Annotated in this window: 91 protein-coding genes, 1 other RNA gene, 1 pseudogene and 2 other annotated features (1 of these 95 running past the window's edge); of the genes and pseudogenes, 75 read left to right on the top strand and 18 right to left on the bottom strand. The window is 43.9% G+C overall.

Translation table 11 applies throughout. The annotated features are described in order from the left end of the window. The 3 genes in view from B5F18_RS06520 to B5F18_RS06510 are tightly spaced (at most 16 nt apart) and all read left to right on the top strand, a layout consistent with a single transcriptional unit that may run on beyond the window. Window positions 1–637, top strand: partial view of a PHP-associated domain-containing protein gene (locus tag B5F18_RS06520; RefSeq protein ID WP_087156865.1) — the 3' portion only. It extends 191 nt beyond the left edge of the window; only the last 637 of its 828 coding nucleotides appear in the window; its start codon lies off the left edge, out of view; the stop codon is at window positions 635–637. A gap of 16 nt (window positions 638–653) precedes the next feature. Next, a complete protein-coding gene (locus B5F18_RS06515) occupies window positions 654–1,403 on the top strand; it encodes a DUF975 family protein (RefSeq protein WP_087156864.1) in 750 nt (249 codons plus the stop codon). Continuing rightward, on the top strand, window positions 1,375–2,787 hold the full coding sequence (locus B5F18_RS06510; RefSeq protein WP_330394127.1) for an aldehyde dehydrogenase: 1,413 nt from the start codon (window positions 1,375–1,377) through the stop codon (window positions 2,785–2,787). The genes B5F18_RS06515 and B5F18_RS06510 overlap by 29 nt, the downstream gene beginning before the upstream one ends. 43 nt (window positions 2,788–2,830) lie before the next feature. Here the strand turns inward: B5F18_RS06510 and feoB are convergent, their stop codons facing one another. Both feoB and B5F18_RS06500 read right to left on the bottom strand, forming a co-directional pair. Further along, window positions 2,831–4,885 carry a ferrous iron transport protein B gene (feoB, locus tag B5F18_RS06505; RefSeq protein WP_087156863.1) on the bottom strand — a complete coding sequence of 685 codons (2,055 nt, stop codon included), beginning with the start codon at window positions 4,883–4,885 and terminating at the stop codon, window positions 2,831–2,833. Further along, window positions 4,882–5,112, bottom strand: a complete 231-nt coding sequence (locus B5F18_RS06500; RefSeq protein WP_087156862.1) for a FeoA family protein — start codon at window positions 5,110–5,112, stop codon at window positions 4,882–4,884. Before B5F18_RS06500 ends, feoB begins: the two co-directional genes overlap by 4 nt. Before the next feature lie 174 nt (window positions 5,113–5,286). Here B5F18_RS06500 and B5F18_RS06495 point away from each other — a divergent pair, with 174 nt between their 5' ends. From B5F18_RS06495 to B5F18_RS06300, 40 genes and pseudogenes are all read left to right on the top strand, one after another. Continuing rightward, entirely contained in the window at window positions 5,287–6,141 is an 855-nt protein-coding gene (locus B5F18_RS06495) for a putative ABC transporter permease (protein WP_087156861.1), read from the top strand. Window positions 6,142–6,399: 258 nt separating this feature from the next. Continuing rightward, the gene (locus B5F18_RS06490; RefSeq protein ID WP_442911370.1) at window positions 6,400–6,945 is read left to right on the top strand and encodes a TVP38/TMEM64 family protein; all 546 of its coding nucleotides are present in this window, start codon (window positions 6,400–6,402) and stop codon (window positions 6,943–6,945) included. A gap of 22 nt (window positions 6,946–6,967) precedes the next feature. Beyond that, a complete protein-coding gene (locus tag B5F18_RS06485; RefSeq protein WP_087156860.1) occupies window positions 6,968–8,209 on the top strand; it encodes a glycosyltransferase in 1,242 nt (413 codons plus the stop codon). Beyond that, the gene (locus B5F18_RS06480; protein ID WP_087156859.1) at window positions 8,184–9,119 is read left to right on the top strand and encodes a glycosyltransferase; all 936 of its coding nucleotides are present in this window, start codon (window positions 8,184–8,186) and stop codon (window positions 9,117–9,119) included. Before B5F18_RS06485 ends, B5F18_RS06480 begins: the two co-directional genes overlap by 26 nt. Window positions 9,120–9,529: 410 nt before the next feature. After that, window positions 9,530–11,941, top strand: coding sequence for a thioester domain-containing protein (locus B5F18_RS06475; RefSeq protein ID WP_143468379.1), 2,412 nt, complete (start codon window positions 9,530–9,532; stop codon window positions 11,939–11,941). 23 nt (window positions 11,942–11,964) lie between these two features. Continuing rightward, window positions 11,965–13,239: a 3-isopropylmalate dehydratase large subunit gene (gene leuC, locus B5F18_RS06470; protein ID WP_087156857.1), complete on the top strand. Its 1,275-nt coding sequence runs from the start codon at window positions 11,965–11,967 to the stop codon at window positions 13,237–13,239. Next, window positions 13,239–13,736, top strand: coding sequence for a 3-isopropylmalate dehydratase small subunit (leuD, locus tag B5F18_RS06465; protein ID WP_087156856.1), 498 nt, complete (start codon window positions 13,239–13,241; stop codon window positions 13,734–13,736). The genes leuC and leuD overlap by 1 nt, the downstream gene beginning before the upstream one ends. A gap of 199 nt (window positions 13,737–13,935) precedes the next feature. Next, window positions 13,936–15,219 carry a Na+/H+ antiporter NhaC family protein gene (locus tag B5F18_RS06460; RefSeq protein WP_087156855.1) on the top strand — a complete coding sequence of 428 codons (1,284 nt, stop codon included), beginning with the start codon at window positions 13,936–13,938 and terminating at the stop codon, window positions 15,217–15,219. A 113-nt stretch (window positions 15,220–15,332) separates the two neighbouring features. Continuing rightward, on the top strand, window positions 15,333–16,820 hold the full coding sequence (thrC, locus tag B5F18_RS06455; RefSeq protein ID WP_087156854.1) for a threonine synthase: 1,488 nt from the start codon (window positions 15,333–15,335) through the stop codon (window positions 16,818–16,820). A gap of 19 nt (window positions 16,821–16,839) precedes the next feature. After that, a complete protein-coding gene (locus B5F18_RS06450; protein ID WP_087156853.1) occupies window positions 16,840–17,184 on the top strand; it encodes a hypothetical protein in 345 nt (114 codons plus the stop codon). A 24-nt stretch (window positions 17,185–17,208) separates the two neighbouring features. Beyond that, the gene (locus tag B5F18_RS06445) at window positions 17,209–17,607 is read left to right on the top strand and encodes a cytidine deaminase (RefSeq protein ID WP_087156852.1); all 399 of its coding nucleotides are present in this window, start codon (window positions 17,209–17,211) and stop codon (window positions 17,605–17,607) included. A gap of 178 nt (window positions 17,608–17,785) precedes the next feature. Then, window positions 17,786–18,238 (top strand): RNA polymerase sigma factor, encoded by a 453-nt coding sequence (locus B5F18_RS06440; protein WP_087156851.1) that lies wholly within the window; start codon window positions 17,786–17,788, stop codon window positions 18,236–18,238. Between the two features lies 1 nt (window position 18,239). Beyond that, window positions 18,240–18,962: a hypothetical protein gene (locus B5F18_RS06435; protein WP_087156850.1), complete on the top strand. Its 723-nt coding sequence runs from the start codon at window positions 18,240–18,242 to the stop codon at window positions 18,960–18,962. Then, window positions 18,950–19,822 (top strand): ABC transporter ATP-binding protein, encoded by an 873-nt coding sequence (locus B5F18_RS06430; protein WP_087156849.1) that lies wholly within the window; start codon window positions 18,950–18,952, stop codon window positions 19,820–19,822. The genes B5F18_RS06435 and B5F18_RS06430 overlap by 13 nt, the downstream gene beginning before the upstream one ends. Beyond that, complete coding sequence (locus B5F18_RS06425; protein WP_087156848.1) at window positions 19,819–20,997, top strand: ABC transporter permease subunit; 1,179 nt, start codon at window positions 19,819–19,821, stop codon at window positions 20,995–20,997. Before B5F18_RS06430 ends, B5F18_RS06425 begins: the two co-directional genes overlap by 4 nt. A gap of 103 nt (window positions 20,998–21,100) precedes the next feature. Further along, window positions 21,101–22,051, top strand: coding sequence for an AAA family ATPase (locus B5F18_RS06420; RefSeq protein ID WP_087156847.1), 951 nt, complete (start codon window positions 21,101–21,103; stop codon window positions 22,049–22,051). Beyond that, window positions 22,048–23,133, top strand: a complete 1,086-nt coding sequence (locus B5F18_RS06415; protein ID WP_087156846.1) for a DUF58 domain-containing protein — start codon at window positions 22,048–22,050, stop codon at window positions 23,131–23,133. Before B5F18_RS06420 ends, B5F18_RS06415 begins: the two co-directional genes overlap by 4 nt. A gap of 26 nt (window positions 23,134–23,159) precedes the next feature. Continuing rightward, window positions 23,160–25,367, top strand: coding sequence for a transglutaminase-like domain-containing protein (locus tag B5F18_RS06410; protein WP_162607552.1), 2,208 nt, complete (start codon window positions 23,160–23,162; stop codon window positions 25,365–25,367). Between the two features lie 47 nt (window positions 25,368–25,414). Continuing rightward, window positions 25,415–25,595: non-coding RNA, 6S RNA (gene ssrS, locus B5F18_RS06405), on the top strand. Between the two features lie 99 nt (window positions 25,596–25,694). Next, window positions 25,695–26,996: a SpoIID/LytB domain-containing protein gene (locus B5F18_RS06400; RefSeq protein ID WP_087156844.1), complete on the top strand. Its 1,302-nt coding sequence runs from the start codon at window positions 25,695–25,697 to the stop codon at window positions 26,994–26,996. Between the two features lie 51 nt (window positions 26,997–27,047). After that, window positions 27,048–27,887: a YihY/virulence factor BrkB family protein gene (locus tag B5F18_RS06395; protein WP_087156843.1), complete on the top strand. Its 840-nt coding sequence runs from the start codon at window positions 27,048–27,050 to the stop codon at window positions 27,885–27,887. A 45-nt stretch (window positions 27,888–27,932) separates the two neighbouring features. Continuing rightward, window positions 27,933–28,159 (top strand) — a binding site (T-box leader). 257 nt (window positions 28,160–28,416) lie between these two features. Beyond that, window positions 28,417–29,436, top strand: a complete 1,020-nt coding sequence (gene pheS, locus B5F18_RS06390; protein ID WP_087156842.1) for a phenylalanine--tRNA ligase subunit alpha — start codon at window positions 28,417–28,419, stop codon at window positions 29,434–29,436. A gap of 21 nt (window positions 29,437–29,457) precedes the next feature. Next, window positions 29,458–31,875: a phenylalanine--tRNA ligase subunit beta gene (gene pheT, locus B5F18_RS06385; protein ID WP_087156841.1), complete on the top strand. Its 2,418-nt coding sequence runs from the start codon at window positions 29,458–29,460 to the stop codon at window positions 31,873–31,875. A 100-nt stretch (window positions 31,876–31,975) separates the two neighbouring features. Then, window positions 31,976–33,001 (top strand): tRNA preQ1(34) S-adenosylmethionine ribosyltransferase-isomerase QueA, encoded by a 1,026-nt coding sequence (gene queA / locus B5F18_RS06380; RefSeq protein ID WP_087156881.1) that lies wholly within the window; start codon window positions 31,976–31,978, stop codon window positions 32,999–33,001. A gap of 15 nt (window positions 33,002–33,016) precedes the next feature. Next, window positions 33,017–33,393 (top strand): annotated as a pseudogene (locus tag B5F18_RS12985) (ABC transporter ATP-binding protein); the annotation flags it as partial. A 192-nt stretch (window positions 33,394–33,585) separates the two neighbouring features. Then, window positions 33,586–34,737 (top strand): double-cubane-cluster-containing anaerobic reductase, encoded by a 1,152-nt coding sequence (locus tag B5F18_RS06370; protein ID WP_087156840.1) that lies wholly within the window; start codon window positions 33,586–33,588, stop codon window positions 34,735–34,737. Between the two features lie 18 nt (window positions 34,738–34,755). Beyond that, window positions 34,756–35,514, top strand: a complete 759-nt coding sequence (locus tag B5F18_RS06365) for an acyl-CoA dehydratase activase (RefSeq protein ID WP_087156839.1) — start codon at window positions 34,756–34,758, stop codon at window positions 35,512–35,514. A gap of 178 nt (window positions 35,515–35,692) precedes the next feature. Beyond that, the gene (locus B5F18_RS06360) at window positions 35,693–42,811 is read left to right on the top strand and encodes a glycoside hydrolase family 2 TIM barrel-domain containing protein (RefSeq protein ID WP_087156838.1); all 7,119 of its coding nucleotides are present in this window, start codon (window positions 35,693–35,695) and stop codon (window positions 42,809–42,811) included. Window positions 42,812–42,995: 184 nt separating this feature from the next. Continuing rightward, window positions 42,996–47,591 carry an FIVAR domain-containing protein gene (locus B5F18_RS06355; protein ID WP_087156837.1) on the top strand — a complete coding sequence of 1,532 codons (4,596 nt, stop codon included), beginning with the start codon at window positions 42,996–42,998 and terminating at the stop codon, window positions 47,589–47,591. A gap of 184 nt (window positions 47,592–47,775) precedes the next feature. Continuing rightward, a complete protein-coding gene (locus tag B5F18_RS06350) occupies window positions 47,776–48,309 on the top strand; it encodes a cob(I)yrinic acid a,c-diamide adenosyltransferase (protein ID WP_242955815.1) in 534 nt (177 codons plus the stop codon). Then, window positions 48,309–49,106 carry a sirohydrochlorin cobaltochelatase gene (locus B5F18_RS06345; RefSeq protein WP_087156836.1) on the top strand — a complete coding sequence of 266 codons (798 nt, stop codon included), beginning with the start codon at window positions 48,309–48,311 and terminating at the stop codon, window positions 49,104–49,106. The genes B5F18_RS06350 and B5F18_RS06345 overlap by 1 nt, the downstream gene beginning before the upstream one ends. A gap of 15 nt (window positions 49,107–49,121) precedes the next feature. Further along, entirely contained in the window at window positions 49,122–50,009 is an 888-nt protein-coding gene (hemC, locus tag B5F18_RS06340; protein WP_087156835.1) for a hydroxymethylbilane synthase, read from the top strand. Window position 50,010: 1 nt separating this feature from the next. Next, a complete protein-coding gene (gene cobA, locus B5F18_RS06335; RefSeq protein ID WP_087156834.1) occupies window positions 50,011–51,519 on the top strand; it encodes a uroporphyrinogen-III C-methyltransferase in 1,509 nt (502 codons plus the stop codon). Window positions 51,520–51,571: 52 nt separating this feature from the next. After that, window positions 51,572–52,483: a serine O-acetyltransferase EpsC gene (gene epsC, locus B5F18_RS06330; RefSeq protein ID WP_087156833.1), complete on the top strand. Its 912-nt coding sequence runs from the start codon at window positions 51,572–51,574 to the stop codon at window positions 52,481–52,483. A gap of 15 nt (window positions 52,484–52,498) precedes the next feature. Then, window positions 52,499–52,978 carry an NADH-quinone oxidoreductase subunit NuoE family protein gene (locus tag B5F18_RS06325; protein ID WP_087156832.1) on the top strand — a complete coding sequence of 160 codons (480 nt, stop codon included), beginning with the start codon at window positions 52,499–52,501 and terminating at the stop codon, window positions 52,976–52,978. A gap of 148 nt (window positions 52,979–53,126) precedes the next feature. Further along, a complete protein-coding gene (gene nrdD / locus B5F18_RS06320) occupies window positions 53,127–55,253 on the top strand; it encodes an anaerobic ribonucleoside-triphosphate reductase (RefSeq protein ID WP_087156831.1) in 2,127 nt (708 codons plus the stop codon). Window positions 55,254–55,268: 15 nt separating this feature from the next. Continuing rightward, on the top strand, window positions 55,269–55,847 hold the full coding sequence (gene nrdG / locus B5F18_RS06315) for an anaerobic ribonucleoside-triphosphate reductase activating protein (protein ID WP_087156830.1): 579 nt from the start codon (window positions 55,269–55,271) through the stop codon (window positions 55,845–55,847). Window positions 55,848–55,979: 132 nt separating this feature from the next. Further along, on the top strand, window positions 55,980–56,414 hold the full coding sequence (locus B5F18_RS06310) for a hypothetical protein (protein ID WP_087156829.1): 435 nt from the start codon (window positions 55,980–55,982) through the stop codon (window positions 56,412–56,414). A 30-nt stretch (window positions 56,415–56,444) separates the two neighbouring features. Further along, window positions 56,445–56,858 carry a hypothetical protein gene (locus tag B5F18_RS06305; protein ID WP_087156828.1) on the top strand — a complete coding sequence of 138 codons (414 nt, stop codon included), beginning with the start codon at window positions 56,445–56,447 and terminating at the stop codon, window positions 56,856–56,858. A gap of 282 nt (window positions 56,859–57,140) precedes the next feature. After that, entirely contained in the window at window positions 57,141–62,657 is a 5,517-nt protein-coding gene (locus B5F18_RS06300; protein ID WP_162607551.1) for an alpha-N-acetylglucosaminidase C-terminal domain-containing protein, read from the top strand. An 80-nt stretch (window positions 62,658–62,737) separates the two neighbouring features. On the opposite strand, the gene B5F18_RS06295 is transcribed toward B5F18_RS06300, so the two are convergent. Next, complete coding sequence (locus B5F18_RS06295; RefSeq protein ID WP_087156826.1) at window positions 62,738–64,912, bottom strand: extracellular solute-binding protein; 2,175 nt, start codon at window positions 64,910–64,912, stop codon at window positions 62,738–62,740. A 197-nt stretch (window positions 64,913–65,109) separates the two neighbouring features. Here B5F18_RS06295 and B5F18_RS06290 point away from each other — a divergent pair, with 197 nt between their 5' ends. Further along, complete coding sequence (locus tag B5F18_RS06290; protein WP_087156825.1) at window positions 65,110–65,940, top strand: hypothetical protein; 831 nt, start codon at window positions 65,110–65,112, stop codon at window positions 65,938–65,940. Window positions 65,941–65,954: 14 nt separating this feature from the next. Here B5F18_RS06290 and B5F18_RS06285 read toward each other — a convergent pair whose 3' ends face one another. Both B5F18_RS06285 and B5F18_RS06280 read right to left on the bottom strand, forming a co-directional pair. Further along, window positions 65,955–67,802 carry an ABC transporter ATP-binding protein gene (locus tag B5F18_RS06285; protein WP_087156824.1) on the bottom strand — a complete coding sequence of 616 codons (1,848 nt, stop codon included), beginning with the start codon at window positions 67,800–67,802 and terminating at the stop codon, window positions 65,955–65,957. Continuing rightward, complete coding sequence (locus tag B5F18_RS06280) at window positions 67,789–69,531, bottom strand: ABC transporter ATP-binding protein (RefSeq protein WP_087156823.1); 1,743 nt, start codon at window positions 69,529–69,531, stop codon at window positions 67,789–67,791. Before B5F18_RS06280 ends, B5F18_RS06285 begins: the two co-directional genes overlap by 14 nt. A 144-nt stretch (window positions 69,532–69,675) precedes the next feature. Between B5F18_RS06280 and B5F18_RS06275 the strand changes: the two genes are divergently transcribed. From B5F18_RS06275 to ald, 9 genes are all read left to right on the top strand, one after another. Beyond that, the gene (locus B5F18_RS06275) at window positions 69,676–70,110 is read left to right on the top strand and encodes an RrF2 family transcriptional regulator (RefSeq protein ID WP_087156822.1); all 435 of its coding nucleotides are present in this window, start codon (window positions 69,676–69,678) and stop codon (window positions 70,108–70,110) included. Between the two features lie 187 nt (window positions 70,111–70,297). Next, entirely contained in the window at window positions 70,298–71,230 is a 933-nt protein-coding gene (gene cysK, locus B5F18_RS06270) for a cysteine synthase A (RefSeq protein WP_087156821.1), read from the top strand. Between the two features lie 25 nt (window positions 71,231–71,255). Next, window positions 71,256–72,569 carry an O-acetylhomoserine aminocarboxypropyltransferase/cysteine synthase family protein gene (locus tag B5F18_RS06265; protein ID WP_087156820.1) on the top strand — a complete coding sequence of 438 codons (1,314 nt, stop codon included), beginning with the start codon at window positions 71,256–71,258 and terminating at the stop codon, window positions 72,567–72,569. A gap of 171 nt (window positions 72,570–72,740) precedes the next feature. Beyond that, complete coding sequence (locus B5F18_RS06260) at window positions 72,741–73,691, top strand: ABC transporter ATP-binding protein (protein WP_087156819.1); 951 nt, start codon at window positions 72,741–72,743, stop codon at window positions 73,689–73,691. Further along, entirely contained in the window at window positions 73,675–74,541 is an 867-nt protein-coding gene (locus B5F18_RS06255; RefSeq protein WP_087156818.1) for an ABC transporter permease, read from the top strand. Before B5F18_RS06260 ends, B5F18_RS06255 begins: the two co-directional genes overlap by 17 nt. Window positions 74,542–74,555: 14 nt before the next feature. Beyond that, entirely contained in the window at window positions 74,556–75,971 is a 1,416-nt protein-coding gene (locus B5F18_RS06250) for a GldG family protein (protein WP_087156817.1), read from the top strand. Between the two features lie 130 nt (window positions 75,972–76,101). Further along, window positions 76,102–76,737, top strand: coding sequence for a GNAT family N-acetyltransferase (locus tag B5F18_RS06245; RefSeq protein ID WP_087156816.1), 636 nt, complete (start codon window positions 76,102–76,104; stop codon window positions 76,735–76,737). Window positions 76,738–76,756: 19 nt separating this feature from the next. Next, the gene (locus B5F18_RS06240) at window positions 76,757–77,806 is read left to right on the top strand and encodes a pyridoxal phosphate-dependent aminotransferase (protein WP_087156815.1); all 1,050 of its coding nucleotides are present in this window, start codon (window positions 76,757–76,759) and stop codon (window positions 77,804–77,806) included. 373 nt (window positions 77,807–78,179) lie between these two features. After that, a complete protein-coding gene (gene ald, locus B5F18_RS06235; RefSeq protein ID WP_087156814.1) occupies window positions 78,180–79,295 on the top strand; it encodes an alanine dehydrogenase in 1,116 nt (371 codons plus the stop codon). A 57-nt stretch (window positions 79,296–79,352) separates the two neighbouring features. On the opposite strand, the gene B5F18_RS06230 is transcribed toward ald, so the two are convergent. The 3 genes from B5F18_RS06230 to B5F18_RS06220 form a co-directional block, all read right to left on the bottom strand. Further along, the gene (locus tag B5F18_RS06230) at window positions 79,353–80,510 is read right to left on the bottom strand and encodes a cyclopropane-fatty-acyl-phospholipid synthase family protein (RefSeq protein ID WP_330394120.1); all 1,158 of its coding nucleotides are present in this window, start codon (window positions 80,508–80,510) and stop codon (window positions 79,353–79,355) included. Window positions 80,511–80,604: 94 nt separating this feature from the next. Further along, window positions 80,605–81,903: a 3-phosphoshikimate 1-carboxyvinyltransferase gene (gene aroA / locus B5F18_RS06225; RefSeq protein WP_087156813.1), complete on the bottom strand. Its 1,299-nt coding sequence runs from the start codon at window positions 81,901–81,903 to the stop codon at window positions 80,605–80,607. A gap of 26 nt (window positions 81,904–81,929) precedes the next feature. Continuing rightward, window positions 81,930–83,024, bottom strand: a complete 1,095-nt coding sequence (locus B5F18_RS06220; protein WP_087156812.1) for a prephenate dehydrogenase — start codon at window positions 83,022–83,024, stop codon at window positions 81,930–81,932. A 209-nt stretch (window positions 83,025–83,233) separates the two neighbouring features. Between B5F18_RS06220 and B5F18_RS06215 the strand changes: the two genes are divergently transcribed. Together B5F18_RS06215 and B5F18_RS06210 are read left to right on the top strand one after the other, a co-directional pair. Then, window positions 83,234–85,309: an elongation factor G gene (locus B5F18_RS06215; RefSeq protein WP_087156811.1), complete on the top strand. Its 2,076-nt coding sequence runs from the start codon at window positions 83,234–83,236 to the stop codon at window positions 85,307–85,309. Between the two features lie 160 nt (window positions 85,310–85,469). After that, window positions 85,470–87,077, top strand: coding sequence for a hypothetical protein (locus tag B5F18_RS06210; protein ID WP_087156810.1), 1,608 nt, complete (start codon window positions 85,470–85,472; stop codon window positions 87,075–87,077). A 96-nt stretch (window positions 87,078–87,173) separates the two neighbouring features. Here B5F18_RS06210 and B5F18_RS06205 read toward each other — a convergent pair whose 3' ends face one another. Continuing rightward, entirely contained in the window at window positions 87,174–87,596 is a 423-nt protein-coding gene (locus B5F18_RS06205) for a hypothetical protein (protein ID WP_087156809.1), read from the bottom strand. Between the two features lie 241 nt (window positions 87,597–87,837). Between B5F18_RS06205 and B5F18_RS06200 the strand changes: the two genes are divergently transcribed. The 12 genes from B5F18_RS06200 to atpC all read left to right on the top strand — a co-directional run bounded on the left by B5F18_RS06200 (window position 87,838) and on the right by atpC (window position 99,608). After that, window positions 87,838–89,175, top strand: coding sequence for a hemolysin family protein (locus tag B5F18_RS06200; protein ID WP_087156808.1), 1,338 nt, complete (start codon window positions 87,838–87,840; stop codon window positions 89,173–89,175). Between the two features lie 41 nt (window positions 89,176–89,216). Next, window positions 89,217–89,447: a binding site (T-box leader), on the top strand. A gap of 109 nt (window positions 89,448–89,556) precedes the next feature. Then, window positions 89,557–91,980: a leucine--tRNA ligase gene (gene leuS, locus B5F18_RS06195; protein ID WP_087156807.1), complete on the top strand. Its 2,424-nt coding sequence runs from the start codon at window positions 89,557–89,559 to the stop codon at window positions 91,978–91,980. A 186-nt stretch (window positions 91,981–92,166) separates the two neighbouring features. Further along, window positions 92,167–92,820: a DUF1847 domain-containing protein gene (locus B5F18_RS06190; RefSeq protein ID WP_330394119.1), complete on the top strand. Its 654-nt coding sequence runs from the start codon at window positions 92,167–92,169 to the stop codon at window positions 92,818–92,820. 87 nt (window positions 92,821–92,907) lie between these two features. Next, entirely contained in the window at window positions 92,908–93,153 is a 246-nt protein-coding gene (locus B5F18_RS06185; protein ID WP_087156805.1) for a hypothetical protein, read from the top strand. A 268-nt stretch (window positions 93,154–93,421) separates the two neighbouring features. Beyond that, entirely contained in the window at window positions 93,422–94,084 is a 663-nt protein-coding gene (locus tag B5F18_RS06180; RefSeq protein ID WP_087156804.1) for a F0F1 ATP synthase subunit A, read from the top strand. Window positions 94,085–94,118: 34 nt separating this feature from the next. Further along, window positions 94,119–94,343, top strand: coding sequence for an ATP synthase F0 subunit C (gene atpE / locus B5F18_RS06175; protein WP_087156803.1), 225 nt, complete (start codon window positions 94,119–94,121; stop codon window positions 94,341–94,343). Between the two features lie 43 nt (window positions 94,344–94,386). Beyond that, complete coding sequence (gene atpF, locus B5F18_RS06170; RefSeq protein ID WP_087156802.1) at window positions 94,387–94,884, top strand: F0F1 ATP synthase subunit B; 498 nt, start codon at window positions 94,387–94,389, stop codon at window positions 94,882–94,884. Beyond that, complete coding sequence (gene atpH, locus B5F18_RS06165) at window positions 94,868–95,371, top strand: ATP synthase F1 subunit delta (protein WP_162607550.1); 504 nt, start codon at window positions 94,868–94,870, stop codon at window positions 95,369–95,371. Before atpF ends, atpH begins: the two co-directional genes overlap by 17 nt. A gap of 5 nt (window positions 95,372–95,376) precedes the next feature. Beyond that, window positions 95,377–96,885: a F0F1 ATP synthase subunit alpha gene (atpA, locus tag B5F18_RS06160; protein WP_204217090.1), complete on the top strand. Its 1,509-nt coding sequence runs from the start codon at window positions 95,377–95,379 to the stop codon at window positions 96,883–96,885. Between the two features lie 6 nt (window positions 96,886–96,891). Continuing rightward, entirely contained in the window at window positions 96,892–97,782 is an 891-nt protein-coding gene (gene atpG, locus B5F18_RS06155) for an ATP synthase F1 subunit gamma (RefSeq protein ID WP_087156799.1), read from the top strand. Window positions 97,783–97,787: 5 nt separating this feature from the next. Then, the gene (gene atpD / locus B5F18_RS06150; protein ID WP_087156798.1) at window positions 97,788–99,179 is read left to right on the top strand and encodes a F0F1 ATP synthase subunit beta; all 1,392 of its coding nucleotides are present in this window, start codon (window positions 97,788–97,790) and stop codon (window positions 99,177–99,179) included. Between the two features lie 15 nt (window positions 99,180–99,194). After that, entirely contained in the window at window positions 99,195–99,608 is a 414-nt protein-coding gene (atpC, locus tag B5F18_RS06145; RefSeq protein WP_087156797.1) for an ATP synthase F1 subunit epsilon, read from the top strand. Between the two features lie 51 nt (window positions 99,609–99,659). Here atpC and B5F18_RS13065 read toward each other — a convergent pair whose 3' ends face one another. From B5F18_RS13065 to B5F18_RS06125, 4 genes are all read right to left on the bottom strand, one after another. After that, complete coding sequence (locus B5F18_RS13065; protein WP_442911369.1) at window positions 99,660–100,487, bottom strand: Abi family protein; 828 nt, start codon at window positions 100,485–100,487, stop codon at window positions 99,660–99,662. Window positions 100,488–100,724: 237 nt separating this feature from the next. Next, window positions 100,725–101,753, bottom strand: coding sequence for an ABC transporter substrate-binding protein (locus B5F18_RS06135; RefSeq protein WP_087156795.1), 1,029 nt, complete (start codon window positions 101,751–101,753; stop codon window positions 100,725–100,727). A 31-nt stretch (window positions 101,754–101,784) separates the two neighbouring features. Continuing rightward, window positions 101,785–102,261: a hypothetical protein gene (locus B5F18_RS06130; RefSeq protein ID WP_087156794.1), complete on the bottom strand. Its 477-nt coding sequence runs from the start codon at window positions 102,259–102,261 to the stop codon at window positions 101,785–101,787. 72 nt (window positions 102,262–102,333) lie between these two features. Next, window positions 102,334–102,522 carry a hypothetical protein gene (locus tag B5F18_RS06125; protein WP_087156878.1) on the bottom strand — a complete coding sequence of 63 codons (189 nt, stop codon included), beginning with the start codon at window positions 102,520–102,522 and terminating at the stop codon, window positions 102,334–102,336. Window positions 102,523–102,606: 84 nt separating this feature from the next. Here B5F18_RS06125 and B5F18_RS06120 point away from each other — a divergent pair, with 84 nt between their 5' ends. From B5F18_RS06120 to B5F18_RS06110, 3 genes are all read left to right on the top strand, one after another. Continuing rightward, the gene (locus B5F18_RS06120) at window positions 102,607–103,455 is read left to right on the top strand and encodes a purine-nucleoside phosphorylase (RefSeq protein ID WP_087156793.1); all 849 of its coding nucleotides are present in this window, start codon (window positions 102,607–102,609) and stop codon (window positions 103,453–103,455) included. Continuing rightward, complete coding sequence (locus tag B5F18_RS06115; protein ID WP_087156792.1) at window positions 103,452–104,174, top strand: phosphatase; 723 nt, start codon at window positions 103,452–103,454, stop codon at window positions 104,172–104,174. Before B5F18_RS06120 ends, B5F18_RS06115 begins: the two co-directional genes overlap by 4 nt. A 73-nt stretch (window positions 104,175–104,247) precedes the next feature. Beyond that, window positions 104,248–104,535: a YerC/YecD family TrpR-related protein gene (locus B5F18_RS06110; protein ID WP_087156791.1), complete on the top strand. Its 288-nt coding sequence runs from the start codon at window positions 104,248–104,250 to the stop codon at window positions 104,533–104,535. Window positions 104,536–104,620: 85 nt separating this feature from the next. On the opposite strand, the gene B5F18_RS06105 is transcribed toward B5F18_RS06110, so the two are convergent. After that, window positions 104,621–105,235 carry a DUF1836 domain-containing protein gene (locus tag B5F18_RS06105; protein ID WP_087156790.1) on the bottom strand — a complete coding sequence of 205 codons (615 nt, stop codon included), beginning with the start codon at window positions 105,233–105,235 and terminating at the stop codon, window positions 104,621–104,623. 138 nt (window positions 105,236–105,373) lie between these two features. Between B5F18_RS06105 and pcrA the strand changes: the two genes are divergently transcribed. Together pcrA and B5F18_RS06095 are read left to right on the top strand one after the other, a co-directional pair. Then, a complete protein-coding gene (gene pcrA, locus B5F18_RS06100; RefSeq protein WP_087156789.1) occupies window positions 105,374–107,602 on the top strand; it encodes a DNA helicase PcrA in 2,229 nt (742 codons plus the stop codon). Window positions 107,603–107,734: 132 nt separating this feature from the next. After that, window positions 107,735–107,977 carry a DUF4366 domain-containing protein gene (locus B5F18_RS06095; RefSeq protein ID WP_087156788.1) on the top strand — a complete coding sequence of 81 codons (243 nt, stop codon included), beginning with the start codon at window positions 107,735–107,737 and terminating at the stop codon, window positions 107,975–107,977. Window positions 107,978–108,080: 103 nt separating this feature from the next. Here the strand turns inward: B5F18_RS06095 and B5F18_RS06090 are convergent, their stop codons facing one another. Both B5F18_RS06090 and B5F18_RS06085 read right to left on the bottom strand, forming a co-directional pair. Continuing rightward, window positions 108,081–108,602, bottom strand: a complete 522-nt coding sequence (locus B5F18_RS06090) for a flavodoxin domain-containing protein (protein ID WP_162607549.1) — start codon at window positions 108,600–108,602, stop codon at window positions 108,081–108,083. A gap of 10 nt (window positions 108,603–108,612) precedes the next feature. Further along, entirely contained in the window at window positions 108,613–109,113 is a 501-nt protein-coding gene (locus tag B5F18_RS06085; RefSeq protein WP_087156786.1) for a MarR family winged helix-turn-helix transcriptional regulator, read from the bottom strand. A 179-nt stretch (window positions 109,114–109,292) separates the two neighbouring features. On the opposite strand from B5F18_RS06085, the gene rlmD reads away from it, so the two are divergent. Beyond that, window positions 109,293–110,657: a 23S rRNA (uracil(1939)-C(5))-methyltransferase RlmD gene (rlmD, locus tag B5F18_RS06080; RefSeq protein WP_087156785.1), complete on the top strand. Its 1,365-nt coding sequence runs from the start codon at window positions 109,293–109,295 to the stop codon at window positions 110,655–110,657. Between the two features lie 471 nt (window positions 110,658–111,128). Here the strand turns inward: rlmD and B5F18_RS06075 are convergent, their stop codons facing one another. Further along, complete coding sequence (locus B5F18_RS06075) at window positions 111,129–111,428, bottom strand: helix-turn-helix domain-containing protein (protein ID WP_204217088.1); 300 nt, start codon at window positions 111,426–111,428, stop codon at window positions 111,129–111,131. 152 nt (window positions 111,429–111,580) lie between these two features. Between B5F18_RS06075 and B5F18_RS06070 the strand changes: the two genes are divergently transcribed. Further along, a complete protein-coding gene (locus B5F18_RS06070) occupies window positions 111,581–111,826 on the top strand; it encodes a hypothetical protein (RefSeq protein WP_087156784.1) in 246 nt (81 codons plus the stop codon). Between the two features lie 819 nt (window positions 111,827–112,645). Continuing rightward, window positions 112,646–114,184 (top strand): ABC-F family ATP-binding cassette domain-containing protein, encoded by a 1,539-nt coding sequence (locus tag B5F18_RS06065; RefSeq protein ID WP_087156783.1) that lies wholly within the window; start codon window positions 112,646–112,648, stop codon window positions 114,182–114,184. A 295-nt stretch (window positions 114,185–114,479) separates the two neighbouring features. Here B5F18_RS06065 and B5F18_RS06060 read toward each other — a convergent pair whose 3' ends face one another. After that, the gene (locus B5F18_RS06060) at window positions 114,480–115,091 is read right to left on the bottom strand and encodes a SprT-like domain-containing protein (RefSeq protein WP_087156782.1); all 612 of its coding nucleotides are present in this window, start codon (window positions 115,089–115,091) and stop codon (window positions 114,480–114,482) included. Window positions 115,092–115,343 lie beyond the last annotated feature (252 nt).

Raw genomic sequence — 115,343 nt, 5'->3', positions numbered from 1 at the left:
CAAAGGGATTGAGTATGATACAAGAGATGCCGGACACATGCTTGTCATCCTTCCTCAGGGAGTCAAGATGAGACTGATGGAGCTTAGAGGTATGCCGTTGGCTGTGCTCATTGATTTTGTACACAAAAACGGAGGAATTTTGGGCCCGGCGCATCCAAATGGAGAAAAGTACCAGAGCTTTGTTAATACAAAACGGTTTTATAAAAGCCCGGAATTGATCAAACGTTTCGACTTTATGGAGACGTTCAATGCATGTGAGTCACAAAAGTCAAATGAGGCGACAGTAAAGATGGCGAACAAATATCAGAAACCGGGTGTTGGCGGAAGTGATGCCCACAAGCGTGAGTGTGTGGGGATGGGATATACGATCCTGCCGCAGACAGTCACGTGCGAGACAGAGCTGATCGAGCTGATTCGGAAAAAAGAGGTGTCAAAGGCAGACGGAGAGTTTTATACAAAGACGACAAGGGAGAAGATGGGAAAAGCGGGAAAAATACTCACCTATTCTTTCTGGTTTTATAACCGCGGCGGAGAACTTTTAAAAAGGCGCAGCAGAAAGAAAAAAGGTAAGGTTGAAAATCCGGTGGATCCGATCGACCCGATTGAGATGCCATATTTAAAACGAAAGAAAATTTAGGACAGGAGCAAAAGATATGTGGTATAGAGCAGATATAAAACGCCGTGCGCGCACAGCATTTCAGAGAAATTATTGGAATGCAGTGGCAGTGGCAGCTATTTTTTACTTTTTGGCAGGATTTCAAATAGAAAACAGGTGGGATGATCTGTGGCAGAGCAAGTCTGTGCAGGAGATTTTTAACGGCATAAGATTTTTCGTGGTTCATAACTTTTTAGAACTGTTGGTTGATCTGACCATTGCCATTGTGATCTTTTTTGCAGCTGCAGTGCTGAATATATTTGTGAAAAATGTGATTGAGGTTGGTTCCAATCGTTTTTTTATGGAGAACAGGAAGGAATATGCATCCCTTGGCAGACTGGGATATGGGTTTATGAATGGGCGTTATATGAATGTGGTTTGGGTGCAGTTTTTAAGGCGTCTGTTCATTGCTCTGTGGACGCTGCTTTTGATCGTTCCGGGAATCATAAAATCTTATGAGTACAGGATGATCCCTTATATTTTGGCGGAGAATCCGTATATGAACAGGGAGAGGGCTTTTTGGCTGAGCAGACAGATGATGATGGGGCAAAAGATGGAAGTATTTCTCCTCGACTTGTCTTTCCTTGGATGGGAATTTGCAAGTATTTTAACATGCGGAATCGCGGGATGGTTCTTTGTAAAACCGTACAAGGAAGCAACGGTAGCGGAGCTGTATTCTGTACTCAGAGCAGATGCACTGGAGAGAGGATATGTAACAAATGGAGAATTACCTGGATTTGAAGGATAGAAGAGTGACCAGTATGAACGAATACCAGAAAGTGATAAAAAGACAGAAACGATATTTTCAGACAGGCAGGACAAAACCTGTCTTGGAAAGGATCCGAAAACTGAATATGCTCTATCAGTGGATAGAGGAACATGAAAAAGACATTTTGAGAGCACTGAAGGAAGATTTAAACAAGCCGGAATTTGAAACCTATATGACTGAAATTGGGGTTGTAAAGGAGGAACTGCGCTATATCCTGAAAAATATAAAAAGATGGAGTGCGCCTAAAAAGGTGAAAACTCCCATGACCCAGTTTCCGTCTGTCTCCTATATTTACAGGGAACCGTACGGAGTTGTGCTGATCATGGCACCGTGGAATTATCCGTTCCAGCTTTCTGTGATTCCGCTGGCAGAGGCAGTGGCTGCGGGAAATTGTGTTGTCTTAAAACCATCCGCTTATGCGTCTGCAACCTCAAGACTTCTTGGGAAGATGGCAGAAGAGGTATTTGCGCCGTATGAAGTGAAAGTGGTTGAGGGAGGAAGAAAAGAAAATGAGTTTCTCCTGGGAGAAAAGTTTGATTATATCTTTTTTACAGGCAGTAAATCCGTTGGGTCCTACGTGATGAAGAAGGCTGCGGAGCACCTGACTCCGGTTACGCTGGAACTTGGAGGGAAGAGCCCTTGTATCGTGGATGAGACAGCGGATATTAAAAAAGCGGCAAAGAGAATCGTCTGGGGGAAGTTTTTGAATGCAGGCCAGACATGTGTAGCGCCGGATTATATCTGGGTACATCGGAATGTGAAGGAAAAGCTGATCAAGGCCATGGAGAAATATATCCGTAAAATGTATGGTGAGAAACCACACTGCAGTGAGACTTATCCATCGATCATCAATGCGAAACATTTTGAAAGACTGGAAGGCTTGATGGTGGACGGAAAAGTTATTTTTGGAGGACGAAGAAAGAAGGAAACTTTGAAGATAGAGCCTACTATCATGGATGAAGTGACATGGGACAGCCCGGTGATGAGGGAAGAGATCTTTGGGCCGATTTTGCCGATCTTGTCCTACTATGATATCAAGGAAGTCATCTATTCTGTGCGTGCAGGTCAGAAACCGCTGGCATTGTATTATTTTACAAAGGACAAAAGGCGGCGTGCGGCAGTTATAAAACACTTATCCTTTGGAGGAGGATGTATCAATGACACGATCGTCCATCTGTCGAATGTGCGGCTGCCGTTTGGCGGAGTGGGTGCAAGCGGGATGGGATCTTACCATGGAAAGGCAGGATTTGAGACATTTACCCACAAGAAGAGTGTGTTGAAGAAATCCTTCCGCATGGATATTCCAATGCGGTATGCGCCGCATAAAAAAGGAGACTTGTGGATGCTGAAAAGATTCATGTAATGACAAAAACGGGATTCGGTGGCTATTACCGAATCCCAATTTTTTATGAAATCGAAAGTCCGATATGGTAGAACAGGAAACTGACTGTCCAGGCAACCAGGAACTGGAAGAGAATAAAAAGTGCTGTCAGTTTTTTGCTGTGGATTTCCCGATACATGGTAGCAATGGTTGCTGTACAAGGAATATAAAGCAGGCAGAATACCATCATGGCGTAGGCATTGGCAGCTCCAAATCCAAGTCCTGCCAGGGAGGCAGCCATGGTCTGCATTCCTGTATCAGATGCAGCGTTTGTGATGCCAAAAAGCACGCTGCAGCTGGAGACAACCACTTCTTTTGCCGCGATTCCGGCAATTAAAGCCACGACGATCTGCCAATAGCCAAGTCCGAGTGGAGCAAACAAAGGAACGATCGCTTTTCCGATATAGGAACCGAAACTCTTTGAGATATCCGTCACATAGCCGGTTGGGCCAAAATTTAAGATCAGCCACATCACAATGGATGCAAGAAAAATGATGGTTCCGGCTTTTGTCAGATAATCTTTTACCTTCTCCCATACATAGATGGCGATCGTGTGGGCGTTTGGCGTTTTGTACTCCGGCAGTTCGATCAGCAGTGCCTGTTCTGACTTGCTTTTGTCTATTTTGGATATGACGAATGCACAGAGGATGGCAACCACGATCCCGAGAAGATACATGGAGTAGGACACGAGCATGGCGTGGGATGCAAAAAACATATGGGAGAAAAGCACATAAATCGGCAATCTTGCACTGCACGACATAAACGGTGTGATCAAAATGGTTTTTAAGCGGTCTTTTTTATGTTCCAGGGCTCTGGAAGCCATGACTGCAGGGACTGAACAGCCAAATCCCAAAAGAAGAGGGATGAAAGCGCGTCCGGAAAGTCCAAGTCTGCCCATGATATCATCCATGACAAAAGCCACGCGGGACATATATCCGCTGTCCTCCAGGAATGCAAGTGCAAGAAAGAGGATAAAGATATTTGGTAGGAAGGTTAAGATACCTCCGACTCCCGCAATGATGCCGTCCACAACAAGAGAAGTCAGCATGGCGTTTGTGTGCAATGCATTTAAAAGATTGGTGACTTCTTGTGAGAATACGTCAAGACCGATTTCAAAGTATCCTTTCAGCCAATCGCCGATGGCAAAAGTCAGGAAGAAGACAAAAGCCATGATACCTAGGAAAATCGGCAGTCCCAGATATTTGTTAGTGAGCACTTTATCCACTTTGTCTGTCCACGCCTCTTTGCTTGCCTTGTTCACAAGCACTTCCGAGATGATCTCCTCAATAAAATCATATTTCTCATTGATAATCTCTTTTTCATAACTGCGCTCTATGACAGATGAAAAATCATAAGGGCAAGCTTTCGTAACTTCCGGATCTTTTTCCAGAAGTTTGATGGCGTGCCAGCGCAGGTTTGGAAGATTTGGATCATGGGTTTTTAGGATATCCATGACAGCATCTATTTTATCTTCGATTTCATCGTCATATACCATGGCATATTCTTTGTGATGGTCGTGTTTGTGGTGCGATTGCAGCTCTTTTTCCTCATGATGGTGGATCAGTGGATCTCTCTGTGAGGCATCGCAGTGATGAGACACCGCGTGCATCAAGATAGACAGGCCGCTCTTTTTCCGCGCAGATACCGGAATGACAGGGACACCGAGCATTTCCGGGAGACGGTGAAGGTCGATCTCCATGCCGCGCTCCTCCACAATATCCATCATATTCAGTGCAAGAATGACCGGTTTCCCAAGCTCGATCAGCTGGAGGGCCAAGTAAAGGTTGCGCTCCAGTGAAGAGGCATCGATAACGTCCACAATGACATCAACCTCATTGCTCATAATGCAGTTTCTGGACACCGTCTCTTCCATGGTGTAGGAGGTGAGGCTGTAGATTCCGGGGAGGTCGATGAGTTTAAAGTCTTGTCCGTTATAGAACGTTTTTCCCTCCTTCTTTTCCACAGTGACACCAGGCCAATTTGCCACCTTTAAATTTGCCCCTGTAAAGGCATTGAAGAGAGTTGTTTTTCCGCAGTTTGGATTCCCGATAAATCCAACGCTGATCATCTTTTCACTCATACTGTATATACCTCATCAATAAAAATCTGGTTTGCGATGCGTTTTCCAAGAGCGAATCGGGTTCCTCTGAATTTTACGGTGAGAGCACCGCGCTTGTCGTTGTTCAGCACTGTGATGAAGGAACCCTCTGTCAGGCCAAGGGCTTCCAGACGGCGTTCCAGCGCAAGTTCAATGTCTATTTTAAGGACACGGTAGGTGTGCCCGTTTTTTCCCTGTTTCAAGTTCATATCAACCTGTTTCCTTTCTTTTGTATAGATTGCCGGCGTATTTAATTGGCCGATAATGATAAAAATTATCTATTAGAAAAGTATAATGAATTTGAAAATTTAAGTCAATAGACCTGTACGGATTTGGGAATGTCAGATATAATAGAAAGATCAGAACATTGAGAAGGAGACATTATGTATTACTTTTTACTGTACTTTTTTGTGTACGGATGCATTGGATGGTGTGTGGAGGTGGCTTTTGCCGCTGTGAAAGAGCATAAGTTTGTGAACAGAGGATTTCTGAACGGACCGTTTTGTCCGGTATACGGAATCGGTGTGGGAGCAGTTATCATGTTTCTGGAACCATTTCAGGACAGACTGGGTTTTCTTTACATACTTTCCGTGGTACTTGTAACTGTACTTGAGTGGTTTACCGGATTCTTGCTGGAAAAACTGTTTCACAGTAAATGGTGGGATTACTCCAATATGCCTTTAAATCTGAACGGCTATGTCTGTCTTTTGTTTTCTCTTGTCTGGGGAGTGGCATGCGTGCTGATCGTAAAGGGAATAAATCCTTTGATCTTTCGGGCTTTGTCTTTGCTGCCAAAGGCAGCCGGAATCGTGATTTTGACCATAGGTTTTCTTATACTGATCATTGATATCTGTGTGACTGTGTCAGGTATTTTGAAGTTCAACAAAGGGCTCGAGCACATGGCGAGAATTGCATCTGAGATGCGACGTATTTCGGATGATATCGGGGAGAATATCTATGAGCTCGTGGTAGATGCCCTTGAGAAAAAGCAAAAGTTTGGGGAAACTGCCCAGGAATTTCAGGAGAGAGTGCAGGTATTCAAAGAGAAGACAGACAGTATTTCCGCTGATATGAAGAAAAGAATCGTAGAGCTGAAGGAGAGTTACAAAGAAACGCTGGAAAAAACGCCTTGCGTGTATAAAAGAATTTTTAAGGCATTTCCGAAGGTGCAGTCCGTAAAATACAAGGAGACCTTTAAAGACATAAAGAAAATTTTGAAAGACAGAATAAAAAAATAGGAAAAAGAGCGTATGTTTTGTCGATATCCTGATGGGCGAAAAGAAGGGAAAAATTGGGAAACATGCGCTTTTTTGCGCTCTTTTCAAAGATTAAGAGAGGAGATATTCAAAGAATCTTAAGAATCTCATTAAAAAAACTAAACATCTCTTTGATAAGATAAGCTTAAAGAAATGGAGGCGAATGAGATGGAATTATGTATTGATAAGATAAATCAGAAAAAAACAAAGACTGTCGTAAATATACTGACGATTGTCTGCATGGCTGTGATCATTGGCTTTTGCATTTACGGTTGGAAGACAGGAATTTTTTCAGATAGAAGCCAAATGGAAACGATCATCCGGGCAACAGGAATTTGGGGGCCGGGTATTTTTATCCTGATCCAGATTGTGCAGGTTGTCATTCCGATCATTCCGGGAGGAATTTCCTGTGCAGTCGGAGTGATCTTGTTCGGGCCTTGGGGTGGACTTCTGTACAACTACATTGGTATCGTGATCGGTTCCTTTATCAATTTTTATCTTGCCAGAAGATATGGCCAATGTTTTGTAAAATTTTTTGTAAAAGAGGAAACGTATGAGAAGTATTCAGCTTGGCTTGACAGGGGAAAGAAGTTTGACAAGTTTTTTGCACTTGCAATTTTCTTTCCTGTGGCGCCGGATGATTTCCTCTGCATGCTTGCAGGACTTACGAAAATGTCATGGAAACGCTTTTCCGCCATCATCGTATTGGGAAAGCCCGCATCTATTGCTTTGTACAGTCTGGCTTTAATCTATGCAGGGTCATTTATTGAAAAGCTGATTGTTTAACTTTAACGAGGGGGAAAAAACTATGAAAGTACTAATAACAACAGATTTATATAAACCGACCATCAATGGAGTGGTAACGAGTGTACTGAATTTAAAGAAAGAGCTTGTGAAACAGGGACATGAAGTGAGGATACTGACGGTTTCCCAGAATCTGAGATCATACAGAGAAGGAGATGTCTACTATATGAAATCCCTGCCGTTCCGGATTTATCCGCAGGTGCGTTTTCCGCTGAATGAAGAGGAGTATATGCAGGAGCTGATTGCCTGGGCACCGGATGTGGTGCACAGCCAGTGCGAATTTTTTACATATCCTTATGCAAGAAAAATCGCCAAGGCAACCCATGCAGCGCTCGTCCATACATATCATACGCTCTATGAGCAGTATGCATCCTATATACCGCTTGGGAAATATTTTGGAAACATATTCCTGGAGACATGGATGAAAAGACGCTTAAAAGATGCAAAGATTGTTGTTGCTCCCACGAGAAAAGTAAAATGTACTCTGGATTTTTACGGGGTTCCAGGAGAAATCAAAGTGGTTCCAAGCGGAATACGGATTGATCGGTATCAGGTAAGAGAAGAAAAGGCAGTAATCCAGAACGTGAAAGAAGAGCTTAATATTCCGAAAAACGCAAAGGTCATACTTTCGCTTGGGCGTCTTGGTCATGAAAAAAGGGTGGATGAGTTGCTGGAAGGGTTTGCCGGACTTTTGGAGAACAGAAAAGACAGAATTCTTTTGATCGTAGGAGACGGGCCTGCAAGAGAAAATCTGGAGAAAAAAGCTGAAGAGCTTGGTATTTCCGGATTTGTGCGCTTTGCAGGTATGGTAAGACCAGAGGAAGTGCGTAAATTTTATCAGACAGGAGATGTCTTTGTGTGCGCATCCACAAGCGAGACACAGGGACTTACATATATTGAAGCAATGGCAAACGGACTGCCGCTAGTATGCAGGCAGGATCCGTGTCTGGATGGAGTCTTGGAAAACGGAAGAAATGGATTTGCCTACCGGACAATAGGAGAATTTATGGAGGGCATTGAAAAGGTTCTTGGAGAAGAGCATGAAACCATGTCAATGGAAAGTATGGAGATGGCAAAAAAATTCGGAACAGATGTCTTTGCAGAGTCCATACTCGGATGCTATAAAAAGGCGATGCTGAAAGGAGAGTTAAACAGTTATGAAGGTGCTGCTGTACGCGAAAAACAGAAAAGTGGTCTCAAAAAGTGGAGTTGGCCGCGCCATGGTTATGCAAGAAGAATCTCTTAAAAAGGAGGGTGTGGAAGTAACACTGGATCCGAAAGACGATTATGATATAGTACATTTGAATACTGTTTTTCCGAGCGATTACCGGATGGCAAAACGCGCCAGAAAAGAGGGGAAAAAAGTGGTGTATCACGCGCATTCCACAAAAGAGGATTTTGCAAACTCTTTTACCGGCTCCAACCTGGCAGCTCCTTTCTTCGGTAAATGGATACAAAAATGTTATGAGATGGGCGATATGATCCTTACTCCCACTCAGTACTCCAAACATTTGCTGAAAAGCTACGGGATTGAAAAACCGATCCAGGTCATTTCCAACGGTGTGGATACAACGCAGTTTCGGAAAAATATGTGCGATAGGGAGACTTTCCGGGAAAAGTACGGGTATGGCCCCAATGATAAGATTGTTATGTCTGTGGGCCTGTATTTTGAGAGAAAAGGAATTCTTGACTTTGTGGAGATGGCAAAAAGAATGCCCCAGTATCAGTTCATTTGGTTTGGATTCACACCGGATTATCAGATACCAAAGAAAATCAAAGAGGCAGTACATACGAAACTGCCGAACCTCCGTTTCACCGGTTATCTGCCTAAGGAGGAGTTGAAGATGGCGTACAACAGCTGTGATCTATTCTTTTTTCCGTCGTATGAAGAGACGGAAGGGATTGTAGTGCTGGAGGCGCTGGCATCGGAGATACCGGTGCTGCTGAGAAACATTCCGGTTTACGAAGGATGGCTGGAAAACGGTAAGGATGTGTATAAAGGAGAAAATAATAAAGAGTTTATGAAATTGATAGAAGAAATACTGGAGCACAAACTTCCAAACCTGACAGAGAGCGGACTGTTAAGGGCCAGAGAGCGGGATGTAAGCTGCCAGGCAAAGCTTTTGAACAAGTGTTATAAAATTGTTTGTGCATAGCGCGGTGGAAAATGTCGTAGATCCGAACCAGGGTTTGCGGCATTTTTTATTCTATAGGGAAGTCATTATGCCTCCCCTATAGAATAAAAGCCCTCCGGGCAGGATGCACACGCTGCAATAAGGTATTTTACCGCTCCGCGGTATTGGGGCGGCGCGCAAAGTGGAGGGGCCTTCATGAATGAGGGGAAGGGGGAGTAGAAGTGTGCTTGCCCATTTTGTTCCTGTTTTGTTTGATTGACATATAGTGATAACTATGATAATATATAAATGCATATCAGAATGCAAATCTAAATTCAGGGGATGATTCTATCCCGGCATTCCATTGTAACAGATTAAAAGGAAAAGGGGGTGTGGCAAAACTCGGAGAGAGGAAAAGTGAGGGGAAAATACGAATAGAGAAAGGAGAATTTATGAGAAGAACAGTAAGAAAAATGATAAGCTTTGCGCTGGTACTCGCCCTTTTAGTTTCGGTTATACCAATGAAAAATGTGCGTAACCTGGAAGCAGCAAAAAAAGGAAATTTGCCTGGGAGAGTCCGGGTTTCTGACGGAAGAGAGAACAGGAAAGCAGGGGTGGGCGGACAGGGAAGTCTGTACCTGAAAGGAGAACCTGTGACCATAAAGGATGTTCCCGTCATTGAGGAGTGGAATATTTACGGACTTGGAAAAATTGAAGAATTGGATTACATTCGTCTCCACACTCTTGAAGGGGAGGTATACAGTGTTTATTGTCTGGACTACGGGAAGAAAGCCACCACGGGGACGATCATCACCGGTGAAACTCTGGATACGCTAAAGGAACCCGGGAAATCCAGACTGGAAGCATGCCTTTCCATCGGCTATCACGGTGGAAAAGACAGTCTCAATACAGTGGAAAAGGCAGAGTATGCTGCTACACAGGCGGTTGTGTGGAATATTATGTGCGATATTTTTGGGACAGGAAAAGCCGATATTGCAGCCAACAAATTGATCAGCTGTGTGGAGGATGCAGACCATGCAAGGGAGTACTACCAGTGGCTGAAAGAAGAGATACCTAAATATTTAAGTCATCCGATTTTTTCCGCAGAGGAAGGGGAAATTCCTGCCTATGAGCTCGCCTGGTCAAAGGAAAAGGCCGGTTTTGAGGTTGTTTTGGAGGACGCAGGAGGTATCGGAAAAGAGAGTCGGTATGAATGCCCGGAGGGAATTTCTGTCCGTGTAAACGGGGAAGGGATCCTTGTATCTTCAAAGGAGCCTTTGCAAGGAAAAGAGCGCATCAAAGGGAGTTATCAAAAAGAAGAGCTCAAATCCTGCTTTATCTACTGGAATGGTGATGAAAGCCTGCAAAGATTTGGTGTATGCGAGCCAAAAGTTTCCGTGGAAAACCGGAAATTTTACTTTGATGTCTACACTCAGGAGGGAAGTCTTAGTTTAGAAAAGAGGGACAGCGAGACAAAACTTTCCTCGCCCCAGGGCGGAGCGGACGGATTTAAAGGTACGGTGTACGGTCTGTTTGACAGCGCCTATCAGGATGGGGATACAAAAGAATCCGATTCGTTTATCCGGGAAATCCGTTTGGACAAACAGGGGCAGGCATTTGTACAGAAACTGGCGGCAGGACAATATGTTGTGAAGGAAATAAAAGGCCCGGACGGGTATCTGTTGGACGAAACAGCTCATCGTGTTGCCATTCCGGATCAGTCATTTGAGGAACCAATGAAGGTGACCCTGCAATTGGATGAGCAGGTTGTAAGAGGTGACTTGGAGATCGCAAAGTATCTGGAGGACGAAAAATACGGAGGAAGGAAGACTCCTCTCCAAGGCATCATTTTCACTATCACATCCCAAACGACAGGGAAAGTATATGAGATTGTGACGGATGAATATGGATTTGCGGACACATCCTCTCTTGGAAATGCAAGAGGAGGGCTCCCATACGATACGTATATGGTCGAGGAGAAAAATCCGCCGGAAGGATGCAGTGCCATGGAGCCTTTTGAGATAAGAATACGAAAAGAAGGGCAAAAACTGTCCTACATCGTGGAAAATGATAGGGCAAGGGCTGCCATCAAAATCATCAAGGTGGATGCGGAGACCGGAAAGGTGATTCCGGCTGCAGGAATCCAGTTCCAGATCCGGGATGAAAAACAGGATCCAGTGCAGTATGAGAGGGATGGGAAAATAGTTTCTGTATTTGAAACTGACAAAACCGGATCCTGCCTGTTGCCGATGGAACTGCCCCCGGGTAACTATTATCTGGAGGAGATAAAACCGCCGGAAGGGTATAAATTGGGCGAAAAGCTGAAGTTTACGGTGACCGCGGAGCACACAAAAGGGGAGGCTTTGGTCATTGAGTACGCAAATGACCCGAAAAAAGGGCGGTTGAAATTGGAGAAAACAGATAAAGACAGTGGAAAATCTCTGCAGGGAGTAGAGTTTGAGGTGACAGCGGCTGAGAGCATCGCTACTTTGGACGGGACAATAAGAGTGCAAAAAGGAGATGTCGTGGGAATTCTTGTCACCGGAAAGAACGGGGACGCCTACCTTTCTGAGCTCTATCCAGGAAAATACAACGTCAAAGAGACAAAAACGCTTTCAGATTATGTGCTGACAGACAAAACCTACACAGTGGAAATCACGGGAGATGAGGAAGAACTGAAACTAAGTGTGGAAAATGAAAAGAAAAAAGAAAAAGGAGGGGTGTTTATTCCGGATACGGGAGATTTTGAAACCTTGAATCTTCTTATCCTATCTTTGATTCTTTCTTGCTTTACCGCAATGTTGTGTGTTAGAATAGCACACAGAAAACAACGAAGAAACCAGGTAAATGGTTTTTTTGACTAGAAAGATACAAGGAGGCGGTCATCATGGGAATGACAATGACACAGAAAATTCTTGCTGCGCACGCAGGACTGGAATCTGTATCAGCGGGGCAGCTGATAGAGGCGAAACTGGATGTGGTGATGGCAAACGATATTACAGGGCCAATGGCTGTACCGGTATTTTATCAGATGGCGGACAAAGTGTTTGACAAAGATAAAGTTGTACTGGTACCGGACCACTTCACACCGAATAAAGATATCAAATCCGCAGAAAATTCAAAATCCATTCGGGAGTTTGCAAAAAAACAGGGATTGAAACACTATTTTGAAATCGGAAGAATGGGCATTGAGCATGCAATACTTCCGGAGTCCGGAATCACGGTTGCAGGAGAGTGTATTATCGGAGCAGATTCACATACATGTACATATGGGGCTCTCGGAGCTTTCTCCACAGGGGTTGGAACTACGGACATCGCAACCGGAATGGCCACCGGTGAGCTTTGGTTTAAAGTTCCAAGCGCCATCAAATTTGTCCTGAAAGGAAAACCGTCCGCATATGTGAGCGGAAAAGACATTATCCTTCACATTATCGGGAAAATCGGTGTTGACGGAGCTTTGTATAAATCCATGGAGTTTACAGGGGACGGAATCGCAAATCTGTCCATGGATGACCGCTTTACAATGGCGAACATGGCCATTGAGGCAGGGGCAAAGAACGGGATTTTCGTTGTGGATGAACTTGCCGAAAATTATATCAAAGAGCATTCTGCAAAGAAATATCAAATTTATGAGGCAGATGAGGACGCTGTATACGATGATATTGTGGAGATCGATCTGTCCGAAGTAAGACCTACAGTTGCATTTCCTCATCTTCCTGGAAATGCGAAGACGATCGATGAGGTCGAGAAGATGGACCCGATCAAGATCGACCAGGTTGTGATCGGTTCCTGTACAAATGGAAGGATGGAAGACATGAGAAAAGCTGCGGCTGTGCTCAAAGGACACACCGTACATCCGGATGTGAGGGTGATCGTTCTTCCGGCCACACAGAAAATTTACAAAGAGTGCATTAAAGAAGGTCTGGTGGACATCTTTATCGATGCGGGATGTGCGTTCTCCACACCAAGCTGCGGACCGTGTATGGGAGGCCATATGGGCGTTCTGGCAGCAGGGGAGAAATGTGTTTCTACCACAAACCGCAACTTTGTAGGAAGGATGGGGCATGTAGATTCTCTGATCTATCTGGCATCCCCGGAAGTGGCAGCTGCAAGCGCAATTGCAGGATATATCGCAAATCCAGAGAAAGTAGGTGACAGATAATGAAAGCATTGGGAAGAGTATTCAAATATGGAGACAACGTAGACACAGATGTCATCATTCCGGCACGGTATCTGAATTCCTTTGACGCAAAGGAGCTTGCAAGCCATGCGATGGTTGATATAGACCCGGAATTTGCGAATAAGGTCCGTCCGGGTGATCTGATCGTGGCAAATAAGAACTTTGGATGTGGTTCATCCAGAGAACATGCACCGCTTTGCCTGAAGGCAGCAGGAGTCAGTTGTGTCATTGCTGAGACTTTTGCAAGAATTTTTTACCGCAACGCCATCAACATCGGACTTCCGATCATCGAATGTCCGGAAGCTGCGAAAGGAATTGAAGCAGGCGATGAGGTGGAAGTGGATTTCGACACTGGAAAAATATACAATCGCACAAAAGGAACAGAGTTTATGGGACAGCCGTTCCCGGAATTCATGCAAAAAATTATCAAAGCAGAAGGGCTTGTAAATTATACTAACAGTAAGAGAAAAGAAAAATAGAGTAAGCAGAAGACGGGACGTCAAAATTGACGTCCCTATTTTGTAGGACAAAACTGAGAGACGGTTTTATTAAATCATTTTTATGGGGACAGAGTACAACTGGTAAAGATTAAAGGTAGCGCGGGACAGAGAGGTATGGTAAAATAGCGTCAACTCTTACTTCGTGTAAGCAGAAAATGCAAAAGAGAGGAGTGCGTAAATGCAGAAAACGAATGAAAAAGGGCGTCTTAGAGCACTTCTGCCCATAGGAGTTTTCCTTGTTATTTTCCTGGGCTCTGGAATTGTTACGGGAAATTTTGACTCTATGCCGGCAATTGTAGGTTTTTTGATCGCTTTGTTTGTGGCTTTTATTCAGAATCGCAAACTTGGGTTTCAGAAAAAAATGCAGATCGTTGCAAAAGGGATTGGAGATGAAAATATTATCACGATGTGCCTGATCTTTCTCTGTGCAGGAGGATTTTCCGGTGCTGTGACAGCTGCCGGTGGTGTGGACAGTACAGTCAATTTCGGACTCTCCATTTTGCCTTCCAACATTGCAGTCGTAGGGCTTTTTGTGATAGGGTGCTTTATTTCTGTCTCCATGGGCACATCCATGGGTACAATCGCAGCGCTGGCGCCGATAGCAGTGGGAATCAGCGAGAAGACCGGATTTTCCATGGCAATCTGTATCGGGGCGGTTGTGTGCGGCGCAATGTTCGGGGACAACCTGTCCATGATATCGGACACAACGATTGCAGCAGTAAAGACACAGGGATGTGAGATGAAGGATAAGTTCAAGGCAAACTTTTTAATTGTCCTTCCGGCAGCCATTGTGACAATTGTTATCTTCTTTTTGATTACAAGAAACGGAAGTTTTGAGATCACGCAGTCTTTGGATTACAGTCTCTGGAAGATACTTCCTTATATCTTGGTGCTTGCAGGTGCCCTGATTGGAATCAATGTGTTTCTTGTGCTCATTGGAGGCACAGTCTTATCTGTGATCGTTGGGGTGGCAACAGGCAGCATGGCGATGGGAGAGATTTTCACCGTTATCGGAGACGGCGTGAAAGGAATGTATGATATCACAGTGATCTCCATTGTGGTTGCCTGTATTGTATCTTTGGTAAAAGAATACGGAGGAATCCAGTTCATTCTTTATGTTATCAAATCCAAGATCAAGGGCAGCAAAGGCGGAGAACTTGGCATTGCAGGTCTTGCACTTTTGGTGGATATGTGTACGGCAAACAACACAGTGGCTATCGTCATCGCTGGGCCGATCGCAAAAGAGGTGAGCGAAGAGTTTAAGATACCGCCGAAATGCTCGGCATCACTTCTGGATATTTTCACATCCGTAGGACAGGGACTTATTCCCTATGGAGCGCAGCTTTTATCAGCGGCCAGCCTTACGAAACTGACTCCGTTTGAGATCATGCCTTATTTGTACTATCCAATATTGATGGGAGTCAGTGCGCTTTGTTTTATCTTATTAAAAAAATCAAAATAATGTCTGTCTTTGGAGGACAAATGTTTTTCGCAGGGGAAAATCAATTTGCTAATTGGTTTCCCCTGTGTTATAATCTCTAACTATAATGGAAAATAGACAAAAGGAAGGAAAGGGTGGAAATGCTATATCAAAGTACAAGAAATAACGAGGAAAAAGTAAGCGCATCAGAGGCAGTGCTCAGAGGAATTTCCAGAGACGGAGGACTGTATGTTCCTGAGGAGATTCCAGTGCTGGATGTACCGTTTGAAACATTGAAAGGGATGTCCTATCAGGAGATAGCCTATGAAGTTATGAAACTGTTTCTGTCAGACTATACAGAGGAAGAACTGAAAGAATGTATAGACAAAGCATACGATGATAAATTTGATACAAAAGAGATTGCGCCGTTGGTAAAGGCAGGGGACAATTATTATCTGGAACTGTTTCATGGGCCGACCATCGCATTTAAAGATATGGCACTGTCTATCCTTCCTTATCTGATGACAACAGCCGCGAAAAAGCAGCATATCAAAAACGATATTGTTATTTTGACAGCCACATCCGGTGATACGGGAAAGGCAGCGCTTGCAGGTTTTGCAGATGTAAAGGGAACAAAGATTATTGTTTTCTATCCAAAAGACGGGGTAAGTGAGGTGCAGAAACTGCAGATGGTGACCCAAAAGGGGGAGAATACATCCGTAGTTGCCATTCACGGCAATTTTGACAACGCGCAGACAGGCGTGAAACAGCTTCTTGCGGACAAAGAGCTCGAAGTGAAGATGAATGAGGCAGGATACCAGTTCTCTTCCGCAAATTCTATCAATATCGGACGGCTTGTGCCGCAGATCGTCTATTATGTTTATACTTACGCTAAACTTTTGCAGAAAAAAGAGATTGCAGAAGGCGAAAAGATCAACGTGGTCGTGCCGACCGGAAACTTTGGCAATATCCTTGCTGCTTACCTGGCAAAGAAAATCGGGACACCGATTGGCAGATTGATCTGTGCATCAAATGAAAATAAGGTTCTGTACGATTTCTTCGGAACCGGTGTTTATGACAAAAACAGAGAGTTCATTCTCACAAGTTCACCGTCCATGGATATCCTGATCTCCAGCAACCTGGAGCGTTTGGTCTACCTGGCATCCAGAAGAGACGATAAAGCGACTAAGAGATGGATGGAAGAACTGAAAGAGGAAGGCAGGTATACGCTTCCGGACTCCGTGAGAGAAGAATTTGCCGATTTTACGGCAGGATACGCAACGGAAGAACAGGTTGCTGGGATGATCAAAGAACTCTATGAAGATACTGGATATGTGATTGATACTCACACAGCAGTGGCTGCTTTCGCGGCAGAGCAGTATAAGAAGGATTCAGGTGACACAAGTAAGACTGTGATCGCATCGACGGCAAGCCCGTATAAATTTATGAAAAGTGTCATGACGGCCATAAACCCTGAATATGAGAACAGCGAGGATCTTGAGTTGGCCAATGATCTTTCAAAGGTTTCAAAGACAAAAATCCCGGAGGCAGTCCGGGAGATCATGTCAGCATCCATTCGGCATACAAGAGAATGTAAAGTGGATGAGATGAAAGACTGTGTTGAAAAAATATTAGGAATCTAGTCAGAAAGAGGAGAAAGATATGGGTGGTTTTACCATTGTTCTGGATGTTATCTGTCTGGCTGTCGGAATTTATCTCATTGTTTCCTCAGCTCAGATGAAAAAGAGCGGTAAAGTGGAAAGACCTTTGCTGCTCAGCTCCGATGTGAGAGGAAAACACTGCAAAAACGAAAAGGGATTTATCCAAAGGGCTGTACCAAGAGTGCGCATTATGGCGGGATGTGCCATCGGATATGCGGTTTTGGAAATCATAAATCAGCTGACAATATACAATGGAATCCTGGAGTGGGTGATTACGATCATCCTCTTCGCAGCTTTTGTTTGGTATTCAAAAGAGTCAAAGAAAATGCTCGAAGAGTTTTTTTAGATATAAAAAGTAGAGGAGAACAGGATGCAGTCTGTGGAAAAAGAACTATTTTTAAAAGCAGTCAAAGCCAGAGAACATGCATACAGCCCTTATTCCGGTTTCCGGGTAGGGGCTGCTCTGTTATGTGAGGACGGGAGTATATATACGGGCTGCAATATTGAAAATGCAGCGTACAGTCCGACGAACTGTGCAGAGAGGACTGCGTTTTATAAAGCAGTGTCTGAAGGAAAAAGAAAGTTCAAGATGATTGCCATTGCAGGAGGCAGGGAAACGCTCGTCATGTGTACACCCTGTGGAGTATGCAGGCAGGTCATGGCAGAATTCTGTGATGCGGAAACATTTCAGATTGTCTGCGGGGAGGACGAGGAGCATTTGAAGATAAAATGCTTAAAGGAGTTTCTACCGTATGCATTTCAATTGTAAAGAAGAGATATCCCCTTCAGGGCGGAAGTGATTAACATGAGCTTACCGTTCTGGAGGTTTTTTATTTTATAGAAAAGTCTTTTGGACTTCCCCTTCTTTTTAAAAATTAAAAAAAAATTATTTTTTACCGCACAAAAAAAGATCCCATCCGTTATACATAGTGAAAGGAGGTTTCCAGATGGCCATAACACTTGAGGAACAATATGACAAAATATACCGCTACTGCTATTTTCACGTGAAAGACCAATATTTGGCAGAAGATTTGACTCAGGAAACATTCTTTCGTTATTACCGACAGGAAGGAGTCCGTATCCGTGTCCAGGAAATGGCGTACCTGTATACGATTGCGCGCAATCTTTGTATTGATCACTACAGAAAAACTAAAGAGGAAGAGAAAAAGGAGAAAGAAGGAGAAGTAAGGCCTTTGGACGATCTTGCCGAATACATGGATTTGTATGAGGCGGTCGGACGTCTTCAAAAGGAGCAGCAGGAGATACTGCTTTTGAAATATGTGGATGGTCTGCGAACGGGAGAACTTGCAAAAGTGCTGGGCATTTCCCGATTCTCCTTGTACCGGAAAGAAAAGGAGATATTGGAATTGCTGAAAAAGAAGCTGGAAGGAGGCGTATGATGTGAAAAAATATCAAAAGGAACTAGAGACATATTTTCAGCCGCCCAAGCCAAAGCGGAAAGAAGAATTTCTGGGACAATTTAGTTATGCAGATATGGGGATAGGGGAATTTGTTTTCACGCAGGCGGGATATATACAGAAGTCATCTTGGATATTTTCGCTGCTGCTATTTATCATGGCAGCCGCAGCCGGGCGATCCATTTTGCCGGGCGGAGGGTTTGTGTTTTTAAGGTCATTTGCCGTCTGCATGCCGTTTTGGGTACTCATCATCGCCAGAGAATCCGCCAGATCAAGGAGCTTTCATATGATGGAATTGGAGCTTAGCACAAGGCACAGACTGGAGGAGATCATATTGGCAAGAATCGGGATTTTAGGTTCCCTGGATGTGCTGCTTTTTATCCCCGTGTGTATTGTACTTGCAGGGATGGAGAATCTTCATGTGCTGCAGGTTGTGCTCTATTTGATGCTCCCATTTCTTGTGACCACCTTTTTGTCCCTTTTCATTGCAAGGGTGAAAGATGGAAAAAATACGATCTGGTACTGTCTGGCAGTCAGCGTGTTCATGAGTGTGGGCTATCAGGTGTTCGGCATTGTTTTTGATGTGCTGCCCGGAATTGAAAAAGAAGGGGGAGCATTCCTGTGCTGTATCATTCTGTGTGTGGGAATTGGAGTGCAGGTGAAAAAATTAAAAGAGCAGATGGGGGAAATGGCATGGAATTTATAATTGACAGAGTGACAAAACAGTTTAAAAACAAAATCGCAGTTGACAGGGTAAGTTTGAAAATGAGTTCGGGGATTTATGGACTTCTAGGTGCAAACGGAGCCGGAAAGACAACACTTCTTCGTATGATGGCCGGGGTGATCGGCATGGATACAGGGGAGATCAGCCTGGATGGCGATGCGGTGTCCAGTGAAAATTACAGGGCAAATCTTGGGTATCTTCCACAGGATTTTGGCTATTATCCCAATTTTACAGCCCAGGAGTTTTTAATGTACCTTGCAGCGCTAAAAGGAATGCAAAAAGCCCAGGCAAAAGTAAAGGCGGCACAGCTTTTGGAACTGGTCCATCTAAATGATGTGGCAAAAAAGAAGATCAAAACGTTTTCCGGGGGAATGAAACAAAGGCTTGGTATTGCCCAGGCACTTTTAAACAATCCGAAACTTTTGATCTTGGATGAGCCGACTGCGGGTCTGGATCCAAAAGAGAGAGTTGTCTTCCGGAATATGATATCAAGATTGAAAAAAGACAGGATCATTTTTTTGTCTACACATATTGTATCAGACGTGGAATACATTGCCGATGAGATTCTTGTCATGAAAGACGGAAAGATCATCCACTCCGGCTCTTTGGAAGAAATCATAAAGGTCATCAAAGGAAAAGTGTGGGAGTGCAAAGTGGAGCGCCAAGAAGCAGAGAAACTGATGGGAACATATGCATTGATCAATATCCGGGAGGAAAAAGGCGGTGTATTTTTGCGCCTTGCAGGGGAAGGGAAACCGTGCGAGGATGCAAAAGAAGTGGATGCAGTGCTGGAAGATCTGTATCTGTACTATTTCAATGAAGAGGGGAGGAAAATGATTTGAAGACCATGCAGCTGATCAAGTATGAATATATGAAACTTTGGAAACGAAAATCAGTGCCGATCTGTTTTGTGAGTGTGCTTTTCCTTTTGCTTCTGACCGGCAGTATGATGGCATGGGGCAGCATAAAATTAGATGATGTAGAAGTCAGTACCCAGTCTGAATATCTTGCTATGGAGAGAAAAGCCGGGGAGTCCATAAAAGGCAGGAAAATGGATGATGAGACGATGTGGGATGCTTTGGAGAAACAGGAGGAGCACGATAATACTGTATTGACACCAAAAAACTGGAAGGCAGAATACGAAGAGTATATGCCATACCGGCTGATGCTGGATTCTTTTTTATATTTTCCCATTGTTCCTGAAAAAAGTCAGGAAACGGTGAGAAGAGAGCGGCTGGAAGAGTTGTTTGAAGGAAAAAAGTTAAGTGAAGGGGAAAAAGCATATTTGTTCTCCCTGGATGAAAAGACAGAGCGGCCGATGGAATACGCCTACAATGAAGGATACAGCCGTTTCCATGCCCTGCAGGTATCGACAATGATGATCATCGCGATCTTTCTTGTCATTTGCCTGGCTCCAATGTTTGCGGAGGAAGTCAAGACAAAAACAGATGCGCTCATCTTGTCATCCCAATATGGAAGAGGACATCTGTTTGCGGCCAAAATGATAACCGGAATTACATTTGCAGCAGTCACCTCCTTCATCCTTTACGTGGCAGTGTTGATCGAGCAGCTCGTCATGTACGGAATGGGAGATGCACCCCTTCCAATGCAGCAGATCTGGAATCTGTCTGCATCTGTATTTCCATTCAGCATTGCGCAGTCTGTGGCAGTTTGTATTGGATGCGGCGTTCTCTCCTCGTGTATGGTTGGACTTTTGATGCTTCTTTTCTCTTTTAAGCTGAAATCTTCGTTTGCAACATCGGTGATCGGTATTATTTTAGCGTTTCTCCCATCATTTGCCTCTATTTTGCCGGAGAATGTCCACTGGCTTATGCTGATTGCCAATGTTTTTCCTGGTTGTTTTGGGACGTACGGGAATACTTTTGCAGACCAGCTTTTAAAATTTGGAGATGATTTTATACCGGCATATCTTTATGGACCGGTGTGCTATTTGCTCATTGCTGCCATATTGATATTGGTGGCGCGAAAAATGTATGTGAGAAGACAGGTTTCTTAAAAGTTTCTTAAATTAGGCGTGGAAAACGGAAAATATAATGAAAAGATATCCCTTTATATGTTAAAATGTATACACTATTTAAAACATATAAGGGGATTATTTTATGGGAAAAGTGGAATCAATTATCGCAGAAGTAAAAAAAGCAGTCATCGGAAAGGATGAGTGTATTGTGAAAGTTTTGGCAGCCATGGTGGCAGGAGGCCACATTTTGATAGAGGACATCCCGGGAGTCGGTAAGACAACGCTTGCTCTCGCATTTGCAAAGAGCATGGGGATGGAGCAGAAGAGAATGCAGTTTACCCCGGATGTACTCCCGGGAGATATCACAGGTTTTTCTTTTTATGACAGAGAGGAGAAGGCCTTTCATTATCACCCTGGAGCAGTCATGTGTAATCTTTTTTTGGCGGACGAGCTCAACAGAACGTCTCCTAAGACACAGTCTGCACTTTTGGAGGTTATGGAAGAGGGGCAGGTGTCTGTGGATGGAATTACGAGAGAAGTGCCAAGACCATTTGTTGTCATTGCTACGGAAAACCCGATCGGCTCTGCGGGTACACAGATGCTACCGGAATCCCAGCTGGACCGTTTTTTGATCAGCATCTCCATGGGATACCCGGACATTGAAGATGAGCTTGAGATCGTAAAAGGAAATGTTCAGTCGCGAGGAGTGGACAAAGTAGAGGAAGTGTCTACAAAAGAGGAGCTTTTGGAAATGCAGGAAGATGCCGGGGGTGTATTTATCCACGACAGAGTTTACGAGTATATCGGAAGTCTTGTAAAGGCCACAAGAGAGCATCCGATGCTGGAGCTTGGACTAAGCCCAAGGGGGACTATTGCTCTTGCCAAAATGGGAAAAGCCATCGCTTATCTTTGCGGGCGCAGTTACTGTACCCCAAAAGACGTGGCGAGCATTTTCCCGGATGTTTCTGTTCACAGAGTCAGAAGAAATGCGAGGGCCAGAGCAGCCGGTATGCCTTCGGAAAAGATATTGGATGAAATTTTGAAAAATACGCAGATGCCAAAGACATTTCAAATGGGAAAGGATAAAAGATGAGACGAAGAATTCTTTATATTGCCATGGTCCTTGCTCTTTTGTACCTCAATGCCATGTATAACTGGGATGAGGGGAAATGGTTTTTGGCTGTTGTCCTTGCCGCTCCTTTGGTGGAATTTCTTTTTCTTATATTCGCCGCCTGGAACACCCGGGCAGATTTTTTTATACGGCCGGGAAAGGAAGTTGTCACAAAAGGAGACGAGGTATTTTTGGAGTGGAAAATGAGCGGGCCTTTCTCGAAATATCTGGAAGGGATAAAAGTGCAGTGGAGAGAAAGCGTGAGTTTTGGGCGGAAAAAGGGAAAGAAGAAAAGTATGAAAGTGCCTGCAGGCAGAGCAAATTCCATCTCAGTCAAAGTAATATGGAGCGGTCATCTCAAAATGGAAGTTTTAAAGTATTCCTTCACAGGGCCTGTTGGGCTTATCCGCATCAGGAAAAAGACAAATGTTCAGGAGAAGATCGTGGTACTGCCAAAACAGATGCCGGTCCAGGTGGAAGGGGGATTCCAAAAAACAGAGACTCTTTTGGATTCCAGCGAATATTCCAAAGTAAAACCTGGAGATGATCCCGCGGAAATTTTTGATGTGCGTCCGTATCGGTATGGGGATAAGATTTCCAGAATCCACTGGAAGATCACCGCAAGGGAGGACGAGCTCTATGTGAAAGAATTCAGTCTTCCGATCAGTGCGTCTATGGCTCTTTTGATCGAAAAGGATGAGGAGATCAAGACCGGAGAGCGGGCAGATGCTTTTTACACTTTACTGGCATCTGTAGTTTTAGGACTTGTGGAGAGAGGAGAGCCGTTTTTTGTGGCCTGGAATCTGCAGGAAAAAGGGATGAACCGCTTTCTTGTGTCAGATGAGGAATCCTGCTATACAATGCTGTTTGCATTTTTGGATGAGGAACTCTTTTCTATTACCAACGATGCAGAGCGAATATGGAAGGAAACCTATCCTGGTGATGATTGTAGATTTCTTGTGCTGACAGAAGGATTGCATATAAAAGCAGGGGGAGAAGAGCGCATAAAATTTGACCAGAACAATTTAGAAGAAAAACTGGAAGGATGGGTGCTGGAATTGTAATGATGGGACAAGAAAGAAAATTTGGTATGTTTTATATATTCCGGGTATGTGCGGGAATGTTTATCTGCGCTGCATCCATGGCGAGCGTGCTTGGAGTGGAAATCCCGGCGAAGGGCTATTCGTATCCTGCGGCGATCGTAGTTGTACTTCTCCTTATGATCTGGATACTTCTGCAATTTATAAAAGGGAAGAAGCGAGTTCTTTTTCTGGGTTTCTATGTGGCGTTTGTGGCAGCTGCAGTGTCTGTGTTTGCCATTTCTGGTATAAGAGAAGTTTTGGAGTGCATAGGAAGGATTGCTGCAAGTTATTATGAAGGCGGTGTTTTGGAGAGTGTAAAGATAGAAGAGAGCGAGCTGTTAGGGGGACTGGCAATTCTTCTTTTGTATGGGCTGGTGATCTCCTACAGGGGAAAATGGAAGGTTGTGCGGTCCATGATCCACATTCCGGTGCTTTTATTTTTCCTTTTGCCGTTTCTTGTGGGTTTGAGTCCGGGTTTTCATATGGAGATAGGAGCGGTACTGTATCTTGGCTTTGTGATCATCGAAGAGACGAAAAAGAAACTGTGGGCAGCAGCGATTGTCTTTGGAGTGGGTTTAGTGGGAAGTTTTGTTATTTACCCGTTCGTGCAAAGAGGTCAGTCCTACATGGATAATCTGCAGACATGGATCCGGACAGAGATTTTTGGGGAGGACAGGGAGATCGTGGCCTCAGGCGGTGTCAGCGACGGAAAGATTGGAGAGGTGGACAGAATTGAGTACAGGGGATTTGTGGATTTGACCTTGATACTAAGAGATAAGCCAACGGATGATATTTTTCTGCAGGGATTTGTGGGTTCCAGATATGATAATAATGAATGGAAACAGCAAAGTGGTATGGAGTTTGGAATGCAGTTCTCACAAAGCGATGCTAGGGAATTGAAAAATATCACATTTGAAAAAGCTGCTGAAGATGCGGCAGAGAAAGTCATGGAGATCGAAGTGAACCATGCTTCTTTAAAATACCAGTATATGCCGTATTACAGTAAATATCGGAGGCAGGATGATTTGGTCCGGGACGGATATGTGGAAGGGATCAAACGCGACAGCAGAAGTTCCGATGTCCTGTTCGGAGGGAGCACCCAGGAAGTAAAAAGACAGTACAATATAGATTTTGTGCCTATGGAAGATGTCCGGGATGTAGATACAGAGGAAAAGAGCAGGCTGTTAAGAGAGTATGAAAATTATGTGGAAGATGTGTATCTGGATGTTCCGGAGTATTTAAGAGAAGATTTGTCGGATATTGCAGAAGAGGTGGGGGCCAGAAATGATATCGCAACCATCAACAATATCAGAGATTATCTTGCGGAGGAGACAAATTATACTTTGAGTCCAGGCAGAACTCCAAAGGGGTGGGATGCCATTTCCTATTTTCTTTTGGAAAACAAAGAAGGATATTGTGTACATTATGCGTCCGCCGCAGTGATGTTGATGCGCATGAATGGTATTCCGGCAAGATTTGTCTCAGGATATAAAGTATCCGCAGATGCATTTGAAGATACATTTGTATATATGGTCAATGACAATGATTATGATTTTGGTTATTACAGCGTGAGCGTTCTGGATTCCAGAGCGCATGCATGGCCGGAATATTATCTGGAAGGCTTTGGCTGGGTGCCCGTGGAGGTGACTCCGGGAATCGGGGCAGTGGAGTCCGCTGTTACATCCGGACCAGTACAGTCGCCGGCACAAAAGCCGGATTCTTCCGGTCAAAATCGCAACGAGAAGCAGTCAAATGAGGACAGCGGGGAGACAGAAAAGGAAGAGACAAAAAAAGAAGAGACCAACACGGTTAAGACGTATATTCTTTATGGGGTATTTGCAAGCATCATTCTTCTTATTCTTTTAAAGCTCCATCAAATTTCTATGAGGAACAGGTGGAAAGCGAAAAAGGAGACAGGAATCAATGAAAAAGTCCGGTTAAAATTTCTGGAAAGCTGTGAGCTTTTGCGAAAATCCAGATTGGTCAGGGAAAAAGAAAATGAAAACGCATACTGGACCATAGGGGCAAAACTGGCAGATGTGAGTGAGGTTCGGGATTTAAAAGAAATCGTCGAAAAGGCAAATTTTGGTCGGGATAATATCACAAAAGAAGAATATATTAACATAGAGAGATACTTGGAGAGACTAAAAAAAGGGGTATTCACGGAATCTTCAGTTCTAAAAAGGATAAAATTGAGATGGTGGCTCGGTTTTTGACGAATTTAGCATTGAAAGATAGTGCATTATAGTCTATAATAATTTTAGAAAACCTGGGATGTTCGATAACTTCTGTAATTTTGAACCTACAATACTTTAAACGGGATGCTCATTATCTCTGTAATATGTCAGGCCTCCGTTTGTAGTGGAAGACAGAAAAGCAGATGCGGCTGCCCACCTAGCAGCGGCTAGGAGTCAAAATACAGAAACCGGCATTTTGGGGGATTACAAAAGATAAGATGGCATAGCTTTTGGCTATGCCATTTTTAACGTCTGAAAGATGTTGGTGTAAATGGTTTGCGCAAAAGAAAACAGGGGGACGATAGAGTGAAAAAGAAAAAAGTGGGGAATAGAGCTTATGAGTGGCTGTGGCTGTTTGCATGCATCGTTTCGGCTGCTCTTTTGATACATATTTTACTCGCCGATGAAAAGACAAAGGCAGAGCCTGCCGCGAAAGTGGAGGTGGAACAAAAAGAAGAGAAAAAAGAGGTAGAAAATCCTGCTGTGAGGGTGCTTATCCGAACCCAGGGATTTCAAAACGAAGTACACTCATCTTTGTCTTTGCGCGCCCAGAAAGGTCTGGTTGTGAAGTATGGGGACAAGACGGAGGAAATCGCAGGGGGGCAGGAGTTCATTATAAAGCCGGACGATACCAGATTTTCCAAGGGCAAGGTAACGGTACAGGGCAAAGATGGGGATAAAATTACGATCCTTTCTATGGAGCGTGGATACGGGAATCCTTCCTACAGAGGACAGTTTGATCTGTATGCAACAGCTGAGGGAATCGCGGTTGTCAACCAGCTTCCCCTGGAGCAGTACCTCTATGGAGTTGTGCCTAGCGAGATGCCTGCCTCATATGAGCTGGAGGCACTGAAGTGTCAGGCAGTGTGTGCAAGGAGCTATGCCTACTGCCAGATCCAGAACATGTCTTATCCGGAATATGAGGCAAATATCGATGACAGCACCTCTTATCAGGTGTACAACAATTCCGCAGAGCAGGAAAGGGCCAACCAGGCAGTGGATGAGACATGCGGACAAAAGCTTACATACAAGGGAAAAGTGGTCAATGCCTATTATTATTCCACTTCCTGCGGCAACACAACAGATATGGATGCCTGGGGCGGAAAGAACGATTCCAATGCCTATCTTGCCGGGGTGGATGTGTCGGACGGAAAAGAGGATTATGAAAAAGATCTGCCGTGGTACCGGTGGAGCGCATCTGTTCCGGAACAGACGATGTCCAATCTTATCAGCCTGAATACAAAGAAGGATATTGGGAATCTTAAAAATATTGAGGTGACAAAAAGAGGGGCAGGAGATATTGCCCTGGAAATTGTGGCAACCGGGGACAAAGGCAGTGTGACAGTGAAGACGGAGAATAAAATCAGAAGAGCTCTGGCCGGAGATTATACGGTGCAAAAACAGGATGGCTCCACAAAATCCTGCGGTTCTCTTCTTCCGAGCGCTTTTTTCACTGTCAAAAAAGAAGGCGGAGCCTATAAAATAGAAGGCGGGGGATATGGACATGGCATTGGTATGAGCCAGAATGGGGCAAATGAAATGGCAAAAAGCGGAAAGACTTATCAGGACATTTTAGGTCTGTTTTATCAGGATGTACGGCTTGAATAATATGGAAAATAATGGTATGATGACTAAATCAATTATGGGAGAACAAGTCAAATGTGGAAAATTTATGAGAATATCCGGCATTTTATCCGTAAAATAAGCGGAGATCGTGTAGGTGCATTTGCTGCTCAGTCTGCCTTTTTTATGCTTTTGTCATTGATTCCGCTGCTGTTGCTGCTTTTAACAATGATCCAGTATACACCGATCACAAAAGCAAATGTCCTGGAGGCTGTTGTCCAGGTATTTCCAAAATCAGTAAACCAGCTTGTGGTGTCTGTAGTAGATCAGGTGTATAATCAGTCCAAGGCCATCATTCCGCTGACATCGCTGACAGCTCTTTGGTCTGCAGGAAGAGGTGTACTCTCCATGACAACAGGGCTTAACAGTGTCTATGGTATCGGGGAAACACGAAATTATGTATTTTTGCGCATCAGAGCCATGTTATACACCTTGCTCTTTTTAGTCATGATCTTGCTTTCTCTTCTTTTGCTTGTATTTGGAAACAGTCTTGCCCTGTTTTTGAGCCATCATTACCCGATCATGGAAAGTGTGATCGCGTTTGTTATAAAGATAAGGACAATCATGGCATTCTTTGTGCTGATCGTGTTTTCTATGTTGATGTATAAATTTTTGCCAAATCATAAAAGAGAAAAAAAGGTGCTGTTTCTTCGGCAGTTTCCGGGAGCGGTCGTGACTGCTCTTGGATGGCTTGTCACATCCTATATTTTTTCTGTGTACTTGGATGTGTTCAAGGGATTTTCGGATATGTACGGCAGTCTTACAACGATCGTTCTTGTAATGCTTTGGTTCTATTTCTGTATGTACGAGATGCTTCTTGGCGGTGAGGTCAATGTCGTTCTGGAAGAGAGAAGGATTTTGGAAGAAAATTCTTGACAAGAAGGCAGGGTATGATAGAATATTAAAGAATCATTGAACTGGAAAAAGACGATGAATGTGTTTAGTAGGATCCTGTATTCTAATTCCAGAGAGGGGAATCATGGGCTGAAAGTTCCCTTTAGTTCAGACAGGATATGAATTTCCCACAGGAGTCGCCCGGTTGAAAAGACGAGTAGACCGGGACGGATGAATGCACGTTACGCATAGGAAAGAGCCTGTCCAAGGACAGGAAATAGGGTGGTACCACGGAATATTGCTTCGTCCCTTTGGGGGCGGGGCTTTTTTTATTCTATAGAAAATTTCGATTTCCTATAGAACAAAACCCTCCTTGAGGGTGCACACGCCGCAAAAGGGGCGTTTACCGCTCTGCGGTGTTGCGGCGGCGCACAAAGTGGAGGGCCCCTCATGAGTGAGGGGAGGGGGAGTTGAAGTGGGCTTGTCCACTTTGTTCTTCTATAGGTAAGTCCGGCGACTTCTAAGAGGAATGTTTTTCGTAAGAAATAGATAAGTGATGGAGGTTAAAAAGATGAATGAAAAGTTGCAGAGCATCAAAGAAGAGGCCATAAGACAGATCAAAGAGTCTGATGCACCGGAAAAACTGAATGATGTGCGGGTAAAGTATCTCGGAAAAAAAGGGGAACTTACGGCAGTGCTGAAATCCATGAAGGATGTGGCAAAGGAGGACAGGCCAAAGGTCGGCCAGATGGTGAATGAAGTCCGGGCTGAAATTGAGACTGCACTGGAAGAGACAAAAAAGCAGATGGAGGAAAAGATTCTGGAGGAAAAACTGAAAGAAGAAGTGATCGATGTGACACTTCCTGCCAAGAAAAACCTGGTAGGGCACAGGCATCCGAACACGATCGCTCTGGAAGAGGTGGAACGTATCTTCATCGGCATGGGATATGAGGTTGTGGAAGGACCGGAAGTAGAGTACGACTTATACAACTTTGAAAAACTGAATATTCCGGAAGGTCATCCGGCAAAAGACGAGCAGGATACCTTCTACATTACAAAGGATATTGTGCTGCGCACACAGACGTCACCGGTTCAGGCACGTGTTATGGAGCAGGGAAAACTCCCGATTCGTATGATCGCACCTGGAAGAGTGTTCCGCTCCGATGAGGTGGATGCGACACATTCTCCGTCTTTCCATCAGATCGAAGGGCTTGTCATTGACAAAAACATTACTTTTGCGGATTTGAAAGGAACACTGGAGGAATTTGCAAAAGAGCTGTTTGGGCCTGAGACAAAGACAAAATTCCGTCCGCATCATTTTCCGTTTACAGAGCCAAGCGCAGAGGTGGATGTAAGCTGTTTCAAATGCGGGGGAAAGGGATGCCGTTTTTGTAAAGGGTCCGGCTGGATCGAAATACTTGGATGCGGTATGGTACATCCGCATGTACTGGAGATGTGCGGAATTGACCCGAATGAGTACACAGGATTTGCATTTGGAGTAGGACTCGAACGAATCGCGCTTCTGAAATACGAGATTGACGATATGAGACTGTTGTATGAGAACGACATCAGATTTTTAAAACAGTTCTAGGGAAAGGGGAAGTAAGAGACTATGAATACATCATTATCATGGATAAAAGCGTATGTGCCGGATTTGGACGTGACAGCGCAGGAATATACGGATGCGATGACGCTCTCCGGATCCAAAGTGGAGGGGTATGAAGTGCTGGACGCGGATTTAGAGAAGATCGTCATCGGCCAGATTGAAAAGATTGAGAAACATCCAGATGCAGATAAGCTGATCATTTGCCAGGTGAATGTGGGAAATGAGGTCGTTCAGATCGTCACGGGCGCTCCAAATGTAAAAGAAGGAGATAAAGTGCCGGTTGTTCTGGACGGCGGACGTGTGGCAGGAGGCCATGACGGAAAGAAAACACCAGGCGGTGTGAAGATAAAAAAAGGAAAACTTCGCGGTGTGGAAAGTTTTGGTATGATGTGCTCTATCGAAGAACTTGGCAGCACAAAGGATATGTATCCGGAGTCGCCGGAGTATGGTATCTACATTTTTGATGAGGACGCCAAAGTAGGTGGGAGTGCAATCGAGGCACTGGGACTTCATGACGTTGTGTTTGAATATGAGATCACGTCCAACCGTGTCGATTGTTTCAGCGTGATAGGATTGGCAAGAGAGGCGGCTGCCACATTCGGAAAGAAATTCTGTCCGCCGGTTGTAAAAGAGACAGGGAATGAAGAGGATGCCCATGACTATATTAAAGTGACTGTGGAAAACGAAGAGCTTTGTCCGCGTTACTGTGCAAGGGTAGTCAAAAATATCAAAATCGCTCCGTCTCCAAAATGGATGCAGAGAAGACTTGCAAGTGTTGGAATCCGTCCGATCAATAACCTGGTGGACATCACAAACTATGTCATGGAAGAATTTGGACAGCCAATGCATGCGTACGATCTGGATACGATCACCGGACATGAGATCATCGTAAAGACAGCAGGGAAAGGCGATAAGTTTGTGACGTTGGACGGCCAGGAGAGAGAAGTGGATGATACAGTCCTGATGATCTGCGACGGAGAGAAACCGGTGGGACTTGCTGGGATCATGGGAGGAGAGAACTCTATGATCACAGATAATGTAAAGACGGTGCTTTTTGAAGCTGCGTGCTTTGACGGCGTGAACATCCGTCTTTCCAGTAAAAAAGTAGGACTTCGCACAGACGCTTCCGGAAAATTCGAAAAAGGGCTTGACCCGAACAACGCAAAAGCAGCAATCGACCGTGCGTGCCAGCTGATCGAGGAGTTGGGTGCCGGAGAAGTTGTGGGCGGAACTGTGGATGTATATCCTAAGAAAAAAGAGCCGGTACGCCTTGCATTTGAGCCGGAAAAAATCAATGCTCTTCTTGGAACGGATATTTCCAAAGAGCAGATGCTTGGATATTTTGAAAAGATTGATCTTGAATATGATGCAGATGCACAGGAGATCATTGTCCCGACATTCCGTCAGGATCTTTTGAGAACAGCGGATCTTGCGGAGGAAGTGGCGAGATTTTACGGATATGACAATATCCCGACAACCCTTCCTACGGGAGAGGCCACAACCGGAAAACTGTCCTTCAAACTGAGAGTGGAAGAAGTGGCAAGAGATATCGCAGAGTTTTGTGGTTTCAGCCAGGGAATGACTTATTCTTTTGAGAGCCCGAAAGTATTTGACAAGCTTTTGATCCCGGAAGATTCCGATCTTAGAAAAGCAGTACAGATTTCCAACCCTCTTGGGGAGGATTATAGTATCATGAGGACTATATCACTCAATGGAATGCTGACGTCCCTTGCGACAAACTATAACCGCAGAAACAAAAATGTCCGTCTGTATGAGCTTGGAAACATTTATCTTCCAAAACAGCTGCCATTGACACAGCTTCCGGAAGAGAGGATGCAGTTTACGCTTGGTATGTACGGAGAAGGAGATTTCTTTGACATGAAGGGCGTTGTGGAGGAATTCTTTGACAAAATTGGAATGCACAAAAAAGAGACTTATGAGCCGAATTCGGGCAAACCGTATCTGCATCCGGGAAGACAGGCAAATGTAGTTTATGACGGCGTGGTTGTCGGATATATTGGAGAAGTGCATCCGACAGTTGCAAAGACATATGGAATCGGAACAAGAGCATATGTGGCTGTGATAGACATGCCAAAAATAGTGGAGCTTGCGACTTTTGACAGAAAATATCAGGGACTTGCAAAGTATCCGGCTGTAACAAGGGATATCAGCATGGTGATGCCAAAAGAAATTTTGGTAGGCCAGGTAGAGGAGATCATCGAGGATAAGGGTGGCGTTTACCTTGAAAGCTATGAGCTGTTTGACATTTATGAGGGAGAACAGATTAAAAAAGGATTCAAGTCCGTGGCATATTCTATTGTATTCCGCGCAAAGGACAAAACCCTTGAAGAGGCGGATGTGACGGCTTCTATGAACCGTATTTTAAAGGCTTTGGAAGAACTTGGTATTGAACTTCGCCAGTAATTGTGAGACAATAGCATACGCAAAATTGAGAGAAAAGGATCGGGGTGCCGCAAAATACGGCGCCCTGGTTCTGTATATGGAAGAAGAGAGGATAATCATGCTGAAAAGGGAAGATTTTTATTTTGATCTGCCAGAGGAACTGATCGCGCAGGATCCATTAGAAGACCGCTCCGGATCAAGACTGCTTGTGTTAAACAAAGAGACAGGAGAGATGGAACACCATATATTCAGAGAAATCGTGAACTATTTAAACCCAGGAGACTGCCTTGTCATCAATGACACGAAGGTGATTCCTGCAAGGCTGATCGGAGCCAAGGTGGGAACGGATGCGAAAATTGAGATCCTGCTGTTAAAGAGAAAAGAGAACGATGTGTGGGAAACGCTTGTAAAACCTGGAAAGAAAGCAAAGCCAGGGACGAAAATTTCTTTTGGAGACGGCCTTTTGATGGCTGAAGTACTGGATATTGTGGAGGAAGGAAACCGCCTGATCCGGTTTTCCTATGAGGGGATTTTCGAGGAGATTTTAGATAAACTTGGCCAGATGCCGCTTCCGCCTTACATCACACATCAGCTGGAGGACAAAAACCGCTATCAGACTGTATACGCAAAACATTCCGGATCCGCTGCAGCGCCGACAGCAGGTCTGCATTTTACGCCGGAGCTTTTAAAAGAGATTGAAACAAAGGGTGTGGACATCGCCCATGTGACCCTCCATGTAGGACTTGGAACTTTCCGGCCAGTGAAGGTGGAGAATATTTTGGAACATCACATGCACTCGGAATTTTATCAGATTGAGGCAAGCGAGGCAGAGAAGATCAACCGCGCAAAAGACAACGGAAAACGGATCATTGCAGTTGGGACAACGAGCTGCCGCACGATCGAGTCCGCAGCGGATGAGAACGGTCGATTGAAGGAGTGCAGTGGATGGACAGATATTTTCATCTATCCGGGATACCAGTTCAAAGTGCTGGACTGCCTGATCACCAATTTCCATCTGCCGGAGTCCACACTTATCATGCTCGTGTCAGCCCTGGCAGGGCGGGAGCATGTACTCGCAGCGTATGAAAAGGCTGTGGAGGAAAGATATCGTTTTTTCAGCTTTGGGGATGCGATGTTTATAGTATAAAAGGATCGGTTGATTATGGAGCATGTCATTGAACTTTCCCATGTGACAAAAGATTTTGGAGGAAACCGAGGCGTTTTTGATATTGATTTTTGTGTGCAAAAAGGGGAGGTCTTTGGGTATCTTGTTCCGAACGGTGCAGGGGCAAAATCAGAAAAATGTCCAAAGGAATAAAACAGAAAATCGGGCTTATCACTGCATTTATGGGAAATCTACAGGTACTTATTTTGGATGAGCCGACGAGCGGTCTGGATCCTCTGATGCAAAATCGGTTTGTGGAGCTTGTTTTGGAGGAGAAAAAGAGAGAGACAACGATTTTGATGTCCTCCCACATTTTCGACGAGGTGGAGAGAACGTGTGACAGGACCGCGATCATCCGCCAGGGAAGGATCGTGGATACCGTGTCTTGTGCTGCTTGGAATCAGTGTTCCTCTATCAGGGGCAGGGTGCATCATTTTCACAAAAAGAGATTTATAATTATAGAAAATATCAATAAATTAAACTCTTTATCATTTTTTTCAATTATCCATAAAAAAGGGCAAATGATACAATAGAAATGTTGAAAAAGTGAAACGGAGGATAGTGCAATGGAAGTGATCAAAGAGTTACCGGAAGTGTTTGAAGAATTTGCGGAACAGAGAAAAAATTCCTTTTTGGAAGTGAAAAAGTTAAAAGATAAAGGGATACCGGTCGTGGGGGCGTACTGCACCTACTTTCCGCAGGAGATAGCGATGGCCATGGGGGCTGCCACAGTGGGGCTTTGTTCCACATCGGACGAGACCATCATGGAGGCGGAAAAGGAACTGCCGAAAAATCTATGTCCGCTTATCAAATCCAGCTATGGATTTGCCAGAACAGACAAATGTCCGTTTTTTTATTTTTCCGATGTGGTGGTCGGGGAGACAACCTGTGACGGAAAGAAAAAAATGTATGAGTATATGTCTGAATTTAAGGATGTTTTTGTCATGGAACTTCCAAATTCACAGAGCCAAGAGGCATTGAAACTTTGGAAGAGTGAGATTATTAAGTTTAAAGAATATCTGGAGAAGAAATTCAATACGACCATAACCGAAGAAAAGATAAGAGAGGCAGTACACATCAACAATGAGGGAAGAAAGTCTTTGCGGAAACTATATGAGGTGATGAAACTGGATCCGGTTCCGATAAAAGGATATGACTTGTTTAAGGTTCTCTATGGCAGCACCTTTAAATTTGACCGTTCATTGATCCCAGGAGAGGTGGATGCTCTTGTGGAAAAAATTCTTTTGGAGTACAAAGAAGGAAAAATGGAGGAGAAAAAGCCGAGGATCTTGATCACCGGATGTCCGGTAGGAGGAGCAACAGAAAAAATCATCCGGGCTGTGGAGGAAAACGGTGGAATCGTGGTGACGTTTGAAAATTGTAATGGCGCCAAATCCATTGACAAGCTGGTGGATGAGGACAACCCGGATGTGTACGATGCCCTTGCAAGAAGATATCTGAATATCGGATGCTCTGTCATGACGCCAAACCCGAACAGATTGGAGCTTTTGGGAAGGCTGATCGACGAATATCAGGTGGACGGTGTGGTGGAGATGACTCTGCAGGCATGCCATACATACAATGTAGAGTCATTTGGAATCCGAAGATTTGTCAATGAGAAGAAACATATTCCGTACATCAATGTGGAGACTGACTATTCTCAGGCAGACATCGGACAGCTGAACACAAGAATCGCAGCGTTTATCGAGATGCTGTAATATAGGAGAAATGACAAGATGAATTATATAGGGATTGATATCGGCTCCACTGCATCAAAAGTTGTGGTAAGAGGTGACAAGGAGCTGTATTTTGTCCTTCCAACTGGTTGGAGCAGTAAAGAAACTGCAGGACAGATCAAAGAAAAGCTGTTGAGCGAGGAAATTGATGTGGAGGGGCAGAATGCAAAGGTAGTGGCCACCGGATACGGGAGAGTGGCCGTGGATTTTGCAGACCATGTGATCACTGAGATCACCTGCCATGCAAGAGGAGGCCGGGAACTTTTCGGTGGAGACTGTGCGATCGTGGATGTGGGAGGTCAAGACACCAAAGTGATTTTAGTGGAACAGGGGATGGTGCAGGATTTTCTCATGAATGATAAATGTTCCGCAGGAACCGGAAAATTCCTGGAGATTATGGCGAACAGGCTTGGCGTTACTTTGGCAGAGCTGTTTGAGTTGGCTCAAAACGGAGAAGTTCTTCCGATCAGTTCGTTGTGCACTGTATTTGCAGAATCCGAGATTATCAATTATATTGGAGAGGGAAAGAAAAGAGAAGATATCGCAGCAGGGGTCGTGGATTCCGTGGCTGTCAAGGTGGCACAGTTATGCCAGCGGAAACATTTGCCCGGGCAGGTGATTGTAACAGGAGGATTGAGCGACAATTTGTATTTTGCAGAAAGACTTTCTGAAAAACTGGGACAGAAAGTGCAGCCTACAGAGTTTGGAAGATATGCAGGTGCACTTGGGGCAGCGTTGCTCGCACAGGAGAAAAAGTAGAAAAATACCGCAGAATGGAATTTGACATTCTGCGGTATTTTTTTGTTGAAATGCGTACAAATATGCAAAAAAACGGATGATTGAGATTGACTAACTGGTCTATGATGTGTAAAATGTAAAATACACGAGGAATTTTGTGTGTAAAATTATATAAAATATACAGAAAGGGAGAAAGACTATGAAGAAGAGCTGGAAAAAGCGGGTAGCCGGGATGTGTGTAGCGGCTATGGGTGTGAGTATGTTTGCTCCGCCTGGAATGCAGATCCAAAATGTTCAGGCAAAAGAGGGTACCTCATCCGATGATCTGAAAGTTGCTGACAGTGTGAAAAAGAATCCGGATGAGAAAAAGTTTACCCACAAAGAATGGACAGGAGAGGATTATCAAAATCTGGCAGGTGAAACAGTGGATGCAGAAGACGTGTTTGGGATCAACAGAGAAGATGCTTCCGCAACGATCATTCCTTACCAGGATTCCAACGCAGCAGTGAACGCTGTGTGGAAGTACAATGACAGAGAAAAATCAGATTATTTTAAGCTGTTGAGCGGGGATGATTGGGATCTGACAGTTGTACAAAATCAGGATCTGGCAGAAAAGTTTGTACATCCTGAGGATGGCAGCAAAGGATTTATGGATCCGGATTTTAAGCCGGATGAAAAGGATGGATGGGCGACAGTGGATGTCCCGAGAAGCTGGACAACCTATCCGGGAAAGAATTTTGACTTTTCAATTTATACTAATACACAAATGCCATGGCAGACGAAGTATGACCCGGATGTACAGGCACCTCTGGCGCCTACCAATTACAGTCCTGTAGGATTGTACAGAAAAACATTTACGGTAAGCGATGAAATGCGTGCAGATAATAATCGGATTTATCTGCATTTTCAGGGTGTGGAGTCCGCTTACTATGTTTATGTAAACGGAAAAGAAGTTGGATATGCGGAAGATTCTTTCAGCCCGCATAATTTTGATATTACAGACTATCTGGTAGACGGCGAAAACACGCTGGCAGTAAAAGTACATAAGTTTTCAGATGCTGTATGGTTTGAAGATCAGGACATGATCTATGACGGAGGAATTTTCCGTGATGTCTATTTGACTGCCGCACCATTGGTACAGATCCAGGATTATCAGGTACGAACGGATTTGGATGAAAATTATGAAAACGCAATGCTTGATCTTTCAGTAAACGTGAGAAACCTTTCTTCCAAGGCAGCCAGCGGCTGGACTGTGGATGTCAAGGCTTTAGAAAAAGACGGGACTGTACTTCTGAATGATACCATTCCGGTAAGCGAAGTGGCATCCGTGGAAACCGGAACATTTGAAAAGCAGATCTTTGTAGAAAATCCAAATCTTTGGTCAGCAGAAGACCCGAACCTTTATGCATTGACCTTAACGCTCAAAGATGGAAAAGGAAAAGAAGTGGAAACACTTTCCACACAGCTTGGTTTTCGGGAAGTTGAATTTACTTCCACGGAAGTAAATGAGAATTATCAGGTGACCACAACAACATGGGAACCAATGAAGATCAATGGTCAGCCATTGCTGTTAAAAGGTGCAAACCGTCATGATACGGATCCGTTCCATGGAAGAATGGTTCCTCAGGAGTCCTATCTGGAAGACGTAACCTTGATGAAACAAAATAACTTGAATGCAATCCGAACATCTCATTACAGCAATGACGATTATTTGTACTGGCTGTGCAATGAATACGGACTCTATATGATGGGTGAAACCAATATGGAAAGCCATGCCATTAATCTGGTAGATGACTGGGAGAACAACAACAGACTGCAGGCATTGTTCTATGAGATGGGAATGGACCGTACAGAGACAGCATACAAACATCTGAGAAACAATCCTGCCATTATCATGTGGTCTATTGGTAATGAGATGGGATATACTTCTGATCCGAATGCAGCAGGCGGTCTGTACAGAGATATGATCTGGTATTTCAAGAACAATGACCCTACAAGACCGGTACACAGCGAAGGCCAGGGAGATCAGATGGGTGTTGACATGGGAAGTAACATGTATCCATCCGTGGACACGGTACAGGGAAGAGCCGGTGAAGGAAAGATTCCATATGTAATGTGTGAATATGACCACGCAATGGGAAATTCCGTAGGAGCTTTGAAAGAATACTGGGAAGCAGTCAGAAGCGGCGATAATATGCTGGGCGGCTTTATCTGGGACTGGGTAGATCAATCAAGAGCAACTCCACTTAGCACACTTGGCAGCACTTATACTGTTGAGGATAAAACAGGTGTCACAGGAGAGGCTTCCGGAAAAGAAGAAAGCTGGAATAATAAAGCCGGCGAAGGCAGCATGAATGGAGGTTATTCCTTCAGTGGATATACTATCATGGATGACAATGAAAAATACAATGCTGCATTATCCGGAACAGGAAAATCCTTTACATTTGAAGTGATGGTAAAACCTGCATCCAAGGCAGCTCACAGCGTACTGCTCTCCAAAGGCGACAATCAGGTTGCACTGAAGACAAACGGAGACGGAACAGGCGTTGAATTCTTTGTATACGGAAACGGATGGCACTCCACAAGCTGCGCATATCCGGACAACTGGGTAGGCCAATGGCATCAGGTTGCAGGAACTTACGAGCAAGGAAAACTGACCATCTACATTGACGGAGAAAAAATGGCTGAAAATACAGTGGCAGATACGATTTCAGCATCCAATGCACCGGTTGGTATTGGATACGATTCCGTATACGGAAGAACATTGGACGGAGAGATTTCTGTTGCGCGTATCTACAATAGAGCGCTTACACAGGAAGAGATTCAGGCTCAAAATTCTGAGACACCAGGTATTGGCGCAGACGATTCCAGTGTTGTTTTGTGGCTGGACTATGCAGATGGATACAGCAAAGCTGAGGCAAAAGGATGGGATTACTATTCTGAAGACTATGCTCAGACAAATCTGTACAAAGAAGAAGCAAAAGGATACTACTATGCATATGGCGGAGACTGGGGCGATGTTCCGAACAGCAACAGTTTCTGTGAAGATGGTCTGGTAAGCCCGGACAGAACTCCACAGCCGGAGCTTGCAGAAGTAAAATACCAGTATCAGAACTTCTGGTTCAGCGCAGACAAGAATCAGCTGGATAAGAGAGAAGTTACAGTGTACAATGAAAGCAGTTTTGACAACCTGAACAAATACGATGTTACTTATCAGCTTTTGAATAATGGTCAGGTTGTGGACGAAGGTGTTGTGGAAAATACAAATGTAGATCCGAGAGAGACAAAAACAGTTTATGTTCCATTTGAAATGCCAAAAGAGATCGAAGCAGGAAGTGAATATTATCTGAATATTTCTGTTTCTTTGAAAGAAGATACCGAGTGGGCAAAAGCAGGAGCAGAGATGTCCTATGTACAGATCAAAGTGCCGGTAACTGTAGAACAGAGTGCACCGGCTGTGAGCAGTAAAGAAGTTACTGTTACAGAAGAAGAGAATGCATATCAGGTGGCAGGAGACAATTTCTCATTTGCCATCAACAAAGCGACAGGTGTGATGGAAAACTATGTATATGAAGGAGAACAGCTGATCCAGACAGGACCGACTCCGAACTTCTGGAGAGGACGTGTGGAAAATGATACAGGATTTGATTCCAGATGGCAGAATGCAGATCAAAACATCAAAATCGATGGAATCCAAGTATCAGAGAACGAAAACGGCCAGACTGTATTCTCAGTGGATATGACACTTACCAATGCACTGAATGCAAAAGAAACCATGATCTATACGATCAATGGTGATGGACAGGTTACCGTAAACATGAAGGTGGATGCAACAAAGACAGAAATGGGATATTATCTTAGAATCGGTTCTTTGATGACATTGCCGGAAGGATTTGAAAATGTGACCTGGTACGGAAACGGACCTGTGGAGACATTCAACGACAGACTGACAAATGCAAGACAGGGCGTTTACAAAAACACAGTAAGTGACTTATTCTTCCCGTACATGAAAGTCGATGATACAGGAACAATGACACATGTAAAATGGTTTGAAGTGACAAACGATGACCTTGCAAACGGAGTTTTGATCGCAGCAACAGATAATATCGAGGCAAGTGCTCTGCACTTTACTCCGGATGAATTGGATGCACCGACCCATCCATATGGACTGACTCCAAGAAAAGATACGATCGTTAACATTAACTACGGTTCACTTGGAACAGGAAGCGCTACATGTGGACCAGGTGTCCTGGAAAAATACAAACTGCCAAACAATAAAGCGTATGAGTGGGAGTTCACATTAATGCCGATCAACAAAGATGCAGATGTCGATGAGATCACAGAGGCAGTAAAACCATACCGTGTGGTAGATTCTTTTGACCAGGCAGCATATGACAAAGAACGTGCAGATGAAATGATCTCCAAGATCGATTCCTTTGTTGTATACGACTACAGCCAGCTTGACGCGGCAAAACAGCTGAAAGCAGAATATAACAAGCTTACAGATGCCCAGAAAGATCTGGTAAATACAGGAAAAGACAGAGAAGAACTGATGGAAACATACATCAGCGATATTGAGGGATTAAAAGGAAAAACAACTCTCATCATGGATGAAAGTAAGAATGGATTCGCGATTCCTTACAATAAGTCAGCATCCTTTACAAGAACAGAGGAAGGCGTTGTCATGAAAGGAAGCCTGGAAGTTCCGTTCGATGAATTGAACAATGTAGTGGAAGGAGATCATTCTTTCACAGTAGAAGCAAATGTAACACCGCTTGGCGGCGGAGATTACAATATGATCGCAGGTAAAGGCGACCATACATGGGGACTTAGAAGCAGCAGTACAAACATTGCATTCTTCATCTTCGCAGGAGGCGGATGGAGAAGCATTGATACACAAAGACCACAGTGGCTGGAAACAAACTGGCTGAACAATGAGCATCAGATTGCAGGTGTATATGATGCAGAAAAAGATACGATTGCATTGTATGCAGACGGACGTCTTGTCGCAGAGCAGGGAACAGGAACAGCATCAGGACCGGCTCACTCTGATTATCCGTTCACGATCGGTGCATGTCCGGAGACAGGAAGAGGTTCCAATTCCGAATTTGACGACATGCATGTTTACAACCGTGCACTGTCAGCAGATGAGATTGCAGGACAGAACAGCGAAACACCGGCAATTACAAAAGAAGATCCAAGCGTAGAGCTGTGGGTTGACTTTGAGACAATGAAACATATGGATAATGAGATTCATGAAGTAACTCTGACTCCTGATCTGGCAGAAATCGGACAGGGCAGAAGCGCTGAATTTACCGTGAAAGCAGACAATGCGCAGGTAGAGATCACATCTGTATCCTGGTCTGTAGCCGGAACTGACGGACAGGAAATTGAAGGAATCAAAGTGGTACCTGACAGCAAAGATGTGACAAAAGCAAAGGTTGAAGTTTCCAAAGATGTAGAACCTGGTACAAAGGCTGTTCTTAAGGTTCTTAGTGTCAATGAAAACGAAGACCTGAACGCAGAGGCATCTATCGTAGTAACAGAAAATGATGCTATTATCAAAGATTCAGGAAAGAATGGTCTGGATACAGCTGTACCGGATACAGTAAAATTTGTTCAGGCAGAAAATGGATCCAACAATGCGATCCAGGGATATTTCACAGTAGACGATCCGGATCAGATCGTAAACGACGCTATGACAGGCGGAAATAACTTTACAGTTAGTACAAGAGTATTCGTGCCTTCATCAGTAAAAGACAGCAATGCAGGCGTCTGGGAAGGCGGATCCAAATACGATATGATCGCAAGTATCGGAGACGATTCCTTTGCATTCCGTATCCGCAACAATGCCGGAAACGGCGGCGGTGTAACGATCGATGCTTATGTATGCGATGGCAGCTGGGCACAGGCAACATCACCGGAATTGGATGACAGTTTCTATGACAAATGGCATACATTGAGTGCTGTATATGAAAAAGGTGCTGGACTTAAGATTTATGTAGATGGTGTGATGAGCGCAGAAAATGCATCTGCAGGAAATATGACCGTTCAGAAAAACGATGAGAGATTTTCTGTCGGATACGAACCTCAGAATCCGGAAACAAGACAGTCTGAGCTGACATTTGATCAGATGGTCGTATACGGAGCAGCATTGACAGAAGAAGAACTTGCCACAAACCATGATCCAGAAGATGAAAATGTGGTTCTGTGGTTAGACTTTGGAGATGTTCCGACATCAGATGAAGCGACAGAAGAAGATATCGCTAAGATGAACGAGCTGATCGCCAAAGGGGAAGAACTTCTGAAAAATGCAGATGAATATCTGGAAGAAACAGTTGAAAAACTGAGAACAGAAATTGAAAATGCAAAAGCTTTGTTAGAAGAAGCTACAACAGGAGACTTAACTCATCAAGAAGCAGTTGCAGCATGTGAGGCATTGCAGGCTGCGATCGATGGACTTGAAAAAATCCCAACAGGAGATTTGTCTATCGAGGTTTTGGAATATGCGATCACACTTGCAGAAAATGCAGACACAAACGGAGTACTTGACAGTGTTGCAAAGAGATTCGAAGATGCTCTGAAACATGCGAAAGAAGTACTGGAAGCAGCAATGAACAACGATCCATCTATCACACAGGATGATATCGACAACAGCTGGAAAGAACTGATCAACGCAATGCAGTACTTATCTTTCAAACAGGGAGATAAGACAGATCTTGAAAAAGTGATTCTGTTTGCAGAAAGTCTGAATCTGGAAGAATATCTGGAAACAGGAAAAGTAGAATTTACCGCAGCACTCACAAATGCAAAAACAGTAATGGAAAACAAAGATGCTATGCAGGATGAAGTGGACAGTGCATGGAGAGAACTTCTTCTGGCAACATCCAATCTGCAAAGAATTCCGGATAAGAGTGCATTGGAACAGTTGATCAAAGATGCCGGAAATTACCGTGCAGCAGACTACACAGCACAAAGCTATGCAGTATTGGAAAATGCACTTGCATCTGCAAAAACAGTAATGGACAATGCAAATGCGAGCCAGGAAGACGTAGATCAGGCAGTAAAGGCACTGGAAAATGCAGTGGCAAAACTGGAAACCAATAAAGTTGAGAAAAACGATGAAGGCAGCAAAAATACAGTTGTAAAACCGGAAACAACTGCAGGCGCACAAAACGAGCAGGCATTTGGACTGAACAATGGAACAAACCAGACAAAATCTGCAAAGACAGGAGATACCGCGCCGATCGCGGCAGGTGTAATGGGACTTATTTGTGCAGGCGCTGTTATGATAGGTCTTAGAAAAAAACAAAGATAGGAAACAATATCTTAAAAAGATGTCGGAGTAAATTGCTCCGGCATCTTTTTTGGTAAAAATTACTTTTTAGTGCAAAATTTATGTGAAAAAAAGAGGAAAAACAACAAAAAGTTTATATGAAAATGTTAAAAAGTATGATATATTAAGTTAAACCAATGAATTAACAAAGGAAGGAGAGTAGGACATGAAAAAGAACAGAAAAGCTATAAATGTTACTGCCGGAATTTTGGCAGCGGCATTAAGCATGGGAATGCCGATGGGGACAATGGGCGTGTTGGCCGAAAACGGGGTTGTCAAAAATGCAGAGACGGTCCTGACAAATTCGTTTACCGGACAATTTGAGAAACGTCCGGACAATGCAGATCTATCCAAGCAGGGCAGTTTGGATTGGGTGCGTTTTGATTCTGTGCAGTTTGGAAATTTTAACAGAAAGGATACGTTGGATCCGCAGATCCTTGATTTAAAATTAATTGGTGCCAGCGGAGATCTGACAGGAAATGCCGAAACAAACTTTACCTATGCAGATGGAACATCCCCGGTGGATGCGCCGGATACATGCAAAGATGCATTGATTTTTACTGGCACCGGAAATGGAATTTCTTTTAAAGTGCCGGGAGGACAGATGAAAAAGTGTCTGGACATTTATACGGGGGCCTGGGCAGCGCAACTATTAGTCACTGTAAAGGTAAACGGGGAGGAAGCCTACCGGACGACCTTTGAGGCGACGGACACAACATCCGGAAGTCCGGCAGAGTATCAGACATTGCGCCTCGACTACAGCACACCGTCCAAAGACGATGAGGTGGAAGTGACGGTGGTTGTCAATCAGGTGTACGATGCAGCATGGGGAAATATGAATATCGGAGCTATCACTCTTGGGACCAGGAGAATAAATGAAGATGCAAGCACAATAGGAGGAACTATTAAAACAGCTCCTGCGGCAGCTGATCTGACAGGAGAAGGAAAACTTGACTGGGTATATTTAAATGATGCAAATTTAAACAATGTAAACAAAAAGAATATCGTATCACATGAAATTACAAATCTTGCACTGACGGATGCTTTAAAAGGAATGACCATGAGTGAAAAGACAAAAACCGGATTTGTATATTCTGACGGCACCAATCCGGCGGAAGAATCCGATGTGCATAAAGCTGCAGTGTTTACGGGAAAAGGTGCGGGACTTTCCTTTGAGGTGCCTGGCAGTGAGGAAGAAAGATACGTCAATATCTATACCGGAGCTTGGGCAGCGGATGCCAAAATTGAAGTTTTGGTAAACGGAAAAGTACAGTATACAGCTGAATATGGAAGTGCCAATACCACGCCGGATACAACGGATTACAGAGTGGTACGTCTGAAATATCAGACGGAGCGGGAGGAAGATACCGTGCAGATCCGTGTGGTGACAGACGAGGTGTACGATGCGTCATGGGGAAATATCAACATCAGCGCAATCACACTTTCCGATGAAAAACCTGTGAATTTGGACGAGACCATCCACACAGACTCCTGGGAGATAGACCACACAGGAGGACAGGTTTGTACATTAAAGACAAAGATAGCAGGAGAGATGTATGAGATCCCGATGCGTCAGGATCAATACAGTGGTTTTACATGGAAATGGAACGGAAAGAAAATCCTTATGACTGCTGCGGACAAAAATGAAAGCGGCAGGATGACATATCAAGGTACTTATAAGGATAATGGCCAGGATTTGACCTTTACGATGAGCTATGATGTAAATGACAAAGACCAGATGGTTGTCAGTGCATCTGTAAAGAACAATCAAAATGAGGAAGTGGATGTGGATACTGCCAGCATTTCGCTTGGATTTGACACATATATGGCATCCTATCCGGAATACAATGACCAGCTTTTTCCGACCATGATGAGATGTGAAAAGACGCATGCATGGGGATATTTTTCCACACCGAGCGGAAGACTTTTGACATTTGCAACAGACAGTCCGGTTGCATCTTACACGATGAATTATGAAAGCGGTGCACACAGGATTTATTCTGCATCCCTGGATGTATTAAAATCCGGGGAACTGCCGGCAAGACACCCTCAGGATATGAATAAGCTTGAGGCAAATGAGGAGAAGACGTGGAATATTTATTTTAAACCAGTGGATACCCTGCATGGATTAAACGAAGTAAAGAGTACGATCGCAGACAATACGCAAATTCCGGTATTTGATGCTGACCGGTATACAGTGGGAGAAGGAGAGAGTACTAAGATTTCCGTGTATTCCGATAAGCCGGTAGAAGAGGTGAAGGTGGACAAGCTGGAAAATGGAAATGCGCCAAATGTCCGATCCAAAGATGGGGAAACAGATACAAAGACAACTGCTTATATCCCGCAGGCAACACTCACAGATCCGCAAGTGAACGGAAACTGCTATACATTTATATTCGATCCAAAAGAAGGAGCAGGTGTCTACAGGCTGACTGTGAACAATGGAGCTTATGAGTCAGAGGCCATGATCACAGAGAGAAATACGTGGAAATGGTACATGCAGAATGCAAAAGAAGCAGCAGTGGATCATCCTGCCAAGGCAGCGGACTGCTGTGAATCCTGGTACGGCTTGTACAGCGCATATCTGGGACAGAAATATTTTCCGAATGAAGAGCAGGATGCAAAGATTGATGCAAATTTTGCCGATGTGTACAGTGTCATCGGATACGATGAGAACGGGGTGCCAAAAAACAATGCTTCAAGAATTCAAAATCACAGCACCACTGTTGGGATTTTGACCGACAAATATGAAGCACAGGGCAATATTGAGGATTTGGAAAAGGCAGTGAAGATCGCGGACTGGCTGATTGACAACAAACAGGATGAGAATGGAGCGTATATCGGGCCGACCGGAGACTATACATCTGTTATTTATCCTGCAAAATCCATCATGGAGCTGATGTATGCAGAAAAAGAGCTTGCCCGATCAGACAGGGAGGATCAGGATGTATGGCAGGCAAGATATGACAGGCATTATGATTCTGTAAAACGGGCCATGGACAATCTGGTAAGACTTGGCGGAGATTTGCATACAGAAGGTCAGATCACGCTGGAGGACGGGGCTGTCGCATGCTCGGCAACTCAGCTTTCCGAGTTCGCCCTGATGCATCCGGAAGGCTCCAAGGATAGGCAGAAATATCAGGATGGAGCGAAACTGTATCTTGATCTGCATGAATCTTTAGAGCAGCGCCTGATACCGGATTCCCGTATGAACGGCGGTTCCTTGAGGTTCTGGGAAGCACAGTATGATACACTTGTGACTGCCAATCCAAACAATATGATGAATTCTCCTCACGGCTGGACTGCTTGGAGTATCTATGCACAGTTCAACATGTATGAACTGACAGGAGACCAGGAATATCTGGAAAGGGGTATGAATGCCCTTGGGTCCTGCGTGCAGCTGATGGGATTTGACGGAAACCTGTACTGGGCATTTATCGCAGACCCACAGATCAAGGCAACACTGTCTGTACAGAAACCTGGGGATACGAGTGAGTACGGGGAAAAGGTGGGCCGACAGGTAACGCTTGGCGAGACATACGTGGATATGATCACGGACTGGTGGAAAACCCCGCAAGGGATGAATGTAGGGGGATATTACGGACAGGGCGGTTCCTGTGACAATGACGTGCACGAAATATTTAAGGCTATGGAAGAACTTGTACTCACAAAAGCATATGTGACAGAAAACGGGGATGGAACATATGAAACTTACAACTGTACGGCAGAAGAAAAAGATGGGAAACTCCTGGTAAAAGCAGACGAAGAGGAACTTACGGACGAGATTATCTTCAATATGGCATCAGACAAAAAAACAGTAAATGTTCAGTATTCGGACAAGACAAGTGTGGAGACGAGTGTGGAAAGTGGAATTTCCCATGTGAAAAAGTCTGATATTCCATCAGAAGAAACTCTTTCCACAGCTGTGTTGGAGTATGCAATCTCACTGACAGAGAATGTGAGCACAGAAGGAGTGATCGCATCCGTAGTCAAAACATACGAAACGGCTTTGGCGAATGCAAAAGATGTTCTTGCAAGAGCGCAGGCTTCGGAAAGTGGTCTGACACAGCAGATCATTGACGATGCATGGAAAGAGCTGATAAAGGCAATGCAGTACCTGTCATTCAAGCAGGGAGACAAGGCAGATCTTGAAAAAGTCATTGCCCTGGCCGAAACCATGGAAAAAAATATAACATCCTATATGGATGAAGGGAAAGAAACGTTCCTGCAAGCATTGCAAGAGGCGAGAGATACCAAGGATAATACGGATGCCATGCAGGAAGAAGTGGACAGTGCATGGAAGAACCTTTTGCAGGCAATGGCAGATCTTCGGTTAAAGCCAAACAAGCAGGCTTTGGAAGAACTGGTGTCAAAGGCCAGCACACTTCGCAGAGTGGATTATGAGGCAGAAAGCTTTACAAAGATGCGCACTGCACTGACTGAGGCACAAGAAGTACTTGCAGATGAGGAAGCAGATCAGAAAGAAGTGGACACTTGCGCGGCTGCTCTGGAAGATGCAGTTGCAAAACTGGAGCGAAAGGAGCCTGTAAAGGACACGGAGAAGGAAACCAAAAAAGCGGATACAGTAGCTGACAAGAAACTCACGGCAGATGCCAGTGCAAACACCAACACAGAAGATGGACCAAAACCAGGTGCCCAGAAATCTGTGAAAACGGGGGACGATAATCCGGTTATGCCTGCTGCTGGACTTTTGGCATCGGCCATGGCAGCAATTGCAGTATTTGGAAGAAAAAAGAAATAATCAATAGTAGAAAATGATGAGAAAGGGAAAGGGCAGGAAAAGCTTTTTCCCTTTTTCCTTTCTATTAGGAAAATCTTTATGTCTCCCTTAAGGATCAAAATAAAGACCAGAGGGGTTCGTTGACAGCCCGGGAAAAAGAAGGTAAGATAAATAAAGTTTTAAAACTTTGTAAGGAGGGACTTAGATGTCAAGGAAACCTGGAATGATCCACATTTACTGTGGAGACGGCAAAGGAAAGACAACAGCAGCGACCGGGCTTGCGGTGCGGGCAGCAGGGAGTGGGATGCACGTGCTGTTTGCCAGATTTTTAAAGACAGAAGATTCCGGTGAGCTTGTTATTTTGGATGATGTGGAAAATATCACAGTCCTTCATATGAAAAAAGCATTTGGGTTTATTTGGAACCTTGATGAAGAAGAAAAAGAAGAGATGAAAGAAATGTACCGGATGCTTTGGAAACAGATTTTGGAGTGTGCAAAAAGCGGGCACTACGAAATGATCGTCATGGATGAGATCATGGCAGCCACAGAAGTCGGTATTCTTACAGAAGGGGAAGTCCTCTCTTTTTTAAAAGAACAAAAAGGCAGGACAGAGCTTGTGCTCACGGGAAGAAATCCGGCCAAAAGCTGGATGGATGAGGCAGACTATATTTCAGATATACAAAAAAAGAAACACCCCTTTGACAGAGGCGTGTTTGCGAGAAAAGGGATTGAATATTAGTGAAAAGGACGCAAAAAAGCGAGGGAATCCTCCTTGTAAGTTTTGGATCCACGGATGAGAAAGCCATGAAAAACACAGTCTTTGCCCTTGAAGAATTTATCTGTCAGGAGTTCCCTTCTTTTTTTGTGCTGTCCGCCATCACAGGGGACAGAGTGAGGAAAATATGGAAAGAACGCAGGGCAGCATGTCTTCCTGATCTTGAAGATGCACTTCATATGATGTACAAAAGAGGGATGGAAAAGGTCTATGTGCTGCCAACATTTCTTGGACAGGGAATGCAGTATGAAAAGATGCAAAAAGCGCTTTTTAGGTGGAAGAAACAGTTTGTCCTCCTGGATTGTGCAAAGCCTTTGCTTGCAGGGGATAAAGCGTGTACATTAACTGCAAAATGTCTGATCGAGGAGAGTGGCATTGGCCAGGATGAGACATTGATCCTTATGGGACATGGGAGGAAAAGCAGTGTGCCCTTAGAATATCATGGACTTTGGAGGGCTCTGGAAAAGCTGTTCCCTTGCCATACAGTGATAGAATTTTTGCAGGATGAAAGGGGGCTTGAAAATGCAGCCAGGAAGGCTTGGGGACTTGGGAGAGAGAAACTGTGTTTGATGCCGCTTTTGTTTTTGGCAGGGTATCATGTAAGGACAGAGATGGCGGGAAAAGAAAATTCCTGGAAGTCTTTTTTGGAAGACAAGGGATTTCTGGTGCGCATAAAAGCCAGGGGGCTTGGAGAAATGATTGGAATACGGAAAATTTTAAAAGCCAATCTTTGTGAGATCATAGAGAAAAGGAACGGGTAGAGAAAGAAGAAAGCAATGAAAAAATTAGTGCGAATTGGCAGCAGGGAGAGCAGGCTTGCGATCGCTCAGGCCGAAGAAGTAAAAAGGACAATTGAAAAATACCATCCGTATATTCACGCCAAGGTCGTGACCATGAAGACAACAGGAGACAGGATCCTGAACCGGAGCCTTGAAAAAGTGGGCGGAAAAGGACTGTTTGTAAAAGAGCTGGACCAGGCGCTAAAACGAGGGGAGATTGATCTTGCGGTGCACAGCCTCAAAGATGTGCCGATGATACTTGAGGACGGTCTTGATATTTTGGCCTACACGAAACGGGAAGATCCAAGAGATGTGCTTCTCTATAAACCTGGGAGGAAACAAATCCCGGAAAAAGGGGTCATCGGTTCAGCGAGCAAACGGAGGATCCTTCAGCTGAAAGAATTGAATCCGTCGTGGAACTTCCGGCTCATCCGGGGAAATGTGGAGACAAGGATCCGTAAACTTGCAGAAGAAGAGTATGATGGAACTGTTTTGGCAGCTGCAGGGCTTTACCGGCTTGGCATCGGAGATTGTATTGGAAGAGTGTTTTCCACAGAGGAAGTGATTCCGGCTGCCGGGCAGGGGATTTTGGCTGTGCAGGGGAGATTGGACGAGGATTACTTCTACTTAAAAGAAGTGGATGACAAGAAGAGCAGATTTGCAGCTCTTGCAGAGAGGGAATTTATCCGTATCCTGGACGGGGGCTGCACCTCCCCGACAGCTGCCTATGCAAAAATAGAAGGGTCATCCCTTTTTATGCAGGGATTGTATTTGGACGAAGAGAGCGGACGTTATGTCAAAGACAACCTTTGTGGAGAAGTTGGTGCGTGCCAGGAGGCAGGAAAAAGGCTGGCAGAAAATTTAAAGAGAAAGTGCAGGGAATGAAATGGAGAAAAAGATGGGGAAGGTATACCTTGTGGGAGCAGGTCCGGGGGACGAAGAACTTTTGAGCGTAAAAGCCAGAAGACTTTTTGAGACAGCAGATGTGTTTGTGTATGATGCTCTTGTGAGTACGGAGATCCTCTCCATGATTCCGGAAGAGAAAAAAGTGATCTATGTGGGAAAACGAAAAGGAAACCATGTAAAGTCTCAGGCGGAGATCCAGGAAATTCTTTTAAAGGAGACAAAAAAAGGAAATACGGTGGTAAGGCTCAAAGGAGGCGATCCATTCGTCTTTGGGAGGGGAGGAGAAGAAGCGCTTGAGCTTGAAAAAGAAGGGGTATCGTTTGAGATCATTCCCGGCGTGACTTCTGCGCTGGCTGCCCTTGCTTATGCGGGAATTCCGGTAACCCACAGAGATTTTGCCTCCTCTTTTTGCGTGGTGACTGCGCATAAGAGAAAAGAAAAAGACGAAGAAATTGATTACGTTTCCCTTGTGCGGATGGGGGGAACGCTTGTCTTTTTAATGGGAGTCAGTGTTTTGGAGGAGATTTTAAACGGACTTCGAATGGCCGGTATGGCACCGGATATGCCTGCCGCTGTAGTGGAAAACGGAACAACATCCACCCAAAGATGCATTCTTTCCACTGTAGAGTCTTTGACAATGGAGGCAAAAAAGGCCAAGATCCATGCCCCGGCTGTGATCGTGGTGGGGAAAGTGTGCAATCTGGCAAAAAAGCTCTCCTGGACAAAGAAACGAAAACTTGGGGGAAAGAAAATTTTGGTGACAAGGCCAAGAAAAAGAAACGAAGGATTGAGCAGCAGACTGCGCTCCCTTGGAGCTCAGGTCATTGAATTTCCGACCATTTCTCTGAATCCCATAGAGGAAAATGAGAAACTGGACCAAGTGTTGCGGACAAAAGAGCAACGGTGGTACGTTTTTACAAGCCCGGAGGGGGTGGAAACCTTTTTTGCATGGCTTGCAGAACGAAAAATGGATATCCGCCATATCTGGAAGACAGAGGATAAGCTTGCGGTCATTGGCTCTGCTACGGCATGCGAATTGAAAAAAAGAGGATTTTTTCCGGATTTGATGCCAAAAGAGTATTATGCGAAAGATTTAGGCGAGTGTCTTGCCAGTGCAGTAAAAGAAGGAGAGCGTGTAGTCCTTCTTCGGGCAAGAGAAGGTTCTGCGGAGATTTTGAAACCTTTAAAGGAAAAAGAGATCCCAATCACAGATATTCCTCTGTACGATACAACTGTGGGAGGAAAGCCATGGCTCATTCGCAAAATAGAGAAAGAATTTCAAACAGGGACTATAGACTGCGTTACCTTTACAAGTGCATCTACAGTGAAAGGATTTGTAAAAAGTTTTCCCGGGCTTGACTATGGAAAGATTCATGCTGTGTGCATTGGGAGGAAAACAAAAGAAGAAGCAGATCGATTTGGATTTTTGTCCGTTTTTGCAAAGGAGGCAAAAATAGACGCTGTCATAGATAGAATTTTGGAAATTTGACAAAACAGAAACACTATAATATGATAAAGCAAAAAAGCAATGAGGGATTGCCATGGGAAAAAAGAAAACGATTCAAAAGATGGTAGATGAAATCGGAAACAATTATAAAATGGAAGAATTATTTTGTGCAAAAAAGGGAAAACCAATGCCAGAGCGGTCCGTTGTGATCGATTTTATCCGGGAGCTCAAAACAGTGATGTTTCCGGGGTATTTCGGAAGAGACACCATGCTGGAGACAGAGGCAGTACACTATGTGGGGTATAAAGTGAATCATCTCTATGATGTACTCAAAGAGCAGGTGAAGATTGCTCTGACGTATGAGGGGACATTAGAAGGCGAGACGTTGGATGGACGCGCAGAGGAAGTATGCGACATCTTTTTTGGCGCACTGCCGGGTGTGCAGAGAACTCTCCTTACGGATATTCAGGCAGGGTTTGACGGAGATCCGGCCGCGCATAGCAAAGAGGAGATCATTTTTTCATATCCTGGACTTTTTGCCATTTATGTATACAGGATCGCACATATTCTTTACAAAGAAAAGATTCCTTTTATTCCAAGAGTGATGTCAGAGTATGCTCACGGGCGAACGGGAATCGACATCAATCCGGGAGCGGAAATCGGAGAATATTTTTTTATTGACCACGGAACGGGTGTGGTGATCGGCGAGACGACGAAAATCGGAGACCATGTCAAACTGTACCAGGGAGTGACGCTTGGAGCTCTCTCCACCCGCGACGGACAGCAGCTTTCCGGAGTGAAACGACACCCGACGATTGAAGATCATGTGACCGTGTATTCCAACTCCAGCGTACTGGGAGGAGAGACTGTCATCGGGGCAAATACGATCATTGGTGGTAATACCTTTATCACCCAGTCCGTTCCGGCAAACACAAAGGTCAGTGCAAAGGCGCCGGAGCTTGTGATCAAGGTTCCAAAGAAACATGCATGGGACTGGGAAGAATAAGAAGGAGGAACAAACATGCAGGGACAGGAAGAGATGGTGACAGAAATCATCTCCTATTATCAGTCTTTAAAAAATCCAAAAGAACAGGAAAATCTTGTCGCCATGCTGCGTGAGATACAGGAGGAGATGGGCTGTGTGCCAAAGGACATTCAAAAGAGGATTTCCAAAGAGTTCGATGTCAAGGAGAGTGTGATCTCCTTTATCATGAAACTGTATCCAAGCCTTCGGGAGGCTGCATACAGGCATAGGATCGTACTCTGTTCCGGAGAGCGGTGTGCAAAGAAAGACGGGGCAGCGCTCATCCGTGCAGTCAAAAAGGAGCTGATGCCGGATGAGGGAGGAATCTCAAAGGATGGTGTGTTTTTGGTGTCGGTCAGAAATTGTCTGAAACATTGCAAAACATCCCCAAACATGCTGGTTGACGGGGAACTGCATACGCACGTAAAAGAGCAGGATATCCCCCGAATTCTTCAAAAATACAGGGCCGAAGGATAATTTCCATCCTTTGGCCTTTTTGTCTGATAATACAACATATAGTAGGAAATCAAAAAAAACACAAGATATGGTAGAAAAAGCATGGCGGATTTGCTATAATAGCAATTGTCAAAAATGAGAATATATTAATAGAAAGAGTGAAGCATATATGAAAGTGATCAAAAGGGATGGTCGTCAGGTGGAATACGACCGCAATAAAATCATCAGTGCCATTCAGAAGGCCAACAATGAAGTAGACAAACTGGATAAAATATCAGAAGAAAAACTGTATGATATCGTGGCATCCATTGAAAACCGAAAACTGGAAAGCATGGCAGTGGAAGATATCCAGGATATCATAGAACAGAAATTGATGGAGGACGGAAAATACAATCTGGCCAAAAAATATATCATCTATCGTTACACGCGTGCGCTTGTGCGCAAATCCAATACAACGGATGATTCCATTTTGCGCCTGATCCGCGGGGAAAATTCAGAGCTTAAGACAGAAAACTCCAATAAAAATTCCACGCTGGCTTCCACACAGCGAGACTATATTGCAGGAGAGGTGTCAAAGGATTTGACAAAGAGGATTCTCCTGCCGGAAAAAATCGTAAAGGCCCATGAACAGGGTGTGATCCATTTCCATGATATGGACTATTTCCTGCAGCCGATCTTTAACTGCTGTCTTGTCAATATCGGGGACATGCTTGACAATGGCACAGTCATGAACGGAAAACTGATCGAATCACCGAAAAGTTTCCACGTTGCATGTACAGTCATGACACAGATTATCGCATCCGTGGCAAGCAGCCAGTACGGAGGACAGTCTGTGGATGTGCGTCATCTTGGAAAATATTTGAGAAGAAGCCGGGAAAAATACTTGGCAAAGTATCGTGCAAAATACAGCGATACCATCAGCGAGGAACTTTTGCAGCAGCTTGCAGATGACAGACTTCAGGATGAACTGCGCTCCGGTGTACAGACAATCCAGTATCAGATCAATACGCTGATGACAACAAATGGACAGTCCCCGTTCGTGACATTGTTCCTGAATCCGGACAAAGACTATGAATATGCAGATGAAGTGGAAATGATCATCCGTGAAATCCTCCGCCAGCGTATAGAGGGGATCAAGAATGAATCCGGAGTGTATGTGACACCGGCATTCCCGAAACTGGTCTATGTGTTAAATGAGGATAATTGCTTAAAAGGCGGAAAATACGATGACCTGACGAGAGTTGCAGTAAAATGTTCTGCAAAGAGAATGTATCCGGATTATATTTCCGCTAAGAAGATGAAAGAAAACTATGAAGGCAATGTATTCTCCCCTATGGGATGCCGCTCTTTCCTTTCTCCATGGAAAGACGAGAACGGAAATTACAAATGGGAAGGAAGATTTAATCAGGGGGTAGTCAGCCTGAATCTTCCACAGGCAGGTATTGTGTCAGGCGGAGACATGGAAAAATTCTGGCAGGTTCTGGACGAAAGACTTTCCCTCTGTTTTGAGGCTTTGATGTGCAGACATAAGGCACTGGAAGGCACCTCTTCCGATGTCAGCCCGGTACATTGGCAGTACGGAGCCATTGCAAGGCTGAAAAAAGGAGAAAAGATCGATAAATATCTTCACGGCGGATATTCAACCTTAAGTCTTGGATATATCGGACTGTATGAGCTTACAAAGATCATGACAGGGGAAAGCCAGACAGGAGAAGAAGGACAGAAATTTGCCCTGAAAGTGATGAGACGTCTGAAAAACGCAACGGATACCTGGAAGGAGACAACAGGACTTGGTTTCGGACTTTACGGAACACCTGCGGAAAGCCTTTGCTATCGTTTTGCAGAGATTGACGGAAAACGTTTCGGGGAGATCAAAGATGTGACAGATAAAGGATATTACACTAATTCCTATCATGTAGATGTAAGAGAGCACATTGACGCATTCGATAAATTTGAATTTGAAAGCCAGTTCCAGACAATCAGTACAGGCGGCTGCATCTCGTACGTGGAGATTCCGAACCTGAACAACAACTTGGAAGCAGTCGAGGAAGTTGTAAAATTCATCTATGACAATATCCAGTATGCGGAGTTTAACACAAAATCCGACTACTGCCAGGTATGTGGCTATGACGGCGAGATTAAGATTAATGACAACTATGAGTGGGAATGCCCGGTCTGCCACAATAAAGATGAATCCCGCATGAATGTCACAAGAAGAACTTGCGGATATCTGGGAGAAAACTTCTGGAATCCTGGAAAGACAAAAGAGATCAAGAGCAGAGTGATGCATTTGTAAAAGGAGTGCCGGACAATGAATTACGCAGATATCAAGCGATGGGACGTTGCAAACGGCCCGGGAATCCGTGTCTCCTTGTTTGTCAGCGGATGTCCTCATGCGTGCAAAGGATGTTTTAATCAGGAGGCCTGGGATTTTTCCTACGGGAAACCTTTTACAGAAGAAACCGAAAACTTTATCCTGAAAGAACTTGGGAAAACCTATTATCACGGAATGACGCTGCTTGGCGGCGAGCCGCTGCACCCGGACAACCAAAAAGGCCTTCTTTCCTTCATAAAGAAAGTAAGGGAGCACTACCCGGAGAAAACAATCTGGTGTTATTCCGGATATATGTGGGAGCCGGAGATTTTAGGCTGGATGTATGAGAATGTTCCGGAGACAAAAGAGCTTTTGGCATGTATTGATGTGCTCGTGGACGGAAGATTTGTGGAAGAAAAGAAACAGCCGGATCTTTTGTTCCGTGGCTCTGCAAATCAAAGACTGATCAATGTGCCACAGTCTTTGCAGCAGGGAAAGACGGTACTGTGGGAACCGGAAGAATATATTCATGTGGAAGTAAAAGAAAATCCAAAGAGCGGTGTGAGCGCAGAATAGAGAATGAAATCAGGGGATGTTATGGTTGAGAGAAAAGCCATGGCATCCCCTAAATATTTGTGGAATAATTAATGAGAAAATGATAGAATAAAAGAAAAAAAGTCTGAATTTAGCAGAAGGGAGTTGAGGAGAATGAAAAAGGAAATAGAACATAAGTGGGAATATGAATGGGAACGCGAAATGGAAATTGAACGTTATCACCCGAAATATGTATCCAAGGAACGTATATTAGTAGAAATTGCAATCGTTTTTGCAGCGCTGATGCTCAATATTTTTTTCGCAGAGGATCGCAGCAGTTATCTGATGATCGCAGGTACGATATTCTTTATCGTGGATGAAATTTCAGAATCATGGATTCATTCGAAAGAAGGCGCTTATATCTGTGCAGCTGCAAGAGTAGGAGGCGTAGCATTTTTCGTGGCGGCAATGTTGGTTTTGAAATTTGCAGATCTCTCATTGAGAGTAGTGGGCGCGATCGTGGTGGCGATTGCAGGCGGATATCGTCTCTATCAATTGTATGGACTGATCAAATTGGGGTATTTCATGCAGGAGAAACAGAAAAGATGACAGATTCATTCCTAAGAGGAGTTGAAAAATATGAGAAAGGAAGTAGAAAGGGATTGGAAATTAGACGTACAAAAAGAGCAGAACCATGATTTTTGCCTGATGGAAAAGAGTGCAAAAACAGACGTAGCAATTGGAGCAGTTGCTCTTATTGCAACAGTGATATATAATCTTTTTTTCTTTGATGGATTTTTATCTTGTTTTTTGATTGTGTATGCTGCAGGTGTAGTGATAGATGGGATTTCCAGAGGTTGGATGCGTATAAAAGCAGGAGCATGTCTTTGTGTGGGAGCAAGGGGAATCGTACTTACTTATAGTGTTATGGTCATGTTGGCAGAGGGTGGAGCTATTCCTATCATACTGACCATGGGTACCGGCAAATGGAGTTATGATTTGTATGGACTGATCAAATTGGGATATTTTACAAAGGAGAAACAGAAAAGATGACAGGAACACATGATTTTTAAGAGGTATGTGATCGGAGCAAATCCGTTTGCATACCTCTTTTTCTTGCACTTTTTTCAAAAAGAGTTCCGTTTTTTACAAAAACAGTGAAAAAGAAGCCGCTTTTTGACAAGTAAATTGTTTGTGATATATGTATAATAACATTATAAAAAAAAGAGAAATATTATGGAAAGTGCGCATTTTGTGGAGGGTGATGAAAAAATAAGAAAGGAAAAGCAAAATACAAAAAAAGGAAAATTTTTACAAGAGAAGGAGAGGTTTTTTATGAAAGGAAAGTTAAAGAAAGTCATAAGTTCCATTGCACTTGCCAGCATGGTCTTGACCCAGCTTTCACCGGTGGTGCCGGCAAATGCGAAAGAACAAAAGGCAGAAACCGGCAGCGCGTATGCATGGGTCAACTATGATAAACAGCTGGAATTTCCGGCAGAGGACACAAACATATCTGCAAGCAGCACACAGAGTGGATATGGGGCAGAGCGCATGCTGGACAAAAATATGGACACCAGATGGGAGGCATCCTGGGGAAATGCACCGGAATGGGTTGATATCATTTTAAGTACAAAGGACAATGAGCCGGAATACTTTACCGGATTTCAGTATGTCTCAAGGATGGACAACAATATTGCGGGAACGATGTCAAAATATAAAGTGTACATAAGTGAAGACGGAACATCTTATGAAGAAACTCCTTTCATGGAAGGAGAGGTTGTACAAAAACTTGACACATTTTATTTTTTATTTGAGGAACCTGTAAAGGCGAAAGCAGTGAAGATCGTGACAGATGCAACTGCAGTTTCAGAAATGCGTCTGTTGTATGTGCCGTCCACAAAAGCAGATTATGACAGCTTGAAGGCAGAGGCCTATGCGTTAAGAGAAGAGGCCGGTGGAAAGGCAGGAGAAGATATCGGCCTTTGGAGGATGGAGTCTCTGAACACCTTTGACGAAGGAATGGAAGTTGTAGAAAGCCAGGGAGAACCGGATACAAAAGAGGAGCTGGCGGACGTAAATCGACAGATTGTAGAGCTTACCAGTGATCTGAAACGTGCCCAGCTTGCATCCACTTTGGAACTGAACCAGAAACTGCGTGTGGCGGAAAATCTGTTACATGCAGCAGTCGTTGGAGATCAGCCGATGATGTACGATCAGGAGGATGTGGATGCTTTCCGGAATATTGTGAATAAAGTAAAAGAGACGGCGGACAATGGCGCGGCCGGGACAGGATCGGTTTTGGATGCAGAAAAAATGCTGGAAGACGGCAGATTTGTATTTCTTCAGTCTCAGAAAAAACCGGATATTACATATACAGGAACTGCAAGCACGCCTCTCTCCTATATCATGGATCAATTGACGGAGAGTCATTTCCAGGGAAAAGGGACAGGAGAAGACATCTATCTGGAACTGGATTACAATGGAGAGCTGGAGTTTGAATCCCTTACATTCCAGACATGGTGGGCGACCGGACAGAATATCAGCCGGATATCCGTGGACTGCAAAAACAAAGATGGCGAATGGGTACCGGTGGATAACGGAAAAGAATATACGATGGCCTGGACGACCAATACGAATGTATCAGAGTCACAGACAGTGACCTTTGACAACTCAGTGAAAGGTACAGCTCTTCGCATTCATATCCTTGCTGCATCCGCATTCTATGTGATCGATGAACTTACGGTTGGGACAACAGTAAGCGAAGAGGATATGCAGATCTTCCTGGATAGGGAGGCACTGACCATGGCGGAAGGAGAGACAGCCAAATTAAATGCGACTGTTTTACCGGAATATGCATCCAATAAAAATGTAATTTTTACTTCCTCCAATGAAGAAGTGCTGAAAGTGGAGAAAGATGGAACTTTGATAGTTGTAGGACTTCCTTCCGGTTCAGAGAAGGAAACCGTTGTGGTCACAGCTACGACAGAGTATGGTAATAAAAGTGCAAGCTGCACGGTAACTGTTGTGCCAAAGATGGCAGATGAAGAAGAAAAGCAGGATACCTCCATAAGGCTGAAAAATGCATGGAAACTTGCAGATGCGGCCAAGGAAGAAGACTACAAAGATGGAGCGATACAGGAATTCAAGGGCAAGCTTGAAAAGATAGGAGAAACACTTGAACAAGAAGTGACGGTTGGAGAGATCAGTGAGTTAAATGAGGAAATCCACAGTGCGGAAACAAAATTTGAGGAGGCATCGATCATTCCAATTCGGGAGACGAAAAATCTCATTGACAGGATTACCGGTGAGGGCAGCAGTGAAAACTTTATCATTGAAACAATCCCGGCAGATGAGGAGACCGGAAGGGACGTCTATGAAGTGGATTGGGATGCAAAGGAAAAGAAACCAGTGCTTCGCGGAAACGATGGGGTGTCTCTTGCAACTGCGTACAATTATTATCTGAAATACTATGCATATCTGGATTTCCCGTATGTAGGAGAGTGCAGCCTTACATTGCCGAAGACACTGCCGGAGGTGGAAGAACCGGTGCGCATCGTGTTCCCGTATGAGTACAGACATTATTTTAATGAAAACTGTGAGTACAAATACACAGTGGATTTATATGGGGAAGAAGAGTGGCAGCATCGTATTGACTGGATGGCAATGAACGGGTTCAATATGTTCCTTATAGATCTGGGAGAACATGCGATCTGGTACAATGCAAAAGAGGAATTGGGACTGAATGATGCCGCAATAGAGGAGCTGCAGCATTACAGCAGTGGCACAGAGCAGTATTATGGAAAATATGAAATTTCCCTGGATGCAATAAAGAAAGAGGGAGAACTTGCAAAGAAAGTTGTGGATATGGCATTTAAAGCAGGAATGGAGCCGGAAATCCGTCCGTTTGTGGGACAGGTTCCATTTATGTTCCCGGATCAGCATGAAGACTATTATGGCAGCACTTCCAAGGCAAAAATGACTATTTCTCTGGATGGTTCTTTGTTTGACGGTATGTTTTTATACTCCGCGGCTAGATGGATCAATCTTCCTCAGGGAGTATTTATCAGCCCGGAGGTAGCCGCGGCAGATGCGGACAAGGCAGATGAGATGAAAGAGAAATTCGTTCAGATTTCAGATATCTACTACGCATCTTTAATGGAAGTATTGGGATACGATGAATGGGGACGCACACCGGCATATGCATACAAAGATCTGGTAGGAGAACAGGGCTTTGTCGTACAGCATGAAGCGTTTCCGCAGAAAGTTATCGGTGAGATGAATGACCAGCTCATGAAACTGAATCCGGATGCTATCTGGCTGCAGACATCCTGGAGATATCAAAGTTGGCTTCCGCAGTATTACGATGAAGGCCATTTGATGTTCGTGGATTTGAGTGCAGAAAATCGTCCGAAGTGGAATACAAACAATGAATTTGGCGGCACGCCGTGGCTTTGGTCCATGTTATTCAATTTTGGAGGGAACTCCGGAATAGAAGGTGATCTTACAGGAGTGGCAGCGGATGTTCTGGATGCAAAAGAGAATAGCCAGTACATGAGAGGGGTTTCCATCAGCCCGGAAGGCGGGGATACGAACCCGGCTCTCTACGCCATGATGGCAGAGATGACATGGCGAAGTGAGGCGCCGGACATGGAAAAATGGATACAGGATTATGTAAAACGAAGATATGGCGTGGAAAATTACGAGGCTGCAAAGGAAGAGATTGATGGAGCATGGAAGACGTTGTGCGGCACAGCCTACAAAGACTTTGTCGGCTATGACGGACCGGCACAGACACTTGTAAATGCATATCCAAAACTTTCCGGTTCCATTGCAAGAGTGTATGGAAGTAATGCAAAATTGTACGAGACACAGGATTTCCTTCCAGCCTGGGAATATATGTTAAAGGCAGCAGAAAAGATGGAGGAGCCGACCGAACAGTTTTTGTATGATTTGGTGGATATCACACGCCAGGCATTGGCGGATATTTCCGGGGAGGTATACACCAGTATCAAACCTGCATTTGACGCTCAGGACAAAGAAGAGGCAATGCGCTATGCAGACTGGATGATCAGGATTTGTGAAGATTTGGATGAGATTCTTGCAACAAACAAAAACTTTATGATCGGAACAAGACTGGAAGGAGCAAAAGGAAGAGGTGTGACAGAGTCTGACAAGGAATTCTATGAGCAGGTGGAACGTACTTTTCTGACATACTGGGTGCTGGATGATCCAAATCAGGCGAGCCTTACTGATTACTGCAACAGACATCTGTCCGGCTTGATGACCGATTACTATGGTATGCGCTGGGAAGTGTTCGCAAAATATCTGGAGCAGGCACTGGATGAAGACATGACGGCGTCGGAGTTTAATGATAAAATGTCTTCGCTTATTGAAGAGGAGATCAAAGAAAACGAAGTGGCATGGTCAAAAGACCACACAAAGTATCCGACAAAAACACAGGGAGATGCTGTAGAGATCAGCAAAAAACTGTTTGAAGAGTATCAGCCATTGATTAAAGAATTGTATGGTGCAAGCGATGACTCTAAAGATCTTCCTTTGGAGGGAATGACAGCAACAGCCGGAAATGAGCAGGCAGCATCCGGAACGGAAGGACCAGCATACAATGTACTGGATGGCAATACGAGTACGATCTGGCATACAGACTGGAACGGAAGTGAAAGGGATGTGCAGTGGATCGACATTTCCCTTGGAAAAGAGCAGATTGTGGATGGACTTCGCTATTTGCCAAGACAAGGCGGGGGAGTCAATGGAATCGTGACAGCTTATGAAATTTATATCAGTGACGATAATGGACAGACTTATACAAAAGTGGCAGAAGGTACATGGAAACAAAACAGCCTTTGGAAGGCGGCATCTTTTGATGCTGTGAAAGCGACAAACGTGAAACTTCAGGTTGTAGATGCGGCATCTGACAAGGATCAACTGTTTGCATCAGCAGCCGAAATCCGCATCACCAAAGGAGAACTAACGCCTCAGGAGCCGATTTCCACAGATATTCTTGAATATACACTGGAACTTGCGGAAAAAGCAGACACTACAGGCGTGATAGAATCTGTTGTAAAGAAATTTGAGGAGACAAAGACAAACGCACAGGAAATCCTTGATGCAGCAAAAGCTGGAGATGAATCTGTTACCCAGGAGATGGTGGACAATGCATGGAAAGAACTGATCCATGTCATGCAGTATCTCTCTTTTAAACAGGGAGATAAGACGGATCTTGCAAAAGTCATTGCACTGGCAGATGAGATGAACAAAAACCTGGATTCCTATCTGGAGGAAGGAAAAGACGGATTTGTGAAAGCGCTCGATGCTGCAAAAACAGTGCAGGAAGACGGTGATGCAATGCAGGAGGATGTCAACAATGCATGGAAAGAGCTTCTGACAGCCATGGCAGGACTTCAGAAGATTCCTGACAAGACAGCTTTGGAAGAACTTTTGAAACAGGCAGAAGAGCTTGATGAGGCTGATTACGAGGCAGTAAGTTTTGCAGCTTTTAAAGCAGCATATGCAGAAGCAAAAGCAGTTTATGAAAATGAGCAGGCTACCAAAACCCAGGTAAGTGCAGCAACAGAAAGCCTTGAAGAGGCGATTGCAAAATTGACACCTGCAAAAGGTATAGATAAAGATACTGTGGCAAATGCAGGAAGTATCCAAACAGGGTCTGACGATAAGAGAACAGCCACAGATAAAAATGGTAAAGTTACACAAAATGCAGTAGATACAGCAGCAAAATCTGCGAAGACAGGAGATGAGACAAATACAGCCTTGCCAATGGCAGCGGGAGTCTTTGCAGCAGTGGCAGCAGCGTTTGTGTGGAAAAAGAGAAGATAAAACAAAAGGAGAAGAGAGGAGCCAGTCAGAGAAATCTGATTGGTCCTCTCTTTTTACTCTATAGGAACGTTTTATGGAAATCAGTCTGTATTTGTTGCATTCAGTTTCGTAACAACAGACATGACAGCATCTGTAAGGCTAAGCCGATTGGCCTGATAGTCGTCAAAGGCCTGACGGATGAGAAAACTTGTGAGCGCATCGCTGTGACCTGAGTATTTGCAGGTGACAAATTTTTTGAACAAGTTCATAGTCTCTTCTTTTGTGAGCTGTACGTACGGTTTCTGTTTGGTGATTTCCCCCTCACCGATCGTGGAACGTCCGGCAGCATCCATTTCACCATAAGCAAACAAGGTATCCTGAAGTTTCTGAAAGGAAACAGGAAAATTCGTCCAATAGTCATAACCTTTTTTCAGGACAAAATCAAGAAATTTTTTGGCGCCTTCCGCATGAGGTGCATTTTTAGGCAGAGCTAAAATGGTGGAAGGAACAAAGTAGGAATCCTTGCCACAGGAGAGAAGAGAGGAGGAAAGTCCGTTTTTCTCTTTCAGTCCCTTGATATAAGGCAGTGTCTCTATGGAAGAAAGCAGCCCCATGGTCATAGGAGAGTCATGGATTAAAAGTTCGTCCAAATCAGCGGCAAGCTCATATTGGTTTGGAATATAAAAAGAATAAATCCAACCATTTTCCGGTGGCAGATCGACGTCTGCATCCTCATGGTGCGCAGTTTCGAAGATTGTGTGGGCGCATTGAAAAAATGTCTCCAGCATGGTCTTGTCAATGGAACCATCTTCAAGAAAGCACTCCGGAATATATGCAGTATAGAGAGCCTCCCAGAGGTTTTCAAAGTCCATATGATAGAAAAGGTTCTCATTTTCGGCTGCTTTTGCAGCAAGATAGTCGCTAAAAGTGCGTAAATCTTTGCTTGCATCCAGTGCACCCTGCGGACCGGTGATGACAGGGATAGAAAAAGCAGCAGGAAGAGCATAAGTATTCTTATCATATCGGAATGTGTGAAGAACATTAAAAAACCAGTCAGCACTCTTTTTTGGCAGATGATCATTTAGTGGTGTCAAAAGGCCGGACTCTACATAGGCATCCACAGGGAGATGATCGCAGAGGATCACGTCCGGGGAGTCTTTGGAGGCAAGGAGTGTCTGCGTGTTATTTAATACAGTCTGGATGGAGTCTTCGGTCAGAGTTTCGCTGGAAAGAGAAGAATCCAGTGCAGACATGGTTTCGACGTAGTACTGAGGATATTTTTCTTCAAATTCTGTTAAGAAAGAATCCGGGATCGCATCTTTATACAAAGAGTAGAGAGTAAGCTCTTCTGTATCGGAGCGATATCCTTCCTTTACATATTCAAACCGATAACCTTTGCAGCTTTGATAGTCATCAAAAAAGAAAAACAGATCATTGTTTGGTGTGAGAACGGTTGTTTTAGTTCCGGATTCAAAATTGATATGTTTCTTTAACAGATGTTGCTGGGAATGATCCTTGAGTGAAAAGGAGTAAATCCCGGAGCTGCAAAGCTTGATGATTTCATTTGTGGATTTTTGATAATGAGACAAGAATATGGATTGTTCCTGCAAAAAGCGATCCAAAGTTTCGTTGGAAAATTCCAGTTGTTTTCCGTCAGGAAAAGAAAATGCCTTCACCTTGTCCCAGGCAAATGCATACATCGTATTATCTATGACAGTTATTGCCTCAGGTGTGGATAAATTAGGAATGTTGTATTGATTCACAAGTTTTCCATCATAGGTATAGAAATAGATGTTCTCATATGTTCCGGCGAGAAAACCGTTTTCCACAGGAGTCGCACAGGTGATGTCTGCGTTTGTTTTCGAATAGATATCTTCAAAAACAGGCGTTATTTTTTCCCCATCTAAGATCGCGCACCGGTAAGCCCACCTGTCATCCTGGTAGGTGAGAAGGTAACATCCTTTGCGAAGTGGGTAAATATTGTCTACAGATTCCACACCAGAAGGGAAAGAAAGATCGGAAGTTTTTTCAAAAGTTTCTTTCTTTTCATCCCATGTATATACTGCAAGGGGGGTGTCTGTGGAGAAAATGGCTTTTATGTGATTTTCTTCCTGCCATACAGCTGTGATATTGTTGAGATTTTGTGGCAGTTTTATTTCATGTTCCTTATAAAACTGCGTAATTCCGTCTTTCTGTTCTGGTTTTGTGGGTTCAATTTTACTGCATCCACAAAGAATGAGCAAAAGGAGTGCGCTAAAAAGTAAAAATTTTTTCATAACCTTTCCCCTCCGTTTCTTTTAAAACATACTTCAAATTTATTATACAAAAACAAAAGAATGACAGTCAACAAAAAGAATAATTCATTTAGTACAAAAAACAATCAATTGAAACACGAATTAATAGAGAACATTGTTTTGTATAGTAAAATGATATCAACAAAAAACATCCATAGACCAGAGAGGAGATGAGTGTTATGAAGAAAAAAATATGGTGCGGGATCATCATGATCATTATCATCATTGCAGGAAGTGCGTGCAGTCGAAATGAGGAAAAGCAAGAGCCTGATTTTTCGAAAAAAAGTTGGCAGGAAATTTTAAATGCATATAAAGAGATGGATCAGTTAAAGGTTATTTTGAACACCAAAAGTGATTTTGATGAGGAGAACCCGTCTGGAGAGAGAACGATCATCATTGACCGAAAAGCAAATCTTGCAAAAAGTGAAACGCCGGATGCAGCAGGCAGCAATCAATTCTATTATTATATAGAAAAAACAAAGGAAGGATACCAACGCTATGTGTGGAATGAGTGGCAAAAGAAATATGTTGCAGACGGGGAACCGACAAAAGAATGTCCGTTAGAAGGAGAACTTTTTTTGCACAACCAAGAGGGAAATACTTATGAGGAGATTGGTGAGGAGGACATGGATGGGATAAAATGTACCAAGGTCCAGGTGACATGGTCAGTTCCGAAGGAGGACACCACAGCAGCATGGGCAATCTCGAACGGCAGAATCACGGAAGAAGAGTTGGCAAAAGATGAGGCGCTAAAAGAGCTGGTGGAGGAAAACTTAAAGGGGAAACGTACGACAACCTACTGGTTCTCAAAACCGGGAAAAAGACTTCTTTATGCATACGAGGAAGAGGAAAACGATACGAGGCTCAACAAGTATTTAAAGTACAAGGAAGATGGAGAAATAAAGTCTATGGATGAGATCAAGGGAACAACAAAGATTTATATTTCTTATGAGACAGACAAAGTGGAACATTTGGATGTGGGAGAATTGAAAAAAGAAGAGAAACGATAATGTTTGAGCTGTCGTTATGACAGCTCAAACATTCCGGTGTAAAGTTGATAGTATTCTCCTTTTTGAGCCAGAAGTTCTTCGTGATCCCCGCGTTCGATCACTTTTCCATGTTCCAGAACAAGGATGGCATTGGCTCCCCGCACAGTGCTCAGGCGGTGGGCGATCACAAAGACCGTACGGCCCTCCATCAGCCGGTTCATTCCCCGTTCGATCAGTTCCTCGGTTCTTGTGTCAATACTGCTTGTAGCCTCATCCAAAATCAGTACCGGAGGATCAGCCACTGCTGCTCTTGCGATGGCGAGGAGCTGTCTCTGCCCCTGGGATAGATTTTTTCCATCTCCTGTGATCATTGTCTCATATCCGTCCGGAAGACGCCGGATAAAGGAGTGAGCATTGGCCAATTTTGCAGCTGCCTCGATTTCTTCCTGCGTGGCATCCAGTTTTCCAAACCGGATATTGTCCGCAATCGTACCGGAGAACAGATGCGTATCCTGCAGGACAATGCCAAGGGAGCGGCGAAGGGAATCTTTAGAGATATCTTTGATATCGATTCCATCGTAGGTGATCCTTCCTTTTTTGATGTCGTAAAATCGGTTGATCAGGTTCGTGATCGTTGTTTTTCCAGCTCCGGTGGAGCCGACAAAGGCAATTTTCTGCCCCGGTTTTGCGTAGAGGCTGATGTCTTTTAAAATAGTCTTGTCACGTGTATATCCAAAATCTACATGATCAAATCTCACATCCCCAAGAAGAGGAGTAAGAGAGTGGGAGGAAGGGTCTTCCCATGCCCAGAAACCAGTGCGTTCACTGCATTTCTTTAAATTTCCAAAAGAGTCTTTTTTCACAGGGGTCAGAGTAATTTTTCCATTATCTGTCTCTGCATTTTCTTCCATCAGATCAAAGATTCGTTCCGCTCCTGCCAAGGCAGTGAGAAGAAAATTAGACTGTTGTGTGAACTGATTGATGGGAAGTGCGGCCTGGCGGACAAACACAAGGTAACTTGCAAGACTTCCGACATCTGTCATGCCGTAAATAGCCATCATACCTCCAAGAATGGCCACGATCGCATAATTGATGTAGGAGATACTGACGACCATAGGGATCATTGTGCCGGAATAGGCGACTGCTTTTGTGCCGGCTGCCCGCAGGCGGTCATTCTTTTTTTGGAAAGCAGCAAGGTTTTCTTCTTCATGGTTAAAGACTTTGATCACCTTTTGCCCCTGGATTATTTCTTCGATATAACCGTTGAGTTCTCCCAAGTATTTTTGTTGGTGATGAAAATAGTATTTGCTTTTTTGGCTGCTGAACCGAATGTAGAGAAACATCGCCAGATAGCCGAAGATGACAAAAATACTAAGCTGCCAGTTTAACAGAAAGAGGAGTGTCAGTGTCCCTACAATCTGGATAAAACTTTGGATGACCATGGCAAAGCTGTTGTTGAGCGCATCGGCTACCGTGTCCACATCATTGGTAAAACGGCTCATAATGTCTCCGTGTGTATGGGAGTCAAAATAGCTTAGCGGAAGTTTCTGCATCTTGGCAAATAAATCTTTGCGGATATCATAGATGATTTTTTGTGCAGCCTTCACCATGGTCTGCGTGTAGCCATAGGCGGAAAGCACACCGAGACCGTAGATGCAGGCAGTGACGGCAATTCCGAAAATAAGGCCTTTCATGTCTCCCGGAACAATATATCGGTTTACAAGCGGTTTTAGCATATATGTGCCAAGGAGATTGCCAAGGGCGCTTATTGTGACAAGGATGGCTACAATAAGAAGGAGAAACCGATGCTTTCCCATATAAGAGAGAAGAGAGCGGAATGTTTTTCTTAAATTTTTTGGACGTTTTCCACTAATCTGCGGCATGGGCCATTCCTCCTTTCATCTGTGAATGATAGATTTCTTGATAAATCTCATCTTTAGCAAGAAGACTTTGATGGGTCCCCACTGCGTGAATATGTCCATCTTCCAGTATGAGAATCTGGTCTGCGTGCATGACAGAGGTGATTCTTTGTGCAATGATGATCTTGGTCATCCACGGAATGGCAGAAAGTCTTTTTTGAATCCGCGATTCAGTGGCAGTGTCCACAGCGCTTGTGGAGTCATCAAAGATAATGACTTTCGGGTGTTTCAGCAGTGTTCTTGCAATACAAAGCCGTTGCCTTTGCCCTCCGGAAAGATTGACGCCGCCCTGTTCCAGAATAGTGTCAAGGCCTTCCGGCATTTGTTTGACGAATTCGTCTGCACAGGCGATTGAAAGGGCATCCCACAGTTCTTTGTCCGATGCGTGGGCATTTCCCCACTGTAAGTTTTCCCGGATCGTGCCAAAAAACAGCACATTTTTTTGGAGCACGATTCCCACTGCATCGCGAAGAGCCTTTAGATAATACTCCTTCACATCTTTCCCGCCAACGAGGACATGACCGGATGTAGCGTCATACAGGCGGGGGATGAGCTGTACAAGGGAAGATTTTCCGCAGCCGGTTCCGCCTATGATGCCCACAGTCTGCCCGGAGGGGATATGAATGTCAATATCAGAGAGCGCATATTCTTCTGCGTGGGCTTTGTATTTGAAAGATACGTGTAAAAAATCAATCTGTCCATTTGGAATCTTTCTGCATGGAGTTTTTCTATCGGTCAAAGAAGAGGTTTCGTCAAAGACTTCATTGATCCTTTTCGCGCTGGCAAGAGAGCGTGTAAGCATGAGAAATACATTGGAGATCATCATCAGGGAATTGATGATCTGCAGTACATAGCTTAAAAATCCGGTCAGTTCTCCCACCTGCATATCCCCGGCATGAATAAAATTCCCTCCAAACCAGAGGATAAGTATAATGGCTGTGTACATAGTGAACTGAAAAGCCGGAAGGTTTAAGACCGCATAGTGGAAGGTTTTCTGGCTTCTGTCCATCAAGGTTTCATTGGCTGTCTCAAAAACATGCTCTTCGTATTCTCCGCGGACAAATGCTTTTACAGCACGGATAGCACCCAGATTTTCCTGGATGACCAGATTGACCATGTCCATAGATTTTTGTAGTTTTCCGTACATAGGAGCAATTTTGTGTACGATAAAGCCCAAAATAAGTCCAAGGATTGGAGTACAGACAAGAAAGACAAGGGCAAGTTTTGCGTTCATATAAACAGCAAGGACAAGTCCGAGGACGAGCATCACCGGACCTCTGGTCATAGGGCGGAGCCCATTTATGATCGCATTTTGCATAACAGTGATATCCGTTGTCATTCTTGTTATGAGCGAGGATGTTTCAAAATGGTCCAGATTTGTAAAAGAATAGCTCTGAATCTTTTCGTATTCCTTTTCACGGATATAAGACCCGAAACCAAGAGCAGCTCTGGCTGCAAATTTGGCATAGAGAAGTCCTGTGACAAGGGAGAGGAGTGCGCAGATACCCATCAGGACTCCCTTTATAAGAATATAGTGGATTTCTTTTTTGGCAACTCCCACATCAATAATGTCAGCCATGATAATGGGGATGACAAGTTCAAAAGCACTTTCTGCCGCCACAAACAGGATGCTGAAAATAAATTCTTTCCGGAATTTCCCAAGATGGGAAAAGATCCGTTTTAAATCGTTCAAAGAACCCCCTCCTTTTAAAATTCAATCTTATAATACATTGTAGCTCAGAAGATAAAAGAATAACAGCCTATTTTTCTTGACAAGTACAAAGACAGCCCCCATACTGAGTATAAAATGAATTTTGATGGAAGGAGCTTATCACAGATGAAAGTTTCAACAAAGGGAAGATATGCTCTTCGTCTGATGTTGGATATCGCATTGTATGAGAAGGAGAAACCGGTAAGACTAAAGGAAGTTGCAAAGAGACAGGAGCTGCCGGTCAAATATATGGAAAATATTGTATCCGTGTTCGTAAAGGCAGGATTTTTAAAAAGTGTACGGGGACCCCAAGGGGGGTATCAGCTTACCAAAGCGCCGGGAGAATACACAGTAGGAGCTATTTTGCGGCTCACAGAAGGAAATATGTCTCCGGTGGACTGTCTGGAGACAGAAGAAAACCCATGTCAAAGATCAGACCAGTGTGTGACGCTTAAGATTTGGAAGGAGCTCGATGCTGCAATTAAAAGCGTGATCGATAGGTATACGCTGGAGGATTTATTGGACTGGCAGAAAGAGCAGGGAGATGAATACTACATCTGATGAGTTAGAGACAGGAAACGGGCAGATATCGCGGGCGGTATCTGTCTTTTTTAATCCTATTAGGAAAGCACTTTGGGTTTAAAAAGTATGAAAAAGTTCAAAAACAGATTGACAAAAGATGTAGTACTGGATATAATACCCATAATTCCTATTGAAAAAGTATGAAATAGAAAAGGGGTTGAGAACAATGGAAAATATTAAGACAGGGATAGGGCAGTTGGTGGGAAATACACCACTTGTGGAGCTTGTGAACATAGAGAAAAAATTAGGTCTTCAGGCCAGGATCGCTGTGAAACTGGAATATTTAAATCCGGCCGGAAGTGTGAAGGACAGGATTGCAAAGGCAATGATCGAGGATGCTATGGAAAAAGGAAAGCTGAATAAAGATACGGTCATCATTGAGCCGACATCCGGAAATACCGGCATCGGCCTTGCGGCAATGGCGGCATCCAAGGGCCTCCGTGTTATTTTGACAATGCCGGAGACCATGAGCGTGGAGAGAAGAAATATTTTAAAAGCATATGGAGCTGAAATTGTACTTACGGATGGTACAAAAGGGATGAGCGGGGCCATTGCAAAGGCAGAAGAGTTGGCAAAAGAGTATGAGAACAGTTGGATTCCGGAGCAGTTTGCAAACCCGGCAAACCCGATCATGCACACAAAAACGACAGGACCGGAAATTTTTAGGGACACGGACGGAAATATAGATATTTTTGTCGCAGGCATCGGAACAGGCGGTACGCTGACCGGTGTGGGCACATACTTAAAGCAGCAGAAACCGGGGGTGCGCGTGGTAGGAGTGGAACCTGCATCCTCCCCGGTTCTCACAAAAGGACAGAGCGGCCCGCACAAGATTCAGGGAATCGGAGCAGGGTTTGTGCCGGATGTGCTGAATGAAGATGTCTATGACGAAGTGATCGCAGTGGAAAATGAAGATGCATTTGCATACGGAAAGATGATCGCAAAAGAGGAGGGGATCCTTGTTGGAATTTCTTCTGGCGCAGCGCTTTGGGCAGCCATTGCGCTTGCAAAAAGGGAAGAAAACAAAGGAAAACTGATCGTGGCACTTCTGCCGGACAGCGGGGACAGATATTATTCCACACCATTATTTACAGAATAAAAAACGCAAAAAGAGAGGTATGGCTATGGGAAAGAAGACAGAGAAGTTGGACAGAGAATTTCAGTTTGAGACACTGCAGCTCCACGCAGGTCAGGAGACGGCGGATCCGGCGACGGATGCAAGAGCTGTGCCGATATATCAGACCACGTCCTATGTATTTCACAACTGTGAAGATGCAATGGAGCGGTTTGCGCTGCAAAAGTCCGGGAACATTTACGGAAGGCTGACCAATCCGACACAGGAGGCCTTTGAAAAAAGGGTGGCGGCGCTGGAAGGCGGTGTGGCAGCACTGGCTGTGGCATCCGGGGCAGCGGCCATCACATATGTATTCCAAGGACTTGCGTGTGCAGGGGATCATATTGTGGCGGCAAAAAACATATACGGAGGAACGTACAATCTTTTGGAACATACATTGAGAGAATTTGGTATTTCCACCACCTTTGTGGATCCATCGGATTTTGAGGAGACCCAAAAAGCCATTCGGGAAAATACGAAAGCAGTTTTCATCGAGACACTTGGAAATCCAAACTCGGATGTGACGGATATTGAAGAGATGGCCAGGATTGCTCACAGTCACAACATTCCGCTTGTTATTGACAATACATTTGGAACACCGTATCTGATCCGGCCTTTGGAGTACGGGGCAGACATTGTGGTGCATTCCGCGACAAAGTTTTTGGGTGGACACGGCACAACGCTTGGCGGTGTGATCGTGGATGGAGGAACTTTTGACTGGGAGGCATCCGGAAAGTTCCCTTCTCTTACAGAACCAAATGCCAGCTATCATGGGGTATGCTTTACAAAAGCAGCCGGCAGGGCAGCATTTGTGACAAAACTTCGCGCTGTGATCCTGCGCGATATGGGAGCTGCGATTTCCCCATTCCATGCGTTTCTTCTCCTGCAGGGGCTGGAGACACTATCCCTGCGTGTGGAGCGCCATGTGAAAAATGCGCTGAAAGTGGCAGAGTTTTTGAATGGTCATCCGAAAGTGGAGAAAGTCCATCACCCGTCCGTTACGGATGATCCAAAGCAAAAAGCGCTCTATGAAAAGTATTTTCCAAATGGAGGAGGTTCTATCTTTACATTTGAGATCAAAGGAGATGAGAAGACGGCAAAGGCATTTATCGATGAGTTGAGATTGTTTTCTCTTCTGGCAAATGTAGCGGATATGAAATCCCTGGTCATTCATCCGGCATCCACAACCCATGCCCAGTTGAGCGATACAGAGAAAGAGGAGCAGGGTATCCGTCCAAATACAATACGCCTCTCCATCGGAACGGAGCATATCGAAGATATTCTCTGGGATTTGGAGGAGGCATTCAAAGCCATTTCCCAATAGCATAGCCAGTCTGCGGCGCGCAAAGTGGCAAGTCCCTCATAAGTGAGGGGCTTGCCACTTTGTTCTCACAGAATCTACACAGTTTTATCACAGAGTCTCCACATTTATCTCACATTTCCAACATGGTTTGTTCATATAATAAGTTCATATTTGCTTAGAGGAGGTATGTCAGTGATCGAGGTGAAAGAGCTGGTAAAGCAGTACGGGACACACACAGCTGTGGATCATTTAAGCTTTACAGTGGAGACAGGAAAGATTTATGGATTTTTAGGTCCGAACGGGGCCGGAAAATCCACGACCATGAATATGATGACAGGGTATCTTGGAGCTACAAAAGGGGAGATACTCATTGAGGGATACGATATCCTAAAGAATCCGAAAAAGGCTAAAAAACATATCGGATATCTTCCGGAGATACCGCCGCTTTATGTGGATATGAAGGTGAAAGAGTATCTGACGTTTGCAGCCAAGCTGAAAGGAATTCCCAAAAAGGAAGTTTCTCATTCAGTGGAAGAAGTGATGGAAAAGACAGGGATTTTAGATGTTTCTCATAGGCTGATCCGAAATCTGTCAAAGGGTTTCAGACAGAGAGTGGGACTTGCGCAGGCGATTCTTGGATTTCCCAAGATCATTATTCTGGATGAGCCGACCGTTGGTCTGGACCCAAAACAGATCATCGAGATCAGGGAGCTGATCAGGGATCTTTCCAAAGAGCACACCGTGATTTTAAGCTCCCACATTTTGGCGGAAGTAAGGGAGCTTTGTGACTACATATTTATCATTTCCAAGGGGAAAATGGTAGCCAGCGATACGCCGGAAAACCTGGAACGTCTCATGCAGAAAGGAGAGAGCGTGGAAATTTTTACCACATCACAAAGGGCAAGAGTGGAAGATATTCTTTTGGAGATAGAAGATGTGGAGTCTGTTTCTTTTGAAGAACGGGAAGACGGTACCTGTGCTCGTATTGAGGCAAAAGAAGGCAAAGACATCAGGGAAGAGATTTTCTTTGCATTTGCCGGGGAAAGGTGTCCTCTGCTTGAACTGAGAATGACAAAGCCTACGCTGGAGGATGTATTTTTGGAATTGACGGAAGGAGGAAAAGACAATGGGGGCGATTTATAGAAGGGAGCTGAATTCCTATTTTCAGTCCATGACAGGGTATGTGTTCGTTGCATTTATGGTTGTGATCGCCGGGATTTATTTTATGGCATACAACCTAAATGCGGGATATCCATATTTTTCCTATTCCCTTTCCGGACTGCTCTTTGTGCTGATCATTGCAGTTCCGGTTTTGACAATGAAATCATTTGCCGAGGAGAGAAAAAACAGGACAGATCAGCTGCTTTTAACCTCTCCTGTTGGACTTTTTTCCATTGTTATGGGAAAATATTTTGCCATGATGACCGTGATGGCGATTCCGAATCTTATCTATTGTCTGTTTCCTTTGATCATCAAGTCTCAGGGAACTGCTTATCTTCGCACAGATTATCTGGCGATTTTTGCATTTTTCCTTTTGGGATGTGTCTACATTGGCATAGGTATGTTTTTATCATCGCTGACAGAAAGCCAGGTGATCGCTGCGGTCAGTTCTATCGGAGTGTTGCTGGTCCTGTATCTTTGGGATGGGATTTTGTCCTATATTCCTGAGAATGCTCTGAGCGGCCTGATCGGGGCAATATGTCTTTTGACACTGGCAGTGCTGTTTGTGTATAAGATCACGGAGAGTGTTCTTCTTTCTGTGGGGATAGAGATTGTGGGGCTAGCATCCTTCGCGGCAGTCTATCTTGTCAAGCCGGCGCTGTTTGAGCACCTTTTGACAAACATTTTGGGAAAATTTGTACTGTATACAACATTTACCGACATTGAGAGCAGCCATATCTTTGATCTGGGCGGAATTCTTTTCTATCTTTCTTTGATCGCGGTATTTCTTTTCCTGACCATACAGGTCATTCAAAAAAGACGTTGGAGTTAGGAGGACAAAGAGCTATGAAGAAAAAAATGTGGAAGAATCCGGAAAGACAAAGAAAGATGAGACGGGGAGGAATCAGCCTTGTGCTGACAGCAGTTTTTCTCGCCGCTGTGATCGGGATCAATGTGCTGGCAGGTCTGTTGCCGGAAAAAGTAAGAAAGCTGGATGTCAGTGACAATGACCTTTACTCCATTACAGATACGAGCAAAAAGATATTAAAAGATCTGGACAAAGAAGTAAAACTGACCATTTTGGCAAATAAAAAGAATACAGACGAGCGGATCAAAACATTTGTGGAAAATTATAAAGACCTTTCCGGAAAACTTTCTGTAGAATGGGTGGATCCGAAACTTCATCCGGAAATGCTGGAGGAATATGACGCAGCGGAGGATACAATCATTGTCTCCTGTGCGGATACAGGAAAAACCGTGCAGATTTTGTTTACAGATATCATTCAGCAAAGCTACACTTATACAGGACAGATGACAGAATCCGCGTTTGATGCAGAAGGGCAGTTCACGAGCGCTGTTGCCAGTGTGGTTTCCGATACAACAAAGAAAATTTACCGCACAACAGGGCACGGAGAGGCGACAGTATCCACGACAGTGTCCGAGATGCTGGAGAAGTCCAATTTTGCGATGGAAGAACTCAATCTTATGATGAATGCCAGGATTCCGGATGACTGTGACATGATTTTTATTGACTCACCTGGCACGGACATTACGGCAGATGAAAAAACAATCCTGGAGGAATATTTAAACTCCGGGGGAAATGTCATGATCATGATGGGCGATGGTGAAAAAGCTCTTCCGAATCTGGAGGAAATTTTGAGCACATACGGATTGAACATGGCAGAAGGGTATATTGCGGACATGAGCAGGTGTTATCAGGGCAACTATTATTACCTGATTCCAAACTTAAGTGCAACAGGGGAAATGGCAAAAGGACTTCAGTCAGAGACTGCCTTGATCGTCAATACAAGAGGAATGACTGCCGGCACACCAAAAAGGGACACCATCACCCTGACTCCGTTTTTGGAGACATCGGAAAATGCATACGCTGTGACAGAAGAGGAGCAAAAACAAGGAACTTATGTACTTGGAGCAGTGGCCACAGAACCGATAGAACAGAAGCAAGATGGCAGTGAAGAGGAGAGAAAGGAGGCAAGGCTTACGGTCTTTTCCAGTAATCATATGATAGATTCCACTGTCACAGATACATTTTCTTCTCTTGACAACCTGACACTTTTTGTAAACGCTGTCACAAGCGGGTTTGATGATGTGGAAAATGTCTCTGTTGAGGCAAAAAATCTGGGAGTCACATTCAATGCCATTTCGCATACAGGGATGATTGGCATGCTCGTCATATTTGGAATACCGATTGTTGTAATTTTAGTCGGTTTTGTTGTGTGGATAAAAAGAAGAAAGTCGTAATGAACAAAAGACCATGTTGTGCAGAAGAATGTGCACTGCATGGTCTTTTGTTGATTTTGGGGATATAGTTTTAAAGAAAAGGGATATATGGTAAGATATAAAAAGAAACTATAAAAAGCAGGAGAACAGAATGATAACGATAAGAAATGAAAGGGAAACAGACTATAAGAACGTAGAAGAAATCACAAGAAAAGCGTTCTATAACCAATATATACCAGGATGTGTGGAGCATTATCTGGTTCGCAAGATGCGCGGACACAAAGATTTTATACCGGAGTTGGATTTTGTACTTGAACTTGATGGAAAAGTGATCGGAAATATCATGTACACAAAAGCCAGACTGGTTGATGAAAATAAAAAAGAAAAAGAAATTCTCACTTTTGGGCCTGTCTCTGTGGATCCGCAGTATCAGAGAAGAGGGTATGGAAAGATGCTTATGGAGCATTCATTTTTGCACGCAGCGGTACTTGGATATGATGTGATCGTCATATTTGGAAGTCCGTCAAATTATGTGAGCAGTGGTTTTGTGGGATGCAAAAAGTACAATGTTTGTCTGGAAAACGGGAAATATCCGGCAGCCATGATGGTCAAAGAGCTTACGCCCGATGCCCTGGATGGAAGGAAATGGTTCTACTATGACAGTCCGGTCATGGCAATTTCTGAGGAAGAAGCACAGGCATACGATGATACTCTTGAAAAAATAGAGAAAAAGTACCAGCCAAGCCAGGAAGAGTTCTATATAATGAGCCATTCTTTTGTTGAGTAAGAGAGGAGTGCGGACAAGGATGGAGATTCATGGAGGAAATATATACGACAAGCAGATAAATCTGGATTATTCCATCAGCATCAATCCCTTTGGTCTGCCTGAGAAAGTCAGAAGAGAAGCAATCCGCGGAGTTGAACTTTCGGAACATTATCCGGATGTGAATTGTACAAGGCTGTTGGATGAGATGGAGGCTGCCTTCTTGCAGCCGAGAGAGCGCTTAATCATTGGAAACGGGGAGAGCGAGCTGATTTATGCAGCCGCCTGTGCAGCAAAACCAAAAAAGGCGTTGATCCTTGGCCCTACTTTTGTTGAGTATGAACGGGCATTTACGGCAACAGGATGTGCATTTGAGTACTATTTTGCAAAAGAAGAAGCTGATTTTGTTGTCCAGGATGAAATTCTGGATATTTTAAGCTCAGGGAAATACGACATGTTTGTTGTCTGCAATCCGAACAATCCGACGGGAAGACTTGTAAAGAGACGGCTGATGGCACCGATGATGGAGCTTTGCAGGGAGAAGGGCATCCGGGTCATGCTGGATGAATGTTTTATGGATTTTGTGCGCAAGGAAACCGAGCACACCTATATCCAAAAGCTGGATGAATACCCTAATATTTTAATCTTGCGCACATTCACAAAAACATTTGCCATGCCTGGGCTGCGGCTTGGGTATGCACTGTCCTCGGACACGGGATTTATAGACCGCATGAAAAGTGTACTTCCGCCATGGAATGTGTCAGTGCCGGCGCAGTATGCCGGAGTTGCAGCTATGAGGGAGAAAGAGTTTATCGTGCAGACAAAAGAATTTGTGAGCAGCGAAAGAAGATGGATGGAAGACAGGTTGAAGGCTCTTGAGTATCCATATTTTACTTCTAAAGCAAACTTTATTCTGTTTCGGGCGGACGGAAGACTAAGAGATTTCTGTCTTGCATCCCGCATTCTTATCCGGGATGCAGGAAATATTCCGGGGCTTTCCAAAGGATTTTACCGAATAGGAGTGAAAAGAAGGAACTGCAATGAACGGCTGTTCAAAGTGTTGGAGCAGGCAAAACGGGCGATGCCGAAGTAATGATTCTTCGGCACCGCCCGTTTGCTGTTTATTCATTGGAGGAAAAACAATCTATGTAAAAGCATTTCTGCTGTCTGGCTTAGGCGAAGTCCGGCGGCTCTACAGAGGTTCTCGTGTACAACCGCTGTCTTCTTTGTTTTGATACATTTAGTATAAAGAATAAATGTGATTAAACTATGACATGTGGATAAAGAAAAAAGAAAATTCCTTAAGAAAAACATAACAATATCTAAAAGAAAAGGATACATTTGGAAACAGACATTGCAAAAAGAAATATAGAAAGTTATAATAAATTTATATAAATTTGGGAAAGTATCCATATATATTCGCGAATAAGGGAATATTGTGTGATATAAAAAGGAGGATGTTGAAGTTGAAAGTCGGATGTGTAAAAGAAATCAAAAACAGAGAGTACCGGGTGGGGATCATCCCGGACCATGTAAAAAGCTATGTGAGCGCAGGACATGAAGTGTGGATGGAAAAAGGGGCTGGAATCGGCTCCGGATTTTTGGATGAGGAATATGAAAATGCCGGCGCGAAACTCATAGACAGTGCAAAAGAAGTCTGGGAAAACGTGGATATGATGGTAAAGGTAAAGGAACCTTTGCCGGAAGAATACGGATATTTTAGAAAAGATTTGGTATTGTTCACTTACCTCCATCTTGCTGCGGAGAAACAGTTGACAGATGCGATGCTCTCATCCGGTATCAAAGGGTTCGCATATGAGACATTGATCGAAAAAGACGGAAGTATTCCATTGCTTGCGCCGATGAGCCAGATAGCCGGAAGGTTAAGTGTACAGGAAGGGGCAAAATATCTGGAAAAGACTTACGGCGGATCGGGAGTGCTCCTCTCAGGAGTGCCGGGCACACCAAAGGCGGAGATTGTGATCCTCGGAGGCGGTACGGTCGGTATCAATGCCTGCAAGATTGCAGTGGGAGCTGGGGCAAATGTGACGATACTGGATATCAATCTTTCAAGGCTTGCGTATCTCGACGATATTTTTGGCGCAAGGATCCAGACATTGATGAGTACGGATGCCAATGTGGAAAAAGCGGTTTCCAAGGCAGATGTCGTGATCGGAAGTGTTCTTATACCTGGAAAGGCAGCTCCGAAAATCATGAAAAGAGAGTATTTAAAGAAGATGAAAAAAGGAAGCGTCATTGTGGATGTGGCCGTGGACCAGGGCGGTTGCTGTGAGACAACGAAAGTCACAACACACGATGATCCGATCTATGAAGTGGATGGAATCCTTCATTATTGTGTAGGAAATATGCCGGGAGCAGTTCCGAGGACTTCCACTATCGCCTTGACAAATGCAACATTGAAATACGGACTGGCTCTTGCAAATGATGGTTTGGAAGGTGCGTGCAGGAAAAATGAAGTGATGTATTCCGGAGTGAATACGTACGAAGGGAAATTGACATGTAAGAATGTAGCGGACAGCTTTGGGATGGAATACACAGACATCCATACACTGATAAAATAGAAAAAAAGGCATGGTCATCAGTGAAAACTGAACATCCATGCCTTTTTATTTGGAATATTAGTACCACCGAACCATCGGGAAATCATTGTTGATTCCTTTTGTGGCAAGGATTTGGTGGATGTCGATGATGCCATTGTGGAAAGTTGCAGCGCAGGCATTCAGGTACAAATCCCACATGCGCAGAAACCTTTCGTCAAACATCTTTTTTTCTTCTTCCATGTGTTTATGGAAATTATCTGCCCAGCACAACAGTGTTTTGTTGTAGTGCAGTCTTAGATTTTCCACATCCATGGTGTGGAAGTCATCTTCCGCCATGCAGGAGAGGATTTCACGCAGGCTTGGAACGGTTCCGCCCGGGAAAATATATTTTTTGATCCACGGATCCCCTGCATGCTCTTTGAGTGCGCTGATAAAGTGGAGCAGGAAGACGCCGCCTTTTTTGAGCACCGCATTCACGCAGTCAATAAAGAGCTGATAATTCGGACGCCCCACATGTTCCACCATGCCCACACTTACCACACGGTCAAACTGATAGCCGCTCTTTGGAAGATCCCGGTAATCCATGATTTCTACTTTCAGACAGTCCTGAAGTCCTTCCTCCTCAATGCGGCGTTCAAATTCTTTCGCCTGCTCATGACTGAGAGTAATGCCGACACCATTGATCTTATATTTCTTTGCTGCTTCGATCAAAAGGAATCCCCATCCACAGCCAATATCGAGAAGTGACATTCCCTCTTTCAGATTCAGTTTTTGCAGAATATAATCGACTTTGTTTACCTGAGCCTGATAAAGCGTATCGTCAGGATGGCGGAAATAGCCGCAGGAGTAACTCATAGTCTCATCCAGCCAAAGTTTGTAGAAATCATTCCCGATATCATAATGGGAAGTCACTTCTTTTTCCTGATTTTTCTTAGAAACAGAAGAATGCATGATCTTTTTGAGTGCAGATTCATCTGTGGAAAATTTGCCAAGCTGACCCAGAAAATGGTCAAGAGCGTAATACAGATCTCCCTCGATTTCCAAATCGCCGTCCATGTAGGCCTCGCCAAGGGCCAGTGATGTACTGGTCAGAAGTTTTGTCTTGGAGATAGGTTTTTTGAAATGTACGGTAAATTCAGGATTGCCTTCGCCGATCATGTACTCCTTACCGTCCAGAATGACCTTAAATGGATAATCTGTAAATTTCTTTAAAAAGGTTACTAAAATGTTTTCCAAGTCTATTCCCTCCAGTCATTTTAATCTCACCTTATATTCTAAAACTCTATTTTTGGATCATCAAGAGAAAAAAATACAAAAATTCCGTCAATTTTTAATGGAAAATCATCAAAGAATCCAAAGTTTCGTAGAAAGACGGATAGGAGACATCGACACAAGAATCGTTTTCGATCGTTGTGGTCCCCTGTGCGGTGAGGGCTGCAATGGAAAACGCCATGGCAATCCTGTGGTCCATGTAACTGTTGAGCGTAGCGCCTTTCAGAGGAGATCCGCCTTTGATGATCATTCCGTCCGCAGTCGGTGTGATGTCCACCCCCATATTCATCAGGTTTTCTGTGATCGTAAAGATACGGTCCGTTTCTTTTACCTTCAGCTCCGCCGCGTTCTTGATGACAGTGGTTCCCTGTGCGCATGCGGCCATGACCGCGATGATCGGAATTTCATCGATCAAAGTCGGGATGATATCGCCTTCAATGGTAGTGCCGGAGAGCACACTTGTTTTTACGAGAAGGTCAGCTACCGGTTCGCCGTATGTACTCTGATTGAGATAGGTAATGTCAGCACCCATCATTTGGCAAACCTTCAAAATACCTGCTCTGGTGGGATTGATTCCCACATTTTTGATGAGGATTTCTGAGTCCGGTACGAGAAGTCCTGCTGCAATAAAATAGGCTGCGGATGAAATATCCCCCGGAACTAGAATTTTCTGTGCGTAAAGTTCTTTGCAAGGCATGACTTTGGCGGTTGCATGTTTCGTATCCGGTGAAACAGTGGAAGTGATGGATGCTCCAAATTGTTTCAGCATCAGCTCTGTGTGGTTTCTTGACAGCGCCGGCTCTGTGACCCAAGTCTCTCCTTGTGCGTAGAGTCCTGCAAGAAGGCAGGCAGATTTCACCTGCGCTGAAGCAACAGGGGACTGATAGTGGATCCCGTGAAGAGTACTTGGCGAAATCTGAAGCGGAGCACAGTCATTGCTGTTCAGACTTTTAATATCTGCCCCCATGGCAGACAAAGGCTTTATGATGCGCCCCATAGGGCGGGAATTTAAAGAGGCATCTCCAGAGAGTACGGTAGAGAAATTCTGTCCGGCTAAAATTCCTGAAAGAAGCCTTGTCGTTGTACCGCTGTTTCCGGTATCCAAAGTGTCCAAAGGTGCAGAAAGTCCGTGCAGTCCTTTGCCATGGACAAGAACATGGTCATCTGTATTTTCAATCTCAATCCCCATTTTCCGAAAACATCGAATTGTGGAAAGACAGTCAGCTCCGTTTAAAAATCCGGAAATTTCCGTGGTGCCTTTTGCGATGGCGCCAAACATGACAGCGCGGTGGGAAATGGATTTATCTCCGGGAACCGTGATTTCTCCGTTTAATGCTTTTGCTTTCTCTAGTTTCATAAATACTCCTTTCCATAATTGAATAGTTAGCGTTCATATATAATATAACGGTGCCTTTGAAGTACGGATGCTGCTTTGTGTGAGGAGGCCTCATCGTAGAACTCGATCTTCAACACACCTTCTTCAAATTCACGGTTGTGCAGAATACCAATATTTTTGATACTGATGTTGTTTGACGCAAGGATGGTCGCAATCGTTGCGATGCCACCCGCCTCGTCCACGATATCGCAGTACACAGCAAACAGTTTTTTGATAGGACCCAAAGAGCCGTCAGGCAAGGAGTCCCTGTAATCTTTGGACGAGGAGAAAAGATGGTACAGTCCCTCCTCATTGCTGTCCAGAATCAGCTTTTTTGCATTATTTAAAGAGTCGATATAGCGCCCAAGAATTTCCAGGAGATTTTGTTTATTCTTCAAGCAGATCTGCTGCCACATGACAGGCGATGAGGAGGCGATCCTTGTGATATCCTTAAATCCCCCGGCTGCAAGAAGTTTCATCAGTCCGTCCTTTGTATCGGTATCGTGCACGAAGTTGACAAGACCTGATGCGATAATGTGAGGCAGATGACTGATCGTTCCGGTCACATAATCGTGCTCTTTGTAATTCAAAACAAGAGGCAGAGCGTGCAGTGATTCCACAAAAGAGCGGTATTCTTCCACTTTTTTTGGATCAGTCTTCTCTGTCGGTGTGAGGATGTAGTATGCGTTCTCGATCAGCACGGCCTTTGCGTTTGAAAAACCTGTTTTTTCAGAACCTGCCATGGGATGTCCGCCGATGAAATACTGCTCAAGTCCAAGCTGTTTTATTTCCTCGTGGATGGAAGTTTTCACACTTCCCACATCAGTGAGAATGGTGTCCTCTGTAAGGTAAGGAGCAAGCTGTTTTAAATACGCATTATTATAGGAAACCGGGGCGCAGAGAAAAATGTAGCTGCAGTGCCGGAAATTTTCGTCGATAGAGGAGCAGGAGATGTCAATAATATTTTCCTGGACCGCAAGAGCCAGTGTTTCTCTGCTCTTGTCAAAAGCGGCCAATTCATAGTCATCAGGATAATACTGGCGGATTGCCTTTGCAATAGAGCCGCCGATGAGACCAAGTCCGATGAATCCTATTCTTTTCATGATTTTATTCCATCCTTTCTGTCTTGTTTTGTGATTGTTTTATTGTATAAGAATTTAATGGAAATGTCAATCTGTGATGCTTTAAAGTGGAAAAGTAAAAAGGGACAAGAGAATAAAATTTGTGTGAATTGCATAAAAGACTTGTAAATAAGTAATTATTTTAGTAAAATATACCCATGAAATACAACCGGTAAGGAGGCAGCACTAATATGAAAGTTTACAGAACAGATGAGATTCGTAATGTGGTCCTTTTAGGACATGGAGGATGCGGAAAAACCAGTCTTGTAGAAGCAATGCTGTACGTATCAGGAGCCGTAAACCGTATGGGGAAGATAACAGAACACAATACGGTCAGCGATTTTGATAAAGAAGAACAAAAACGTGAATTCTCGATCAGCACCAGTTTGATTCCGATTGAATGGGAAAAAGCAAAGATCAATATTCTGGACACCCCTGGTTACTTTGACTTTGTAGGTGAAGTGGAGGAAGCAGTGAGCGCAGCGGATGCCGCGATTATTGTTGTTTCCGGAAAAGCAGGTGTGGAAGTCGGAACGGAAAAGGCATGGGAGTTGTGTGACAAGTATAAACTTCCTCGTATGGTCTATGTGACAGACATGGATGTGGATGACGCAAGTTTCAGGCAGGTTGTGGAAGACATGACGGAAAGGTACGGAAAGGTTATTGCACCGCGTGAGATTCCGATCCGTGAAAATGAAAAATTTGTAGGATATGTCAATATCATCAAATATGCGGGAAGACGTTTCACCGGAGTCGGAAAAAGAGAAGAGTGTGAGATTCCGGATTATTGTCTTCCAAATGCAGAACAGTGCCGCGAAAAACTGCTCGAGGCAGTGGCAGAGACAAGTGATGAATTCATGGAAAGATATTTTGCAGGTGAGGAATTTTCTATAGAGGAGATCAGGGCTGCACTGCGAACGAATGTTATGGACGGCAGTATCGTTCCGATTGGAATGGGATCCAATATCCAGGCACAGGGAGTGGCAAACCTTCTCTCCGATATCGTAAGATTTTTCCCAAGTCCTGACAAGAGGGCATGCGTAGGAATCAAACGTACGACCAACGAAATTTTTGAGGCCAACTATGATTTTGCAAAAGCAAAAAGTGCTTATGTATTCAAGACAATGGTAGACCCATTTATTGGAAAGTATTCCTTCATAAAAGTGTGCTCAGGCGTTTTGAAAGGAGAGGATTCCCTCTTCAATGCGACCTCCGAGACAGAAGAAAAACTCAATAAGCTCTACACCATGTGCGGAAATAAACCTGTGGAAGTGCCGGAGCTGCACGCTGGAGATATCGGTGCCATTGCAAAATTGTCAACGGCAAAAACAGGAGATACCTTATCAGCAAAATCTGCGCAGATCGTATATCAGAAGACAGAGTATTCCCAGCCATATACATATATGAGATATGTGGTGAAGACAAAAGGAGATGAGGACAAAGTTTCCCAGGCTTTAGCCAAGATGGTGACAGAGGATATCACATTGAAGGCTGTAAATGACAGCGAGAACCGTCAAAGCCTTCTCTATGGAATGGGAGACCAGCATCTTGAGATTGCAGTGAGCAAGCTTGCGGCAAGATATAAAGTGGAAGTTGCACTGGAAGTGCCGAAAGTAGCATTTAGGGAAACGATTCGCAAGAAATCAGATGTGGACAGTAAATATAAGAAACAGTCCGGAGGACACGGCCAATATGGACATGTCAAGATGAGATTTGAACCGTCCGGAGACTTGGAAACTCCATTTGTATTCGAGGAAGAGGTAGTCGGAGGTGCAGTGCCAAAGAATTACTTCCCTGCTGTGGAAAAAGGGCTTCAGGAGTCCGTTCTGAAAGGACCTATGGTGGGGTATCCGGTTGTCGGCGTAAAAGCAGTTCTCTATGATGGTTCCTATCATCCGGTGGATTCTTCAGAGATGGCGTTCAAAACTGCGACCATCCAGGCATTTAAAAAAGGATTCATGGAAGCCTCACCAGTTCTTCTGGAGCCGATCGCAAGCGTAAAGGTTACGGTTCCGGACGAATATACCGGCGATGTCATGGGAGATTTGAATAAAAGAAGAGGACGTGTGCTCGGCATGACACCGATTCACGGAGGAGGACAGATTATTGAAGCCGATGTGCCTATGATGGAAATGTTCGGTTACTGCACGGTTCTCCGTTCCATGACAGGAGGAAGAGGTACTTTTGAATATACGTTTGCACGCTATGAGCAGGCTCCGTCCGATGTACAGGAAAAGGAAGTTGCAAAACGTGCAGCTGAAGAGTAAAAGAGAATGAGAGCATAATAGATGATAAGAGGCGCTGTGACTGACAGCGCCCCTTTTAATATTATAAAATTTAAATAAATACTGTCGGTTTATTTGACAAAGACAAGGTGCTTTGCTACAGTTAATTTTATATCCCATATGGAGGGAAAAGGAGGAATATATGAAACATTTAGGGAGAAAAATTTTGGGCGCTGCAGTTGTTGTCATCGTTGCATTTCTTTACTACTATATCACACTTCCGGCAATCAATATCCATTCTTCGAATTTTTGGATTTTTATTTTTGCCGCAGTGGCTGTTATTGCAGTTGTGTATGCAGTAAAGAAACGACTTGGCAGAAACGAATTGAAAGAATCAAAAGTAATCAAAGGGCTTGGCGGTCTTTTACTCTTGCTCATCCTTGTGTATGTGATCGGGACGCTTTTGTCCTCACCGATCGTAAACGCGAAGAAATATCAGAAACTTTTGAAAGTGGAAGATGGAAAATTTACGGAGGATATTGAAGAGCTTACGTTTGACCAGATTCCAATCCTTGACAAGGAGTCAGCGGAGATCTTGGGTAACCGTAAAATGGGCAGCATGTCTGATATGGTGTCTCAGTTTGAGGTGGACAGCCTGTACAGCCAGATCAATTATAAAGAAAAACCAGTAAGAGTGACCCCGCTTAAATATGCAAACCCGATCAAATGGTTTACAAATAGAAAAGAGGGTATTCCGGCCTACATTATGATCGATATGACAACGCAGACAACAGAGCTTGTAAAAATGTCTGAGGGAATGAAGTATTCTACAAGTGAGTACTTTAACCGGAACATATACCGTCATTTGCGGTTCCGCTATCCAACGTATATTTTTGATGACTTAAGTTTTGAGATTGATGATGATGGAGTTCCGTACTGGATTGCTCCGGTGAAGAAGTTCAATATCGGACTGTTCGGAGGAGAGACGATCGGACGTGTTGTCCTGTGCAATGCAATTACAGGGGAAACAGTCGATTATGCGATTGAAGACGTACCACAGTGGATCGACAGAGCATACTCAGCAGATTTGCTTGTAGAGCTCTATAATTATCATGGAACATTGAAACATGGATTTTTTAACAGTATTCTTGGACAAAAAGACTGTCTAAAGACAACTGAGGGATACAATTTCCTTGCCATTGATGACGACGTATGGGTGTATACAGGTGTGACTTCCATCACAAGTGATCAGTCCAATGTAGGGTTTGTCCTGATGAATCAAAGAACAATGGAGACAAAATACTATCCGGTGGAGGGAGCTACTGAGACATCTGCCATGTCATCGGCAGAAGGCCAGGTTCAGGATCTGAAATACAAGGCTACATTCCCGCTGCTTTTGAATGTTTCCGGGGAACCGACATACTTTATTGCGTTGAAGGATGATGCGGGGCTTGTCAAAAAATATGCGATGGTAAATGTATCGAAATATCAGGTTGTAGCCATCGATGACACAATAAGCGCCTGCGAAGAGCAGTACCATGACATGCTTGCAAAAAATGGTATTGGCACAGAGAATGGACAAAACACAGCCGATGAGCTGGAAATCTCGGGTACAGTCACAAAAATAGCTCAAAGTGTTATAGAGGGAAACTCACATTATTATATTATGCTGGAGAATTCTCAGGAAATTTTCGATGTCTCAGTTGCTGAGAATATTGATATCATCCGTTACGATGTTGGTTCCCAGATAAAACTGAAATATAAACAAGGGACAAAGACCAATACAGTGACAGAAATCCTGAAGGAATAGAAGTGAAGAAAAGGTGCCGTATGGCACCTTTTTCAGTCTAAGCAAATGAACTTTTGCTCTTTATTCCGTCTTTTTTGAGCAAGATAACACGAAATGTTAGTTTAAAATTTTGCAGCCATCCATATTGATATTGGACAAATCGTCATTTTTCGCACTGACGCTTACATAAAAATCAATTTTATGTTCCTGGGAGATTTTCTTTAATGATTCAATAAAGGAAGGGATATTTTGAAGAGAAATATCAGCGTGTTTCAAAATTCCATCAATAAAGATGCATTCAATATCGCTGTTTCCGCTTATCATACCGTAGAGGAAACCGATGTAAGCATCTGTATTCGTGATCGTTGTGTAGTCATCCATGCAGATGGCACGAATATTGAAGGATAAGCTGTACGTATCCCTGTGGCTTTTTTTAATGAATACAGCATTTCCATTGCAATCTTTTACGGCTTTGTTTGCGAGTTCGATCATTTGTTGTGTTTTTCCGCTGCCTTTTGGGCCTGTTAATAAATTCACCATAATAAAGTCTCCTTTTTTATATGTATTTTTACTTGCTCTTGAAAGATTAAATCTTGTTTGTATTATACAATAATCTATCAAAATAGACAATATGAAAATAAAATTTTAGAATTTTTTATGCGATATATACAATTTTGGGGAGCGAAATAGTGCTTGACTTTTTGAGGAGTATATCATATGATAGTTTCAATTTTAAATTATTATTTATAAGAGTTCATATTTAGAAAAGGAGTGATGTTACGTGGACTCGATACCCAGTCAGATTCTGTTGCAGATTGTTTTGATTCTTTTAAATGCATTTTTTGCATCAGCCGAGATTGCAGTGATTTCACTGAATGTGCCGATGTTGAGAAAAAGTGCCGAGGAGGGGGACAAAAAGGCAAAAAGTCTTCTTCGGATGGCGGAGGAGCCGGCCGGATTTCTCTCAACGATCCAGATAGGAATTACCATGGCCGGATTTTTGGGAAGTGCTTTTGCGGCTGAAAATTTTTCTGGATATTTGGTGGATTGGATCTACTATGATCTAGGATTTCAGTCGATCGGTATGAAGACATTGGATACGATTTCGGTTGTCATCATTACCTGCATCTTGTCATATTTTACTTTGATATTCGGAGAACTTGTTCCAAAACGAATTGCAATGCAGAAGTCTTACCAGGTAGCAAAACTTTCCTGTGGAGTGATCCGCGGGATTTCAGTTGTCATGAAACCGATCATTTCATTTTTATCTTTGTCCACCAATGCAATGCTGCGGCTGCTGCATATGAAAACAGAGGCAGAGGAAGAGGAAGTCACGGAGGATGAGATTCGGTTGATGGTGGACCTTGGAGAAAAAAAAGGAATTCTCGACCAGAAAGAAAAGGAATGGATTGAAAATGTGTTTGAACTTGGCGACAGTGCTATCCGCAATGTTATGGTGCATGCACCGGATGTTGTAAAGATCGCTCTGGATGAGGACAGGGAAGAAATCTTAAAAATCATTCAGGAAAGCGGCTTGTCCCGTTTCCCTGTTTACCAGGATACCCCGGAGAATATTGTCGGGATTTTAAATGCAAAAGATTTCCTTTTGGATCTGCAAAAAGGCGGTGCCGGGAATGTGAAAAAGCTTTTGCGCACAGCTTATTTTGTGCCTGAGAATATGGCTGCAGACAGGCTGTTCCATGATATGCAGAAAAAGAAAGTACATTTTGCAGTTGTGGTGGACGAATTTGGTATGATTTCAGGAATCATCACCATAGAAGATTTACTGGAAGAGATTGTGGGTAATATTTACGATGAATATGATTCCCCGGAAGAACAGCCGATCGTACAGACAGCGGAGAATAAGTGGAAAGTTCTAGGTAATGTGGAGATTGATGAACTGGAAGAGGTCACTGGAATCCGGTTGAACCCGGGAGAAGACTATGAGACTCTCAATGGATTTGTATACTATTATATGAAACGGATTCCGGAGGATGGCGACAGCTTTAAGATTCCGGTCGGAGAGTACAACATCATAGTTGATGAAGTGAAGGACAGAAAAGTAAGCAAGGCCTGGATCGAGAAAAAAGAGCCGGTGCAGGAACTTGACAAAATTTAAGATTATGATACAATAAAAAAAGTCTATAGAAAATGAAATAAGTAAAGACATAGAAAAGGATCAGTAGAAACTGTTTTGTTCAGCAGAGAGCTGCCGGGTGGTGGAAGGCAGTGAATGAAAGGTTTTGAACTCGCCTTGGAGTTCTTCCGATGAAAGAAAGTAGTCGGAGGCGGGAATTCCCGTTACAGAAATTAAAGTGCATTTTGTCTGCAGGATAGCAGACCGGATGAAAAAGAGTGGTACCACGGAATACAAAGACTTCCGTCTCTTTCGAAAATAAAGAGACGGAAGCTTTTTTATTCTATAGGAAAATCCTTTCCACTTTGTTTATTCTGGAGCGGAGTCCCTTTTGGATTCAGAAAGAAGTAGGAGGAGATGAAAATGGCAGTACCTTATAATCATAAGGCGATTGAAAAGAAATGGCGCGAGAACTGGGAAAAGAGCCCGGTAAATGTCAAAGAGGATGAAAACGGAAAAAGAGAAAAATACTACTGTCTGGATATGTTCCCATATCCGTCAGGAAATGGGCTTCACGTAGGACATTGGAGAGGATATGTGATTTCCGATGTGTGGAGCCGCTATAAGCTTTTACAGGGATACTATATCATTCATCCGATGGGATGGGATGCATTCGGGCTTCCGGCGGAAAACTATGCGATCAAGATGGGTGTTCACCCGGCAATTTCAACAGCGGAGAATGTAAAAAACATCAAAAAGCAGATCAATGATATCGCAGCTTTGTATGACTGGGATATGGAAGTCAATACAACAGATCCGGAGTTTTACAAATGGACCCAGTGGATTTTTGTAAAGATGTTCAAAGAAGGGCTTGCATATGAAAAAGAGTTTCCGATCAACTGGTGTCCGTCCTGTAAGACAGGGCTTGCAAACGAGGAAGTTGTAAACGGAAAATGTGAGCGCTGCGGTACAGAGGTTACAAAGAAAAATCTCCGTCAGTGGATGTTAAAAATTACCAAATATGCAGAACGTCTCTTAAATGATCTGGATAAACTGGACTGGCCGGAAAAAGTAAAGAAAATGCAGGCGGATTGGATCGGAAAATCTTACGGCGCAGAAGTAGATTTTCAAGTAGATGGAAGAGAAGACAAGATCACGGTTTACACGACAAGACCGGATACTCTTTACGGAGCAACCTTCATGGTTCTTGCACCGGAGCATGCACTTGCAAAAGACCTGGCAACAGATGAGACAAGAGAAACAGTAGAAAAATACATCTATGAGGCATCTATGAAATCCAACGTAGACAGACTCCAGGACAAAGAAAAGACAGGTGTCTTCACAGGAAGTTATGCGATCAACCCGATCAATGGAGCAAAAGTGCCGATCTGGCTGTCTGATTATGTACTTGCAGATTATGGAACAGGAGCCATCATGTGCGTACCTGCACACGATGACCGTGACTTTGAATTTGCAACCAAATTTCATATTCCGATCATCCAGGTAATTGCAAAGGATGGAAAAGAGATTGAGAATATGACCGAAGCCTACACTGAGGCTGCAGGAACGATGATCAATTCCGGAGAATGGAATGGCATGGAATCCGCAGTGCTCAAAAAAGAGGCTCCGATGATGATAGAAGAGCGCGGAATCGGAAGAAAGACCGTGAATTACAAACTGCGTGACTGGGTATTCTCACGTCAGCGTTACTGGGGAGAACCAATACCGATCGTACACTGTCCGCACTGCGGGGCAGTACCGGTACCTGAAGAAGAATTGCCGTTGACATTGCCGGAGGTGGATTCCTATGAGCCGACAGGTACAGGGGAATCTCCGCTTGCGGGGATCGAAAGCTGGGTAAATACAACATGCCCGAAATGTGGTTCCCCTGCGAAACGCGAGACAAACACCATGCCGCAGTGGGCAGGATCCTCCTGGTATTTCCTGCGCTATGTGGACAATCACAATTCTAAAGAACTGGTTTCCAGGGAAAAAGCGGACGAAATGCTGCCAGTAGACATGTATATCGGAGGGGTGGAACATGCAGTGCTTCACCTTCTGTACTCCAGATTTTATACAAAATTCCTGTGCGACATTGGAGCGATCGATTTTGACGAGCCGTTTAAGAAACTGTTCAACCAGGGTATGATCACAGGAAAGAACGGAATCAAAATGAGCAAATCCAAAGGGAATGTTGTGTCACCGGATGATCTGGTGAGAGATTATGGATGTGATTCTCTTAGAATGTACGAGCTGTTTGTAGGTCCTCCGGAACTTGATGCTGAGTGGGATGACAGAGGAATCGACGGCGTGTACCGTTTCCTGAAAAAAGTATGGAATCTTGTGATGGACGCAAAAGATGCGGATGTAGAAGAGACAAAAGAACTTGTAAAAGAGAGAAACAAACTTGTCTATGATATCACAACACGTCTGGAAAGTTTCAGTCTGAATACTGTGATCTCCGGTTTCATGGAACATACAAACAAACTTGTGGAGATTGCAAAGAAGGAGGGCGGTATTGACAAAGAAACAATGAATACTTTATCCGTACTGCTTGCTCCGTTTGCTCCGCACATTGCAGAAGAACTCTGGCAGCAGCTTGGAAATGAAGGTTCCGTATTCCATGCAGGATGGCCGACTTATGACGAAAACAAGATGAAAGACGACGAAAAAGAGATTGCTGTTCAGATTAACGGAAAGACAAGAGCAGTTGTGACACTTCCTGTGGATGTGGCGAAAGAGGACGCTATTGCAGCTGGAAAAGAGGCAGTTGCGGATAAGCTGACAGGAAATGTAGTAAAAGAAATCTATGTGCCAGGAAGAATTATCAATATTGTCATGAAATAAAAGACAAAGTTAAAAAATAGTGTAAGTAGCGGGAAAGCTACTTATGCTATTTTTACATTATCCGCGTGTCTTTGTATCCCGCAGATGCCACGGTATCATTCCTGACCCAACACAGGCCGTTGTAAATGGATTGATTGGCCTATATAATTAAAGATGAGCGAGGTGGAGACTTTGGAAGAAAAAAAGATGATCAGAAGCTGCGTAGACTGTGCGGTTATCAACTGTGATGTACAGAATAGGACATATCCCAAATTCTGTCTGACCACGGAGAACAGTGACGAGGAAGTTTTAAAACAGTCACTGGAATTATACAATGAGGAAGAGAACCATAAGGTAATGATCCATGCCGCCAATGTAGAGGCAGAATACTATGGTATTCTGACAAGAGTGGAGGAGACGATACAATTTGCAAAGCGGATAGGTGCAAAAAAAATTGGTATTGCCACATGTGTGGGATTGATCAGTGAATCCCGTACATTAGCGTCCATTCTGAGGAAAAAAGGATTCGAGGTATTTGGAGTTGCCTGTAAAGCAGGGGCAGTTGATAAAACAGTGGTAGGAATTGATGAATCTTGTAAAAAAGTAGGTGTAAATATGTGTAACCCTATTCATCAGGCAAAGAGGCTGAATGCAGAGCATACGGATTTGAATATTGTAATGGGACTTAGTGTGGGACACGATAGCCTGTTTTATAAATATTCAGACGCACTGGTAACTACACTTGTGACAAAAGACAGGGTTCTTGGACATAATCCTGTGGCAGCGCTTTATACTGCAAATTCTTATTATAAGAGATTGCTGGAACAGGATGGCAGGGGGGAAGAAACCAAAGAGTTTTGATTACTCATACCTGAAAAGAGATGATTTTGACAGGCCTGACATCCAGGCCTGTTTCTTTATTTATTAATTTAAAGAAAGGAAAATGACATGATCAAAAGAGAAACATTATTATCACTTAATTTTTATAAAAAGGCTGCCTTCACAGGAGGAGACAAGAAATTCAGATATCGGATAGAAAAAAGAGAGGATATGTTGGCTGCCTGTGCGTGGGAGGGACCCTATGCGTATACTGCGACACCTGATGAGAAAAAGAAGTGGAAAGAAACAGAGTTTTCAGAAGAAGGACTTAAAGAAATTGCCAAATGGCTCACTGACCTTGAAAGAAATTTATAAGAAAATTTTAATTATTATTTATGGATGGATAAGAAAAAATTATGGAACAAGGGGTTAGGTGTAAATATTTTATAAAAAAGTTATAAATTTTATGGTTTTATAGAGCAAAAAAATTTTTTTCGTCAAATTTGGTAAAATCCTGAGCAGATTATGTGTAAAAAAGGGAAATGTGCATATTGTCAGTTCCAAAATTAAAGGGTTACAATAAGCAGGTTCAAAAGAGAAAAAAGAAGGAGGGAGTAATACGGAGAAGTTTGCAGAGGAATTAATGAAAGAACTAAACTGCGATACGGTTTTTACCATCCCGATCGGAAAGGGAATACCGGTGCTGGAATCTGTTGTGGTGACTTGGATCATCATGGGAGTCGTCACACTGCTTAGCATCATATTGGTGAGAAATTTAAAGGTAGAAAATGTCAGCCGCAAGCAGTTGGCGCTGGAATCATTCGTAAGCTTTCTGCAGGATTTCTTTGAGGGAATTTTAGGAAAGGACGGAAAACGTTATGTTCCGTATTTGATGACAGTAGCGCTTTACATAGGAATTGCAAACCTGATTGGCCTTTTAGGGTTTAAGTCTCCGACAAAAGACATGAATGTCACGGCAGCCTTGGCGATCATGAGCATTGTTTTGATCGAGTATGCGGGAATTCACAAAAAAGGTGCAAAAAAATGGGTGAAGAGCTTTGCAGAGCCGATGCCTATCATCGCACCGATCAATGTGTTGGAGGTATTTATCCGGCCGGTATCATTGTGTATGCGGCTTTTCGGAAACGTATTGGGAGCATTTGTAGTAATGGAATTGCTCAAATTGATACTTCCTGTATTATTGCCGATTCCGTTTAGTTTTTACTTTGATATTTTTGACGGGTTGATTCAGGCCTATGTATTTGTATTTTTAACTTCTTTATTTATAAAAGAAGCGATTGAGTAACAAAAGATTTGATGAAGAAAAGGAGAAATGAACTATGACATCTTTAATCGCAATTGGAGCAGGTATTGCAGTATTATCTGGTATTGGAGCAGGGGTTGGTATTGGAATCGCAACTTCAAAGGCAACAGAGGCGATCGCAAGACAGCCTGAGGCAGAGGGAAAGATCAGCAAAGCGCTGTTGCTTGGTTGTGCACTTGCAGAGGCAACGGCTATCTATGGTTTCGTTGTGGCAATCCTTATCATCTTATTCTTAGGCTAAAGATGATTCGGTGTATTTTTGAAGAAAGGCAGGCGCAGGGGGAATGCTCAAATTAAATATCAACCTTGTCTTTACGATCATCAACCTGCTTGTTTTTTACTGGTTAATGAAGAAGTTTTTGTTCGGGCCTGTAATGGAGATCATGGATAAGAGAAAGAAAATGATCGAGGACGGGCTTGCCGAGGCGAGATCAAAACAAGAAGAAGCTCTTGGACTGAAAAAGCAGTATGAAGAGGCACTTGCGGACGCTGGTGTGCAGTCTGAGCAGATTGTGGCAAGAGCAAAAGAAAACGCAAAAGCAGAATATGACCGTATTGTAAAAGATGCAGATGTCCGTGCAGGACAGATTATCAATAAAGCCCAGGAAAATATTGAGCTTGAAAAAGAAAAGACGATCCGTGATCTGAAAAACCAGGTGGCAGAGCTTGCAATGGAAGCTGCCATGAAGGTGACTGAGGACAAGGACAGTGCCCAAAATGACAGGAAACTGTATGAGCAATTTTTAGAAAAAGCAGGTGATGCAGATGAAACAGGCCGTTAGAAGTTACGCACAGGTGTTGTATGATCTGCATGTGCCGGCAGAAGATATCGAAAAGACAAAGGCAGTGCTCTTGGAAAATCCAAATCTACAGACCGTGCTGGAGAACCCGCTGGTCTCCATTCAGGTAAAAAAACACTTGATCGACAAAGTTTTTCCAGAGAAGATCAGAAACTTTTTGAAGGTGGCATGCTCCAGACAAAGAGCATCGCTCCTTTCCGATATAATCAAGACATACAAGGAGTACGCGGACAAAGAAAATGGCGTGCTGAGGGCAGATTTATACTATGTGACTGCCCCGGATCAGGCGCAGAGCGAACAGATAGAAACATTTCTTCAAAAGAAATTTCATGTTCAAAAAGTGATTCTGCAGAAAAAAGAGGACAAGTCCCTGATCGGAGGTTTTTTACTCCAGGCAGACGGGATTGAGTATGATTTCAGCCTGCGGGGCCGTTTCCTGAAATTGAAACAGAATTTGATACGGAGGTGAACAGATTGGGTTCAATCAATTCAGATGAAATTATCTCTATCTTAAAAGAAGAGATTCAAAATTATGATGAGATGTTCCAGGAGCAGGAAGTAGGAAGAGTAATCTCCGTAGGAGACGGAATTGCAACTGTTTATGGAATCGATCATGCGATGTACGGAGAAATCGTGACCTTTGAAAATGGGCTGAAGGGAATGGTTCAGGATATCCGCAAAGATACGATTGGATGTATCCTTTTTGGGAAGGATACGGGGATCCGCGAGGGTACAAAAGTAGTGCGGACAAAAAAGAAAGCGGGAATTCCGGTAGGTGAGGCGTTTATCGGAAGGATCATCAATGCTCTCGGAGCTCCGATTGACGGTAAAGGTGATATCAAAGAGGATGGATATCGTCCAATCGAGCAGGAGGCGCCTAGCATTGTGGAGCGCAAATCTGTAAGCGTTCCTTTGGAGACAGGAATTCTTTCCATTGACTCTATGTTCCCGATCGGACGGGGGCAAAGGGAGCTGATCATAGGGGACAGACAGACAGGAAAGACTTCCATTGCTATTGATACGATCCTTAATCAGAGAGATAAGGATGTTATATGTATTTATGTGGCGATCGGACAGAAAGCGTCCACTATTGCAAAATTGGTGAACACGCTGGAGCGTTACGGGGCAATGGACTATACGACAGTGGTGTCAGCTACGGCAAGCGACTGCTCTCCTCTGCAATATATCGCACCATACGCAGGAACGGCACTGGCGGAGTATTTTATGTACAAGGGCAAAGACGTTCTGATCGTATATGATGATCTGTCCAAACATGCGGTAGCGTACCGCGCGCTTTCCCTTTTGCTTGAGCGCTCACCTGGACGCGAAGCTTACCCTGGGGATGTCTTTTATCTGCATTCCAGACTTTTGGAGAGGTCCAGCCGTCTGAGCGATGAGGCGGGAGGGGGGTCCATTACCGCGCTCCCTATCATTGAGACTCAGGCAGGAGATGTGTCAGCTTATATTCCGACAAATGTGATCTCCATCACAGACGGTCAGATTTTCCTGGAGAGCAATTTGTTCTTTTCAGGTATGAGACCAGCGGTCAATGTCGGATTGTCTGTATCCCGTGTGGGAGGTGCAGCGCAGACAAAGGCCATGAAAAAAGCATCCGGAAGTATCCGTATCGATCTGGCACAGTACCGGGAGATGGAAGTGTTTACACAGTTCAGTTCTGATCTGGATGCGTCCACAAAGGCACAGCTTCAATATGGAAAAACATTGATGGAGCTTTTGAAACAGCCTTTGTGCAGTCCGCTAAGTCTTCATGAGCAGGTAATCACACTGTGTGCAGCTACACACAAAAAATTTGCGGATGTGGACGAAAATAGGATCAAAGAATATCAAATGAATATGTTGGCTTATATGGAAAATATGCACCCGGAGATCACCCGTGAGATTGATGAAAAGAAAGTTCTCACGGATGATCTGACGGAAAAGATACTGAAAGCTGTAGATGAATTCAGCAATAAAAGCAGGTGAGCATAGATGGCAAATGCAAAGGAAATTCAAAGCAGAATCAAAAGTATTGAAGATACGATGAAGATAACAAGCGCGATGTACATGATTTCTTCTTCCAAGATGAAACGTGCAAAAAAAGTACTGGCTGAGACAGAGCCTTATTTTTATGGAATGCAGGCTTCTATTGGACGAATTCTCCGCCATATGCCGGAAATAGACCATATCTATTTTAATAACAAAACAGAAAACAAAAAGCCGGAAGAGAAGAAAATAGGCATCCTTGTCATCACTGCGGACAAAGGGCTTGCGGGAGCCTACAACCACAATGTCATAAAGATGGCAGAGGAAGAGATGCAAAAACCTGGAAAATATAAACTTTATGTGCTTGGAATGGCGGGACGCCAGTACTTTGCAAAAAGAGACGTGGATATGGATGACAGCATCCGCTACACGGTACAGCACCCTACCATGCATAGGGCAAGAAGCATTGCAGAACGCGTGTTGGTCCCTTATTTGCAGGGAGATCTTGATGAAGTTCGGATCATCTATACGGAAATGGAAAGCGCTGTTGCAGTGGAAACAAAGATGTCAAAGCTGCTGCCTCTGAAAAAGACAAGTTTCCACACCTCTCAACAGCCGGTGGATGTCCACAGGGAAGAGATTGCCATGGTTCCTTCTGCATCAGCAGTCCTGGATGCGATCATTCCAAACTACGTGACAGGAATGATCTACGGATGTCTAGTAGAGTCTTACGCAAGTGAACACAATTCCCGTATGCTGGCCATGGAGGCATCTACGGATAATGCCAAGGAGATGTTAAGGAGTCTTGGTATTGCATACAACCGGGCAAGACAGGCGGCGATCACCCAGGAGATCACTGAAGTGATCGGCGGTGCAAAAGCGCAAAAAAGGAAGTGACAAAGATGAATAAAGGAAAAATCGTACAGGTCATGGGACCTGTTGTAGACGTAGAATTTGAAAATGACGAACTGCCATATATCAAAGATGCTCTCGAAGTCATGAATGATGGAAAACGATGTGTGATGGAAGTAGCACAGCACGTTGGAAATAATACGGTGCGCTGCATCATGCTGTCTGCCAGTGAAGGACTTTGCAGAGATATGGAGGTAACAGCCACCGGTAGCGGAATCAAAGTTCCGGTCGGCAACAAGACACTGGGACGTCTCTTTAATGTATTGGGTGAAACCATTGACAATGAAGAATCTCTGGAAAACGAAGAACACTGGGTGATCCACAGAGAACCGCCTACATTTGAGGATCAAAGTCCGGTGGTGGAGATTCTGGAGACAGGAATCAAGGTCATCGATCTGCTTGCACCGTATGCAAAAGGTGGAAAGATCGGACTTTTCGGAGGCGCCGGAGTAGGAAAAACTGTCTTGATTCAGGAGCTTATCCAGAATATTGCGACAGAGCACGGTGGATATTCCATTTTCACTGGTGTAGGAGAACGTTCCCGTGAAGGAAATGACCTTTGGACAGAAATGAAGGAATCCGGAGTTTTGAAAAAAACAGCTCTTGTTTTTGGACAGATGAATGAGCCGCCTGGAGCTCGTATGCGAGTAGCAGAGACAGGACTTACCATGGCGGAATATTTCCGTGACAGAGAGCACCAGGATGTGCTGCTTTTCATTGACAATATTTTCCGTTTTGTACAGGCAGGTTCCGAGGTTTCCGCATTGCTTGGGCGTATGCCGTCCGCAGTGGGTTACCAGCCGACACTGGCAACTGAAGTGGGAGAGCTGCAGGAGAGGATCGCGTCCACAAAAGAGGGGTCCGTTACATCAGTACAGGCAGTCTATGTGCCTGCGGATGACCTGACTGACCCGGCACCTGCCACAACGTTCGCTCATCTGGATGCAAATACGGTCTTGTCCAGAAAGATTGTGGAGCAGGGGATTTATCCTGCGGTGGATCCATTGGAATCAAACTCCCGTATTCTGGAGGCGGATATCGTAGGCGAGGAGCATTATGAGACAGCAAGACAGGTGCAGGAGATTCTGCAGAAATACAAAGAACTGCAGGACATTATCGCCATCCTTGGTATGGAAGAACTGTCCGAGGAAGACAAAAATACTGTGTTCCGAGCAAGAAAGATCCAGAAATTTTTATCCCAGCCATTCCATGTGGCAGAGACATTTACCGGAATTCCGGGGAAATATGTGCCGCTCAAGGAGACTATACGCGGATTTAAGATGATCATCAGCGGAGAGATGGATGAGTATCCGGAAAACGCATTTTTCAATGTGGGAACCATTGACGAGGTAATGGAAAAGGCCAAAAAAGAAGAGGTCTAGTAAAGGGGTAATCCTATGAATACATTTGGACTTGAAATATATGCGAGCGATAAAAAATTTTATGCCGGACGCGGGAAAATTCTTGTAGTTCCAGCCCCGGACGGAGAAAAAGCTGTTCTTGCCCATCATGAAAATATGATCGTGGCTATTGTCCCGGGAACACTCCGGTTTGAGACAGAAGATGGAGAAAAAAGGGAGGCCATTGTCAGCGGCGGGCTTGCAGAAGTGGTCAACAACCGAGTCAAGGTTTTTGTCCATGCAGCAGAAAGGCCGGAGGATATTGATGTCGTCCGCGCAAGGGAAGCAAAAGAGCATGCGGAGGAACAGCTGAGGCAGAAAAACAGTCAGAAGGAATATTATCGAAATCAAATGGCTCTTGCAAGAGCCATGTCAAGGCTCAGTGTGGCGAGCAGACATAATATCAAGTAATAGAAAACAAAAGGCGCTGATTCCGTTTTTAGAAATCAGCGCCTTTTTCTGTCAGTACGAAGATCCGGGTCTCATATTTTTTTGATAGTAAGGGGAAGGAATCCCCATCATTTTTAAAAATTTGTAAGCGTCGATATCTGGATTTTTGTCCAGAAAATCCCAGAAAAGCAACATAAATTCACTGTTCAGCTCGTGGAATTGTGAGGGCGGAAGAAGAGTATGTAAGGCCAATAAAAGTGCAAAAATATCATTTTTCCCATAGCGTTCTCCGGCGGTTTTTCGGGGAATTTGAAACTTTCTGTGCAAATCCAAGTCCGGAAGCTTTGTTTTTATACGGATATTGAAAAAGCATGTATCTTCGAAAGTATCCAGGTCCTGAAAACAGGATAAAAATAAAAACAATCTGGACAGTGTATCCGGGTTTTGCCCGCAGAAATGCAGTGAAATATCTTTTTGGATCTGAGGCTTTGAAAAATGATAGATTTTTGCGAGAAGGTGAAAAGAAATAGATTTTGTCCTGGTCCATACAGGAGGATAGAAAGGGGAGTATTCTGCAGGTGCAAATCTCTGATGCTCCAATAGTGATAGTTTGTGAATTAGTTGGAATATTTCAGACTCGTTTCCGACGATATGCTGATAATGCTCAAAATCCAGATATGCATCAAAGGAATGGTCGAAATAATGACAGAAATTATAGGTCAGCAATGCCCTTAATTTTTCTTCAATGCTCTGGATATGTGCAAATAGAAGTTTTTTCAGTTTCTGGTCAAACCTGTAGAGAGAAACCAACGAAGAAAAATTGCCACAAGAGGGAGGTTTGAACTGTTGCAGCTCTTCCAGAACAGTTTCATACAGAATGATCGATGGCGAGAGCCCCATCCTTAGAAACTGAAAAGGGGAAATTAAATTCTTTTTCTCCATGAAATCCTATCCTCCTTTCTGAACCCATTACGTGGTAAATTTAGCCCGAATTCGCGGGCCGATTCCAAGTATAGGTCATTAAAAGAAAAATGACAAGAAATCACAAAGACAAAAAAGAGAAAATAAAAGAGAATAATAAAAAAACATGTCGAAAAATACCGAGGCGCGTCGGTACTTTTCGACATTTGAGCTATTTTATAAGTCTTTTGCTTTTTCGGCAAAACTTGTATCCACGAGTTCCTGGTAAGGTGCCCGTTTAGAGAGCTCGTCGGAATCCTCCAGAATATCCTGAAGAAGTTCAAAACTTTCTTTTTCGAAGATCAGATCTGCTTTCCATGTATCCTGATCATAATAGCGTTTCACAATTGTTGTGATGGTGTCAAGGTCATTCTCCTCAAATTGAGGCTGAATGATCTTGGCAATCTCTTCCGGAGAATGGTTCTGGACGTAGTCCATACCTTTTTGAAGAGCATTTGTGAATCCTTGGATGATTTCAGGATTTTTTTCAATATAGCTTTTCTTGGCACTGAAAGCAGTGTACGGCACATACCCGCTGTCTGTTCCAAGGGAAGCAACAACGTATCCTTTTCCCGCTTTTTCCAGGGTTGTAGCCCCAGGTTCAAATTCTACAGTAAAGTCAGCCTGGCCTTCGGAGAAGGCTGCTGCTGTGGACCCAAAGTCAATATTCTGATTGATGGAAAGATCCTTTGCCGGATCAATGTTGTTTTGCCTTAAAATGTACTCAAATACCATCTGTGGCATACCGCCTTTTCTTCCACCAAGAACAGTTTTTCCTTTTAAATCTTCCCAGGAGAAGTCATCGATTTTTTCTCTTGCAACAAGAAAATTTCCGGCTCTTTGTGTCAGCTGAGCAAAATTTACCACATAATCGTTGGCTCCTTCGTTGTAAGTGTAGATAGATGCCTCAGAGCCCATGAAACCGATGTCAGCCTCTCCGGAGAGAACGGCGGTCATTGTTTTGTCAGCACCGAATCCATTGACCAGTGTCAGTTCAATCCCCTCCTCCTCAAAATATCCTTCCTCAATGGCAACATACATTGGGGCGTAAAAAATGGAGTGGGCGACTTCATTTAACGTAACCTTTGTCAGTGTTTCTTCCTGGGTATCCTCTTTTTTGGAATCTTTTTCTTCTTTTGACCCGCATGCGGTGAACGCACAAAGGCAGAGAATGGCAGCAAGTGCCAGAGCAAGCCATTTTTTCATAATATCCTCCTGTTTTTGAACTCAGTTTCCATCAGCACATTACGATAATCCTTCTCGGTGTGGTCTGCGGAGGAATGCTGAATGTGGTGCTGGTATAATAGACGATGAGAAGTTTGTCGGAAGGCGGGCAGTCATAAGGCTGGCCATTGGAGGAAACGATTTCTGTGGACATGCCGATATTCAGCTGAAGAGAATTGTCGGCTGCCGTGAAATTAAAATCAAAATATCCAAAGGCCATCTGCTCATTGGGACGTCTCTGTCCGATCACAACTGCGTTGTACTGTGGAGGGAAGATGGCTGGCGCAGGTGCGGATGCATCGTAAAATGCAGTCACAAACATACCGGGGCGAAGCCGTACCTCCTTTATGACATAGGTATCCTCCGTGATGACTACATTTGTGATTCCCTCGGGTGTGAGAATACTGACGGTCAGTCTGCAGCAGTTGGACGCATCAAAGGTAATTCTTTGTATGACCCCGGCTACCGGAAGGAAAGTTGTATTTTCCATTTTCATACTCCAAGTCTTTTGGTTTAGTATATGCAGGAGATGAAAAAAGGGCACTCGCTGTAAAAAGAAAGTCTAGTCTTCCTTTTTATTCAGATTCTCTAAAGGGGTCTCAAACTGATAAACATCCTGATAGGATTCCAGCTCTTCCTCAGAGTGAGGGGCGGCTGGAATGAGGCCTGTACAGTCCATGGATGAGGCTGCGTTTGCAAGATAATCGTAAGAGTCTATGATTTCCTGGTTTGTTTTTTCGCGTTTCTTCATGTTCATTTCCTTCTTTCCTGTGATTTCTGTTTATATTCTCTCTGCAATAGTGCTATAATATACACAGCAAAAAGGAGGTCTCATATGGAAAGAGTCTACGATAAATTAAAAAAATGCTATGAAGATGTGAGAAAGAAGACGGATTTTCAGCCAGACGCAGCAATTGTGCTTGGCTCCGGACTTGGAGGATTTGCAGAGAAGATAGATGTATGTACTTCCATTGACTATCATGAGATAGAAGGATTTCCGGTTTCCACGGTCCAGGGACATAAGGGAAGATTTCTGTTTGGGACAGTAGGAAATGTTAAGGTTGTGGCAATGCAGGGAAGAGTACATTATTACGAAGGATATCCGATGAGCGATGTAGTCCTCCCAATCCGTCTCATGGGGATGCTTGGCGCCAAGAGTCTGATTTTGACAAATGCAGCCGGAGGAGTAAATGAAACTTTTCATCCGGGGGATCTGATGCTTATAGAGGATCAAATATCCAGTTTTGTTCCGTCTCCACTTGTGGGACAAAATATAGAAGAACTGGGTGTCCGGTTTCCGGACATGAGTGCTATCTATGACAGAAACCTGATCAGGACCTTGGAAGGTGTGGCAAAAGAATTTGCGATCCCGGTCAAAAAAGGTGTGTATATTCAGTTTACAGGTCCTGCATATGAATCCCCTGCTGAGGTGCGGATGAGCCGCATATTTGGTGCGGATGCAGTCGGTATGAGCACTGCCTGTGAGGCTGTGGCTGCAAGACATATGGGGATGAAAGTGTGCGGCATATCGTGCATTTCCAATATGGCAAGCGGAGTGACAAAAGAACCATTATCCCACGAGGAAGTGCAGAAAGCGGCGGACAAGGCTGCGCCGCAGTTTACCACTTTGCTCACACAAGCCATTTTGAGGATGGGGAAAGAAAGTTTGGAGGAAGAATCATGAGAAAAATAGCAGCAGACACGCATGCGCATACAATTGCCAGCGGACATGCGTACAGTACGATCAAAGAGATGGCCAAGGCTGCCAGAGATAAAGGGCTTGCAGGGATGGCCCTGACCGAACATGCACCGAAGATGCCGGGAACCTGTCATCGATTTTATTTTGAAAACCTGAAGGTGATTCCAAGAAACATGGATGGGGTGGAACTGTTTTTTGGGGCGGAGCTCAATATTATGGATGAGAAAGGGACTTTGGATCTGCCGGACGGGCTTTTAAAAGAGCTGGATATCGTGATCGCGAGTATCCACGGCCCTTGCTACGGAAAAAGCCGCTCCAGAGAGGAGAATACAAAGGCATATCTCAATGTAATGCAAAATCCCTATGTAGATATTATCGGACATCCGGATGATGGAAGATTTCCAGTATGCTACGAAGACCTGGTAAAAGGGGCAAAAGAATCCGGTAAACTTCTGGAGGTCAACAATTCCTCTCTGCGCCCGAATGGATTTAGAGAAAATGCCCGGGAAAACATCCGGGAAATGTTAAAATACTGCGAAAAATATGGGGCATGTGTAACATTTGGCAGTGATGCGCATGTGGATGTGGATGCAGGTAATTTCTGCTATATTGAGCAGATCATTGATGAGTTGCAATTCCCGGAAGAGCTGATCGCGACAACCTCTGTAGAGAAACTAAAAACGTATTTGCACCATTTTCGTTAAATAAAGGTGGACTTTAAAAGTTTGCTGTGCTAAACTAAGAACGTAAGCCGTACATGACAAAGGAGAGTTGAGTATGAGTAAAAACATTAGAACAGAGGCAGTCGATTATCTGTTTGATGCTATCTTGAGCTTAAAAGATAGAGAAGAATGTTATACATTTTTCGAGGATATTTGTACTATCAATGAGCTGCTCTCGCTTTCACAGCGCTTTGAAGTGGCAAAGATGCTGAGAGAGCAGAGAACCTATCTGGAAATTGCTGAAAAGACAGGGGCATCCACTGCAACGATCAGCAGGGTGAATCGTTCTTTGAATTATGGAAATGACGGATACGATATGGTATTCAAACGAATTGACAAATAGTTGAAAGTACAATCAGAGGATTGTTGTATGAGAAATTTATAAAAGAAGGCACGGTAACCGTTTAGATACCGTGCCCAATTTTATGTCAGGATTTTTTCTTTTTTTGAGGTACAGGAGAAGGAATCTCATCGATCAGACGCTCTATGAGCTGTTTTTTGATGTACACATCAAAGCTCAAAGTACAAATAAAAGAAAAGAGTTTTAAAAATTCTCTTTCTGTTTCAGGTGCATCCTGAAATCTGTTTCCGGAGCGTTCGAGAGCGGAAAGAATGTCTTTTTGAACATTTGGAATTTCTTCAAGCTCTGATTCAAATACTTCTCTGTATATTGAAGTCAGATCAAATCCCAAATCCGACTGAAAGAATTTTTCAGTGACCGGATTCAGGAGTGTTTCAATATCCTTGATAGACAGTAAATTTTTAAAATAGTAGATAAAGACAAGGACCAAAATGTGCTCTTTGGAGTATTTCTTCTTCACCGGAGGGGGAAGGAGATTGTTCTTTGCGTAGTTATTGATCATTGTCTTTGTAAGAATTTTATCCTCCGGGTACCTTTTTGTGGAGGCCAGCTCTTTGTCCATAAAGGTTGTGACCTGATCCATATATAAATCAATGCCCGGGATATCGGCAGGGCGGATATAGTCGGAATTGGAGAGATTTTCCAACAATCTTTTGACAATTTCTTCTGTATTTAGTTCCATTTAATCACCTCGGTATGTCTATTATATAGTATTGAAAACCATATGACAAGTTTTTATTTTTAACCTGTTGGAAAGGTATTTTCAGATTTGGATTTTTATATTATAATTGAGGGACGAATTGGGAAAGAAGGACAAAACATGAGTATATATGAGACATTAAATGACAGGCAGCAGGAGGCTGTCTATCACACGGAGGGGCCGCTGTTGATCCTGGCAGGCGCAGGCTCCGGAAAGACAAGAGTTTTGACGCACAGGATCGCATACCTGATCGAAGAAAAAGGGGTGAATCCCTGGAACATCCTGGCCATCACCTTTACGAACAAAGCTGCAGGGGAGATGAGAGAGAGGGTGGATAAAATTGTCGGACTTGGCTCAGAGAGTGTCTGGGTGAGCACCTTTCATTCCACCTGTGTCAGGATTTTGAGGCGTTATATAGATCGGATCGGATATGGGACAAACTTTACCATTTACGATACAGATGATCAGAAAACCTTGATGAAGGATGTGTGCAAATATCTGCAGATCGACACGAAAGTGTTCCGGGAGCGCACACTGTTGTCCGCGATTTCAGCGGCAAAGGATGAGCTTATAACGCCGGAAGAATATGAGTTGAACGCGCAGGGGGATTTTAATAAAAAGAAGATTGCAGAAGTATATAAAGAATATGAGCGTCAGATGCGCGCTAACAATGCGCTGGACTTTGATGATCTGCTCGTAAAGACAGTGGAGCTGTTCCAGTCCAATCCGGATGTGCTGGAGAATTATCAGAACCGTTTCCGCTATATCATGGTGGATGAGTATCAGGACACAAACACCGCCCAGTTCCGTTTTGTCAGCATTCTGGCGGCAAAATACAGAAACTTGTGCGTGGTGGGGGATGATGACCAGTCCATCTACAAGTTCCGGGGTGCAAACATCAAGAATATCTTAAATTTTGAGCAGGTGTTTGAGGACGCAAAGGTGATCAAGCTGGAGCAGAATTACCGTTCCACAAAAAATATTCTCAATGCAGCCAACGCAGTCATTAAAAACAATCATGGGAGAAAAGAAAAAAGTCTGTGGACGGAAAATAAAGAGGGAGAAAAAATCCGTTTTAAACAGTTTGACACTGCATACGATGAGGCAGATTTTATTGTAGGAGATATCAGGCAGAAAGTGGGAAACAGCGAAGGAGAGTACCGGGATTTTGCAGTGTTGTACCGCACTAACGCCCAGTCCCGTATGTTTGAGGAAAAACTGGTGCTCCTTGGCATCCCGTACAAAATCGTGGGCGGTGTTAATTTTTATGCCCGAAAAGAGATTAAAGATTTGCTCGCCTACCTCAAAACCATTGACAACGGACAAGATGATCTGGCCGTTAGAAGGATCATCAATATCCCGCGCAGGGGAATCGGAATTGCCACAATCAACCGTGTCCAGGAATATGCAGCCGCAAGAGAGATCAGCTTTTATGAGGCATTGCGGTGCGCGGACCTGATACCAAATATTGGGCGCAGCCTTTCCAAGCTGGAATCGTTTGCAGCGCTGATAGAACATTTGAAAGCAGAACTGGAGCAGATCTCTCTTGTAGAACTTTTAAATGAGGTTATTGAGGAAACCGGTTATGTAAAAGAGCTCCAGGAAGAAGGCACAGAGGAAGCTGAGGCAAGGATTGAGAATATCGACGAACTGATGAATAAAGTCATTGCTTATGAGGAGGGCTGCGGCGAAGAGAAGGCCACGCTTGGTGGATTTTTGGAGGAGGTTGCGCTTGTCGCGGACATTGACAGTTTGGATGAAAACAGTGATTATGTGGTACTGATGACTTTACATAGTGCGAAAGGTTTAGAATTTCCAAATGTCTATCTTGCAGGGATGGAGGATGGATTGTTCCCCAGTTATATGACCATTACAGCGGACAGTCCGGAAGAACTGGAAGAAGAGCGCAGGTTATGCTATGTGGGAATCACCAGGGCAAAGGACAATCTGACCATGACCTCAGCCAGAAGGAGAATGGTGCGCGGGGAGACGCAGTACAACAAGCTGTCCAGATTTTTAAAGGAAGTTCCGATGGAACTGATCTCCACCGGAAGCAAACTTGTGGAGGAGGAAAAGGAAGAAAAGGTACCTGCCTATTTTCAGGCAAAACAAAACTTTCACTCCCAGCCCTTTGCAGCAGCAAAAGCAGTCCAGCAGTTTAAAGTCACAAAAGGACAGGGGCCTGGATATGAAGTCGGCGACCGAGTCCGCCATGTCAAATTTGGGGAAGGGCTTGTGACCGCGATCACGGAAGGTGGAAGAGATTATGAAGTCACCGTGGATTTTGACAGTTTTGGGGTAAAAAAGATGTTCGCTATGTTCGCAAAACTTCAAAAAATTGACGGGTAAAAGTCGACTCAAATGTGACAAAAATGTTTCAAAAATATGGAATAAATCTATAGTAATATACAAATGATAGTGATATAATATGTAAATAACGAATTTGAAATTTCAATAAATTTCAGAAAGGACGTGGCAGCGATGAATAAAATTGAAGACATGATCACAGCTAGCAAATTGAATGACTTATTACACAAAAAAGAGGATGAAAAGGCATCAAAGACAGTTCTCTGGGTGCTCGCCATCGTAGGCGCGGTTGCAGCAGTAGCAGCGATCGCATACGCGGTTTACTGTTTCTTCACACCGGATTATCTGGAAGACTTTGAAGATGATTTTGAAGATGACTTTGACGATGAGTTCTTCAATGAAGATGATGAGATCTAACATAAAAGGAACGAAAAGGAAAAAGCAGCAAGGTATGGAAGATGTACCTGCTGCTTTTTGTATTACAGTAAGGACTTTGGCAGATTTCTTTTGTTTCACAGAATCAGAAAAATGTGATCATAGGATTTAAATAGTCTTTATTAACGAAATCAGCTTTCTCTCCTTTTATATTAAGCAAGGCTTTCATGGTGGGGTCCAGTGTATCCGGGTTTTTGCTGGTGAGAACTTTTCTTATGGTTTTGCATAAACGTTTGTCTAAAAATGTCATTTTGGTTTCATCATAGATTCCCCTGCCGTAAAACAAAGGAATATCAAAAGGAAGAGATGCAAGATTTTGTTTTTTCAAAAATCTGATCACGTCTTCGTGGGGCTCGCTTACTCCCACAGCAAAGACGGCGAGTTTTTTGTCTTTGAAATTCTCCCCATTCTTTCTTAAAAATTTCATCACAGAAATCGCTCCGGCATACACTCCGCCGGCAAAAAGAATTTTCTCATAGTCTTTCTCCATACCAGGAATATAATTTTTTGTACTGACAATGTCGCAGTCCAGCTTTTCTTTTAACATATCCATATAGAGTTTTGTTGCGCCATATTTTGACTGATAGAAAACAAGTATGTTATTCATATTCATTCTCCTATTTGGAAATAAGGGTGCTGTCTTTTGACATACTCTCCAGACATTCGATCCCGGTGTACAGTTTCATAAAAAGAGTAAAAAATGTCCGAATTTCGTCCTCTGTATAGACGGAGAATAGAAAAGAGAGCTCTTTTTGATAGTTGGAAAACACGTTTTCAAAATAGTCCTCAAGTTTTGGTGCAGGGCGTATGCACAGAGCCCGCATATCAGCAGGACTTTGTTCAATGGTCACGAACCCTTTTTTCTCCAGAACGCTTGCCAGTTTTTTGATGTTTTGCCTGGAACAGCCAAGCAATCCTCCAAGTTTAGTAAACGTAAACGGCTTTTTGGAATGACGGATCAAAGACAACAGCATAAATTGTTTCAAAGAGATTTCCGGAATATGGTTGTCGAATAAAGTCTGTAGTTTATTTCCGACAATGAACAGACTGTTGAAGATCGCTTTGGTTTGATTTTCAGCAGTGTCGGAAAATCGATGGATAAAATCCTGAAGTTCCATTTGTACCCTCCTTATAGTAACTTGTTACTTAATTATAGCAACTAGTTACCAATAATACAATTAAAATTAAGAAACAAAATCTATGATTTTTTATTATGAAAAATCCAAAAAAGATGGTAGAATAGAGCAGAATATGATTGAAACTAAGACAGAGAATAAAATAGATGAGGAGAAACGAGATGAAAAAAGGACAGGTATATGAAGGAATCATTGAGAAGGTGGCATTTCCAAACAAGGGATATATTTCCACAGAAGAGGGAAGGACTGTGATCGTGAAAAACGGACTGCCGGGCCAGAAAGTGCGCTTTTACATCAATAAAGTGAGAAAAGAAAAAGCAGAGGGAAGAATTCTGGAAGTTTTGGAGAAAGCGTCCAATGAATGTGAGGCAGCCTGTCCGCATTTTGGGGCTTGCGGTGGATGCACGTACCAGAATCTTCCTTATGAGGAGCAGCTGAAATTAAAGGAAAGCCAGGTCAAAGCGTTGATGGATGAGGCGTGCTTAAGTGAATACGAATGGGAGGGTATCAAACCAAGCCCTCTCCAGGAGGCATATCGAAACAAAATGGAATTTTCCTTTGGTGACGAGTACAAAGATGGCCCATTAGCACTTGGAATGCACAAAAGAGGAAGTTTTCATGATATTGTAAATGTGTCAGAATGCCGGATCGTAGATGAAGACTTCCGAGCAGTGCTGAAGGCAACTCTTGCTTATTTTACTTCCATTCAAGCAACCTATTATCACCGCATGCGCCACGAAGGATTTCTGCGCCATCTTTTGGTGAGAAAAGCAGTTAAGACAGGAGAGCTTTTGATCGATCTTGTGACCACACGCCAGTCTACGTTTTGTGAGCAGGAATGGGTGGATTGCCTTTTGAACCTGGAACTAAAAGGAAAAATCGTGGGAATTTTGCACACGTACAATGACAGTGTTGCAGATGTAGTGAAAGACGAAGGGACAGAGATCCTTTACGGGCAGGATCATTTCTTTGAAGAGCTTTTGGAATTGAAATTTAAAATTTCCCCGTTCTCTTTCTTCCAGACAAATTCTCTTGGAGCGGAAGTACTCTATGAGACTGCAAGAGAATATATCGGAGAGACAAAGGACAAGGTGATTTTTGATCTGTACAGCGGCACAGGAACGATCGCGCAGATACTGGCTCCGGTAGCTAAAAAGGTGGTCGGTGTGGAGATTGTCGAGGAGGCTGTCAATGCAGCAAAGGTGAATGCCGGCCTGAATGGTCTTTGTAACTGCACATTCTGGGCAGGTGATGTGCTTAAGGTGATCGACGAACTTGGGGAAACCCCGGATCTGATCGTACTTGATCCACCGAGAGATGGGGTGAATCCAAAAGCTTTGGAAAAGATTACGAATTTTGGCGTGGAGAAGATGGTGTATATTTCCTGTAAACCAACGAGCCTGGCAAGGGATTTGGAGATGCTGCAGGGAAGAGGGTATGAAGTGGAGAAGGTGTGCTGCGTGGATATGTTTCCGGGCACTGTGCATGTGGAGACGGTAGTATTGATGTCAAAAGTCAAAGAATAAGATAGCGAAAAAGTGTAGAAAACAAGGGGTTTCCGGGAGTCGGGGCTTGTCAGAGGATAGGTTCTGGCTCCCGGATTTTTTCGTTTTATGGGTAAGTGGAAACTGGTCTATTGTGAAAAATGGTGGAGAGTTGAGTGGTTGATTTTGATATTGGGGGTATTGAGTTGACAGGTTGGGTAAATGGTATGTGGAGTTGACAGGATTGACATTTGAAGACAAATAAGGGAAACGGCATCCTGAATGGATATGAGGCTCTGTTTGTACGAAGATGTTTTCAGAAATGTATAGGTAGTCATTGGCATACTCTCTTACTGGCTTGCGTACCATAAATTGATACAATGCACCCAACTTGCGTGAATGGGTGCATTTCAAATTTACATATAAAGTTCTTGCTTTTGCTCCTGCAATTGGCAGGGGCTTTTTTTATGGCAAAAGAAAAGCACATCTTTCCCGGTGTGGGAGTGATGTGCTTCAGATGGCATCCATCAGTTCAAGAAGGATTTGCTTTTGCCTATCTGTCAGGCTACTCCATTTTGAAAAGAGTTTCTGTTGTTCTTCGGTCAATTGCGCTTCTTCACCCTCGGCAAAGAACTGAGCCAGTGTGATACCAAATGCCCTGCATACTGCCTCCAGAGTTGGCAGCGTTGGTGCGTTATTTCTGTTGAACATATTTGTAACGGTGGAATGGGAAAGGTTTGCCTCCTTTGCCAGCCGATAGTCCGTCCAGTTCCGTTCCTCCATCAGTTGTCTAATCCGTTTCTGTGTATCCATATCATCACCTACCTATCTGTATCTATTCTAAGTCCCAGAATGGTGGTATAATAGTCACAATCGGTAGCTATCATATTTCCTAAAAGGGGTTTATACAGTTATAGTATTGTAGATGATGGAAATGCTATTCGCAAAAGACTGGAGGTAGAATAATGCAGGAGCATATCTTTGAAAGAATGGCGCGGGAGAGAAACATTTCAGTTGAGGAAATGCGGGCGATAATTTCCGATAGAATTGGCAAGGGGTGGAATGATAAAGATCCGGTCAAACGGGAGCAATGGAGAAAAATTCCCTGTGCTGGAGATGTGCCAACACCAGATGAATGGCTGAACTATGTGGTAAAGAAGATAAAAGATGATGGTCAAGAAGGGTTATTACGGAAATATTTAATTTGGTAGTTATATCTTGAATGCTATACATCTGATTGTAGTGATCTGCCAGCTCATGCAGGAGTATGGTTGGCAGCTTGAAGTTGGGGGCAAGGTACCCGGCGCGGAGATTGATTTCTCGCTACTGGCATTCTGTATCTCGTTGATACTGTACCAGCCATGTGCTCTGTGCCCTCCGTCTTGCGATACAGTGATGGCAGGGAGACTCACTTGTCCTCATAAAAATCCTCGTTGAACAGATCGAACATTTCCCCGGTTTCCTATACACATTTAAAAGCCTATTCTGGCGGGGATTGGATAATTCCAATTATCACCCTGTCAACTACTACCGAAATCCCTTGATGTTCATCAGATTTTATTCCTCTAAATGTGCAGACAAGAGGTTGTATTTATGCTGTTTATGCTGTTCTGACCCAGCATAAAAGATATAGTGATTGACAAACCAGGCTCTCCATAGTATTATTAGAAACAAGAGTTATACCTCTCAAAAGGAGATAAAGGCATGATTATGAATTTTCATTTAACCGATCAGCGTAAAAAGAAAATCAGCTCTGTACAATCCATACCGATGAAACATTGTGCAGAGTATAGCGTATAAATGACGCATTTCGATTTCATCGGGAAGCCATAAGGGGGATTTTATACCCATTTTGAGAAAGTGGCTTTCCATGCAGTTATAATGTGTATGAGGCTATGGACAATGTTTTGTCCATAGCCTTTTGTTTTTGGCGCTGCTATGCCAGAGGCAGAAGGCAGATACATTTGTGTATCTTTGCTTTCTGCCTTTTTCGTTTGTATCAGAGAATATGCAGGAAAGGGTTAATAAAAATGAGCTTATTAGAAATTGACGGACTGACACACTCTTTTGGTGAGAATGTGCTATACAAAAATGCAGGTTTCACACTCAATAAAGGAGAACATATTGGCATTGTCGGACAGAATGGAACCGGCAAAAGCACTTTAATCAAAATCTGTACAGAGCAGATCATACCAGACAGCGGGCGCATTGTCTGGCAGCCGAATACTACGATTGGTTATTTAGACCAATATGCGGAAATCGACCATACCTTAACGATGAAAGAATTTCTCAAATCCGCTTTCACAAAGTTATTTGAAATGGAGGCACAGGCGTTGCAGCTATATGAAAGAGCTGCTGACGGTGATACGAAAAGCCTTGAACTGGCCGCCCATTATCAGGAACAGCTTGAAGCCCATGACTTTTATTCGATAGATACCGCTATTGAGCGTGTCGCCAATGGGTTAGGACTTCTTGCGATTGGCCTTGACCGTCCGATTGCTGAAATGAGTGGCGGCCAGCGGGCAAAAGTGATTTTAGCAAAATTACTGCTGGAAAAGCCGGATGTCCTGTTGCTGGACGAGCCGACCAATTTTCTTGATAAAGACCATGTAACATGGCTGGCGGAATATTTATCTGCTTTGGAAAATGCTTTTTTAGTGGTTTCCCATGATTTCAATTTTCTGGATAAGATAGCGAACCGCATTTGTGATATAGACAATGACACGATTACAAAATACTACGGCACATATTCCGAATTTCTGCGGAAGAAAACCCTGCTGCGGGAAGATTATGTACGGCAATATGCGGCCCAGCAAAAGGAAATTAAAAAGACAGAGGAATTTATACGGAAGAACATAGCGGGCAGAAAAGCAAAAATGGCGCGGGGACGGCAAAAGCAGCTTGACCGAATGGACAAAATGGAAGCCTTAGACCAAAAGGAAATTATTCCGCACTTCCATTTTCCCGTACTTCCATTAACCAATACAGAACACTTGTTGGTGAAACATCTGGCAGTTGGCTACCATTACCCCGTTTTATCAAACATTGAATTTAGCATTAAGGGAGGACAAAAAGTTGTTATTACTGGATTTAATGGGATTGGAAAATCGACACTATTAAAAACCCTGATTGGGGAAATTCCATCTATGCAGGGCCATTTCAAATTTTCCGATCAGGTTACTATCGGATATTTTGAACAGGATTTAGAGTGGAAAGAACCTGAATTGACGCCCATTCAAATTGTTGCCAATGCTTATCCCAATATGGTGACAAAAGATGTCCGCAAGCATTTGGCACGATGCGGAATTTCCAGTAAACACGCTATGCAGTCCATAGGAACATTAAGCGGCGGCGAACAGGCAAAGGTAAAGATGTGTCTGCTTACTCTGACCCCCTGTAATTTCCTGATTATGGATGAACCTACAAACCATTTAGACGTACAGGCAAAAGAGGCTTTGAAAACAGCCCTTTCAACTTTTGCAGGAACGGTACTGCTCGTATCGCATGAGGAAGCATTTTATCGAGATTGGACACAACGAGTTATCAACATATTAAGGAACAATCTTTAATACAAAAACAGCCTTCCAAATCGGAGGGCTGTTTTTGTATCTAAGCCCGGAAAGCCTGATATTATGGGCTTTCCGGGCTTTTTCTGTTTTTCGGGGACTCGGTGGAACAAGCCGCCATCAGCCCGCTTCCTATTGCGGCCATCACATAGGCCCATAACGGCTCATTTTTGCACCCCTTTGTCTGGCTCTCTTGTACCAGAAACGAGGAAACGCTAAAAAGTATCCGCTCCCGGACAGCGCCACCTCTTTCAATGAGAACAATTTAGCGGGAACCTTCGCGGCTCCCGCTTTTTCTTTATTCACGCTCGAAAGCCTCACCGCAATCCCCGCAGATTACATTGACCTCCCGCGTTGCCCGGATAATGGTGCCGCAGCAAGGGCAGACATATTTGATACTGCGGTTAATGGACTTCTTACTCCCGCCCTTGGTGGTGCCTTCCACCGGCAAGCGGCTGACGTTGATCTTGTCCTCTCCCAAAGTTTCTCTAATCCATGCCTCCGCCTCCGGGGCCAGTGTTGTTACCGTCCAGCCATACTTGGCGTGCTTCTCGATATGCAGGCCGTGGGCCTCAGCGGTGGCTTTAAATTTCTGGTTGTGGTAATAGCCGTTGTTGCTTACGTCTTGGATGCCATGAACCAGATTGTAGAGATGCGCCATCTCATGCAGAAGCGTGGCTGCCAGCTCGAAGATGGGCCGGTCAAGGTACTCGGCGCAGAGATTGATTTCCCGATATTTCTCGCCGCTGGCGTTCCATATCTCGTTGATACTGCACCAGCCATACGCCCCGCGCCCTCCGTCTGGTGACACGGTGATGGCCGGGCGGTTCAACTCACCCTCGTAAAAATGCTCGTTGAACAGGTCGAACATTTCCTCGGTTTTTCTTACGATTTCAGATATTTGCAGCATGGTTGCGTCCTCCTTAAAGATATGTTTTATTTCTGTGAGTGACAGCTTACACACCACCGGTCAAAAAGCAAGCTCTAAAGGTCTTAAAACATATCTTTTTTCACTGAGGACAGGAAAAGCCCCGCTTCGGCGGGGCTTTCTCGTTTTATAGGAAATTTCGATTTTGGATAAGGGGAAAAAGAATCCCTGCCGATCGAACACATGTTAAATCAACAGGGGAATGGACATGACAATAGGACGATGGTTAGATTT

The sequence above is a fragment of the Lachnoclostridium sp. An181 genome (assembly GCF_002160325.1).
Classification (GTDB): domain Bacteria; phylum Bacillota; class Clostridia; order Lachnospirales; family Lachnospiraceae; genus An181.
The sequence above is the reverse complement of the archived record's forward strand: the minus strand, read 5'-3'. Positions and strand labels throughout refer to the sequence as shown.

Bases quoted from the DNA above. Each gene is read 5' to 3' on its own strand.
- B5F18_RS06440 (WP_087156851.1), top strand. From the start codon at position 17,786: ATGGCCATAACACTTGAGGAACAATATGACAAAATATACCGCTACTGC.
- B5F18_RS06075 (WP_204217088.1), bottom strand. From the start codon at position 111,428: ATGGATACACAGAAACGGATTAGACAACTGATGGAGGAACGGAACTGG.
- B5F18_RS06265 (WP_087156820.1), top strand. From the start codon at position 71,256: ATGGGAAAGAAGACAGAGAAGTTGGACAGAGAATTTCAGTTTGAGACA.
- B5F18_RS06290 (WP_087156825.1), top strand. From the start codon at position 65,110: ATGAAGAAAAAAATATGGTGCGGGATCATCATGATCATTATCATCATT.
- B5F18_RS06285 (WP_087156824.1), bottom strand. From the start codon at position 67,802: ATGCCGCAGATTAGTGGAAAACGTCCAAAAAATTTAAGAAAAACATTC.
- B5F18_RS06095 (WP_087156788.1), top strand. From the start codon at position 107,735: ATGAATAAAATTGAAGACATGATCACAGCTAGCAAATTGAATGACTTA.
- B5F18_RS06135 (WP_087156795.1), bottom strand. From the start codon at position 101,753: ATGAAAAAATGGCTTGCTCTGGCACTTGCTGCCATTCTCTGCCTTTGT.
- B5F18_RS06210 (WP_087156810.1), top strand. From the start codon at position 85,470: ATGAAACATTTAGGGAGAAAAATTTTGGGCGCTGCAGTTGTTGTCATC.
- B5F18_RS06090 (WP_162607549.1), bottom strand. From the start codon at position 108,602: ATGAATAACATACTTGTTTTCTATCAGTCAAAATATGGCGCAACAAAA.
- B5F18_RS06300 (WP_162607551.1), top strand. From the start codon at position 57,141: ATGAAAGGAAAGTTAAAGAAAGTCATAAGTTCCATTGCACTTGCCAGC.
- B5F18_RS06495 (WP_087156861.1), top strand. From the start codon at position 5,287: ATGTATTACTTTTTACTGTACTTTTTTGTGTACGGATGCATTGGATGG.
- B5F18_RS06480 (WP_087156859.1), top strand. From the start codon at position 8,184: ATGGTTATGCAAGAAGAATCTCTTAAAAAGGAGGGTGTGGAAGTAACA.
- B5F18_RS06065 (WP_087156783.1), top strand. From the start codon at position 112,646: ATGAGCTTATTAGAAATTGACGGACTGACACACTCTTTTGGTGAGAAT.
- cobA (WP_087156834.1), top strand. From the start codon at position 50,011: ATGGAGAAAAAGATGGGGAAGGTATACCTTGTGGGAGCAGGTCCGGGG.
- B5F18_RS06220 (WP_087156812.1), bottom strand. From the start codon at position 83,024: ATGAAAAGAATAGGATTCATCGGACTTGGTCTCATCGGCGGCTCTATT.
- B5F18_RS06360 (WP_087156838.1), top strand. From the start codon at position 35,693: ATGAAGAAGAGCTGGAAAAAGCGGGTAGCCGGGATGTGTGTAGCGGCT.
- cysK (WP_087156821.1), top strand. From the start codon at position 70,298: ATGGAAAATATTAAGACAGGGATAGGGCAGTTGGTGGGAAATACACCA.
- nrdD (WP_087156831.1), top strand. From the start codon at position 53,127: ATGAAAGTGATCAAAAGGGATGGTCGTCAGGTGGAATACGACCGCAAT.
- B5F18_RS06245 (WP_087156816.1), top strand. From the start codon at position 76,102: ATGATAACGATAAGAAATGAAAGGGAAACAGACTATAAGAACGTAGAA.
- B5F18_RS06460 (WP_087156855.1), top strand. From the start codon at position 13,936: ATGCAGAAAACGAATGAAAAAGGGCGTCTTAGAGCACTTCTGCCCATA.
- B5F18_RS06325 (WP_087156832.1), top strand. From the start codon at position 52,499: ATGCAGGGACAGGAAGAGATGGTGACAGAAATCATCTCCTATTATCAG.
- aroA (WP_087156813.1), bottom strand. From the start codon at position 81,903: ATGAAACTAGAGAAAGCAAAAGCATTAAACGGAGAAATCACGGTTCCC.
- leuS (WP_087156807.1), top strand. From the start codon at position 89,557: ATGGCAGTACCTTATAATCATAAGGCGATTGAAAAGAAATGGCGCGAG.
- B5F18_RS06250 (WP_087156817.1), top strand. From the start codon at position 74,556: ATGAAGAAAAAAATGTGGAAGAATCCGGAAAGACAAAGAAAGATGAGA.
- epsC (WP_087156833.1), top strand. From the start codon at position 51,572: ATGGGAAAAAAGAAAACGATTCAAAAGATGGTAGATGAAATCGGAAAC.
- nrdG (WP_087156830.1), top strand. From the start codon at position 55,269: ATGAATTACGCAGATATCAAGCGATGGGACGTTGCAAACGGCCCGGGA.
- B5F18_RS06420 (WP_087156847.1), top strand. From the start codon at position 21,101: ATGGGAAAAGTGGAATCAATTATCGCAGAAGTAAAAAAAGCAGTCATC.
- B5F18_RS06305 (WP_087156828.1), top strand. From the start codon at position 56,445: ATGAGAAAGGAAGTAGAAAGGGATTGGAAATTAGACGTACAAAAAGAG.
- B5F18_RS06310 (WP_087156829.1), top strand. From the start codon at position 55,980: ATGAAAAAGGAAATAGAACATAAGTGGGAATATGAATGGGAACGCGAA.
- pheT (WP_087156841.1), top strand. From the start codon at position 29,458: ATGAATACATCATTATCATGGATAAAAGCGTATGTGCCGGATTTGGAC.
- B5F18_RS06275 (WP_087156822.1), top strand. From the start codon at position 69,676: ATGAAAGTTTCAACAAAGGGAAGATATGCTCTTCGTCTGATGTTGGAT.
- atpG (WP_087156799.1), top strand. From the start codon at position 96,892: ATGGCAAATGCAAAGGAAATTCAAAGCAGAATCAAAAGTATTGAAGAT.
- hemC (WP_087156835.1), top strand. From the start codon at position 49,122: ATGAAAAAATTAGTGCGAATTGGCAGCAGGGAGAGCAGGCTTGCGATC.
- B5F18_RS06205 (WP_087156809.1), bottom strand. From the start codon at position 87,596: ATGGTGAATTTATTAACAGGCCCAAAAGGCAGCGGAAAAACACAACAA.
- atpH (WP_162607550.1), top strand. From the start codon at position 94,868: ATGAAACAGGCCGTTAGAAGTTACGCACAGGTGTTGTATGATCTGCAT.
- B5F18_RS06485 (WP_087156860.1), top strand. From the start codon at position 6,968: ATGAAAGTACTAATAACAACAGATTTATATAAACCGACCATCAATGGA.
- B5F18_RS06415 (WP_087156846.1), top strand. From the start codon at position 22,048: ATGAGACGAAGAATTCTTTATATTGCCATGGTCCTTGCTCTTTTGTAC.
- B5F18_RS06515 (WP_087156864.1), top strand. From the start codon at position 654: ATGTGGTATAGAGCAGATATAAAACGCCGTGCGCGCACAGCATTTCAG.
- B5F18_RS06180 (WP_087156804.1), top strand. From the start codon at position 93,422: ATGAAAGAACTAAACTGCGATACGGTTTTTACCATCCCGATCGGAAAG.
- B5F18_RS06355 (WP_087156837.1), top strand. From the start codon at position 42,996: ATGAAAAAGAACAGAAAAGCTATAAATGTTACTGCCGGAATTTTGGCA.
- B5F18_RS06500 (WP_087156862.1), bottom strand. From the start codon at position 5,112: ATGAACTTGAAACAGGGAAAAAACGGGCACACCTACCGTGTCCTTAAA.
- B5F18_RS06070 (WP_087156784.1), top strand. From the start codon at position 111,581: ATGCAGGAGCATATCTTTGAAAGAATGGCGCGGGAGAGAAACATTTCA.
- feoB (WP_087156863.1), bottom strand. From the start codon at position 4,885: ATGAGTGAAAAGATGATCAGCGTTGGATTTATCGGGAATCCAAACTGC.
- B5F18_RS06410 (WP_162607552.1), top strand. From the start codon at position 23,160: ATGTTTTATATATTCCGGGTATGTGCGGGAATGTTTATCTGCGCTGCA.
- B5F18_RS06190 (WP_330394119.1), top strand. From the start codon at position 92,167: ATGATCAGAAGCTGCGTAGACTGTGCGGTTATCAACTGTGATGTACAG.
- pheS (WP_087156842.1), top strand. From the start codon at position 28,417: ATGAATGAAAAGTTGCAGAGCATCAAAGAAGAGGCCATAAGACAGATC.
- B5F18_RS06395 (WP_087156843.1), top strand. From the start codon at position 27,048: ATGTGGAAAATTTATGAGAATATCCGGCATTTTATCCGTAAAATAAGC.
- B5F18_RS06060 (WP_087156782.1), bottom strand. From the start codon at position 115,091: ATGCTGCAAATATCTGAAATCGTAAGAAAAACCGAGGAAATGTTCGAC.
- B5F18_RS06510 (WP_330394127.1), top strand. From the start codon at position 1,375: ATGGAGAATTACCTGGATTTGAAGGATAGAAGAGTGACCAGTATGAAC.
- B5F18_RS06130 (WP_087156794.1), bottom strand. From the start codon at position 102,261: ATGGAAAATACAACTTTCCTTCCGGTAGCCGGGGTCATACAAAGAATT.
- atpD (WP_087156798.1), top strand. From the start codon at position 97,788: ATGAATAAAGGAAAAATCGTACAGGTCATGGGACCTGTTGTAGACGTA.
- pcrA (WP_087156789.1), top strand. From the start codon at position 105,374: ATGAGTATATATGAGACATTAAATGACAGGCAGCAGGAGGCTGTCTAT.
- B5F18_RS06450 (WP_087156853.1), top strand. From the start codon at position 16,840: ATGGGTGGTTTTACCATTGTTCTGGATGTTATCTGTCTGGCTGTCGGA.
- B5F18_RS06240 (WP_087156815.1), top strand. From the start codon at position 76,757: ATGGAGATTCATGGAGGAAATATATACGACAAGCAGATAAATCTGGAT.
- B5F18_RS06490 (WP_442911370.1), top strand. From the start codon at position 6,400: ATGGCTGTGATCATTGGCTTTTGCATTTACGGTTGGAAGACAGGAATT.
- B5F18_RS06120 (WP_087156793.1), top strand. From the start codon at position 102,607: ATGGAAAGAGTCTACGATAAATTAAAAAAATGCTATGAAGATGTGAGA.
- B5F18_RS06350 (WP_242955815.1), top strand. From the start codon at position 47,776: ATGTCAAGGAAACCTGGAATGATCCACATTTACTGTGGAGACGGCAAA.
- B5F18_RS06115 (WP_087156792.1), top strand. From the start codon at position 103,452: ATGAGAAAAATAGCAGCAGACACGCATGCGCATACAATTGCCAGCGGA.
- B5F18_RS06255 (WP_087156818.1), top strand. From the start codon at position 73,675: ATGGGGGCGATTTATAGAAGGGAGCTGAATTCCTATTTTCAGTCCATG.
- B5F18_RS06370 (WP_087156840.1), top strand. From the start codon at position 33,586: ATGGAAGTGATCAAAGAGTTACCGGAAGTGTTTGAAGAATTTGCGGAA.
- atpE (WP_087156803.1), top strand. From the start codon at position 94,119: ATGACATCTTTAATCGCAATTGGAGCAGGTATTGCAGTATTATCTGGT.
- atpC (WP_087156797.1), top strand. From the start codon at position 99,195: ATGAATACATTTGGACTTGAAATATATGCGAGCGATAAAAAATTTTAT.
- B5F18_RS06365 (WP_087156839.1), top strand. From the start codon at position 34,756: ATGAATTATATAGGGATTGATATCGGCTCCACTGCATCAAAAGTTGTG.
- B5F18_RS06475 (WP_143468379.1), top strand. From the start codon at position 9,530: ATGAGAAGAACAGTAAGAAAAATGATAAGCTTTGCGCTGGTACTCGCC.
- B5F18_RS06105 (WP_087156790.1), bottom strand. From the start codon at position 105,235: ATGGAACTAAATACAGAAGAAATTGTCAAAAGATTGTTGGAAAATCTC.
- B5F18_RS06125 (WP_087156878.1), bottom strand. From the start codon at position 102,522: ATGAAGAAACGCGAAAAAACAAACCAGGAAATCATAGACTCTTACGAT.
- B5F18_RS06445 (WP_087156852.1), top strand. From the start codon at position 17,209: ATGCAGTCTGTGGAAAAAGAACTATTTTTAAAAGCAGTCAAAGCCAGA.
- B5F18_RS06295 (WP_087156826.1), bottom strand. From the start codon at position 64,912: ATGAAAAAATTTTTACTTTTTAGCGCACTCCTTTTGCTCATTCTTTGT.
- rlmD (WP_087156785.1), top strand. From the start codon at position 109,293: ATGAAAAAAGGACAGGTATATGAAGGAATCATTGAGAAGGTGGCATTT.
- B5F18_RS06085 (WP_087156786.1), bottom strand. From the start codon at position 109,113: ATGGAACTTCAGGATTTTATCCATCGATTTTCCGACACTGCTGAAAAT.
- B5F18_RS13065 (WP_442911369.1), bottom strand. From the start codon at position 100,487: ATGGGGCTCTCGCCATCGATCATTCTGTATGAAACTGTTCTGGAAGAG.
- B5F18_RS06185 (WP_087156805.1), top strand. From the start codon at position 92,908: ATGATCAAAAGAGAAACATTATTATCACTTAATTTTTATAAAAAGGCT.
- B5F18_RS06430 (WP_087156849.1), top strand. From the start codon at position 18,950: ATGGAATTTATAATTGACAGAGTGACAAAACAGTTTAAAAACAAAATC.
- B5F18_RS06215 (WP_087156811.1), top strand. From the start codon at position 83,234: ATGAAAGTTTACAGAACAGATGAGATTCGTAATGTGGTCCTTTTAGGA.
- leuC (WP_087156857.1), top strand. From the start codon at position 11,965: ATGGGAATGACAATGACACAGAAAATTCTTGCTGCGCACGCAGGACTG.
- atpF (WP_087156802.1), top strand. From the start codon at position 94,387: ATGCTCAAATTAAATATCAACCTTGTCTTTACGATCATCAACCTGCTT.
- leuD (WP_087156856.1), top strand. From the start codon at position 13,239: ATGAAAGCATTGGGAAGAGTATTCAAATATGGAGACAACGTAGACACA.
- B5F18_RS06110 (WP_087156791.1), top strand. From the start codon at position 104,248: ATGAGTAAAAACATTAGAACAGAGGCAGTCGATTATCTGTTTGATGCT.